The sequence below is a fragment of the Cryobacterium sp. Hz9 genome, assembly GCF_004402825.1.
Lineage (GTDB): Bacteria > Actinomycetota > Actinomycetes > Actinomycetales > Microbacteriaceae > Cryobacterium > Cryobacterium gelidum.
In genome coordinates this window covers 230,687-346,029 of sequence record NZ_SOFC01000023.1, presented here as the reverse complement: position 1 = coordinate 346,029, position 115,343 = coordinate 230,687, and the positions used below count along the sequence as shown (strand labels likewise).

Below are 115,343 nucleotides of genomic sequence, written 5' to 3'. Positions count from 1 at the left end.
GTTGCGCGGCACCAGAAGTACGAGCACGAGCACGGCGCCCACCGTCACGAGCAGCGAGAGCACGAGATTGTTGACGGTCTTGTGCGACCGGTACTTGCGCGAATTCTCGGCGAGCCGGTCGGCGGTCTCCTGCGGAGTCTCCGGCCGGCCCAGTTCAGCGACGACGCGCGGCGGCTTCGGGGCGCGGCTCATCTGCTGGGCGTGCCGTCGGTGTCTGTGTCGCCTGTGGTTGTGTCGGCGGCGGGCGCCGTGGCAGCCAGGCGGGCGGCATCGAGTCGAGCCTTGGCGCCGATCAGCCATTCTTCGCAGCGGCGAGCGAGGGCTTCGCCTCGTTCCCACAGCGCGAGCGACTGCTCCAGGGTGCTCGAACCCTGCTCGAGCTCGTTCACGACGCGAATAAGGTCATCGCGGGCCTGTTCGTAGCTGAGATCACTGATGGCGGGGGCAGGCGAGGTCATGACATCCATTCTAATTATCTCGACACGGTGGCGAGCACGGCGGCGTTCGCGGTGGCGGGTACCGTGCCGCTGGCCAAGGTGAGCAGGAGCTCAGTACCGGCCGGGGAATCTTCGGCGCGGCGCAGCACGCGGCCGTCGGGCAGCTGGGCGATCGCATAACCGCGGTCGAGGGTGCCCTGGGGGGACAGGGCGCGCAGCTGAGAGCGCAACTCCAGCACGGCGGCCTCGGCGCGCTCAAGAATGCGCCCGGTCAGTTCGGCACCGCGCGCAACGTAGCGGGTGAGGTCTTCACTGCGAGAATCGATGATCCAGCACGGGTCGACGAGCACCGGGCGGCTGCGCAACTGCGAGATTCGATCGATTTCCGACGAGAGGATGCCGGTGAGCCGGCTGCTGAGACGCGCCCTGGCCTGCTGCACCCGGTTCAGTTCGTCGCTGACGTCGGGAACGACGCGCTTGGCGGCATCCGTCGGGGTGGACGCGCGCAGGTCGGCCACCTCGTCGAGCAGTGGACGGTCGGCCTCGTGCCCGATCGCGCTGACCAGCGGCGTCACACAGGCTGCTGCCGTGCGCACGAGGCTTTCATCGCTGAAGGTGAGCAGGTTTTGAAAATCGCCGCCGCCGCGGGCGACGATGATCACGTCGACCTCGGGATCAGCGTCGAGACGCGCGATGGCACTGGTGACCTCGCCGACGGCGCGATCACCCTGCACGGCGGCGTAAGCGACCCGAAAGTTGACGGCCGGCCAGCGCAGCTGGGCGTTGCGAATGACGTCTTTCTCGGCGTCGGAATCTTTTCCGGTCACCAGGCCGATGCAGTGCGGCAGAAACGGCAGGCGCTTCTTGCGGGAGGCGTCGAACAGACCCTCGCTCGCGAGTTGCTTGCGCAGCCGTTCGAGCCGTTCCAGCAGGTCGCCGAGCCCGACGTGGCGCATTTCGAAGGCCTGCATGGTGAGCGTGCCGCCCTTGACCCAGAAGTTGGGCTTGACCAGCGCGACGACGCGGTCACCCGCCTTAAAGTCGGCGGTGAGTTTGGCGCGCACCGACGACCAGATCGTGAAACTCACCGTGGCATCTTCGGAGAGGTCCTTGAGCTTGCCGTAGACGTTGCCGCCGCTGGCCCCCCACTGGGTGATCTCACCTTCCACCCAGACCATGCCGAGACGTTCGATATAGCCGCGAATCTTGCCCGAGAGCAGGGCGACCGGCCACGGTGTCTCGACGGTGGCGGGGGTATCCGTCATGCCGTGGACCTTGGTGTTGGGCTGGCTTGGGGCACAGGCTGGTCCTCCCAGAGTTTTTCGGTCGTGCGTGCGTAGACTGAGGCGGTGAAGACCGCGATTGAAACAAGCACAGCGCAAACGAACACAGCGCAAGCCAAGAGCACTCCGCCCGTTATCGGCCTGGGCATGCCGCGCATCCCGAGCGCCCGCAACAGGCTTAAGGATACCCCGGTGGTCGGACACAAGCGGGTGCTGCTCGCTGCGCCTCGCGGTTACTGCGCCGGAGTCGACCGTGCAGTCATCGCGGTCGAGAAGGCGCTCGAACACTACGGCGCCCCGGTGTACGTGCGCAAGCAGATCGTGCACAACATCCATGTGGTCTCCGAGCTCGAGAATTTGGGTGCCATCTTCGTCGACGAGGTCGACGAAGTTCCGCACGGCGCGCACATCGTCTTCAGCGCCCACGGCGTCTCCCCGGCCGTGGTCAATGCCGCCGCCGAGCGCGGCCTGCAAGCCATCGACGCCACCTGCCCGCTCGTCACCAAGGTGCACCGCGAAGCCGTGCGCTTCGCCCGCGACGATTTTCAGATTCTGCTGATCGGCCACGAAGGTCACGAAGAGGTCGAGGGCACCGCCGGTGAGGCCCCCGAGCACACCACCCTCGTCGGCAGCCCCGACGAAGCCGACACGGTCGTCGTGCGCGACCCCGATCGGGTGGTCTGGCTCTCGCAGACCACGCTGAGCGTCGACGAGACCATGGAAACCGTGCGCCGGTTGCGGGCGCGCTTTCCCAACCTGCAGGATCCGCCGAGCGACGACATCTGCTACGCCACCCAGAACCGTCAGGTCGCCATCAAGAAGGTGGCCCGCGACTCCGACCTGGTGATTGTGGTCGGCTCCGCTAACTCGTCCAACTCGGTGCGCCTGGTCGAGGTGGCCCTGGAATACGGCGCCAAGGCCGCGTATCGCGTCGACTTCGCGAGCGAGGTCAAACAGGAGTGGCTGGACAACGCGGCGACCGTCGGGGTGACGAGCGGGGCATCCGTTCCCGAGGAACTCGTCGACGAATTGCTTGAGGCGCTCGCCGACGCCGGATATAGCGACGTGGAACAGGTCAAGACCGCCGAAGAAGACCTCATCTTCTCGCTGCCCAAGGAGCTGCGCAAGGACCTCTCCGGCGAAACGGATGCCCGCGCCTTCGGTGGACGCGTCGCAGCAGCTGAGTAGTCGACCGGGTAACCGAGTCAGCTACTGACGGCTGAGAAACTCGATGAGGGTCGGGTCACTGAGCATCGCGGCGAGGATGAACGCAAACAGTGCCACGATCGACACAGCACCGCCGATAATCGGAATATAGAACGCTCGGCGGCGTCGGAGCAGCAGACGCACCGACACCGCCGAGGCGGCCAGCCAGACGAACACCAGCGCGATAGCTCCGACCGAGGTCAGAGGCCCAAGACCGGCGGCTGGCGTGTAGGTTCCCAGGCCCTGCTGGGTATAGATCAGCTGCATCGCGTCGGGGAGTGCGCCGAGCGAAAACGCGCCATAGAGGGTGCCCAGGAGCCCGAAGGCCAGCAGCCCGATGGTCAGCGGCCGGTCCCAACCGGGCACGATGCGCCGAACCGGCTGGTGAGGCCGTTGCGGTGCCACCGGAGCAATGGACTGTTCTGCGCGCGATGGCGTGCCCGCTCCCGCCCCGACAATGGGGGCGGGAGCGGATTCAACCCGGTCTTCTTCCTGCGGAGGTCGCCACGTCCAGCCCTCGGGGGCAAGTTCGCCGTATTGGGGGCGGGGGCGTGGGTCTGCTGCTGGGGGTGGAACGGAGTCCGGATTCTCTGACATTGCTCTAACTGTTTGAATGCCCGGCGGAGCCGAGCTGGCGGGTGGATTCGACAACGCGCGCGGCCATGGCCGACTCGGCGACCTTGCCCCACGCACGCGGGTCGTAGACCTTCTTATTGCCAACTTCGCTGTCGACCTTGATCACACTGTCATAGTTTTTGAGCATGTAGTCGGCGATCGAGCGGGTGAAGGCATACTGGGTGTCGGTGTCGATGTTCATCTTGACGACGCCGTTGGCGACGGCTTCGGCGATTTCAGCATCGGTCGAGCCGGAGCCGCCGTGAAAGACCAGGTCGAGCGGCAGCGCTTCGAGTCCGAACTTGGCGGAGAGGCCGGTCTGGATCTCCTTGAGCAGTTCCGGGCGCAGCCTGACATTGCCGGGCTTGTAGACGCCGTGCACGTTGCCGAAGGTGAGGGCAGCCATATAGCGGCCCTGCTCACCGAGGCCGAGGGCCTCAACCATTCTGATCGCGTCATCGAGGGTCGTGTACAGGTTCTCGTTCACGTCAGCCTGAACGCCGTCTTCTTCACCACCGACGGCACCGATCTCGACCTCGAGAATGGCGTTGATCGCGCGGGTGCGCTTCAGAATGTCTGTGGCGATCTCAAGGTTCTTGTCGAGCGCAATGGCCGAACCGTCCCACATGTGCGACTGGAAGATGGGGTGGCCGCCGTCGGCCACCGCCGACTCCGAGGCTTCGATGAGCGGAATGACGAAGTCGCCCAGTGCGCCCTCTGGGCAGTGATCGGTGTGCAGCGCGACGGTGATCGGGTAATTGTCGGCGACCGCGTGAGCGAAGCGGGCGAAGGCGAGCGCGCCGGAGGCCCTGTTCTTCACGGTGTGCCCGGCGAAGTAGTCGGCACCGCCGGTGGTGACCTGAATGATGCCATCGGAGCCGGCTTCGGTCAGGCCCTGGAGAACGGCGTTGATACTCTGCGACGACGACACGTTGAAGGCCGGGTAGGCGAACCCGCCTGTCTTCGCTTTGTCGAGCATTGCGGCGTACTGGTCGGGGGTTGCGATGGGCATTGCTTCTCCTCGAAAATGTGCGGGGGTGTGACCCGAGTCTAACCACGCCCGCCTCCGCGTAGTCCGCCGCGATAGGGTGACTTGGGCGGACAATCCGCGCGATCCGCCGCGCATCCGTCGTAATCGAAGTCGAACTTACGTCCGGGAGGACCTTGTGAACAGCACTGAGACCGCCACCCTTTTTCAACACCCCGACCGCAACCTCGCCATGGAGCTCGTGCGAGCCACCGAGGCCGCCGCTATCCGGGCTGTTCCCTTCATCGGCCGCGGCGACAAGAACGCCGCCGACAAGGCCGCCGTCGACGCGATGCGCGTCTTCCTCGGCACCGTCAACTTTGACGGACTCATCGTGATCGGTGAGGGTGAAAAAGATGATGCCCCCATGCTTTTCAACGGCGAGCACGTCGGCAATGGCCGCGGCCCCGCCTGCGACATCGCCGTCGATCCCATCGACGGCACGAGTCTCACGGCCGCCGGCCGTCAGAACGCCATCTCCGTCATCGCTGTCTCGGACCGCGGCACCATGCTCGACGCTTCCTCGATCTTCTACATGGACAAGATAGTCACCGGTGCGGCCGGGCGCGGCGTCGTCAGCCTCGACCAGCCGATTGCCGACAACATCCGTGACCTGGCCCAGGCCATGAAGAAGCCGGTGGGGGAAATCACCATCGCTGTACTCGACCGCCCCCGCCACGCCGGCCTGATCGACGCGATTCGCAGCGCCGGTGCCGGTACCCGTCTGATGCTCGACGGCGACGTTGCCGGCGGCATCAATGCTGCCCGCTACGAGACCCGCATTGACATGTGCGTCGGTGTTGGCGGAAGCCCGGAGGGCATCACCACGGCCTGCGCGCTCAAGGCGCTTGGCGGCTACATGCAGGGACGCCTCGCCCCGAAGGACGACGCAGAACGCGCCAGAGGCGTCGCGGCCGGGCTCGACATCGACAAGCTGCTCGAGATCGACGACATGGTCAGCGGAGACAACACGTTCTTCGTGGCGACGGGTGTGACCGATGGCGGACTCGTCGACGGTGTGCGTCGCAAGGGCCCGATGATTCGCACCGAAAGCATCGTGCTGCGCTCACGTTCGGGCACGTCCCGTCGTGTCATCGCGGAGCACCTCGCCGAGAAGTGGCTGTAAGCGCCCCGATCAAACGCTGGTTCGTCACCGAAACTGCACGCCTCGAGTCTGTTCGTTCAAACCCGAGACGTGCAGTTTTTCGATTCAAACTTCTGCGTCGTGCTTCGAACTACACACGTACGTCGGTGTCGGTGAAGTCGGTCAGGTCCAGTTCGACGGCATCGACTTCATCAACATCAACATCAAGTTCATCGACAGCGAGTTCACTGACAGCGAGTCCATCCGGGTCCGGCTCGGCGGTGTCCAGTTCGGCGGTGTCCAGCTCTGCCGCGTCCACACCGGATGCCGGTGCCTCCAATTCGGGCGCGGTCAGTTTGCGCGGTGAATCGTGAATGATGGCCGGTTCGGTGAGCAGCCCGATCTTGGTCTGGTCAATCCCCGGAAACTGCCGGGCGGTCACGAGCACCCGGGACTCCAGCGAGTTGGCGAACTTGTTGTAGCTGTCCACCGTGCGCTCCAGCGCTTTGCGCAGCGACTCGGCATGGCCCGACAGCGCACCGAGTCGCTGGTACAAGGCGTTGCCGAGGTCGAAGAGTTTCTGCGCCTCATCGGTCACCGCCTGCTGCTGCCAGGTGAAGGCCACCGTCTTGAGTACCGCCCACAGGTTCACCGGCGACGCCAGAGCCACCCGCTTACCGAACGAGTAATCCAGAATCGACGGGTCAGCCTCGAGCGCTGCCGACAGCAGGGATTCGCTCGGAATGAACGCGATCACGAACTCCGGGCTGGCATCGAACCCTTCCCAGTAGGTCTTCTGGGCCAGGGCATCGATGTGAGCGCGCACGGCCTTGACGTGCTTGTCGATCAGTACCTTGCGACGTGCGCCTTCCTCGCCGGTGGCCGTATAGGGAATGGTGCTCGCCTCGATGTAGTGCTCGAGCGGAACCTTGGCGTCGATCGCGATTGACTTGTTGCCGGGCAGGCGCACGACCATGTCCGGGCGGCCGAGCCCGGCATCCGTGCTGATGTTGGTCTGCGTAGTGAAATCCACATACTGGGCGAGGCCGGCGGCTTCGACAACGCGCCGCAGCTGGGTTTCACCCCAGACGCCGCGGGTGCTGTTGGAACGCAGCGCGCTCGCGAGTGATTCGGTTGTCACCCGTAGCTGCTGGTCAGAAATTTGGGCCTGCTTGAGCTGCTCCGAGAGCGAACCGTACTGTGCGCTGCGCTGGGTTTCCAGCTCGGTGACCTTCTCCTGCATGGTGCGCAGGGTCTCACGCACGGGGCTGAGGGCCTCCAGCACGAGGTGTTCGCGCTTCTCCCGCTCGGACTGCAACTGCTGGTCAGAGCGTTGCCGTTCGACGGTCTCGCGCGCCCGCGCACGGTCATGGTCGATCTGCGCGGTGAGACCGTCGACCGTCGCGAGCGCGGCCGATAACTCACTCTGCAGGGCGGCGCGAACGGCTGCCTCGCCGGCCCGGGCCTCGGTGAGGGCCACCTGATGGCGTGCCTCAAGAACGGCGGGGTCGTCCACGACCGGGTCGTCGCCGGCAGCGCCCGAGCGGCGACGTTGCACCAGTACCAGAGTCAGCAGGGCGCCCAGGGCAGCGCCGATGATGAGACCGACAAGCAAATTCAGCAGTGGATCCATGCTTGAAGTCTGCCAGCGCCCACCGACATCGCCGAAATGACACTCGGATCAAGCGAATTGCTGACGCAGCCTGACTAGCTGAGCGCCATCGGACCGTGCGTCTGTGCGTGTTCCCTGGTGGCTACCGGCCCGATGACGCCGACCTTGACCCGGGTCACGTGGGCGAGCTGCTCAAGCGTGTCAACCTCGTGGCGTTTGGCCGCGTGAATGATGATGGCCGCGCACGCCTCGGCGTCGGCGAGAGCGTTGTGGTGCGAAAAGTCCTCAAAACCGGCCGCCATGGCCGCAACCGGCAGCCGATACGACTCCAGATGATAGGTGCGGCGGGCCACCTGCAGGCTGCAGACATAGCGAATGTCGGGCACCGGCTGACCGGTCACGAGCGACGCCGTCTTGATCACGCCGAGGTCGAACCCGGCATTGTGGGCCACAAGGTCGTCGCCGTCGACGAAGGCGACCAGGTGCTCCAGTTGCTCGCTCCAGGTGGCTGCACCCACGACATCCGCCGCCGTAATGCCGTGAATGCGGGTGTTCCACTCGGAGAAAGCGTCGTGGCCGGGCGGCGGCTGAATGAGCCAGTAGGCCGAATCGACGACTATGCCGTCACGCACTTTGACCATCCCGACAGAGCACGCCGAGGCGCTCGAGGAGTTGGCGGTTTCGAAATCGATCGCGGTGAAATTCAGCACCCCCTATGTTCTCACGGGCCACCGACAGAGCCCGCGTCTCGAGCTGCCGGTAGAATGATCTCTCGTGGCTCTTACTATTGCAATCGTCGGACTGCCCAATGTTGGCAAGTCCACCCTCTTCAACGCCCTGACCAAGAACAACGTGCTCGCAGCGAACTACCCGTTCGCGACGATCGAGCCCAACGTTGGAATCGTGAACCTTCCCGACTCGCGCCTGGCCGACCTGGCAACCATTTACGGCAGCAAGGCCCTGCTGCCGGCACCGGTGTCGTTCGTCGACATCGCTGGCATCGTGCGTGGCGCGAGCGAGGGGGAGGGGCTCGGCAACAAGTTCCTCGCCAACATTCGCGAAGCGGATGCCATCGCCCAGGTCATCCGCGGCTTCGACGACCCCGACGTCGTCCACGTCGACGGCAAGGTCAACCCGGCTGGCGACATGGAAACCATCAACACCGAGCTGATTCTCGCCGACCTGCAGACCCTCGAGAAGGCCGTGCTGCGCTTCGAAAAAGAGGTCAAGGGCCGCAAGCTGCCCGCCATCGTGCTGGAGACCGCGCTCAAGGCGCAGGCCATTCTCGACGGCGGCCAGCCGCTGTCCTCGGCCACGCTCGACATCGAGCCGATCCGCGAACTCGGCCTGCTTACCGCCAAGCCCTTCATCTATGTCTTCAACGTCGATGAGGCCGTGTTGCAGGACCAGGCCAGGCTCGACACCCTCGCCGCGCTCGTCGCTCCGGCGAACGCCGTGTTCCTCGACGCGAAGCTTGAGTCCGAGCTGAGCGAACTCAACGCCGAAGACGCCGCCGAGATGCTCGCCTCGACCGGTCAGGCCGAGAGTGGACTCGACCAGCTCGCGCGCATCGGCTTCGACACCCTCGGCCTGCAGACCTATCTCACGGCCGGCCCCAAAGAGTGCCGCGCCTGGACCATTCACAAGGGTTGGACCGCGCCGCAGGCCGCTGGAGTCATCCACACCGACTTCCAGAAGGGTTTCATCAAGGCGGAGATCTTCTCCTTCGAGGACCTCATGGCAGCCGGTTCGATTGCCGAGGCCCGTTCCAAAGGCAAGGCGCGCATCGAGGGCAAGGAATACGTCATGCAAGACGGCGACGTGGTGGAGTTCCGCTTCAACGTGTAGAGGGCATGCCTTTGGCGGCAAGAAAGATACGGTCGGGGTACCGATTCTGATCGGTGGTGCCGCATCACCTCCAAACGACGTGGTCTGTGTCAGAGCGAAGACGGGCCCGCGTGGTCGGGCCGGGATCGAGTCGATTCTCACGCAGAGCGGAGTTCTCGTCGGGGTAGCGGCGTTCATCGGCCGCGGCCGTGGCCGCGCAAAGGTGGCGGACCTGCTCGCGGAAACCCGCGTGGTGACGTTGACCGGTTCGGGTGGTTGCGGAAAGACGCGGCTGGCAATGGTGGTCAGCGGGGATGTAGCGGCACGCTTTACCGACGGGTCCGTTGGGTCGATCTGCAGACGGTGAGCGAACCCGGCCGGGTGGCGCAGGCCGTCGCTGAGGGCGTGGGCGTTCGCTCCGGCTCGCTGGTTGCTTCAGCGGAGGCGGCGCGGCTGTTCGAGGTGCGAGTTAGGCTCGTGGACTCGAAGTTTCGGATCGATGATGGCAATGCTCGTGCCGTGGCCGAGACCTGCCGGCATCTGGATGGGGTCCCGTTGGCTATCGAACTGGCGGCGGCGTGCTCACGCCGAGACAGATCGCAGCGGGGTTGTCTGATCGGTTTGGACTGCTGACCGGAGGGTTGCGAGGAGCCCCGCACCGGGATAGCCAACAGCACCGTGCTGGATCTGGTCACGGGTCTGGTTGAGCAATCACTCTTGCAGGTAGTCGAGCGTCAGGGGAGAGCACGCTATCGGCTGCTGGAGACGATATGCCACATGGTTCTCTGGCGCCACCTCTGGGTTCGTGACCTAAACGCTGGGGATGTGCGTCTGCAGGCGGTGGTCACCGATCGATGCGCACCACCGAGTAGGGAGTGTCGGGCGCCGGGGGAGTGCCGAAGCGCGCATTCGGGAGGTAGAGCCCGTTGCCAAACCTCGCGATCGTCGTGGGCACCTGGAAATCGGGGTCCGTGTACCGGTCGATGAGTTCGCCGCTGGTCCCGGCTGCATTGAGGCGGATCACGGCGACGGTGTTCAACTGATTCTGCACGACGTACAGGGTGCGCCCGGCGACGAGCAGCCCGTCACCGTTGGGAAGCAGGACCCCACCCAGATCAACGACCGCGGCGACGCCGGTCTCGGGGTCGACTCGGAACAGAATGCCCGTGGACGACTGGATGACCAGGAGCGCTTGATGGTTGGGGGTCTCCGCGATGCCGTTCGCGTTGAAGCCCGGCTGTTGCATCCAACTGCCCGACAGGGGGACGACTTCGATCGCATCCGCCCCAGGGAGCGCGCCGCCCGGTCCGAGGGGGAGCTTATAGAGCTGCGCCTGTTGGCTGTCGGTGAACCATGCGGCGTCGCGAGTCACAACGACGTCGTTCACGAACGTTGGCGCATCGGTGAGGGCGTAGCTCTGCAGGAGGTCGCCCGTGGCGGCATCCACGACCCGCGCCTCGCCGGTGGGCCCGCCCGCGATGAAAAGCCGACCGCGGTTGTCGATCTTCAGGCCGATCGACGGAGTGCCCGGGCCCTCGAGGGTCGTGATCTCCTCGCCGGTACGCACGTCGAAGACGTAGACGTCGCCGCCGGCGAGTGAGCCGACGTAGGCAGTGCCGCGCGGGCCGATCGCGATTCCCTCGGGCTGGAATCCGTCGGGAAGCGCGATAACATCCTCGAAATGACCGGACCGTGACTGCGTTGCGGCGTGGACTGCGGGTATCCCTGAAACAAGGAAAAGAGCACCCAATGCGGCGGCGGACAGTGTGCGTGCGACGATGCGACTGATCATGGCGATAACAATAGTCCGGCTCGGGCGCTGCCAATAGGCCTGATCGGCCTCGGGCGAAAATCACCGGGCCGGTCGTTAAATCGTGTGGTCACAGGAGACCGCCGCCGCGCCTGATCGTTCGTTTCGACGAGCGGGAGGAACAATTGCAGCATAGGAAGAGTGGTATATGGATCCGGAACCAGATCGCGTGCCAGAGTGATGTCGCTCATTCTCGTTCCGCCCCCCTTTGGGCCCAAAATCGACGCAATTTCACCGGCCGTGGCTGAAGGCTACCGTGCCGCTGAGGCCATGGCTGTGCCTTGGCAAGCGATTTCTGTCGTCACGTTGCCTGGTGACGCAATCCGGTGGAGTTCCGCTTCTAAAACTAACCTCTGCAGCGCCGCGCGCGTACACGCCGGGCTACTCGCTGCCCTCGGAATTAAACCGGCGATGTGATGGACAAGTGATTTGGCTGGGCACCGATGTCCCGCGCCAGGACTGGGCAAATCGAATTTCGTGAACTACCCGCACTCCTGATGTTCTTGGAACTGGATGAATCTGTTCCAAGAACTCCGCCCAAAAAGAATGGCCTCCGAGATTTTGGAGGCCATTCGTTGTTTTTCGTGCTGTTTTCGATGTGCGGACGGGCGGTTTTCCCTTGGATGTGCTCGGGACTATGGGGTAAGTGGAAATTCGCGACCCTGATCCCATAGTTGACCCATTTCCGGCGAGACGGCTGGTCCGGGCTTGCACTGGTTTGACGGGTGAGACGGAGCCTTGCGGCTAGGTTTGCAAGGGTCTTGAGAGTTCTGCGCCGTCGGGGGAACCGGGGAATCTCTTGAGCGGCCAATTCGCTTTGTAGTTGGAATGGCCTTCGCGGTCCCTGCGGCGCGTTACTGGGCGGTTTCTACCGAATGTCGCCTCGTCGCCGAAGGTCATCGTTCCGAGAGCCTACGTCGAAATGACGGCTCCACTATTTCCAAGAGTGCGATAACGCATGTGGTTTCCTCCTCGCATATTTGGAACACCGTGCGGCCGGAATTTCCAAACTCGGTCTATTCCACAATGCTCTATTCGCCGGTTCTGCGCGACGACATCGTCGAGGGTGGGCCGATGCTGGAACGGCTTTTGCTGAGGCACGCTCGGTCCGATCCCCAACACCACCCACTGCGAAGGTCTTGTCCGACTCCAAGGGTCCGTTGACGGCGGTTTCTTTCACGCGTATCCTAAGCCGCAGAATTCCGAAATGAAAGGGGTCGTCACTATGCCGCAGTTCATGGATGTTCACCACAACATGGCGGGGTTGACCGAGGAAGGTTTGAAGGCGGCGCACGACGCTGACCTGGCGATACAGGGTGATGAGAATGTGATCTTCAAGCAAGCGTGGGCTGACCCGGAAGCTGGAGTTGTCTACTGTTTATCGGAGGCGCCGTCTCAAGAGGCGGTTCAGCGCATTCATGAGCGCGCTGGTCACCCCGCCGATGAGATCCACGCGGTGCCGTTCGCCGTCTAAGCCTCGATCCACCGGTCAGCGTGGCTGAGCCGGGTCACCGGCGTTTGATCTGAGGTTTCTGGTGGTGGGCATGGCGGTGCGGTCGGCCTTGCTGCCGGTGGTGGTCCTAGTCTGGTTGCGCCCTTGGGCTGGGTGGTCGGATGGTGGCCGTTTGTGGCGGGCCGCAGGCCGCCGCGAACAGGGCTGTTCAGCCGGTTTCCCAGGGCCAGCTGGCCGGGAGGTGCAGGACGTGTTTCCGGGCCGAGGTCGACTCCCCAAGGACGGATGACGTACCCCAGCTGTATAGAAAGGTCGCCGACCTTCTCGCATTGAGCGCGGAGTCGGTTCCAGCTTCCGCCCGCGGGAGCGAGGCATCACAGAAGATCTTGCGCACTCTTGTGACTACGGTTGGAACGCTTGCCGAGCTGCGCAATGAGCTCGGCATTGATCACGGCAAGTCTGAGCGGAGCGCTGCCCTGGCTCGCCATGCCAGGTTGGCACTCAATGTCACAGTCACCGTCGCCGAATTCATTCTTGAAACCTGGCAGGATCGACTCGACTCAGGCCAGTTGAATGATCACGCTCGATAGAACTAAGGGCAGGGATCGCCAGAGGCGACATGGAATCAACCGAAGTTGTGCGTCGACTGGACCGCGGAGAAAGACGCTGATGAGCTAGCCAGTTGGCCATCGACGAACACGACACAGCCACGACTTAGGCCCGACTCGCTTGGGAACTGAAACTGGATGGGCTTGGTGTGAGCGGTCAGGCGTTCGAGAACGGGCATGCTCGACTGAAAGTCGATCAGGTCAGTGCAGGTGTGCGCTAGCGAGGCTCGTCACGGTCTGACTTGGGCAGCGATGGCTCTAAGTATCGTTCGCTGGCGTATTGTCGTTTTGGTATTAGTGATCGTTGATGTCGCCGCACTTGACGTTAATCGGCTACGGAACGCGGTGGAGTTCAGGTTCAACGTCTAAGCTCGACCGTTTCGCGTTCGTCATCACAGCAGCATCAATCGAAGGAGACCATCGTGCCTGTCATCGCCATCATCGGAGCCGGACCGGGACTCGGCGCAGCAGTTGCGCGAAGGTTCGGGCGCGAAGGCTTCTCAATTGCCCTGATCGCCAGGAACCAGTCGAAACTGGACGCCATGGCAGCCGAGCTCACCGCTGCCGGCTTCACCGCGGGTGCTTACGCTGCGGATGTCCGCACGCCGGCGTCGCTCGAAGCGGCCCTTGCGAATGCGGCGGCAGAGCTTGGGCCCATCACCGCGCTGCAATATAGCCCGCTCCCGTCGCGCGATTACCTGAAGCCGGTGCTTGAGATGACTCCCGAGCTGGCGTTAGAGGCTCTGCAGTTCTCTGCCCTCGGGCTCATCCACGCGGTGCGTGCAGTGCTCCCGGCGATGCGTCAGGCAGGTAGCGGCAGCATCATCATGATCAACGGTGGAACCTCCGTGAAGGCCCGTGCCGACTTCGCCGGCACATCGGTCGCCTTCCCGGCCGAGAGCGCCTACGGCGAGATGCTCCACGATGCCCTCGCGGGTGAGGGCATCCGTGTCAACCAACTTGTGATTCCCGGCGGCATCCCACAGCTTCAGCTTGCCAACGGCATCGACGGGGTCGCCGATCGCATCTGGGACCTCCACGCCGTTGCCGGTCCGTTCCGCACCATGCTCATCCCGCTTGAGGACGGTCGGGAGTAGGGCAGCAGCAGCTGCCCGACTCTCAATTGGACCGTACGGCGAGAGCAAAGTCACTTCACTGACGTCGATCGGTGACGAAAAGTTCTGGAGTTCCGCTTCAACGTGGAGTCCGTTTTCATATTGGGTACCACGTTGACTGGCGCGGACCAGTGCGGCCAGTACGCCGGTGGCTCTTGACCGCACCTGTTGTCCGTTCGCTGAGCTTGGTGGGCGCGAGTCGCCAGCTGTTCAGCGGTGGCACAATGGGCACATGACGCTGCACCTCACCGGCGATGACGCCGCCGACGCTCTCCTGAGTGAGAACCCGTTCGCGCTCCTCGTGGGTATGCTCCTCGACCAGCAGATCGCGATGGAAACCGCTTTTGCCGGCCCGGCCAAGATTCAAGACCGCATCGGCAGCCTGGATCCCGCCGTGATCGCGTCCTACGACGCCGAGGCATTCGTCGCAGTTTTTCGGCAGTCGCCCGCCGTGCACCGTTTTCCCGGATCGATGGCCAAACGCGTGCAAGACGTCGCCGAAGTCATCGTGCAAAACTGGCACGGCGATACCGCCTCGATCTGGACCGCTGACAACCCCACCGGCCCCGAGACTCTCAGCCGGCTCAAGGCCCTGCCCGGGTTCGGCGAGCAGAAGGCGAAAATCTTTCTCGCGCTCCTCGGCAAACGACTCGGGGTCGACGCGGCCGGCTGGCGCGAGGCATCCGCTCCGTATGGCGAAGAGGGCGCGTTCCGGTCGGTGGCCGATATCGTCGATCCCGAGTCGGTGACCCGAGTGCGTGAGACCAAGCGGGCCGCAAAGGCAGCTGCGAAGAAGGCCTGATGTGCCGAGTGGATGCGAGTCGGCTCAGGACCGCGCTCGGCGGCGCGCGCCGGAATAGTGAACCCCTGCCAACGTTGTAGTCAAGGCGGCACGCATCCGTTTCGTCGGTGTCAGCATTCGTTCGAAGGACTTATCCCATGTCACCCTCCGCTCCTGCCCGTCGCGCTCTCGTTGTCGGCGCAACCGGAATTGCCGGTTCAGCCGTGCGCGATCGGCTGCTCGCCGACGGGTGGCCCGTCTCGACGCTGTCCCGATCGGCGGCTGTGACCGTTCCCGGTACGCGCCAGATTCAGGCCGATCTCCGTTCCGCCACCGATTTGGAGCGCGCCCTGCGGGATGAACACCCCACCCATGTGTTCTTCACGGCGTGGTCCCGCCAAGACAATGAAGCCGACAACATTGCGGTGAACGCGGGAATGCTCCGCGACCTTCTCGCTGCTCTAACGCATACCAAGGTCGAGCACGTTGCACTCCTGACCGGCCTCAAGCATTACCTGGGACCGTTCGAGGCATATGCGGCCGGTGCAATGGCCGACACCCCCTTTCACGAGGAAGAACCGCGGCTGCCCGTCAACAATTTCTATTACGCGCAGGAAGACGAACTCTGGGCGGCCGCAAGGCGCCAGGGATTTGCCTGGTCGGTGCACCGCGCCCACACGGTGATCGGGTACGCCGTCGGAAACGCCATGAACATGGGCCTCACCCTGGCCGTTCAGGCCACCATTTGCCGTGAACTCGACCGCCCGTTTGTTTTCCCCGGTTCAGAAATGCAGTGGAACGGCCTGACCGATATGACGGATGCCGGCCAGCTCGCCGACCACATGGTGTGGGCAAGCACAACGCCCGGCGTCGAAAATGAGGCCTACAACATCGTCAACGGCGACGTGTTTCGGTGGCGGTCCATGTGGCCGCGCATCGCGGCTTACTTTGGTGTGACCCCGGAGGGTTTCAGCGGCGCGCCGCGGCCCCTGGACCTGCAAATGGTGGCCGCTGATGTCGTGTGGCGGTCGATCGCCGATAAATATGACCTTGTTGAGCCCGACAGCGCACGCCTGGCGTCATGGTGGCACACCGACGGTGACCTCGGTCGCAATATCGAAGTCCTGACCGACATGAGTAAGAGCCGGGAAGCCGGTTTTCCTGGCTACCGACGCACGGACCGAGCCTTCACCGACCTGTTTGACCGTCTTCGCCGCGAACACCTTATTCCGGGCGCGACGCAGCAAACCGAACCGGCGAAGCGACAGGCTTAGGCTCGCATGGGGGGTCCCCATTTCGCGATGGGCGACTTCGCCGGCGACCATTATCGCCCGCCGAACAATGCCAGGATGCGCATCTATCGCAACGTTCGGTTTTCGAATTGTTCGGGTGTCAGCCCGGTCAGCGCGCGTGCGTGACGCGCCCCCGACCGACCGACCAGACCACCACGACCGCGACGAGCGCCATGGCAGCGAGGCCGAGCCCGGCGTAGCCGGCCAGAGCCAGAATCGGCCCAGCGAGCGCGCCGCCGAGCGCACCGGCCGCGTTCATGGAGAGGTCAGAGAATCCCTGCAGCGAGGATTGATCTTCTATCTCGACGGCCTCCGAGACGAGCGCTGAACCGGCCACAACGGATGCCGACCAGCCCAGTCCCAGAAAGACCAGGCTCACGGTCATGGTGCCCTGGGATCCGTCGCTGAGCCAGGCCACGGTGAGCGCGACCAGCAGAAGGACCTGACCGCCGAGAATCACCGGCAGGCGACCGAGCCGGTCGGAGAGTGCGCCGAATACGGGGGACAGGGCGTACATGCCAGCCACGTGCAGGCTGATGGTCAGCCCGATGATGGTGAGCGAGGCGCCGTGGTCGCGAAGGTGTACCGGCGCCATCGACATCAGGGCCACCATGGTGGCGTGGCTGAGGGCAATGACCGCCACGGCATACCGGGCCGCCGCATTGCTCCTCAGAATCACCAGGCCGCCGCTGGCTCGGCGGATGCCCGCGCTCGCCGTGCGCGCCGCCAGAGCGGTCAGCAGGGGGTCGGGTCGAAGCCCGAGCGCGTAGACGATCGCGGCGGTGATCGTGGCGGCGAGCGAAAATGCGAAGGCCCCGGTCATCGCCGGCAGTCCGAGGGCGGCGCCGAGCACCTCGCCCGGGCCGAACAGGTTCGGGCCGAGCACAGCGCCGATGGTCGTCGACCAGACGACAATCGACAGGTCGCGGGCGCGAAAGCGTGAGGAGGCGAGGTCGGTGGCCGCGAACCGGGCTTGCAGGTTCGTGGCCGATCCGACACCGAGCAGCATCAGGGCGAGCAGCAGTAGGACGAAATTGTCGGCCGACACCGAAGTGATTGCGAGCACGGCGCCGGTGCCGGCCACGAGCGAACCAGTGGCGAGTGACACGCGGCGCCCGTTCGCCTGTGCCAGACGAGCGAGCGGCACGGCGACGATCGCGGCCCCGAGGGTGCTCATGGTCGCGGCCATGCCCGACCAGGCGCTCGATCCCGACAGCGCTGCGGCAAGCAGCGCGCCCAGCGACAGGGTCGCTCCCATGCCGATCCCGCCGAGGATCTGCCCGGTGATGAGCACGCGCACAACGCGCTTTTGGAGTTCTGTGTGCCGCACCGGCGCCTGCGGCACAGGCATCGGCGCGGAGGTGTCGTCGTTCATGGTCTAGATCCCCTGGTTACGGCCTCGGCAGGCCACTGCTGCACCGCCTGAGGCTCACTCTAGCGAGCAGCAGGCACGGACCCCGTGCAGTCAATGAGACCATGGAGTAATGACCGGAACACTCGTGGCCAGGGGCCTGGCTGGTGGCTACGCGCACCGCACCCTTTTTGAATCGCTCGATCTCACCGTCGCCCCCGGCGACGTTATCGGAGTCGTCGGTGCGAACGGGGCGGGCAAATCCACCCTGCTCAACCTTCTCGCCGGCCTGGGCGTCCCGCAAGCCGGAACCATCACCCGCAGCCCAGCGGATGCCTTCGTCGGCGCTCTCCCGCAGGAGCACGAACGAGTCCCCGGCGAGACCATCGCCGGTTACATTGCCCGGCGCACGGGCTGCGCCGAAGCAACCCGCGAAATGGATACCGCGGCATCCGCTCTCGGAGATGCACTGCCGCACCCAGGGGCACTCGACCCGGCCGAAACCTACTCGACCGCGCTCGAGCGCTGGCTGGCCAGCGGCGCTGCCGACCTCGATGAGCGGCTGCCCGTCGTTCTCGCCGACCTCGGCCTCGCGCTCGGCACCACACTCACCGCCGACAGCCTGATGACGGCGCTCTCCGGAGGCCAGGCCGCGCGCGTCGGGCTCGCTGCCCTGCTGCTCTCCCGCTTCGACATCGTGCTGCTCGACGAGCCCACCAACGACCTCGACCTCGACGGACTCGAACGACTCGAAGCCTTCGTCAGGGGCCTCCGCGGCGGCGTCGTGCTAGTCAGCCACGATCGCGAGTTTCTCGCCCGCTGCGTGACCCGGGTGCTTGAACTCGACCTCGCCCAGGGCTCCAATCGGGTGTTCGGCGGCGGCTACGACTCCTACCTCGAGGAACGCGAAACGGCCAGGCGGCACAATCGGGAGAACTACGACGAGTTCGCCGCCAAGAAGGCCGACCTCGTCGGCCGGGCCAGAACCCAGCGGGAATGGTCGAGTCAGGGCGTGCGCAACGCCATGAAAAAGGCACCAGACAACGACAAGATCCGGCGCAAAGCCTCGGCCGAATCGAGCGAGAAGCAGGCGCAAAAGGTGCGCCAGATGGAAAGCCGCATCGCCCGCCTCGACGAAGTCGACGAGCCCCGCAAGGAGTGGCAGCTCGAATTCACCATCGGGTCAGCCCCACGCTCGAGCGCTGTCGTGGCCACCCTGAGCAACGCCGAGTTTCGGCAGGGCGACTTCGTGCTCGGGCCCGTGTCGCTGCAGGTTAACGGCGGCGAACGCATCGGCATCACCGGTCCCAACGGCGCCGGCAAGTCCACCCTGCTGCGCGCCCTGCTCGGTCGTCAAAAAGCTGATGTCGGCAGCGCGCACCTGGGCGCCAGCGTCTCGATCGGAGAAATCGACCAGGCCCGGGCACTTCTGGCGGGCGGGCTGCCCCTGGCCGCAAGTTTCGAGCTGCTCGTTCCCGAGCTTTCTCCCGCCGAGGTGCGCACGCTCCTGGCCAAGTTCGGGCTCAAAGCCGATCAGGTAAACCGCCCGGTCGACGGGCTGTCGCCGGGGGAGCGCACCCGGGCCGGACTGGCCCTGCTTCAGGCACGCGGAGTCAACCTGCTCGTGCTCGACGAACCCACCAACCACCTCGACCTCGCCGCTATCGAACAGCTCGAACAGGCGCTCGCCTCCTATGAGGGCACGCTGCTACTCGTCACCCACGACCGGCGGATGCTCGACAATGTGCACACCGACCGGCACTGGAACGTCGATGCCGGCCAGGTCACCGAGCTTTAGACGCCTGTTTGCAGACCACTCAGCGCGACTGGCGCTTCTTGCCGAGTTTGGGCTGGCCCTTGACCGCGGGAGCGCGGCCCTTGCCTTTATTAGCCTTGGCCTTGCCGCCGCCCGGCCCGCCGCCGGACTTACCGGCACCGCCGCCGGACTTACCGGCACCGCCGCCGGACTGCGCGCCGCGCCCGGTGGCCTGTGCCAGCTCGAGGCGCGCGTCGGCCAGAAAGGCAACGCCGATCTCGGTGAGCGTCGTGCTCTCGGCGGAACGGTCGAACAGGGCGTAACCGAGTTCGGCCTCGACCTGCTTCACCGATGCGCTGAGAGTGTCCCTGGAGACGCCGAGCGCCAGCGCGGCGCGGGCAAAATCGGAAGCCTCAGCGGCGGCCACGAAGTGCCCAAGCAGGGTGATGTCCACGAACAGCCTCTCGTCGGTTTGCGCGGGTTAACCGCTAGACCTTCTAGGCTACGCGTCGAAAACGCCACCGCCCACCGAAAACAGCCACCGGCAACACGCGGCGGGGGCTTGGCGCGACGCCGCCGACGTGCTTCGCTGGGTGCATGACGACGATGCCGATGTTCCCCCTGGGATCCGTGCTGTTCCCCTATATGCCCCTGCAACTGCGGGTGTTTGAGGAACGGTACCTCGTCATGCTCGCGCGCGTGCTCGATTCGCCGCCGGCCGAGTTCGGTATCGTGCTGATCGAGCGTGGCCAGGAGGTCGGCGGCGGTGAACGTCGGTTCAGTATCGGCACCGTCGCCCGGATCACGCAACTTGAAGCGCCCGAAAGCTACCTGGGCCTGGTCGTTCAGGGCGAGCGCAGAATCGAGGTGACCGAGTGGATGCCGGAAGACCCGCATCCGCTTGCCACCGTGCGCGAGCTGCCCGACCTGGAATGGGACGACTCCCTGCTGCCCCGCCGGGAACAGGCGGAACGACTCGTGCGTCGCACCCTGTCGCTGGCGAGTGAATTCGCCAACCAGGAGTGGTCGCCCGATGTGGCGCTCTCCGACGATCCCACCGCGGCCGCCTGGCAGCTCGCCGCGATCGCCCCGGTCGGGCCTATCGACCAGATCGCGCTCCTGCGCTCCGACTCGATGGCGGCCCTGCTCGACAACATTATCGAGCTGACCGAGGCTGCGGGTGAGTCTTTGGCCTGGTGAGCAGTTGACTGTGCCGCCGAAAATAACCACCCATGCACGGCTCGGCGACGAACGTCTGCGCGGGCCGGTGTCTAATGGTGCGTATGGAACAACTGCCAGCCTCCGGCGCGATCATCGGTGCCGACGGCCTCGCCCGCCCCGCCTGGGCCTCCGTCGACCCGATGTTGCGTGACTACTACGACACGGAGTGGGGCGTGCCCGTGCGCGATGAGCACGGCCTGTTCGAGCGGATCAGCCTCGAGGCATTCCAATCCGGGCTGTCCTGGGCGATCATTTTGCGCAAGCGCCCCGCGTTTCGCGCAGCCTTCGCCGACTTTGACCCCGAGCGGGTCGCCGCCTTCGATGAGGACGATGTTGCCCGGCTGCTGGATGACGAGAAAATCGTACGAAACCGCCTCAAGATTCGTGCCACGATCGCGAACGCGCGCGCCACTGTCGCCCTCCGCAACAGCGGCGGCCTGGTCGGTTTCGTCTGGTCCTTCCAACCAGATGCCACGCTCGCGCCGCTGACGCAGTCCGACGTGCCAACCCGCTCCGCGGCATCCGTCGCACTGTCGAAAGCACTGAAGGAAGCCGGCTTCGTCTTCGTTGGACCGACCACGATGTTCGCCCTCATGGAAGCGATCGGCATCATCGACACCCACCTCGTCGACAGCCATCGGCGTGGATCTTCGGGGGTGTGGAGCCAGGCTCCGCGGCATCTCAGCTGAACACCGGCCCGCGGGTGCCGACGCTGATCCAGATGAGCAGGTTTGTGTCCATGATTCTGCCGCCTCTTTGCAAAGACAGGGACAATCATCAAACTCCTGCTTCACGAAACATTCAACGAACGCCCAGCTGGCCTGGCGGGTGAACGTGCGTGGGGGAAGAAACAGTCCGGGCGGAGCGCTAGGCTGATCGCAGAACGGCGATAACTGAACATCGGGTCATATGGACGATGCGGGAGAGTTCGGCGCGAAGGCGTGCGAACACCGAAGGAGCAATCCTCCCCGACAATCTCTCAGGTACTCGTACCGCATCGAACTGACCACTCTGAAAAGTAGATTGGACACGCTCCGCGTGTTTCACGGTCTCGCCCACGGTGAAAGTCAGTGCGTCCGCGCTGGTGAAGCTCTCAGGCACGAGCGACAGAGGGGGAGTTCCCACGAGGCTCAATCGAGCCTTGCACACAAGCGGCCGCACCTGTTCGGCCCTGTCACCCGGAGAACTCATGACCTCGGCCGATTCCAGCACTCCCGCTAGCACCGAGCGGTTCTCGCCGCTGCACCAGGCGCACGTCGACGCCGGTGCGAGCTTCACCGACTTCGCCGGCTGGCAGATGCCGGTGCGCTACTCGAGCGATCTCGCCGAGCACCACGCCGTGCGCACCGAAGCCGGTCTGTTCGACCTGTCACATATGGCCGAGATTCTGGTCGAGGGTCCGGATGCCGCCGCCTACCTCGACTTCGCGCTGGCGGGCAAGCTCTCGGTCATCGAGCTGTGGCAGGCCAAGTACAGCCTGCTCCTCGTCGAGGACGGCGGCATCATCGACGACCTCGTCGTCTACCGCCTGGGCGATACGAAGTTTCTCGTTGTCGCCAACGCCGGCAATCGGTTCGCTGCCTTCGACGCGCTGCGCGCCCGGGCGGACGGCTTCACCGTCAGCGTCGTCGACCAGAGCGACGATTACGCCCTCATCGCCGTGCAGGGCCCGAACGCCCTCGCCATTCTTGACGCTACCGAGGGCCTGACCGACCTCGGCACCGACCTGCACTTCATGAAGTACTACCGCATCACGGGCGGCTCCTTCCGCGGCCAGCCACTGCTGGTCGCCCGCACCGGGTACACCGGCGAAGACGGGTGCGAGTTGTACCTCGCGGCCGCGCGAGCCCGAGAGCTGTGGGACGCACTCAGGAGCGCCGGCGCGGATAAAGGTCTCGTTCCGGCCGGTCTCGCCAGTCGCGACACCCTCCGGCTCGAAGCCGGTATGCCGCTCTACGGTCACGAGCTCACCCTGAACACCTTCCCGGCGCAGGCGGGCCTCGGCCGGGTGGTCAACCTGGGCAAGGAGAACGACTTCGTCGGCCGCGTCGCGAGCGAGGCGGGGCCGGAGGCGGGGGCATCCGTTTTGGTGGGACTGATTGCCACCGGCAAGCGTGCCGGGCGTGCCGGCTACGAGATCTTCCGCAGCATCGATGCAGAGACCCGGGACGGCGTGATCACGAGCGGCGCCCTATCGCCGACCCTCGGCTACCCGATCGCCATGGCCTACGTCACTCCCGACCTCGCTCGCCTCGGCACCGAGGTTTACGTCGACGTGCGGGGCACCCGCATCCCCGCCACCGTCACCTCGCTGCCGTTCTATAAGCGCGTCAAATAGCTCGGCCCTGTCGAAATAGCCCTGAATCCGTTCACCCTGCGAAAGGCAACACCATGACAGACACATCGAAACTGCACTACACCGCCGAGCATGAGTGGATTCTGGTCGACGGCAGCATCGCGACCGTGGGCATCACCGCCTATGCCGCTGAGAAGCTCGGCGACGTGGTCTTCGTCGAACTGCCCGAGGTGGGCAGCACGGTCGCCGGCGGCACGGTCGTCGGTGAGATCGAGTCGACCAAGTCGGTCGGCGAACTGTTTGCGCCGGTCAACGGCACCGTCACCGCCACCAACGACCAGGTGGTCGAGAACCCGGAGCTCGTCAATAGTGATCCGTTTGGTGAGGGCTGGCTGATCAAGGTTGAATTCGAGACCCTCCCCACGTTGCTCAGCTTTGCCGAGTATTCCGCTTTGATCGGGGAGTGACGCACACAATGACCCAGGCTTTCGCGCAACGTCACATCGGAACGGATGTTGACGCCCAGTCCCACATGCTCGCCACGCTCGGCTACGACTCCGTGGACGACCTTGTCTCCGCCGCCATGCCGGCCTCGATTCACGCTGATCTGTTTCGGCAGGATGGCGACAGCGCCCTCCCGCCCGCCGCGACCGAGAACGAGGCCGTCGCCGAACTGCGCGCCCTGGCCAGCCGCAACACGGTCAAACGCTCCATGATCGGTCTCGGCTACTACGACACGTTCACGCCCGCCGTGATCAAACGCAACGTGTTCGAAAACCCCAGCTGGTACACGGCCTACACGCCCTACCAGCCCGAGATTGCACAGGGCCGGCTCGAAGCCCTCATCAACTTTCAGACCATGATTGCCGACCTCACCGGTCTGACCACGGCTAACGCGTCGATGCTCGACGAGTCGACGGCGGTCGTCGAGGGCATGCTGCTGGCCCTGCGCGCGTCCAAATCCACCTCACGCCGATTCATCGTCGATACGGATGCCTTCCCGCAGACCCACGCGCTGCTCGCCAACCGCGCCGCCGCGCTTGACATCGAAATCGCCCAGGTCGCGCTCAGCGAGCAGACCACGGCCGAAGATCTCGGCGACTATTTCGGCGTCTTCGTGCAGTACCCGTCGGCATCCGGTCGCATCTGGAACCCGCAAGCGGTCATCGATCTTGCGCACGAGCGCAAGGCGCTCGCCGTGGTAGCCGCCGACCTGCTGGCTCTCACCCTGCTCAAGTCGCCCGGCGACCTCGGCGCCGATGTCGCCGTCGGCACGAGCCAACGCTTCGGCGTGCCGATGGGCTTCGGCGGACCACATGCCGGCTACATGGCCGTGCGCAAGGGTCTCGAACGCCAGCTGCCCGGCCGCCTCGTCGGTGTCAGCGTCGATGCCACCGGACATCCGGCCTACCGCCTTGCCCTGCAGGTGCGTGAACAGCACATTCGCCGTGACAAGGCCACCTCGAACATCTGTACCGCCCAGGTGCTGCTCGCCGTCATGGCCGGCATGTATGCCGTCTATCACGGGCCGAACGGCCTGAGAGCGATCGCCGAACAGGTGCACGAACGAGCAGGGGCCCTCGTTGCCGCCCTGCGCGCGATCGACGTCGATGTGATCAACGACACGTTCTTCGACACGATCTCGGCCTCCGTACCGACCAAGGCGGCCGAGATCGTAGCGAAGGCCGCCTTGAGCGGATACAACCTGCGCCAGGTCGACGCGACCACCATCAGCATTTCGGTCGATGAGACCACGACGCTCGCCGACCTGTCGTTCGTCGTCGGTGCGTTCGGCGGCCGGAGCGCGTTCGGGCACGTTGACTTTGACGCCGTGCAGGCCGGACTGCCGACCGACCTCGACCGCGAGAGCACGTTTCTCACCCACCCGGTGTTCAACACGCACCGCTCTGAGACCAGCATGATGCGCTACCTCAAGCGCCTCGCCGACTACGACTATGCGCTTGACCGGGGCATGATCCCGCTCGGCTCCTGCACCATGAAGCTCAACGCGGCGAGCGAAATGGAGGCCGTCAGCTGGCCCGAATTCGCCGGTGTCCACCCCTTTGCCCCCGCGGCGGATGTCGAGGGCTACCTGCATCTCGTGCGTCAGCTCGAAACCTGGCTGAGCGATGTCACCGGCTATGACTCCGTCTCGCTGCAGCCCAACGCCGGCAGCCAGGGGGAACTGGCCGGTCTCCTGGCCATCCGCGGGTATCACCTGTCCAACGGGCAGACCGACCGCACGGTCTGCCTGATCCCGTCGAGCGCGCACGGCACCAACGCGGCATCCGCTGTGCTGGCCGGCATGCGCGTCATCGTCGTGGCCTGCGACGAGCTCGGCAACGTCGACCTGGCGGATCTGCACGCCAAGATCGCCGAGCATGCCGACAACCTCGCCGCGCTTATGATCACCTACCCCTCGACCCACGGGGTCTACGAGCACGAGGTCGCCACCATTTGCGAGGCCGTGCACGCCGCCGGCGGGCAGGTCTACGTCGACGGTGCCAACCTCAATGCGCTGCTCGGGTTCGCCCGCTATGGCGATTTCGGCGGCGATGTCTCGCACCTGAACCTGCACAAGACCTTCTGTATCCCGCACGGCGGCGGTGGGCCCGGTGTCGGCCCGGTCGCAGCCAAGGCACACCTCGCACCGTTCCTGCCCGGGCATCCGCTCGCCCAGAGCGACGAGCACTACCTGCTCGGCAGCGCGGGAGCCACGGCGACCGTCGTGCACGCCGGCGGACCGGTCTCGGCGGCGCCCTATGGTAGCCCGAGCATCCTGCCTATCTCGTGGGCGTACGTGCGCATGATGGGAAACGACGGCCTCAAGCAGGCCACCGGGGCAGCCGTGCTCGCCGCCAACTATGTCGCGAAACGCCTCGAAGACAGCTACCCTCTTCTCTACTCAGGGGAAAACGGCCTCGTCGCGCACGAGTGCATCCTCGACCTGCGCCCGCTCACCGCGGCCACCGGCGTGAGCGTCGACGACGTGGCCAAACGCCTCGTCGACTACGGCTTCCACTCGCCGACGATGAGCTTTCCGGTCGCTGGCACGCTCATGGTGGAACCCACCGAGAGCGAAGATCTCGGCGAGATCGACCGTTTCATCGACGCCATGATCGCGATTAAGGCCGAAGCGGATGCCGTCGCCGCCGGCCGCTGGCCCGCCGATGACAACCCGTTGCACAACGCCCCGCACACCGCGCAGGCGGTGATCGAGGGGGAGTGGGAGCACCCGTACGACCGGGCCACAGCGGTCTATCCTCTCGCGAGCCTGGTGCGGGGCAAGTACTGGCCGCCGGTGCGGCGCATCGACAACGCCTACGGCGACCGTAACCTGGTCTGCGCCTGCCCACCGCCCGAAGCATTCGAGTAGGAGCTCGCCACCGCCACGTTAGCTGGCCGGGGCAAGCAGCCCCGGCCACCAGGCCAGCGCGAGCGGGTAGCCGACAAACGAGAGAATGTCGAGCAGCCAGTGGGTCAGCACGAGCGGCATGGTGCGCCCCCACCGGGTGTAGCACCAACCGAACACAACGCCCATGGCGATGTTACCGAAGAACGGCCCAACGCCCTGGTACAGGTGGTAGCTGCCGCGCAGTGTGGCCGAACTCAGGATGATGATCCAGGGTGACCAGCCAAGCTCACGCAGGCGGGTGAACAGGTAGCCGACCACGATGATTTCCTCGACCAGCGCGGCTTTCAGCGCGGCTAAGACCAGAATCGGTATGGTCCACCAGAACGTGTCGAGCGGCGAGGGCACCACAGCCACGGTGAAACCCAACGCGCGCCCCGCCAGGTACAGTGCAAGGCCCGGAATTCCGATGATCAGCAGCAGTCCGAACCCGCCCAGCACGTCCTTACCCGGTCGGGTCAGGTCGAAGCCGAGCCGGGTGAACGGGTTCTGCCCGGGCCGCCAGAGCAGAAACATCACCAGAGCCACCGCTGCGAGCCCGAACGCAATGCCGAGAAACTGGTAGGTGAAGTCGAGCCACTCGCGCGGCGACTGCGAACCGTTCAGCGTCGCCGACTGGTCGGCGAGCGGCGTCGTATCGGTCAGCCTTGCCACGATCGCCACGATCGAGTACACCGCCGACGCCCCGAGCGACAGGGCGAGAACAATGCCGATCTCCCAATAGTTCCGGGAACGGTCGAGCCGGGAACGAGGCAACAGGGATGCTTGCGGCATGGCTCTATCCTGCCACCCCGTCATCCCCGGGCGCCCGCTTCACGATCACAGAGGGTGCACCACCGGTTCGGGGTCACCCCGCAGCATATGTGCAAAAGCAGGCTCCTTGACGCTCAATAGTTGCCGAATAGATTGCGCGTCGATAACATTCTTCGCCCCATTACCCATTCTGGGCATATAACAAACTAGGGTCGTAGCAACCCCCCCAATCTTGAGTTGGTTCCTTTGCGGCCAAAATTGGGTTGACTCTACTGGCGCGCGACACGATCAAGAGCCGTGTCGGGCCCCCTTTTGTGCATTGGAGCAAAAATTGAAAATCAGGAGAATGGGCATTGTCGCCATCGCTCTCGCGTCTACCGGAGCCCTCGCGCTCTCGGGCTGCGCCGGTGGGAACGCCGGGCCCGCGGTCAGTGACAGCGCCATCATCACGGTGAACGGCAACGAGCCCCAGAATTCGCTGATCCCGACTAACACGACAGAGACCGGTGGCGGCAAGATCGTCACCTCGATCTTCGCCGGACTCGTCTCGTACACGGCAACCGGTGCAATCGAGAACGAGGTCGCAAAGTCGATCGAGTCCGACGACGCCACCACCTGGACGGTCACCCTCGAAGACGGCTGGACCTTTACCAACGATGAGCCCGTCACGGCGTCTTCCTTCGTCGACGCGTGGAACTACGGCGCACTGTACGAAAACGCACAGAGCACGTCGTACTTCTTCGACGACATCGTCGGTTATTCCGACGTGCAGAACACCAAGGATGACCCCACCGGGGCCGTCGATGAGAACGGCGACGTGCTGCAGGTCCCTGACCCACTCACCCCGTCGATGTCCGGCCTGACGGTCGTCGACGACACGACCTTCACGGTCGAGCTCGCTTCAGCGGAAGCAGACTGGCCGTTGCGCCTCGGCTACTCCGGCTTCTCGCCGCTGCCAGCTGCTGCGTTTGAGGACATGACTGCCTTCGGTGAGAACCCGATCGGAAACGGTCCGTACATGCTGGCCGCCGAAGGCGCTTGGGAGCACGACGTTCAGATCGCTTTGGTAACCAACCCCTCCTATGACGGTGTTCGCAAGCCGGTCAACGGCGGCGTGAGCATCGTCTTCTACGGCACTCAGGAGGGTGCGTACGCAGCCGTGCAGGGTGGTGACCTCGATGTGCTTGACCAGGTTCCCGACTCCGCGTTCGAAACGTATGTGTCCGACTTTCCGGACACAAACGTAAACCAGCCGGCCGCGATTTTCCAGGCGTTCAACATGCCGTATTACCTTGAGCACTGGAGTGGTGCAGAGGGCGAGCTTCGCCGCGCAGCGATCTCCATGTCGATCAACCGTCAGGAGATCACTGACGTCATTTTCCAAGGCACTCGTACCCCGGCTACCGACTTCACGTCGCCCGTCATTGACGGTTACTCCGACCAGCTGGCCGGCGCCGAAGTTCTTGAGTTTAATGAAAAAGAGGCCAAGGCCAAGTGGGCAGAAGCCGACGCCATCTCGCCATACACCGGCACGTTCGACCTCGCCTACAACGCCGATGGTGGACACGCGGCTTGGGTTGATGCCGTGGTGAACAGCATCAAGAACACGCTTGAAATCGACGCGGTTGGCAAGCCGTACCCGACCTTCGCTTTGGCGCTGGATGACCGCTCCAATGCAGCGCTGACCGGTGCCACCCGCGCCGGCTGGCAGGCCGACTACCCCTCGCTGTACAACTTCCTCGCGCCGCTGTACCAGACCGGTGCCGGCTCGAACTACGAGTTGTATAGCAGCCCAGAGTTTGATGGTCTCTTGAAGGAGGGTGCAGCAGCCGAAAACGTTGAGGACGCCACTGCCAAGTACCAGGAAGCCCAAGAGGTTCTGCTCAAGGACCTGCCGACTATTCCGCTGTGGTACTCCAACGCCACGGGCGTCTGGTCTGAAAACGTCGACAACGTGGAATTCGGTTGGGACTCCGTCCCGCTCTACCACAACATCACAAAGGGCTAATATTCCCCAGCTCGGTTCAGCACTGCCTGGACTTGATTAGTGCGTGAGGTGCCCGGGGCGGTATAGCCCGGGCACCTCACTGCTTAGATTTATTTAGTGATTGAGATGTTTATGTTCCTCTGTTTCAACGAGGGAACCTGATGCTTTGGTACACCGGCAAGCGTCTGCTCCAGATGATCCCCGTGTTCTTTGGCGCCACGTTCCTGATCTATTTCATGGTGTTCTCCCTTCCTGGTGACCCCATCGCGGCACTATACGGTGACCGGCCCCCTTCCCCTGGTGTCATCGCCCAATTGCGGGCCGAATACAACCTCGACAAGTCCCTAATCGAGCAGTACCTGATCTACATCGGTGGTTTCTTCCAAGGCGACCTCGGCACGACCTTCTCCGGACGCTCGGTGTCCTCTGTCATGGCTTCCGCCTTCCCAATTACGGCACGTCTGGCCATGCTCGCCCTTGCCTTCGAAGCGTTTTTCGGCATTCTGGTGGGCTTGGTGGCCGGTCTGCGCAAGGGAAAGCTGTTTGATGCCAGCGCACTTGTGGTCAGTCTCCTCCTGATTAGCGTGCCCACCTTCGTGATCGGTTTCGTGCTGCAGTTCGTCTTCGGCATCCAACTGGGCTGGGCCCGCACCACGGTCAGCGGCGCGGCACCCCTGGACGAACTGATTCTGCCCGCGCTGGTGCTGGCATCCGTCTCATTCGCCTACATTGTTCGCCTCACCCGGGCAAGCGTGTCGGATAATCTCAATGCCGATTTTGTGCGCACCGCTACGGCGAAAGGCTTGTCCGGCCGTCGTGTGGTGACCGTGCATGTGCTTCGAAATTCCCTCGTGCCCGTCGTGACTTTTCTCGGTGTCGATATCGGCTCTCTCATGGTCGGTGCCATTGTTACCGAGGGCATCTTCAACATCAACGGGGTCGGTGGCACCGTTTATGACGCCATAAAACTGGGCGAGGGACCGACGGTCGTGTCGTTCATCGCCGTTATGGTCGTCATTTTCGTGGTGGCTAACCTGCTCGTCGATCTGCTTTACGCAGCCCTGGACCCGAGGATTCGTTATGCCAAGTAGTACCCCCAACAATCGTCAGGCCCACGTCGTGGCGGCACTGGACGAGACTCCGGTTGCTGCCATCGATCAGGTGAACGAGACGCAGAAGGCCCGCAGTACCTGGACGGACGCGTGGGAATCGATGCGTCGACGTCCCTCGTTTTGGATCTCCTCGTCGCTGATTCTCCTGATCGTTCTGGTGGCCTTGATGCCGACGCTGTTCACACAAGCGCCGCCGAACAGTAATTGTTTGCTGGCCGACAGCAACGGCGGTTCTGAGGCCGGGCATCCACTCGGATTTACCCGGCAGGGCTGCGATACGTACGCCCGCATCATATTTGGCACTCGGGCATCCGTTACGGTTGGCCTGCTGGCCACGTTCTTGGTAACCCTCGTCGGCGTCGTGATCGGTGCGTTGGCCGGATACTACGGCGGCGTACTCGACGCGATCGTGTCGCGAATCGGCGATATTTTCTTTGCCGTCCCGACCGTGCTTGGCGCCATCGTGTTGTTGTCGGTGTTGCCGGAGCGCACTCCGGTCACGATTGCGCTGGTCATGTCGATTTTCGCCTGGCCGCAGATCGCACGAATCATGCGTGGAGCTGTGCTAACGGCTCGAAATTCGGATTACGTGACGGCGTCCATCGCGCTCGGCGTGTCGAAGTTTAAGATTCTGCTTCGACACGTTGTGCCGAACTCGATCGCACCGGTGATCGTGATCGCGACGGTTTCGCTGGGCACGTTCATTGTCGCCGAAGCCACGCTGTCGTTCCTCGGAATCGGCCTCGGCTCGGACATAATGTCCTGGGGTAACGACATTGGCAACGCCCAGACCTCCATCCGTACTGCCCCGCAGGTCCTGCTCTATCCAGCCGCAGCCCTGTCGGTGACCGTGCTGGCCTTCCTCATGCTGGGTGACGTCGTTGGCGACGCGCTCGATCCGAAGGCGAGGGCACGCCGATGACCGAGTTAGTGACCGAAACCGTGGATCAGACCGTGCCGAGTTCAAATGACCCACTACTCGACATTCGCGATCTTGAGGTCGGATTCCAGACGCAGTACGGCGTAGTTCCGGCTGTGCGTGGCGTAAGCCTCACTCTCTATGCCGGCCAAACGCTCGCCATCGTTGGGGAGTCAGGTTCTGGCAAGACCACTACAGCGCAGGCGATCATTAATCTGCTCGCCGGCACGGGCAAGGTCACCGCGGGCGAGATTCTGTTCGAGGGTCGCGATCTGACTAGGCTGTCGGCCAAGGAGATGCAGGGTGTGCGCGGAAGCCTGATCGGTTATGTGCCGCAGGATCCGATGAGCAACCTGAATCCCGTCTGGAACATCGGTTTCCAGGTTGAGGAAGCCATCAAGGCCAACAGCCCCTTGCGCGGAAAAGAAGCGCGTGCGCGCACCATCGAAGTGCTGCAGGAAGCTGGCCTGGCGGATGCCGCCGACCGGCTCAAGCAGTACCCGCACCAGTTCTCCGGCGGTATGCGCCAGCGCGTGCTCATCGGCATCGGGCTGTCCGCCCGGCCGAAGTTGCTCATCGCCGACGAGCCCACCAGCGCGCTCGATGTCACCGTGCAGCGTCAGATTCTCGATCACCTCGCCACCCTCACCCGGGACTACGGCACGAGCGTTCTGTTCATCACCCATGACCTCGGCCTCGCCGCCGAACGGGCCGAACAGCTCGTGGTGATGTACAAGGGCAAGGTCGTAGAGTCCGGGCCGTCGCAGGAAATCCTGGCCAACCCGCAGCACCCATACACGCAGCGCCTCGTGGCGGCCGCTCCGAGCCTTGCGTCGCGGCGCATTCAGGCCAAGAAGAATCAGGATGCCCCGGCGCCCGAAATCTTTTCGGCCGGCGGCACGGACACTGCGCTCATTACGCGGGCCACCGAACGTGAACTAGCGGCGTCGGGCAAAGATCTCATCTCCGTCGAGGGCATCTCCAAGATGTACCGCATTCGTAAATCCGGTCTGAAGTATGACGAACTCCTCGCCGTGAACGATGTGTCGTTCGGCGTGAAGAAGGGTACGACCACGGCGATCGTGGGGGAGTCCGGTTCCGGCAAATCCACCGTGGCCAAGCTCATCCTGCAGTTGGAGAGCCTCACCAGCGGGCGGATTGAATTCGAGGGACGCGATGTTGCTGGTTTGAAGGGGCGTGAGCTGCTAAATTTTCGGCGCCGCGTGCAGCCGGTCTTCCAGGACCCGTATGGTTCGCTCGACCCCCAGTACAACGTGGGCAACACCATCGCGGAACCCCTGCTCGCGCACAACGTGGGGTCGCGAAAGGAACGGCAGAAGCGGGTCTTGGAGTTGCTCGACCAGGTCTCGCTGCCGGCCGCGACGCAGTTTCGCTATCCGAGCGAGCTGTCCGGCGGTCAGCGCCAGCGCATCGCGATTGCGCGCGCCTTGGCGTTGAAACCCGACGTGCTCGTGTTGGATGAGGCCGTGTCTGCCCTGGATGTCCTGGTGCAGGGGCAGATTCTGAACCTGTTGACCGAGTTGCAGACGGAGCTGGGCCTGACCTACCTGTTCATCACCCACGACCTCGCGGTCGTGCGGTTGGTCGCCGACAATGTCTGCGTCATGCAGAGGGGGCGCATCGTGGAGGCGGCGTCGACCGATGAGGTGTTCAACAAACCGCGAGAGCTGTACACACAGGAGCTGCTCGCGGCGATCCCCGGAGCCAACTTCGCGTTCGGGCGGTAGATCAACCTTCTGCGCAGCTCAGGCCCGACCGGGGAATCATTCCTGTCGGGCCTGTGGTTTCCCTCGTGGCACTCACGGGAGCCAGCGACGTCACGCGCTGTACATATGTCGCCGTGGTGGCGGCAACCCAACGGGCCTTCACGTTGCGGGGTTCAGACGCAGCTTTTGTGCACAATGCCAGCCTTTGACGACAAAGAATTGTGCTATTTCATAACAGTTCGGTCATTTGATTGGCAAAGTTCAGGAATCTCTCTAGGGTCAGATCAAACCACGATCGACTCGCGGCCCCTCGCCGTGCACCGACGATCACTTCGCCCAGGAGGAATCTTGTCCATCAGAGGAAAACTGTTCAGGAAGAGCCTCAGTGGGGTCGCCATTGTCGGCGTCGCTGCTCTCGCCCTGACCGCATGCACCACATCCGGCAGTACCGACACCAACACGGATGCCGCGGCCAGCGGCGGCACCGTCACGGTTGCCGTGGTCAACGACTTCACGTCGTTCAATAACCAGACCCCGCAGTCCAACCTCGACACCAACGGCCAGGTCGGTTACCTCATGGGTAACTACGGCTCCGCCTTCTCCTACATCGATAAAGACTTTAAAATCGTGCACGAAAAAAAGTTCGGCACCTTCGAGAAAACCAGCGACGACCCGCAAACCGTCACATACACGCTGAATCCCGAGAACAAGTGGTCTGATGGCGAGCCCATCACAGCCGATGACATGGTGCTGTCATGGGCAACACAGGCGGGGTATTACAACGACTCGACCACCGATGAGGCAACCGGTGAGGTGACAACCGGTACGACCTACTTCGAGATTGCGGCGAGCACTGCCGGTCTCGACACGACAGCCTTCCCCACGGTCAGCGATGACAACATGTCGATGACGCTGGTCTATGACACCCCCTACGTGGACTGGGAACTGGTCAACCCGATCGGCCAGCCCGCCCACATCGTCGCCAAGAAGGCCGGGCTCAGCTCCGCCGCCGACCTGACCGCGCTGCTCAAGGGGCTGCCAAAGGGCGACCCGGCCAACCCAGCTGCACCCGACCCCACGCTCAAAGCTGCTGCGGACTTCGTGAACACCGGTTACGACGTGACCGCCTTCCCGACCGACCCCGACCTGTTGGTTTCCAGCGGCCCGATGGTGCCGACCGGCTGGACCCCCGGCCAGTCGTTCACCATGGAGCGCAACAAGTACTACGTCGGTGGCATGATTCCCAAGATCGACAAGATTGTGCTGCGCGTCATCCCCGACGCGAACGCGCAGGTCACCGCTCTGCAAAACGGTGAAGTGGACATCATCAACCCGCAGGCATCCGCTGACACGCTGACCGCATTGGAGAACACGGGCGCTGACGTGCTCACCGGTGACCAGGTGTCGTACGACCATCTCGACCTCAACTTCGGAGCCCCGGTCTTCGCCGACCTCAGTGTTCGCCAGGCGTTCCTGAAGACGATTCCGCGCCAGCAGATCCTCGACTCCATCGTGACCCCGGTCAACCCGGATGCCAAGGTATTGGACTCGCAGATCTGGGTTCCGGCCAACGAACCGTACGCTGACTCGATTGCGAACAACGGATCCAGCGACTACGCAGAGGTTGACATCGAGGGTGCCAAGACGCTCCTCGCCGGTGCAACACCGACGATCAGTATCCTGTACAACACCAAGAACCCGAACCGCGTCGATGAGTTCCAGGCCATTCAAGAATCGGCTACCAAGGCCGGTTTCAACATCGTCGACAAGGGCTCACCCGACTGGAGCTCCCTCCTGGCCGGTGGCGACTATGACGCCTCCATCTTCGGTTGGATCAGCCCGGGCGTCGGCTCTGCCGGCATTTCGCAGATCTTCTCAACCAACGGCGGCGGAAACTACAGCCGCTACACGGGAACCAACGCTGATGCCATCGCGACCCAGACCACTCTGGATCCCGACAAACTCATCGCGATCGAGAAGCGTATGGACAAGCAGATGTTTGCGGATGCCTACGGGCTGCCCATGTTCCAACTGCCCGGCGTGTTTGGTGTCGCCAAGCGGGTGAGCGGTGTGGAGTACATGGGTAACCAGACCGGTCCGTTCTGGAACTTCTGGGAGTGGTCCGTCAACAAGTAGCACGACCGAGAGATAAAGCTCGATCGCGCAGTTGGGCTCCTGGGCACGCCCGGGAGCCCCACTCGTGAGTCTGACGGCATCCGTTCTTTTGTTCTTTTGCCTAATTCAGAAGTGCGAAACAACCCCTACAGTGAGGTAGCCCAGACATGGTGAGCTTCATCCTGAGACGTGTTCTCGTTTCCGTCCTCATCCTGATCGCTGCATCATTTCTGATGTACGTCATGGTGGGCTACTCGGCCGACCCGCTTCAAGACCTCCGAAGCAGCAATTCGCCCAACAAACAGCAACTGATCAACGCTCGCGTCTCGCTCCTTGACCTGAACGTTCCACCGCCCTTGCGCTGGGTGCTCTGGATCGGAGGTGTGGCGAAATGTGCGATTCCGTTCGCCAATGCTTGCGACCTGGGCTCGACTATCTCGAATGCCCGGGTGGTCGACATCCTGCCCAACGCCCTCGCCGCAACGGTGCAGCTCGTCACCTTCGCGCTCGTGCTGGCCATTCTGCTCGGCGTGACGATCGGCATCATCACCGCCCTCCGCCAGTACAGCGGCCTCGACAACACGGTCACCTTCGTCAGTTTCTTTCTGTACTCGCTGCCCGCCTTCCTTGTCGCCGTGCTGCTCAAAGAATTCGTCGCCATCGGGTTCAACGACTTTCTGCGGGACCCCGTGATCGGTGGCACAGCGTTACTGGTCATCGGCCTTATCGTCGGGGCCATCTGGCAGTCTCTCCTCGGTGGTGACAGGCGGCGCAGACTGGTTGTGTTCCTCGTGTCCGGGCTCGCGACATCGGGTGTTCTGCTGCTGATGAGTGCGACGGGCTGGTTCATGCACCCGGGCCTCGGCGCGGTTCCGATCATTCTGCTGGTCGCTGCGATCGCCCTCGGCGCGGCCACCCTGCTGGCTGGCCTGCGCAACCGTCGGGCACTCGTCACGGCGGGCATCAATGCGGTGATCGCCGTTGTGGCGTACTTCACACTGCAGCCACTGTTCGACGTGTCGAGCGCGGGAACGCTGTTCATTCTCGCCCTCGCCACTATCGCAGTCGGGCTGGTCAGCGGTTTTCTGGCGGGGGGCTACGATCGTGGCCAGAATATGCGGGTCGGTCTCGTCACCGCCCTGCTCTCCGGCGCTGTCGTCCTGCTGGACCGCTTCATGCAGTCCTGGGGCGATCTGCTGTCCGCTACGAACGGACGACCGATAGCGACGGTGGGCTCGCAGACGCCGGGGCTGTCCGGCGATGTGTGGCTTTCGGGCCTCGACGCTTTCGCCCACCTGACCCTGCCGACAATCGCGCTGCTGCTCATCTCCTTCGCCGGGTACACCCGATACTCCCGCGCCGGCATGCTCGAGGTTCTCAGTCTGGACTTCATCAGGACGGCTCGGGCAAAGGGACTGCCCGAACGCACCGTGATCATGCGCCACGCGTTCCGCAACATGCTTATCCCCCTGACAACCCTCGTTGCTTTCGACGTCGGGGCCCTGCTCGGTGGCGCGATCATCACAGAATTTGTCTTCGCCATCCCCGGCATGGGGAGTCTGTTCAATGCAGGCCTGTCGCGCGGCGACGTCAACCCGGTCATGGGGTACTTCCTGATCGTGGCCGCGATGGCCATCACCTTCAACTTTCTGGCCGATATGGCCTATGCCGGGCTCGACCCGAGAGTGAGGATTCGCTAAATGTCCACACCGATTGGTTCGGGGCAGACCCCGCCCACCGAAATTCCGGCCGACGAACTCGCCGGTGCCAGCTCGATCCCCGAGAGCCAGGGTCGTTTGATTTGGCGGCGGTTCATCGGTAATAAGGTCGCTGTTGCTTCGATTATCGTTATTGCGTTCATCATCATTTTTTCCTTCTCCGCCATCGGCGTCGGCGCCATTCCTGGCTGGTGGAAATACGACTTCAAATCGCTCAATCCGCAGGTGAACCAGGGCGACCCGACCCTGTCGCTCCTGCCACAATTCCTCGGTGGCAACGGAATCTCGCTGGGCGAGCATCCGTTCGGCCAGGACCGCATCGGCAAGGACTACTTCGCCATGACCATGCGGGGCATTCAGAACTCCGCGCTCGTGATGGTGGTTCTCGGCCTCATCGCGACCGTTGTCGGCGTGGTGGTCGGGGCGGTTGCCGGGTACTACCGCGGCATGGTCGATGCCGTGTTGATGCGCATCACGGACGTCTTCATCGTGATTCCCGCGCTCGTCATCGGTTCGGTCGTCGGCCACTGGTTCGGCAGCCTCGGCGCCCCGATACTCGCCATCATGCTCGGGTTCTTCTCCTGGATGGGCATCGCTCGCCTGGTGCGTAGCGAGTTCCTGTCGCTGCGCGAACGCGAGTTCGTCGAGGCGGCCCGGGTAGCCGGGGCGTCGGACGCGCGCATCATCTTCAAGCACATCCTGCCCAATGCCATGGGCGTGGTCATCGTGTCGGCGACGCTCATCATGGCCTCGGCCATTCTGCTCGAGACGGCGCTGAGCTTTCTCGGCTACGGCATCCGCTCTCCCGACGTGTCGCTCGGCCTGCTGATCAGCTCCAACCAATCGGCGTTCCAGACTCGGCCGTGGCTGTTCTGGTGGCCCGGTGCGTTCATCGTGTCGCTGGCGCTCCTGGTCAACTTCGTCGGCGACGGTTTGCGCGATGCCTTCGACCCGCGCCACCGCAGGTTCAAGCTCAGCAAGATGCGCGAGACCCGACCTGAACCGGAATTGGACAGCCAGCCATGACGCCGGTCACGTGCCCGCCGGTGCTGTGCTCAGGCCAGAAGAAGAGCCACAAGAGATGCCGCAGCACCGGCCACAAGCACGCCGGCACGACCCCACGCCCACACGACAGACACGGGTGTCTGCGCCGCGAGGCCGCCGTCTACCCGGCCGCTGCGCTGCAGGGCGTCCCAGCGAGAGCGCACCAGTTGCGCCGCCTCACCGGACTCACTATCCGGCAGGTCGCCGGGTCGGGGTTGCCCGGTCAGGTAGGGCACCGGGTCGGTGGTCTTACGACGTCCGGCGCTGGTCAAGCTTCGGCCGGGCGCGGGAGCGCAGTGCACAGCGAACTTACGCCCCGGCGTGTACAGGGTGAGCGCGAACTTGGTGTCGACGTGCACGAGCGCCGCCCACGGCACCACAATGGTGCGCAGGGGATTGCGAATGGTCACGCCGACGTCGTCTACCTGCAGGCTGGGGTGCCAGAGCACCTCCCAGACGAACAGCATCACGAACAGGGCCGGAATGACCAGCCAGCGGTTCGACGCGGTCGGCAGCAGGAACAGGCTCAGCGCACTCAGCGCGGCAATCCCGGCAAATACAGCAGCGATGATGCGGTTGAACCGCGAGTAGAAAAAATTCGGGTCGGCAGCGACGGACATGCAGCCATGCTGCCAGATTTTTGCCGCAACCACCGCGCGAGCAGCAGTACCAACGAAAGCAGGACTTCATGACCGAACAGGTGACGACCACATACTCCGGCCCGGTGCTGCAAGTTACCGACCTCACCGTGCACTTCGGCGTGGACAACGTCTGGGTGCCGGCCGCGCTCAAACTGAACTACTCGATCGAGCGTGGCAAGGTGCTCGCCATCGTCGGCGAGTCCGGCTCGGGCAAGAGTGCCAGCTCCATGGCCGTTCTCGACCTGCTCCCGGAGAACAGCCGCATCTCCGGCAGCGTCAAGCTCAGCGGCCGGGAACTGATGGGGTTGAAGCCCGCGCAGATGCACAAGGTGCGTGGTGGCCAGATCGCCATGATCTTCCAGGAGCCGATGACGGCGCTCAACCCGGTCTATACGATCGGCTTCCAGATCATCGAAACCCTGCGGGCCCACTTCGGTATGTCGCCCTCGCAGGCCAAGACGCGCGCCCTGGAGTTGCTCGACATGGTCGAGTTGCCAGATCCGCTGAAGGCCTTCAACTCCTACCCGCACCAGTTGAGCGGCGGGCAACGCCAGCGTGCCATGATCGCCCAGTCCATCTCCTGCGACCCGCAACTGCTCATCGCCGACGAGCCCACGACTGCACTCGACGTGACCGTGCAGGCCGAGATTCTCGACCTGCTGCGCAGCCTGCGCGATCGCCTCGACAGCGCCATCCTGCTGATCACGCACGACATGGGTGTCGTCGCCGACCTCGCCGATGACATCGCCGTCATGCGACGGGGCGTCATCGTCGAACGCGGCACGGTCGACCAGATCTTCAACGCACCCAGGCACCCGTACACCATCGCCCTGCTCCAGGCCGTTCCGCACCTCGGCCAGCGCGGCGACGAAGCCATCGACATGACGGCGGCGCTCGCCATCGGCACCGACATCGTGGTCGACGCCGTGCTCGCCGCTCGCATCGAGGTCAACGAGCGGCTGGCGAATGAGGCGGCCACGGCAGCCCGGCGCGACAGCCGCGAAGTGGTCGTCAGGTTCGATGATGTCGTCATCGAATATCCCAAACACGGTCGAGTCGCAGCATTCCGTGCCGCCGACAAGGTCAACCTGTTCGTGCGCCAGGGAGAGGTGCTCGGACTCGTGGGGGAGTCGGGCTCCGGTAAAACCACGCTCGGACGTGCCGCCATCGGTCTCTTGCCCATCACCGAAGGCACGCTGCACGTGGCTGGCCAGGACATCTCCAAGGCCGGCCGAGACGAGATTCACCGACTGCATAAGAGTGTCGGAATCGTTTTTCAGGACCCTTCTTCCTCGCTCAACCCACGGATGCCGATCGGCGACAGCATCGGGGAACCGCTCAAGCTCGCCAAGGGTTTGAAGGGCGCGGCCCTGAGCGCCGAGGTGGAGCGGTTGCTCGACAGTGTTGAGCTGCCTCGCTCCTACCGCAGCCGCTTTCCGCACGAACTCTCCGGTGGGCAGAAGCAGCGTGTCGGCATTGCCCGTGCGCTCTCCCTCGAACCGAAAGTGCTCATCGCTGATGAACCGACCAGCGCGCTCGACGTCTCGGTGCAGGCCCGGGTACTGCTGCTGATTCAGTCGCTGCAGCAGCAGATGAATTTCGCCTGCCTGTTCATCACCCACGACCTCGCCGTCATCGACGTGCTCGCCGACCGCATCGCGGTGATGCACCACGGCCGCATCGTGGAAACCGGCACGCGGGATGAGATTCTGCGCTACCCGAAAGACCCGTATACCCAGCGTCTGCTTGCGGCCGTGCCGATCCCCGATCCGACCGAACAGCGCGCCCGCCGCGAGTTGCGGCGCGAGTTGCTGGCCGCCGGAAACGAGGTCTAGCCGGGTTCGCCCCACCAGCCGGAGTCAAATCGTACGGTAGGATTATACCTCGGGTCACATTATGACCCCCGGTATCCATTCTTCGTCGCGCGCGAGACTCTGCGGCACTCATTCTTCGTAAGGATCTATTTTTATGGCGATTGCTACACGCAATAACCTCCGAAATGTTGCAATCGTTGCTCACGTTGACCACGGTAAGACGACGCTGGTTGACGCGATGCTCAAGCAGACCGACTCCTTCGCGGACCACTCCCACGTTGAAGAGCGCGCGATGGACTCGAACGAACTCGAGCGCGAAAAGGGCATCACGATCCTCGCCAAGAACACGGCGGTTTCGTACAAGGGCATCCACGCCACCGACGGTCCCATCACCATCAACGTGATCGACACCCCGGGCCACGCTGACTTCGGTGGCGAGGTTGAACGCGGACTGTCCATGGTCGACGGCGTCGTTCTCCTCGTTGACGCGAGTGAGGGCCCGCTGCCGCAGACCCGTTTCGTGCTCCGCAAGGCGCTCGAGGCCAAGCTGCCCGTCATCCTCCTGGTCAACAAGACCGACCGTCCCGACGCGCGCATCGACGAGGTCGTGGCCGAGAGCCAGGACCTCCTCATCGGCCTCGCGAGCGACATGGCCGACGACTTCCCCGACCTCGACCTCGACGCCGTGCTCGACGTGCCCGTCGTCTACGCCTCCGGGCGTAACGGCGCCGCCAGCTGGAACAAGCCTGAAGACGGCACGCTGCCCGATAACGACGACCTCGAGCCGTTGTTCGACGCGATCCTCAAGCACATCCCGGCACCGACCTACGATGACACGCACCCGCTTCAGGCGCACGTCACCAACCTCGACGCCTCGCCGTTCCTTGGCCGTCTCGCGCTGCTGCGCATCTTCCAGGGCACCATCAAGAAGGGCCAGACCGTGGCCTGGGTGCAGCAGGACGGCACCGTCAGCAACGTGAAGATCACCGAGCTGCTCATCACCAAGGCGCTGGACCGCTACCCGACCGAGAGCGCCGGCCCCGGCGACATCGTGGCCGTAGCCGGTATCGAGAACATCACCATTGGTGAGACCCTCGCCGACCCCGACGACGTGCGCCCCCTGCCGACCATCACGGTTGACGACCCGGCCATCTCGATGACCATCGGCACCAACACCTCGCCGCTCATGGGCAAGGTCAAGGGCCACAAGCTCACCGCCCGCATGGTCAAGGACCGCCTCGACCGCGAGCTCGTCGGTAACGTCTCGCTCAAGGTCGTCGACATCGGACGTCCCGACGCCTGGGAGGTGCAGGGCCGTGGAGAACTGGCCCTCGCCATCCTCGTTGAGCAGATGCGTCGTGAGGGCTTCGAGCTCACCGTCGGCAAGCCGCAGGTCGTTGTGCGTCGCATTGACGGCAAGGTGCACGAGCCCTACGAGCACCTCACCATTGACGCGCCCGAAGAATACCTCGGCGCCATCACGCAGCTGCTCGCCGCCCGCAAGGGTCGCATGGAGAACATGGCCAACCACGGCACCGGCTGGGTTCGCATGGAGTTCATCGTTCCGTCGCGCGGCCTGATCGGCTTTCGCACGCAGTTCCTCACCGACACGCGCGGTACCGGTATCGCCAACGCCATCCTGCACGGCTACGAGCCTTGGGCCGGAACGATCAGCACCCGTACCAACGGTTCGATCGTCGCCGACCGCTCCGGTGCAGTCACCCCGTTCGCGATCATCAACCTGCAGGAACGCATGTCGTTCTTCGTGCAGCCGACCTCCGAGGTCTACGAAGGCATGGTCATCGGCGAGAACTCGCGCGCTGACGACATGGACGTGAACATCACCAAGGAAAAGAAACTGACCAACATGCGTCAGTCCAGCTCCGACACGTTCGAGTCGATGACGCCGCCCAAGCAGCTTTCGCTCGAGCAGTGCCTCGAATTCGCTCGTGAAGACGAGTGCGTCGAGGTCACCCCGGCCGCCGTGCGTATTCGCAAGGTGGAGCTCACGGCAGCCGCTCGCTCACGCCAGGTTTCACGCGTGAAGAAGCAGGACGCCAACTAGTCAGCTTCGCCCGCGAGAGCGTAAAAAGTGCCGCTTCGACCACGTCGAAGCGGCACTTTTTGTGCCTCGCGGTGTACACATTCGCACAACTTGAAAGGCTTCACATGACGACCAGCAGACTGACACGACGAATTGTTCTCGCCCTCGTAGTCGCCGCAGTCGGACTACCCCTCGTGGCGGGCTGCTCCGTGGGCGACACCGTGCGCGATAGCGTGAATGGTGCCGTGAACGGAGCCGTGCAGGACGCGACGGGCGGTGACGTCAGCCTCGGAGGCCAGCTTCCCGCAGACTGGCCGGCCGAAATTCCCGTGCTCGACGGAGAGGTTCTCTTCGCGACCGGTGGTGTCGGGGAGAGTGGGGTCGGTGGCTGGGTAGTGACCGTCAATGCCACGTCAACGACTCCCTTGGACGATGCACGGACTCAGCTGCAGGCGGCCGGCTTCACCGAAGTGGTGGCCGGAGTCGACACGGAGGTGGTCACGATGGCGAACGAGAACTTTGGTGTCGTCGTGGCCGGCAATCCCGACGGCGTGCTCTACACGGTCACCCCGGTGCCCGCGCTCGGTTAAGCGAACAGGGGTGCTCCGACGTAGCTTCCCTCAGGGGTGCCCGCCGGAACCGCGAACAGGGCGCTGCCGACATGGCGAATGTATTCGTTGAGTGCGTCGTGCTTGGCGAGGTTCAGCTGTACAGCAGCGAACTGAGCCGGCGACCGCTGGAAGCTGATAAAAAACAACCCAGCTTCCAGTCGCCCCAGCTCATCGTTGCCGTCGACGAAATTGTAGCCGCGACGCAATAATTTGGTGCCGTTATTCTGAGCTGGATGCGCCAGTCGCACGTGCGCAGCAGCGCCGATGAGTGGCTGGTCTGCCCGGCCGGCCAGCGCGAAGTCGGGCTCACTGAACTCCGTGCCACCCGAAAGCGGTGCGCCAGCGCCCTTGGTGCGTCCGAACACGGCTTCCTGCTCGCTCAGAATGGAGCGGTCCCAGGTCTCGATGGTCATGCGGATGCGCCGCGCCACCAGGTAGGAGCCGCCGGCCAACCAGGCCGGGCCGTCGGCCGCCGACACCCAGACCTGGTCGGTGACGACATCGGGTTCTTCAGCCTTGATGTTGGCGGTGCCGTCCTTGAAGCCGAACAGGTTGCGCGGGGTGGCCTGGCTCGTTGACGTCGACGAGGTGCGTCCGAAACCGAGCTGGGACCAGCGCAGGGCGGCCCGCCCGAACGCGATCCGCGACAGGTTGCGAATCGCGTGCACGGCGACCTGGGGGTCGTTGGAACAGGCTTGGATGCACAGGTCACCGTCGCTGCGGCCGACATCGAGGTCGTCGCCGGGAAAGTGCGGCAACGACGTCAGCTCGGCCGGTCGGCGGCGTGCAAGTCCGAAGCGATCGACGCCATCCGCTGTTTCAAACAAGGTCGGGCCAAAGCCGAACGTAATCGTCAGGCCCGCGGTCGGTAGTCCCTGCGCCTCACCGGTGTCTTCCGGCGGGGCGTCGTACGGGCCGGAGACCGCGCCATACTCGCCGACGTCCCGGCCGGCGCTCATCGAAGCGGCTGCGATGGTCCAGTCCTGCAGTAGCTCGATCAATTCGGCCCGCGTGGTGCCGGCCGAGACGTCAAACGCGGCGAAGTGCAGGCGATCCTGGGCAGGCGTGACGATGCCAGCCTGGTGCCGGCCGTAAAACGGGTACACAACAGAACCGGATGCCATCTCCGGCGTCGCCGACGCGGCCAGCGCCGCCCGGTCCCCGGCCACCCCCAGCCCGATTCCGGCGACGCTTGCCCCGGCGAGGCCGAGCAGCCCGCGCCGAGACAGGCCGCGGGCCGGCACGACCAGATCGGCGGACTCGGCTCGCTTACTACCCGTCACACCGTGCGTCACAGCACGAGCGCGGCGGTGAGTCGATTCAGCGGCTCGCCGAGTGCGTTGACCTGGTCGGCGAGGGCGCGAATCTCGCCCGGATCGAGGTCGGTGTACAGGGTGAACCCGTCGCTGACGCGCTGCGCGTCCAGCAGCGTCTGCAGGGCGGCGAACTCGCCGTCGAGCGACGCGGCCAGGTCGGCATCCGTTTGCAGAAGAATCGGGCGCACGCCGTCGTAAAGCTTCTTGGCACCGTCAACGTTGGCCTGGAAGTCCCAGAGATCGGTGTGTGACCAGATCTCTTCCTCTCCGGTGACCTTGCCCGTCGCGACCTCGTCGAGCAGGCCGATCGCGCCGTTGGTCTGCTGCGACAGGGTGAAGTTCAAACCCTGCACCTTCTCGTGCAGGGTGGCGGTGTCGGCGACGAGCAGCCCGGTGAGGTCCGCGCGCTTCTGTGTGCTGTACGCCTCGAAGCCGGCTTCGGCGTCAGCGGGCCACAAGTCCTTCTCGATCGCGTGCCAGCCGGTCCAGTCCTGGCCCTCTTCGAGATCGGCTTCGCGCAGGTCGAGCTTCGGGTCGAGGTCCCCGAACGATTCGGCGATGGTTTCCACCCGCTCCCAGTGCACCCGGGTGGGGGCATAGAAGCTGCGTGCAGCGCCGAAGTCTCCGGCCAGATAGGCCGCGGCGAACGTGTCGGTGCCGGTGACGAGCTGGTCGATCTGGTCGCTCACGTAGGAAGCGTAGTTGCTGTTGGCGGTGTCGATTTGGGCCGCCAGGTCGACATTGAGGGTGGCCGCGGCATCCGTTTTGGTCGCGGTGAACTCAGCCTTGCCGACGCCGTCCCCGGACATGCCGGGCTTGCAAGCGGTGAAGTAGCTGCCGGCGTCGAGCTGCACGACGAGGTCGCGGCTGAGGCCAGGGCCGATGTTCTCGGCCTCGCCGACGATGCGCTTGCCATCGGCAGCCAGCAGGTAGAACTCCGTGACCTGGTCACCGGAATTGGTGACAGTGAAGCGGATGCTGCCGGCCGGCGCCTCGTTCGCCGATACCGCGCAGGCCGTCTGGCTGCTGTCGACGGTGATCGCCGTGTGCGTGGCAGCCGGGTCGTTGGCGACACATCCTGTGAGCAGACCAACACCGAGCACGCTGGCACTGAGAAGGCTGACACCGAGCAAACTGGTAGAACGAAAAGCACGAGGCATGAAAATCCTTCGACAGTGAAACGAAAAGTTACCGCACCGCGACGGGCGTGGGGGCGGGCGCGAAGGGCGCAGCCGGGGCCGGGGCCGGGCGCGCACTCGTGCGGCCCCGGCGGCTCTTGGTGATGAAGAGAGTCAGGGTGGGCACGGTGTAGGCAAGCCAGGCGAACATCTCGAACCACGTGGTGGCGGGGGAGAAATTCAGAGTGCCCTTGAGCAGGGTGCCATACCAGCTGTCCGGCGGCACGGCGGCACTCACGTTGAAGGCGAGTGCATTCAGGCCGGGCAGGATGCCGGCTTCCTGCAGGTCGTGCACGCCGTAGGAGAGCACGCCGGCGGCGACGACGATGAGGATGGCACCGGTGTAGGTGAAGAACTTCGACAGGTTGATCTTGAGCATGCCCGCGTAAATCAGAGCGCCAAGGCCGATGGCGGTCACGATGCCGAGGAATGCGCCGAGCAGGGGCATGGTAGTGGCACCGGTGGCCTGCACGGCAGCCCAGAGGAACAGGGCAGTCTCAATGCCCTCGCGGCCCACAGCGAGGAACGCGACGAGTACGAGACCGAGGCCGGCGCCCACGAGGTGCTTGTCGATGTTGCCCTGGAGGTGCCCCTTGAGGTCGCGGGCGGTGCGCAACATCCAGAACACCATCCAGGTCACCAGCCCGGTCGCAGCGATTGACAGCACGCCGCCAATGGTCTCGCGCGCGGTGAACGACAGGCCGTAGGTGCCATAGGTGAGCAGGGCGCCGATGCTGAGGGCGAGGAGTACGGCCAGGCCGACACCGAGCCAGATGCGCGGCAGCACGTCTCGCCGGTTGATCTTCACGACGTAGGCGATGAGGATCGTTACGATCAGAGCGGCCTCGAGGCCTTCGCGCAGGCCGATCAGGTAGTTTGCGAGCACAGGGTTCCTTGTAAGTTCGGGCGAAATATTTGGTAAGGCTAACCTTACTCTTGCGACTCTAGCCTGAACGTCGCGGGCGTGTCTAGTTATGATTTGACTCGGGAAGAAATATTGCCCAGCGATAAACAGCCAGCAGGGCAGAACGGTGCGTGAACCCATGGTCATGTCCGGCAGCGGCGAGCGAATCGTGTTCGTGCACGCCCATCCTGGCGATGAGTCCGCTCTGACCGGTGGCACCATTGCCCGGCTCCGCTCCGAGGGGTCGCGGGTTCTCGTGCTGTACGCCGCAGCACTGGCCGAAGCGGATGCCGCGGCCACGTCCGCGGCGCTGGCTGAAGCGGATGCCGCGGCCACGTCCGCGGCGCTGGCTGAACTGGGGGCGCGCAGCTGGCATCGATTGCCGCAGGGTTCCGTTGGCGGGCTAGAACTGGCGCAGGCCCTGCGCAGAGCTATCGACGATCTCGACGCGACAGCCGTGGTCGTCGGCGCTGTCGATGATGCTCTGCGCGAGGTCGCCACGGCCACCGCGCACGACGCCGGCCTGCCCGTCTTCCTTGCCCGCACGGTGCGGCAAGCACCCGGACAGCGTCTCATCGCGATTGACGTGGGCGACCATCTCGACCAGAAGGTGCGGGCGCTCGGGCATTTTCCGGCACGCTGGAGCCTCTCAGGGCACACGCGCACCCTCGCCGGCGGCAGCACCGACACCATCACCGACACCGAAACGTTCCTGCGCGCGGATGCCCCGCGCCCAGCCCCCGCTCCGCCGGCCCCCCAGCCCGCTCGCCTGAACCTCACGAACAGGTCGCTGGCCGGCCTCGTCGGCCTGCTGCTGGGTATCCTCTTCGGTGTGCTGGGAACCATCGCGCATCAGGCGACCCTGACACTGTTCGGCGTGGCGCTTCCGATCGGCCTGACGATCGCCTTCGTCGGGATCGGCGCCCTGCTGCTTGGGCTGCGCCTCGTCGTGGGGGATCGATTCGTGGTCGGCCTGGCCGCGGCAGGGTTGCTCCTGACCATTTTTGTGCTGTCACTGCGCGGTTCCGGAGGGTCGGTTCTCGTGCCGGCTGGCCTGCCAGGAACCCTGTGGACCGTCGTTCCGGCGCTGATCGCGGCTTTTGTGCTGGCCTGGCCGAAACTGCCGCCGCGCCGCCGATAACCGAGCACTTTCTCATACGGAGAGAGGCGTCGACCGAGGGGGCGTAGAATCAAGAGTCCGCTCTCGAAGGGAATCCTCAGCCTGTGACGTATGTGATCGCTCTGCCGTGCGTTGATGTGAAAGATCGTGCCTGCATCGACGAATGCCCGGTGGACTGCATTTATGAGGGCGAACGCTCCCTCTATATCCATCCGGACGAGTGCGTCGACTGCGGAGCCTGCGAACCGGTCTGCCCGGTCGAGGCCATTTACTACGAAGACGACCTGCCCGAACAGTGGGCCGACTATTACAAGGCCAACGTCGAATTCTTCGACGACATCGGCTCCCCGGGCGGAGCCGCCAAAGTCGGCGTGCTCGCCAAGGACCACCCCGTCATCTCCGCGCTGCCGCCGCAGGTTCAGCACTAAGCAATTTTCGTGCTGAAGCCGCTGCCGGATTACCCCTGGGATCAGATGGTCCCTTTTGCCACCCAGGCACGCCAGCACGCCGACGGAATCGTCGATCTGTCGATCGGTTCGCCCGTCGATGCCACGCCCGACGTCGTGCAGCGGGCGCTGCGCTCGGCAACGGATGCCCACGCCTACCCGCAGACCGTCGGTACTCCCGCATTGCAGCGGGCGATCATCGCGTGGTACGCCCGACGCCGCGGTGTCGACGGCCTGCAACCGCAGAACGTGTTGCCCACGATCGGTTCCAAGGAACTCGTCGCGCTCATGCCGTTCATGCTCGGCCTCGGCGAGGGTGACACGATCGTGCATCCGCGGGCCGCCTACCCGACCTACGCGATCGGCGCCGCCATCGCCGGAGCCACGGCCATAGCCTCCGATGATCCGGCCGAGTGGCCCGAATCGACCAAGCTGATCTGGCTCAACAGCCCGGGCAACCCCGACGGTCGGGTACTGCCGGTCGCGGCACTCCGCGCTGCGGTCGCCCGTGCTCGAGAACTCGACGCCGTCATCGTCAGCGACGAATGTTATGCCGAACTCGGCTGGGACGCCCCGTGGAACACAGAGCCGATCCCGAGCATCCTCGATCCTCGGGTGATCGAGGGAGATCGGCGCAACGTAGTCGCGATCTACTCGCTGAGCAAGCAGTCCAACATGGCCGGCTACCGCGCGGCTTTCGCCGCCGGGTGCAGCGGTGTGCTCGAGCGTCTACTGACCGTGCGCAAGCACGCCGGGCTCATGCTGCCGGCACCGCTCCAAGCCGCCATGATCGCCGCTCTCGGAGACGACCAGCACGTCGCCGTGCAGAAGGAGCACTACCGAGCCCGCCGAGAGACCCTGCGGCCGGCTTTGGAACAGGCCGGCTTTCATATAGATCGGAGCGAAGCCGGGCTCTACCTCTGGGCGACGGAGGGGCGACCCGCGTGGGAATCCATCGGGCGGCTGGCGGCCCGAGGTATCCTGGCCGGTCCCGGTCCGTTCTACGGCGATGTCTACCCGGAGCACGTGCGCTTCTCGCTCACCGCCACCGACGAGCGAATCGCCGCCGCCGCCACACGTCTGCATTCCTGACGGCTCCACCCGAGTATGTGCTCGACACTGTGGACTATCACCAACGAACCGCCCGAAGACTTAGCTGATGCAACAGTAGGCGGTCGGGCAGATTAGGCTGTGATCGCGACAGAGTCGGCCACAGCAGTTTCACCACTGGCTAACTCAGTGACGCGTCGCCACATTTCATCCGGCAGCGATACCTGAGGAGGCTCCGTGACCGACGTCGCGCAGCACACAACACCCGGCGAACCGATGAGCGCTGACCCCAACAAGGTCACGCTCACCTTTCCGGGCGGGAGCGCAGAATTTCCGATCCTGACCAGCGTGGACGGCGTGTCGAGCATTGACATCTCCACCCTCACTAAGAAGACCGGCCTCACCACGCTGGACTACGGTTTTGTCAACACAGCGGCGACCCGCTCCGCGATCACCTACATCGACGGCGATGCTGGCATCCTGCGCTACCGCGGATATCCGATCGAACAGATCGCACAGAACTCAAACTTTCTCGAAACCGCCTGGCTGCTGATTTACGGTGAGCTGCCGAGTGCGAGCGAACTCGCCAACTTTGACGATCGCATCCGCCACCACACGCTGTTGCACGAAGACATGCGCCGCTTCTTCGATTCCCTGCCGCACAAGGCGCACCCGATGAGCGTGCTCGCCTCCGGCGTCTCGGCCCTGTCGACGTTCTACCAGGACTCGCTCGACCCGAAAGACCCGGAGCAGGTCGAGATTTCGACCATTCGCCTGTTGGCCAAGCTGCCGGTCATGGCCGCCTACGCGCACAAGAAGAGCATCGGCCAGGCTTTTCTCTACCCCGACAACTCCCTGAGCTTCGTCGACAACTTTCTCAAGCTCAACTTCGGCAACATGGCCGAGCCCTACGAGATCGACCCGGTCGTGAGCAAGGCGCTCGAGCGCCTGCTCATGCTGCACGAGGACCACGAGCAGAACGCCTCCACCTCGACCGTGCGTTTGGTCGGCTCGACCGAGGCCAACCTGTTTGCGTCGGTCTCGTCCGGCATCAACGCCCTGTTCGGGCCGCTGCACGGCGGCGCCAACGAGGCCGTGCTGTCGATGCTCGGTGAGATCCAGGCATCCGGTCAGGGCGTTGAAAAGTACGTCGAACGTGTCAAGAACAAGGAGCAGGGTGTGAAGCTCATGGGCTTCGGCCACCGGGTGTACAAGAATTACGACCCGCGCGCCACGCTGGTCAAGGAAAGCGCCCACGAGGTGCTTGCAGCTCTCGGCGTCAAGGATGACCTGCTCGACATCGCGCAGGAACTCGAGCACATCGCGCTCAACGACGATTACTTCAAGGAACGTCGCCTGTATCCCAACGTCGACTTCTACACCGGCGTCATCTACAAGGCGATGGGCTTTCCAACGCGTATGTTCACCGTGCTCTTCGCGATCGGCCGCTTGCCCGGCTGGGTCGCGCACTGGCGTGAGATGAACGAGGATCCGGCCACCAAGATCGGCCGCCCGCAGCAGCTCTATGTGGGCTCCCCGGCCCGCGACTACCCGCGCCCCTAGAAGAAGTCGGGCGGCGAAAGTCTGCCGCTGCGGATGGCAGGGCAGCGGTCGCTCTGGCCGATGATGGGCCGGGTTGGCGTCTCGCCGCTCGTGCACCTGCGCGATGTCACCTTTAGCCGGATGAACAAGCGCGGCGTTGGAGTGCTGACGACGTCAGCAGCCGGGGCCCCGGGGATTAGCCCGGCAATCTTCGGCGACGAGCACGGTGGATTCCCGCGCTGCGACCACCGTAAACGGTGTCGACGGCACGGTGACGATGCCTTCGACGGGTCGCCAGCCTTGGTCGCCGAAGGTGTAATCGGCTCTGTAATCGACGGTGAGCACGACCGAGAACGTGCCCTTCGCTGTGTAGACGTGGCTGGTGTCGGTCGCTGAGAATTCGGCGAAGCCGAGGTCCTTCCAGCTCGCCCCGCCGTCGGCGGACGCTAAGGTGCTGCCGTCGCCGTAGTTCCAGCGGTAGCCGATCGGTGTGAACATGACTTGGGCCGATTCGCCGAGCAGAAGTCCTTCGCTTATTTGAGCGGATGCCGTGGCCCAGAAGTTCGCGGCCAACCCGACGATCGCCCAGCCGCCAGGCTCCATGCCCGCGGGCGCGGCGTACGCCGGAAAATTCTGCAGGTCGGAGACGCGCACGATCGTGGCGGGGGAGCACCCGGCGCAGGGCGCTGCGGCTACGCCGTTCCGGGCCAGCGGTAGGAATGAGCCGTTGCCGCAGGGGATTGTGGTGACACCAGGTTTCGCCGGGTCGCCGTGCGCGCACTCCTTGGGCGCTGTCGACGTGCCCGACCCGCTGCCGGATCCCCTGCCCCAATCCGCGTAATTTTTATCCCGTCCACTCGAACTCCCGTTGTGGCCTGCCGAGAGGTCGACGCTCGGACCAGTCACAATTGCCTGGGCACGCGGTTCCAGTGGCGGGCAGTCTCCGGATGATTGCCCAAGTTGTGTGCAGCCGGAGGCACTCGAGACGCTAATCGAACAGAGGACAATCGTCATGAGTGTTAACGTTACCCACAGAAATTTCGGCCGGTCCATGTCTCTTCCCTGTCGACTAAAAGTTTCGATGCATCCTTGTCGCTCGAAACAAATCCAACCTGCGTGGGCGTGCGTTCGGAACGGTCTGTTGCCGTGATATCTACCCCTGCCTCGTCAATGATGCGAAGAGTGGACACGTCGGCGCACAAATAGAGACTGACTTCAACATGTCCAGGTGACGGTTCGGAAAAGCTCATGAGGGAAACCGTGTCGAAGGTAATCGCGCCACGTCCGACTTGTTTCGACTCTGCGAAACTGTTGAGTGAGGCCGTTACGTCGGGGAGATAACGTTGACTAACCAGCTCGCTGAACACATTCGACCCGTTCGTAGCCTCGGGCGAGGCCGCGAACTGGTTGGATCCCTCCGTATATGCGGAATATGATGCCTTTGCGGCGGCCAGCGCCTCGTCGTTCGAGGCGAAGACCGGGGGAGCCTCGGTCGGCGCGGCCGTTGCCACCGCGACCGGCTCTGCCGTGTTGCTCGGGGCGGGAGCGGCCACGCATCCACTCAGTGTGCCGACGGCGAAGAACAGCGCTGCAGCAGTGCGCACGACTCCGTGCGCGGGGCGGCGTAGCGGTGGATTTTGCATGCGGTCACCATAGACCGGATTGGTACAACACCGTCGGATCTATCCACAGGCTGGTGTCCGGGCTTGAACCACGCTAGAAGGTCGGCAGGTCTCGATCCACCGCTGTGTTGACGCCCCGGGCTGAGGGCCAAACGCCTCGCGGCCAGCACCGCCCTGAGGGTCGTGGTGGCTGCCGCACTGGCGTCGATGCATGGCAGACATGGACTGGTCGTCCAGGAAAGACGACAAAAACATTTCTTTGGGTATTCTTTCGGCTTATTTGCTCGGTTTAGTGCTTGTAACCGTGATTTTTCCTCGGGAATGTCGGTGGTCGGGTGTTGGGTTGAATCATGAGCAACGTGGCAGTGGAACTTACCCGGGCGGCGACCGCTGTCGCCGCGTTGGGTGGGTCCAGTGCCGAGTTCGCTGGCTTGTCCGATGCGGAGGTGCTTGCGGCGCGTGGTCCGATCGCGGACCTGCTGCGGTTGAGCAGCACGGCGGCGACGTTGCTGGCGGGCACGATCGCAGAGCGGTCTCGGCCGCAGCTGGGCCAGTCGGGGATGGCGGCGCGGCACGGGTTTGGCACCCCCACCCTGATGGTGCAGCACGCTACTGGTCTCAGCCGTATCGAGGCTGGCCGGCTGCTGGCCGTCGGGGTACTGATGCGTGACACCGAAACCGCTGAACGCCAAGCTGCCGAGCCCCGCCCGGCAATGCCAGCGGTCCCGGTAACCAGTTCGGTGCCTGGAATCCCGTTGGCACCGCCGGTGCCACCGCCGCTGGCACCGATGGTGGTGCCGTGGCAGGCGCCAATTGTGCACGCGGTCGCCGCCGGCACCTTCTCGCCCGGCGTCGGAGATGCGCTGCTTCGAGGTTTGGGCACGCTGGATCAGGCGGTGACGGCCGAGAAACTTGCGGCGGCGCTGCGGGTGTTGGTGGTGGAGGCGGCGGGAATGAATACCGAGCAAGCCTTCAAGCGGGCGCGGCGGGTACGTGACGACCTTGATGCGGCAGGCATTTTGACGCGAGAGAAGCAGGCCCGCGACGACACGACCTGGTCGCTGTGGCGGCGTGCCGACGGCATGGTGACCCTGCACGCGCTGCTGCCGCCGGAGCAGGGCGAGACGTGGTTGGCCACGTACGACGCGCTGACCAGCCCGCGGCGCGGCGGCGTGCGGTTCGTCGACCCGGAACGGGCCGTGTGGGCGCAGAGCGTGAAGGACGACCCGCGCACCGTAGATCAGATCGCCGCGGACTCCTTCACTCAGCTGCTCAAGCTCGGCGCCGACGCCGACCCGAACACCCTCTTTGGTGGACGCCGCCCGGTCGTTCGCGTCATCGTCACCGAACGAGACCGCCCTGCCACTGCCCCGGCCACCCTTCCTGCACCCACCGCGTCCTTCGGCTATCTCGAGGGCAATCCGGCGCCGGTGTCGGGGGAGACGATCTCCCGGCACCTGTGTGACACGGGCTACCTCGGAATCCTGTTCGACCAAGCGGGGCAGCCACTCAACGTAGGCCGCGACCAGCGCCTCTTCACCGCCGACCAACGCCAGGGCCTCGCGGTGCGCGACGGCGGATGCCGCTGGCCCGGCTGCGAACAACCCCCGTCGTGGACCGAGGCTCACCACATCGAGAATTGGCAAGCCGATCCGGGACTGTCCAACATCGACCAGGCGATGCTGCTCTGCGCTCCGCACCATTTATTGCTCCATAACCGACACTGGAAGATCCTTCTCAGAGACGGCCTGTATTGGTTACAACCCCCGGTTGAGATCGACCCCGACCAAACATTGATCGCACTCTCCAGCAAGAACCCGCTCATGCACGAGCCGTTCCGGCTTGACGCACCGCCGGGAGCAACGCTCCAACTCGACCTGGCGTCGGTGGACCTGCCCGGGGCTGGCTGGCACCGCCGACAACCGTGAGTCACGCACTGGCGGTCTCGATGGGCTCGACCTGCGATCTGGACACGACCCGAGACCGGGTCACGCGATCGACGACGACCACGCGTAGTACTTGGGGCCGCGCAATGCTCAGTCTCGATTCCTGGCTGCCTACAAGGCCGGTTGGAGGGTCAGGGTGTTGCTCGCGTTGTTGTTGATGGCGGCCGGGGTGAACAGCCACGGGCGGGTCTCGTGATCACGCCAGAGCGGTGCCTGGTCGGTGTAGTTGGTGTGAAAGGCGTGACCGGATGCCCCGGTGAGGTTGATCCAAGTGGAATCGTCGAAGTTTTCAAGGCTGATCACCTGTCGCATCGATGGCACCCAGTCCACCTCGTAGCCCTGGGCGGCATCCCAGCCGACCGCGTTCACGACAGCGGAACCGCCAGCGAGCTCGTACGGCCCACGGTTGAACAGCCACTCCAACGGTGCGATCCCTGATTCGCCGAAACTGGCGTTCTTGAGCTCGAGCGTGTGGATGCTGCCCCACTGCCAGGCGGCCGGGTTCGAGCCCATCAGGTCGGCAGCTTCAGCTGCGGCATCAATCATCACCCGCCGCAGCATGCTCTCCTGGCCGACGGTGCCGTTGGCGCGGTTCGACCACCAGGGGGAGGCTGGTTGATCGAGAAGGCGCGTGACGACGGCGAACGCCCGGTCACCGCCGGTGAGAGCGGCTTCTTCATCGATCTTGCCGGTGAACATGTCTTGCAGCAGCGTACGCCAGATCACGTTGAAGTAGGCGGCCGCCGCACTGTCGGCGTCGACCTGGTAATCCCACCCGTCGAGAAGCTTCTGCGCCTCGGCGGCGTCGCCGGTGAGCCGCACCTGTTGCAGGGCAGGAACGAGAGCTGCGGCCAGGGCACTGTAGTTGTCAGCTTGAATCTCACTCATCAACCGGCCCGTCAGCGGGGTTTTCGCGGCGATGAGTTCTTGCAATCGAGCCGTGATTTGGTTGGCCCGGTAGCCCAGATCCCAATCGGCGGTCAATAAATAGGGGTAGCTCGGGTCGGTGGCGGCGTTATTGGCCGTGACGATGTATCCGCTCGGCGGATTGAACGTGCTCGGCAGGGCGTCGAACGGAATAAATCCGGTCCAGGCGTACTGGCTGGTCCAGCCCGGCACCGGCAGGGTGCCGTTGCCGCTGGCCCGAACGGGAATAAGCCCGGGCGCCTGGTAGCCGATATTGCCGTCGACGTCGGCATAGGTCAGGTTCTGCGCCGGCACCTCGAACAGGGAGGCCGCGGCGCGAAAACTGGTCCAGTCGGTCGCCTGGTTGAGGGCGAAGATGGCGGATGCCGTTCGTCCCGGAGTGAGCGCTGTCCACTGCAGCGACAGCTCATACGTGGTTGTATCTGCTCCGGTCGAATCAGCGCCGGCCGAATCAGCGCCTGCCTCGGCGACCGGCGCGGGAGCTGGCAGCCCAGCGGCTTCGGGAAAGTCACTGGCGATCTTCGGGTACGCGGTGCCCTCGAAGCCGCTCAAGAGCGGACCGTGCTCGGTCGAACGAATCTCAATTTTCACATCGTCGCCGCCGGCGACGGAGATCTTCTCGTCTCGCAGCAGCAACGGTTTCTTCACGCCGTCGAATTCGTAGCTGTCGCCGGAGATCTTCTCGATATACAGGTCGGCGACGTCGGGGCCGAGGTTGGTGAAGCCCCAGGCGATGCGCTCATTGTGTCCGATGATCACACCGGGCATGCCCGAGAAGCTGTACCCGGCCACGTCGAACGGGCAGTCAGCGGTGATCGATTGACAGCGCAGCCCGACCTGGTACCAGACCGAGGGCAGCGCCGGTCCGAGGTGCGGGTCGTTGGCCAACAGGGGCATGCCGGTGTCGGTCAGAGCGCCGGAGACCACCCAGGAATTGGAGCCGATCTCGCCGCCGGCCGGCCCGAGAAGTTCGGGCACCGACCCGAGGTGTGTGCGCAGTTCAGTGAGAGCCTCGGCGTAGGAGTCGACCGAAGCCGGTGCGAGCGCGGCGGGGACATCCGTTGATTCAGCGCTTGGGTCGACCGCTTCCGACGCCCCGGCCGATGGCACCGTGACGGCCTGGCTGCCGGTGATGGTGGGGTGCTGGCCGGCCGGATAATCGGGATGCAGCTCACTCACCTCGGCGGGGGTGAGCGTCGTCGACAGCAGAGCCCGGTCGATCTCGTCGTCGAGGTTGGAACGCAGGTCCCAGGCCATGGCCTTCAACCACGCCACCGAGTCGGCCGGGGTCCATGGTTCGACCTCATATCCGGGGTTCTGCAGGCCCAGAACGGCGTACTCGAGTGACAGGTCGGCGCCCTGATGCGTGTCGAGGTAGGCGTTCACGCCGTCGGCGTAGGACTGGTAATAGCTCAGGGTCACCGGGTCAAGCAGGGCCACTTCCTGCTCGGCGACGGCTCGCCAGCCGAGGGTGCGCACGAACGTGTCGGTGCCGACCTGACTTTCTCCGAACAGTTCCGACAGACGTCCGCTCGTGACGTGCCGGCGAAAGTCCATCTCCCAGAAGCGGTCCTGCGCATGCACGTAGCCCTCGGCGAGAAACAGGTCGGCCGCGGTCTGTGCCGTGATCTGGGGAATTCCGGCGTCGTCGCGCGTCACGGTCACCGCGCTCGACAATCCCGTGATGTCGACGCTGCCCGCCAGGGTCGGAAATGACCTGGTCACCGTCCACACGCCGAACCCTGCAGTGACCAAGACCAGGGTGGCTACGACCCCGAGCGCTACCACCAATCGCCGAACACGGCGGTGCCCCTTGCTGCGCGGTGCGTCGGTGCCCACAGCACTCCCTCGTGTGTTGGGTGAATCGCGCGGCTACAGGCTGCCGCTATCCGGATGCTAGCGGAACCCACCGGCATCCGCTCAGCCGGCAGGCCTCAGGCGTGCAGCGCGGCGTTCAGGGTGATGCCGCTGCCGGTGCGGGCGAGCACCTCGACGGCACCGGAGAGGGAGTTGCGGCGAAACAGCAGGTTGGGCACGCCGGAGAGCTCGACCGCTTTCACCGTCGGGCGGGTGCCATCCGTGCGCACCGGTTCGCCGACCAGAACAACCTTGGTGCCAGCCGTGACGTAGAGCCCGGCCTCGACAACACTGTCGGCACCGATCGCGATGCCGACACCGGAATTGGCGCCGAGCAGGGCACGGGCACCGATCGAGATGCGCTGGGTACCACCACCAGACAGGGTGCCCATAATGGATGCGCCGCCACCGATATCAGCGCCGTCACCGACCACGACACCCTGTGAGATACGGCCCTCGACCATGGAGGAGCCGAGGGTTCCGGCGTTGAAGTTGACGAAGCCCTCGTGCATGACGGTGGTACCGGGGGCGAGGTGGGCGCCGAGCCGCACACGGGAGGCATCCGCTATTCTCACGCCGGCCGGCACGACGTAGTTCAGCAGCGGCGGGAATTTGTCGACGCCGCTCGCCTGAATACCGGCGCGCTGCAGGCTCGGGCGCAGCCGGTCGAAATCGTCTGGCAGCATCGGGCCGGCATTGGTCCAGACCACGGTGGGCAGGTGCGCGAAGATGCCGTCGAGATTGATGCTGTTGGGCCGAACGAGCAGGTGGGAGAGCAGGTGCAGCCGCAGGTAGGCATCCGAGGTGCTCGCCGGTGCCGTGTCGAGCGTGATTTCGACCGTGACGGCTTCGAGGCGAACCGCGCGGCGGGCATCGTCGCCGGCGGCTTCACTGAGCGCGGCCGGAACAATCCAGCGATCGCGGCCGGTCGGCAGGGAGCCGAGTGCCGGGGAGGGAAACCAGGTGTCGAGCACGGTGCCGTCGGCGGCGACGGTCGCGAGACCATACCCCCAGGCCTGGGTCGACGAGCTGGGCAGGGCGTTTTCGGAAACAACGGAGGGCATACCTCTAGATTAGTAGAGTGACTTCTACGACTTCGGCTCCGTCCACCCCAGCGAAACTCACCGTGCTGGACCTCAGGGCTACGTCGATCGAACTGACCAGGCAAATCTGCGATATCGAGTCGGTCTCGGGCCAGGAGACCGCCCTCGCCGACGCGATCGTCGCCGCCCTCGACGGTTTCGACCACCTCGAGATCATTCGCGACGGCGACACGGTCGTGGCCCGCACCAACCTGGGCCGCTCGCAGCGCGTGGTCATCGCGGGCCACATCGACACCGTGCCGCTCAACAACAACCTGCCCACCCGGTTCGAGACCATCGACGGCACCGAGTACCTCTGGGGCCGCGGCACGGTCGATATGAAGGCCGGCGTGGCCGTGCAGCTGAAGCTAGCCGCCGAACTGTGCAATCCCGGAGTCGACGTGACCTGGATGTGGTACGACCACGAAGAGGTCTCCGATGAGCTCAACGGCCTCGGCCGGCTGGCCCGCAACCGGCCCGACCTGTTCGTGGGCGACTTTGCGATTCTGGGGGAGCCGACCAAGAGCCAGGTCGAGGGCGGCTGCAATGGCAACCTGCGCGTCGAGATTCGTACCTTCGGCCTGCGCTCACACTCGGCGCGCAGTTGGGTCGGCGAGAACGCCGTTCATAAGGCCGCGCCCATTCTGAACATTCTGGCCCAGTATCAGGCCCGCGAGGTCGAGGTCGAAGGCCTCGTCTATCGTGAAGGCCTCAACGCGGTCGGCATCACCGGTGGAGTCGCCGGCAACATCATCCCCGACGAGTGCATGGTGCACGTCAACTACCGATTCGCCCCGAGCCGCAGCGGCGACGAAGCCGTCGCCCACCTGAGCGAGGTGTTCGCCGGCTACGACCTGACCGTCGTGGACCGCGCCGAAGGCGCCCGGCCTGGCCTCGACGCCCCGCTCGCCCGTGATTTCTTGAACGCCGTCGGCGGCGTTGCTACGCCCAAATACGGCTGGACCGACGTCGCCCGCTTCTCGGCCCTCGGCGTTCCGGCCGTCAACTATGGTCCAGGCGATCCGCTCAAGGCGCACGCTGACGACGAACGCGTAGCCGTGGCCGAGATCACGGCCTGCGAAAACGGTCTGCGCGCGTGGCTGAGCGCATCCGTTCGATAACCCCGCACAGAATGACCGAGCGGATGCTGCGCCCTCGACGGTCGCCCGCCCGCCGGCTGCCGGCCGTCTGGCACGCCCGCTACCGGCTGACCCCGTGGTGGGGCAAGGTCGTCGTGGTGTGGGCCCTGTCGCGCCTGATCACGACGAGCCTCGTACTCGTGTTGGCGAGCGTGCAAGGGCCGAACGCCTGGACCGGTGCGAACCCGAAATACACCGATTTCGCGACCATGTGGGACGGTCGCTGGTACAACATCGTCGCGGCGGTCGGGTATCCGAGCGTGCTGCCGATCACCGAAACCGGGCAAATCGGTGAGAATGCCTGGGCTTTCATGCCCGGTTACCCGGTGCTTGCCAGGCTGCTGATGGAAGTGACGAACTTTCCGTGGGCGCCGGTGGCCGTGTTCGTATCGGTTGCTTTCAGCCTCGGCACCGCGCTGTTGTTCTACCGCCTGATGGCGCGGGTGCAGCCGTCGAACACGGCCCTGTTCGCGGTCGTGTTGTTCTGCGTCGCCCCGCTGTCGCCGATTCTGCAGTTCGCCTACGCGGAATCGATGTACCTGTTCTTTCTGACCCTCGCCCTTTACCTGCTGCTCGAACGCCGTTACCGGATGCTCTACCCTGTCATCGCGGTGATGGCCCTGACCCGGCCGAGCGGGCTCGCATTCGCCTTGGCCCTCGGCCTGCACGTGATCTACCGTTTCGTCACGCGATCCCGCGACCCGTTTCCTGTGCGAGAGCGGATGCTGGCGGCATCCGTCGCCGTGTTCAGCGCGCTGATGGGGCTGGCCTGGCCCGTCGCCGCCTGGGCGGCCACTGGCGATGTGATGGCGTACACCGATACTGAGCTGGCCTGGCGCGCACCGTATATCGGGTACCAGGAGCTCGTGCCGTTCACCGCCTGGTTTCAAAGCGGGGTGTGGTGGCTCGGCAGCCCGTGGGGCATCGTCGTGGTCACCGCCCTCATTCTGGCCTTCGCCCTGCTCCTGTTCACGCCGGCCGTACGCCGGCTCGGCATAGATCTGCGGTTGTGGCTGGCCAGCTACGGTCTGTACCTGCTCGCGGTGTTCTTTCCGCAATCCAGTACGTTTCGGCTTCTCATGCCGATTTTTCCGCTGCTCGGCGCGGCCGCGCTGCCACGCAGCCGGGTCTACCGGGTGGCGATCGTTCTGCTTTTCGTGGCCGGCCAATGGGGCTGGCTGCTGATCTGCTGGGGCGTGGACGGGTATGACTGGACCCCGCCCTAACCTCAGCCGGAACGCCCCGATCTGACACTCAGTCCGACCCGAATTTACGTCTCGGGCCGAGATGGTCGATAATGGGGGTACAAAGACGAATGGAAGGGGAGTTCATGGCGGCCATGAAGCCACGGACCGGAGACGGTCCAATGGAGGCGGTAAAAGAGGGGCGCTTGATCATCGTGCGTGTACCGCTCGAAGGTGGGGGTCGGCTCGTTGTCTCAGTCAACGACGCCGAGGCCAAGGAACTTCACGACGCACTCGCCGGAGTTGTCGCCGTGGCAAAGTAGCCTCGGGTTCCGATGAATGAAACAAGAACGGCCGCGCGGGTGACTGCGCGGCCGTTCGGTCGTTCCGGCCGGATTAGGCGCGCAGTTTAGTGATCTGCAGCAGCCCGTCGCCAACGGGGGAGAGGGCGCTGATCACGGCGCTCGATGCGGCAATCTCGGTCAGCAGGGTACGAAACCCGGTTGCGACATCGTCGCGCTGGGCCGGATCGGCGACTCGGCCACGCCACAGGGCATGTGCGACGAGCACGGTCCCGCCCGGACGAGCCAGGCGCAGGCCGTGTTCAACGTATTCGATGACCGACTGCGGGTCGGCGTCAATGAACACAATGTCGTAGGAATTCTCATTCATGCGCGGCAGAACCTCACCAGCCTTGCCGGTGATCAGACGCACCCGGTTGGCTGGAATCTTGGCCTCGGTGAAGTTTGCCTTCGCATGCTGCAGATGGTCGACCTCGGTATCGATCGACGTCAGGGTAGCCCCCGGGGCCCCGGTCAGCAACCAGATCCCCGAGACTCCGGCCCCCGTGCCGACCTCGAGGATGCTGCGCGCCCCCGTTGCGGCGGCCACAACGGCCGATTGCGCCCCGACGGAGGGCGCGATCGGGTCGATCCCGAGTTCGAGGGATTGCTGGCGCGCTCGGGCGATGGCTTCGGACTCCACGACACAGTCGTCGGAGAATTTCCAGTTCAGTTCAATGTCAGACACAGATAACTCCAGTAGATGATTAGGTCAAGACTAGGGCCGCGGCGCGTGTGGTCTGTGGATGCCTCGCCGTACGGCTACTCTAAGGACATGTTTGGGCTGACGTTCGAGAAGATTCTTCTGATCGGGATCATCGCTGTCTTCCTGCTAGGGCCGGACAAATTGCCGCACTATGCGGCACAGCTGGGTCGCCTGGTGCGCCAGCTGCGCGATATGGCCAACGGGGCCAAGGATCGCATGCGCGACGAAATGGGCCCGGAATTCGACGATCTGGACTGGAAAAAACTGGACCCGCGCCAGTATGACCCGCGCCGCATCATTCGCGAAGCCCTCGCCGACGAGGACCCGCTCAAAGAGCAGTCTGCAACAATTTCTCGCGCCGAGCCCAACCCCGAGGGCGCCTACCTGAAACGCAAGCGTGCCCGGGATGCGGCCCTGACCGCACTCGAGCCGGCTCCATTCGATTCTGAGGCCACGTAGCCGGTCCAGCAGCGCCGAGGAGAAAGAGACGTCGATGTCTCCGTTGAAGAAACCCAAACGCGTCAAGAAGAATGTCTACGAGGCCGAACTCGCCCGACTGCAGGCCGAACTGGTCACGATGCAACAGTGGGTGAAGGCCTCCGGTGCCCGGGTCGTGGTGATTTTCGAGGGCCGCGATGCCGCAGGCAAGGGCTCGGCGATCAAACGCATTACCGAATATCTCAACCCGCGTGTCGCTCGCATCGTGGCCCTGCCGATGCCCACCGACCGTCAGCGCGGCCAGTGGTACTTTCAGCGCTACATCGAGCACCTGCCGTCGACCGGTGAAATCGTGCTGATGGACCGCTCCTGGTACAACCGCGCCGGCGTGGAACGGGTCATGGGCTACTGCACTTCCGATGAATACCGCCGGTTTCTGCACCAGGCACCGTTGTTCGAGCGGATGCTGGTGGAAGACGGAATTCTGGTGGTCAAATACTGGTTTTCGGTTTCTGACCTGGAGCAGGAACGGCGGTTTCGCTCGCGCCTGAACGACCCGATGCGGCGCTGGAAGCTCTCCGAAACGGACGTGCTCTCGATCACCAAATGGAGTGATTACTCCAAGGCCAAAGATGAGATGTTCGTGCACACCGACATCGCCGAGGCACCCTGGTGGGTGATCGAGAGTGAGGACAAAAGAGCGTCACGGCTGAACGTGATCAGCCATCTGCTCTCGCTCATTCCCTACGAGAAGACCGACCCACCCAGGGTGCACATTCCGCCGCGCCCGCCGGACTCTGACTATGAGCGGCCGCCGCGCGAGGAGAACCACCAGGTTCCCGACCATGCAGCGACGCTGAGCAAGCCGAAGGACTAAGCGCTAGCGGGGCCTGAGACCCAGGCTGAGGCCGGCCAAGCCCCTGGCGCGCGTCTTCATGCTGCGGGCCAACCCCAGAATGGCACGGGCGGCGGGATCGTCGGGAGCGCCGAGCACAACCGGCAGGCCGACGTCCCCGCCGGTACGCAACGGCAGGCTGAGCGGAACCTGCGCGAGCACCGGCACCGGGGCGGGCTGCCCGATGGACAGTCGCCTGGCGACCTCGGCGCCGCCGCCCGAGCCGAACAGCTCGAGCAGGCTTCCGTCGGGCTGCACCATCGCCGCCATATTTTCGATCACGCCGTAGACGCTCTGGCCGGTCTGCCTGGCCACGATACCGCTGCGTTCGGCCACATCGGCCGCGGCAGCCTGCGGGGTGGTGACAACGATGACCTCGGCGTGGGGCAACAGCTGGCCGACCGTGATGGCGACGTCGCCGGTACCCGGCGGCAGGTCGAGCAGCAGCACGTCCAGATCACCGAAGTAGACGTCGGTGAGAAACTGCTTGATGGTGCGGTGCAACATCGGGCCGCGCCAGGCGACCGCGGACGACGCGTCGTCGATGAACATGCCGATCGAGATGACCTTCACATTGTGCGCGATCGGCGGCAAGATCATGTCACCGACCTGGGTCGGCTTCACCGCGAGCCCGTCGTGCACCAGGCCGAGCAGGCCGGGAATGCTGAAGCCGTGTACGTCGGCGTCGACGATGCCCACGCGCAGGCCCTCGCCGGCTAGCGCCACGGCCAAATTGGCGGTGACGGTGGACTTGCCGACGCCACCCTTACCACTCGTGATCGCGTACACCCGGGTGAGCGACTCCGGGCCGAACTGCACGCTGCGTTCCAGCTGGCCGCCGCGCAGCTTCTCGGTGAGCGCGGTGCGTTGCTCGCGCGTCATGATCGCCACCTCGACGCTCGCCCGGCCGGCCCCGGACACCGACTCGGCCGCGGCCAGAACATCGCTCTCGATGCGCTGCGCGGCCGGACAGCCGGCAATGGTCAAGCGGATGCCAACGGTCACCTGTCCCGTCTCGCTCACCGTCACGTCCGACACCATGTCGAGATCGGTGATGGGCTTGCGAATCTCCGGGTCGGTCACCCCGGCCAACGCCGTGAAGACCCGCGAGCGGATGCTGTCGCTCAGTGGAGCAGGAATCATGCGCGTGGGCGGCTTTCCATGGTGCTGCTGTCAGGGACGTCGTCAGATTGACTGCGCTCGTCACTGCGCTCGTCCAAATGCTCGAGCAACGCTCGCAATTCTCCGCGAATGAAGTCCTTCGAGGCCATGTCCTTGATGGCAATGCGCAGCGCCACGACCTCACGGGCGAGGTACTCGGTGTCGGCGAGGGTGCGTTCGGCCCGCTGCCGGTCCTGCTCGAACTGCACCCGGTCGCGGTCGTCCTGCCGGTTCTGCGCGAGCAGAATCATCGGCGCGGCGTAGGAAGCCTGCATCGAGAGCACAAGGGTCAGCGCGATGAAGCCGAGCGCAACCGAGTCGAACCGCCACGCCTCCGGGGCGAGGGTGTTCCAGGAGATCCAGGCGACGGCGAACAGGGTGAGCCCGAGCAAAAACCAGGGGGTCCCCATGCCGCGGGCGATGGCCTCGGTGAAGCGGCCGAAGCTGTCCCGGCTGTGGCCATTGCGGCCAAGACCCACGAGGTTGCCGGTGCGCAGGCCCTTGGGCGCATCCAGGCGCAGGTCGGCGCGGTTATTGCGGGCCACGAGTCGTCCTTTGCGCTCCGGGCAGCGGAATGCTGCCGGTTCTCAATTCGCTGCGAGCGGTGGCGCGGCGGCGCACATCATCATTGCCGTCGTGGCTGCGCCAGTCGTCGGGCAGCAGGTAGTCGAGCACGTCATCAATCGTCACCACCCCGACCAGTCGGTAATTCTCATCGACCACCGGCACCGAGACCAGGTCATAGCTCGCGAGGATCCGGCTGACTTCAGCGGCCGAGGTGTCCGCGGTTACCGGGTCCAGGCCGGCGTCGAGCAGCGTGCCGAGGCGTTCGTGGGGCGGGTAGCGCAGCATCCGCTGAAAATGCACCATGCCCAGAAAACGACCGGTGGGTGCTTCGTAAGGGGGCAGGGTGACGCAGATCGCCGCGCCAAGGGCCGGTGCCAGGTCGTGACGACGGATACGCGCGAGCCCTTCAGCGACGGTGGCGTCGGCCGAGACGATGATCGGCTCGGTCGTCATGAGCCCACCGGCGGTGTCGGGGGCGTAGGAGAGCAGAAAACGTACGTCTTCGGCCTCTTCGGGCTCCATCAGGTCGAGCAGTTGCTCGCCGCGTTCTTCGGGCAGCTGGGCGATGAGGTCGGCCGCGTCGTCCGGCTGCATCTGGTCGAGCACGTCGGCGGCGCGGGCGTCGCCGAGGCTGGTGAGAATGCCGACCTGATCGGATTCAGGCATCTCCTCGAGCACGTCGGCGAGGCGATCGTCGGGCAGCTCACCGGCCACCTCGAACATGCGCTCGCGCGGCAGGTCGAGCAAGGTATTGGCCAGGTCGGCCGGCTTGAGATCAGAATAGGTCGCAATGAGGTGCTCGGCGGATTGCGCCTGCCCCTCGGTTTTTTTCTCGCGAACCTCGGCCCAGGTGGCGAAATTCGTGACGCCCTTGACGAAGGGCGAGGCGCTGGTCTTGGGCCGGCGTACAAACAGCTGGCTGATGGCCCAGTCGGCCTCTGTGCCTTCCTTGATCGCGACGTCTTCGATGGTCGCCTCGCCGGAGCCGTCGGTGAAGAGCACTTTGCGGCCGAGCAATTCGGCGATGACGCGCACTTCACCGCCGCGCTGTTCATAGCGGCGCACGTTGATCAGGCCGGTCGTGATGATCTGGCCGCTGCCGATGCTGGTGACCCGGTTGATCGACACGAACACGCGTCTCTTGCCGGGGATCTCCACGATCAGACCGACGACGCTGGGCGGGTCGTTTTTTCGGTACACCACGAGAACATCGCGCACCTTGCCCACGCGGTCGCCCGCGGGGTCGAAAACGATGCACCCGGCCAGTCGGGCAACAAAAACTCTGGTGGCACTCACACTATAAATGTAGGCCACTGGCCCGACAATGGTGGCCCGGCGCGAACGGTTCGTCATTCAGACACACAGTCAGGCCGACGTGGAAGAATGTGCCTATGAGCAACCAGAGTCTTTTTTCCCGCCGGCGCCCGGTGCTGCCTCCCGTGCTGCCGCGCGGTGAAGTGCTCGGCAGCTACAGCACGTACGCTGACGCGCAGGGCGCCGTCGACGCGCTCGCTAAAGCCGACTTTCCCGTGAAAGAGCTCTCGATCGTGGGCAACGACCTCAAGAGTGTTGAGCGGGTGACCGGCAAACTCACCTACGGCCGAGTGGCTCTTGCGGGCGCGGCGTCCGGTGCCTGGCTGGGAATATTTTTCGGAATTCTGTTTTTTTTGTTCTCGCCGACCGGGTCGAGCCTGCCGTTTGTGTTTGCCGCCCTCATCATGGGCGCCGGGTTCGGCATGCTGCTGGGCATCGCAAGCTACGCCATCAACCGGCGGCGGCGTGACTTCACGTCGACCATGCAGGTCATCGCGACCAACTATCAGGTCATCGTCGATGCCGAGCTGGTAAACCGGGCCCGCAATCTGCTCTCCGGCTCTCCCGCCGCACCTGAAGTCCCGGAAGCCACTACGCCCCCCGTGTAGTCACGCGCGAGCAGGTTTAGCGGTGGGCGGCCGCTATCCAGGCCTCGACCTCGCTGGCGGTGCGGGGGATGGCTGCGGAGAGGTTCTCGGCCCCCGTCTCTGTCACCAGGATGTCGTCTTCGATGCGCACGCCGATACCGCGAAACTCGGCGGGAACGGTGAGGTCGTCTGGCTGAAAGTACAGTCCAGGTTCGATGGTGAAGACCATGCCCGGTTCGAGCACTCCGTCCATGTACATGTCGCGGCGTGCCTGCGCGCAATCGTGCACGTCGATGCCGAGGTGGTGGCTGGTGCCGTGCACCATGTATCGGCGGTGCTGGCCGTTCTCCGGCTGCAGGGCCTCTTCGGCGGTGACCGGAAGCATGCCCCACTCGGCGGTGCGCCGAGCGATGACGTTCATCGCGGCGGCGTGCACATCACGAAAGACAGCGCCGGGGCGAGCGACGGAAAAGGCGGCATCCGCTGCCTCACGCACGGTTTCGTAGACCAGCCGCTGTACTTCGCTGTAGACGCCGTTGACCGGCAGGGTGCGGGTGATGTCGGCGGTGTAGTAGCTGTCGAGTTCCACGCCGGCGTCGATGAGGATGAGGTCGCCGGGGGCGACGACGCCGTCGTTGCGGGTCCAGTGCAGAATGCAGGCGTGCGGGCCGGAGGCAGCGATGGTGTCGTAGCCGACCGTGTTTCCGTCGCTGCGGGCCCGGGTGTTGAACACGCCCTCGACCAGGCGTTCCCCGCGGGCGTGCACGCTCGATCGCGGCAGGTCGGCGATGACATCGTCGAATCCGCGGGCGGTGGCCGCGACGGCGAGGCGCATCTGTGCGATCTCCCAGGCGTCCTTCACGAGGCGCAGCTCGGAGAGATCGCGGGCCAGGGCCCCGTCGGGCTCATGCTCGGCGTTGATCTCGATGCTGAACGCGGAATCGGAGGCGTTGCTGCCGAGCACACGTTCCGCGGCGAAGCGCAGGCGGGCCTCGTCAACTCGTTCGGTGAAGGTCGGGTCAGCCTCGCGCAGCACGAGGGTTGCACTGTCGGCACAGCGCAGCACGTCGGCGAGGTCGGCGATGCCGCGCACACCGAGTGCGAGGTCGCTGGCAACCTGCGCGATCGAGGGGCGTGGGCCGATCCAGAATTCGCCGATGTCGGGGTTGGCGTAGAACTCGTCGGAGTCGCGGCCGGCCCGTTCCCGAAAGTACAGGGTCGCGTCGTGGCCGCCGGCGGCGGTTGGTTCGAGCACGAGCACGGCACCGGGTTCGCTGTCGCTGCCCCATCCGGTGAGGTGGGCGAAGGCGGAGTGGGCGCGGAAGGCGTAGTCGGTGTCGTTGGAGCGTTGCTTCAACCGGCCCGCTGGAATGATCAGGCGCTGTCCGGGATACTGTGCGGAGAGGCGCGCGCGGCGCGCGGCAGCGAAGGGCGCCTGCTCGCGGGCCGGGGGCAGAACGTCGGTGCGTTCGGCCCATCCGCTGCCGATGAACGATTTGAAGCCGGATGAGCCCGGTGTCGTTGAGCGGTTCTCGTTCGAGCGCGCGGCGGGGATGAATGCGGAAGCAGTGGTATCAGCCATTCCTCCATTCTGGCACCGCACTCTGAACGGATGTTGATCCGGCGCCTGCCGATCCTGCGCCGGACCGGCTCTACGGAGCCGGTGTGAGTGTGGTCACGATCGGCCGGTGGTCGCTGCCGGCGTCATCGAGCGTCTCGATCACCCGCAGCGTGGCCACCTGCCAGTTCGGGGTGACCATGACGTGGTCGATGGGGCTGCCGAGCAGGGCGGGAATGCTGGTGGGCCAGGTGCCGACGGATGCCGCACCGGCCGACAGCGCGGCATCCACGCAGTTGCCGAGCACAGCGCCGGTGCCTCCGCCTGCCCGGCCGGCCATGTGGTCGAGCGTGGCATTAAAGTCGCCCGCCATGATCACGCTGTCGCCCTGACACTGGGTGGCGAGCCAGTCGAGATCGCTGCGCCAGTTCGACATCTCGTATTGAATGGGGGAGACGGCGTGCACCGCGACGATGGTCGGGCCGCTGCCATCGGTCGGTTCGGCCACGACGGTCGGCAGCACGTTGGTGTTGCCGGGTGGGCCGGACCCCGCTGCATTGCTCACGACATAGTCACCGAGGTCGGGGCTGATCAGCACGGTTGTAGAACGAGCCTTGGAGACCCGATCGAAAGCGAGCGTGTGTACCCACATCGGCCGTCCAGCCTCGCGCATCCCCTCGGCAATCAGGATGCCGGTTTCTTCCGTGGTTTCGGGCAGAGTGACGACGTCGGCGTTCTGCGCAACGGCGAGGTCGGCGATGACCGCGGCGCCGGGGACATCACCGAGCGTGTTCCAGCTCAATACGGTGACGGAGCTGACACCCGCTTCGGTGCTGACCTGAGCGGTGCTGGCAGTGAATCCACGGGAGGCCAGGATGCCGACATTGGCCACCCCGAAGAGAGCGAGCAACACCACGGCCATGCCCAGGGTTGGGCGTAACGGGCGAATGAACCGAAGCAGCCCGAGCAGAACGAGGCCGACAACCGCGCCGATCACGGCGATGGCACGAAAAGACACAAGGTGGGCCACGACCCAGCTGTTGTGCAGGCCGAACGCCTGCGGCCAGGTGCAGACCAGCAGGAAAGCGGCCGCGCCGACCAGAAGAAGCGCCCGAAGGAGTCGAGGGAACATTGGATTGAACCCTAGATCAGAATTCTGGGGAATCCCCCGTCGGCCCGGGCCCGACGCCGCGGCCATGGGCCGGAGGGCGGCCAACTAGCATGGGGGCATGGCAGTCGCGCGGCAATTCCATGGTCCGATCGACCTGCACGCACATTCGAGCGTGTCGGACGGCACCGAGACCCCCGCCGAACTCGTGCGGGCCGCTGCCGCTGCCGGCCTCGGCACCATCGCGCTGACCGACCACGACTCGACGGCCGGTTGGCCCGAAGCATCCGCTGCAGCGGAAGTTGAACACATGACACTTATTCCCGGAATGGAATTCAGCACCCGGGTGCAGTACGCCAGTGTGCATCTTTTGGCATATCTCTTCGACCCGGCCGATTCGGCCCTGCTCGCCGAATTGACCCGCGTGCGTGCCGCACGTTTCACCCGGGCCGAACAGATGGTCGCCCGCATCGGCGCGGACTACGACCTGAGCTGGGACGACGTGCTCGCGCAGACCACTCCGGAGGCGACCGTTGGCCGGCCGCACATCGCCGACGCCCTCGTCGCCCGCGGTCACGCCCTCAATCGCAGCGCCGCCTTCGCGGGCATCCTCCACTGGAAGGCCGGCTACTACCAGCCGCACTATGCCCCCGATCCGTTGCGGGCGATCCAACTCGTGCGAGCCGCCGGGGGAGTGCCGGTCATCGCCCACCCTGCCACCCGCGGGATCGGCGATATTGTGGCGGAATCTCGGTTGAAGACCCTGGTCGAAGCCGGACTGTTCGGCCTCGAATTGGGGCACCGCGAGAACAAGCCCGAACCCACGGCCCGGCTGTGTGAGCTGGCTGCCAAGTTCGGGCTGGTCGTCACTGGCTCGAGTGATTACCACGGCACCGGCAAACCCAACCGGCTCGGCGAGAACACGACCGCCCCCGAGGTGCTCGAGCGCATCATCGCCGAGGGCCGCGGTTCGGCTCCCATCTACGGCTGATCTTTCGGCAGCGAATGCCGCGGCGTCGCCAGTTTCAGCGCGCGGTGAAACGGCGGCGCGTGAAACCAACGCATACGAAACAACGGCGCCGCGAACGAGTGTGGCGGGAAACAGGAACGCCCGGCCCCGGGGCTGCCACGGCCGAAACGGCGACAGCCCGAGAGCCGGGCGCGGATGGTTCTGTTTCGTTGTTAGATGGTGCTGCCGGACTGCGGAGAGCGACGACGCGTGCGGCTGCGACGCAGCGGCGCGCTGTTGCCGTCGTGGTGCTCGGCTCCGCCGCCATCGTGGGTGCCGGCAGCGGAGGTCGCGGCCGGGGCGTCCGGGTTGGTGCTGGAGCCAACGCGGGTGCGCGACCGAGTGGGCCGACTCGCCTCGTCGGCACCGGAGGCTACCGGGCTTGTCGCCGGGCGGTCTGAGCTGCGCGCGGAATCGCCACGGCCGGAACCGCGACCTCCCTCAGAACGACCAGAGCGTGCAGCGCCGGAACGACCCGAGTCGGAACGACTGCCGGCGCCGGAGCGTGCCCCGCCGGAACGACCGGCGCCGCCGGTGCGCGCATCACCAGCGGCGACATCCTTCACCGGGGTTGCCCGCAGGCGGCCCTTGGAGCCGGCTGGGATGTTCAGATCGGTGTAGAGGTGCGGCGATGACGAGTAGGTTTCCATCGGTTCCGGCTGGCCGAAGTCGAGGGCTTTGTTGATCAGCGACCACTTGTGCAGGTCATCCCAGTCGACGAAGGTCACGGCGATGCCGTTCTTGCCGGCGCGACCGGTGCGGCCGACGCGGTGCAGGTATGCCTTCTCGTCTTCGGGAATGGTGTGGTTGATCACGTGGGTGACGTCTTCAACGTCGATGCCGCGAGCTGCGACATCCGTTGCGATCAGAATTTCCTTCTTACCGCTCTTGAAACTCGCCATGGCACGTTCGCGCTGCTCCTGATTCAGGTCGCCGTGCACGGCCGTGGCGTTGAAGCCACGATCGCCCAGTTCCTCGACGAGCTTCGCGGCGGCGCGCTTGGTACGGGTGAAGATGATGGTCTTGCCGCGGCCCTCCGCCATGAGGATGCGGCCGATGACTTCGTCCTTGTCCATGTTATGGGCGCGGTAGACGAGGTGCTCGATGTTGGCCTGCATCAGGCCTTCATCGGGGTCGGTCGCGCGAATGTGAATCGGGCGGTTCATGAAGCGTCGGGCCAGGGCCACGATCGGTCCGGGCATCGTCGCCGAGAACAGCATGGTGTGGCGGGTCGACGGGGTCTGCGCGAAAAGCTTCTCGATGTCGGAGAGAAAACCGAGGTCGAGCATCTTGTCTGCTTCGTCGAGTACCATTTCGCGCACGTTGGCGAGAGTGAGCAGGCGCTGGCTGGCGAGGTCGAGCAGGCGGCCGGGAGTTCCGACGACAATCTGCGCGCCGGCCTTGAGCTGTTCGATCTGGCCCTCATAGGCCTTGCCACCGTAAATGGAAACGATCTTGGTGTTGCGGCCCGTCGCGGCGAGCTCGAGGTCCTCCGAGACCTGCACGCACAGTTCTCGGGTTGGAACGACGATGAGCGCCTGCACGCCGGGCTCGGGGTCGAGGCCGAGGCGCTGGATGACCGGAAGGCCGAAACCAAAGGTCTTGCCGGTGCCGGTCTTAGCCTGACCGATGATGTCCTGGCCGGCCAGGGCGAGGGGGATGGTCTGGGTCTGGATGGGGAACGGTTCAAGGATGCCCTTGGCAGCAAGGGAGTCGACCATGTCCTGGTCAATATTAAGTTCGGAGAAAGTCACGAATGTATGCCTGTCATTAACTGGAAGCGAAGTGCGCCCGTTTTTGCGTCTCGGGCAGCGGCCACCGATCCTTGCCGGCGACGTAATTCCACCTTACTGCCCCGTCTGTACCGCGGCCACAGGCGCGCTGTCCTAAGCTAAGCCCGTGGTCACGTGGTCCGGTCGGCGCCCGCAGCGCACTGAAGCTCCGCGGCTTTCCGCCCGCGGGGTGCTCCAGCCAACAGAAAAAATGGACATCAGTTCGCTCGCTCCCGGAGTGCGGCATTTTCTCGGCCAGGCCGCGTACCGCGAGCTCGGCGAGTTTGAAAGTCTGGCACGGGCCGTAGCCACGGCGCCGAACCTCGCCGTGAAGGAGGGACTCAGCACGGCCGCCGGTCGAGCACTGAGCAAGCATCACGGTCTGATTACCGAGATTCGACGCCGCGGGCACGAGCCGGCCACCGAGATGGCCCCGTTCGTCGTGGCCCTCGATGGGTTTCGCCGCGAAACCAGCGGCGCCGAGTGGCACGAGCTGCTCCTGAGCTGCTACCTCTGCGGTGGTTTGCTCGATGATTTCTTTATTCGCCTGTCGGATGGCCTGCCGCGCGACATCGGGCCCCGAGTGGCGCAGCTGCTCGGTGAAGATTCCGGCACCGGTGTGCTGATACAGGAATTACAAACCGCCATCGAGAACGACGTGGCGCTTGGCTCACGGCTGGCCATGTGGGGCCGCCGACTCGTCGGTGACACCCTGCTCGTGGCCCGGTCGGCCATGCCGGCCGCCGACCCTGCCGAGGGTGCCGAGGCGCGCATCGAACCGGTCTTCACCGAGCTCATCGCAGCGCACACCCGCCGCATGGACGGCCTCGGCCTCACCGCCTAGCCGTTCACCCAGCGAACCGGCCGAAGTCCTAGGCGGCGGACGCTGCGTTGGCGAGCCGTTGCAGCATCCGCCGGTCGCCGTGAATGCGTCGTCTGCTGATCACAAGATTGAGCACGACGGATACGACGACGGTGCCCACGAGGGACATCCACCAGATCCACCCAGTGGCCCAATCCAAGCCGAGCCAGGTCAGCGCTACCCAGAGAGCGGATGCCGCAACGGTTCCGATCGCCGGAACCAGCACCGAACCCTGGGTCGACCGACCGGGGAGAAAATACCGCGCGGCGAGGCCGATGACCGCGCCGAGCAGCGCGACGAACAGAAGCTCCATGGCTGGTTAGGCGACGAAACCGACGCGGCGCGATTCTTCGCTGCCGAGTTCGACGTAGGCAAGGCCCACCGTGGGAACGATGTACACCCGCCCCTTGCTGTCACTGAGCTTCAGATAGCCGGTCTGACCGGAGAGGGCCGCCGCAACGGTCTCCTCAATCTCGGTCGCTGGCTGCGAAGTCTCAAAACCGATCTCCCGCGGAGAGTTGAAAATACCAATGCGAATATCCACCGAACTGCCTTTCGTAGCCTTGCGCCCAGAGTACGACAGAACGCAGCGCCGCCCTGACCGAGTTCACTGTCGGCGCAACCCGTTACCGTTGAATTGTGACCACTCCGCGCATCAACCACCGGCTCGACACCGCCCAGCAGGCCGTTCTCGACCTTCCAGACGGGGTGAGTGCCGCGGTGATCGGCGCTCCCGGCTCCGGCAAGACCTGGGCCCTCGTTGAACTCGTCGCCGACCGGGTCTTGAACCGGGGGTATTCGCCGAGTGAGGTACTCGTGCTCGTACCCACCCGCACCGGTGCGACCGCCCTGCGCGACCGAATCGCGCTGCGCCTCGCCGTGCCCACGAACGGGCCGCTGGCCCGCAGCACCAACTCGGTGGCCTTTCAGATTGTGCGTTCCGCGGTCGCCCAGGCTGGCGGGCCGACACCAACGCTGCTCACCGGCGGTGAACAAGACCAGATCATCGCCGAGCTGCTGCAGGGTCACCTCGACGATGAGGTCGGGTCGATGTCAGCCGGTCCAACCCCGGCCTGGCCGGCCACGCTCGGCCCCGACGTGCGTGGCCTGCGCGGTTTCCGCACCGAACTGCGTGACCTCATGATGCGCGCCGTCGAGTACGGTGTGACCCCGGGCCAACTGGAGCGCTTCGGACTGGGCCGACCGGAGTGGGTTGCAGCAGCTGAGTTCATTCGCGGCTATGAAGAGGCCAAAGACCAGGCTCGCCCCGGTCAGTACGACTCCACCGAGCTGGCTCGCTATGCCGCGGCCATCGTGGCCGGAGCGGAGGCCGGACCGGCCGGAGCGGCAACGCTTGGGTCCCTGGCCGACGTGCGCCTGATCGTGCTCGATGACGCTCAGGAGGTCACGCAGGCCACGCTCACCCTGCTCGCCCAGTTTCAGGCGCGCGGCGTGGCGATCATCGCACTGGGCGACCCCGACATCACGACCGGCTCGTTCCACGGTGCGCATCCGGATGCCCTCGGCCGTCTTGGCGCGTATCTGGCCGCCGACCGCGGCCGGGTGGCTGCCCCGATCGTGCTGCAGACCGTATATCGACACGGGGCGGGTATCCGGAACGTTGTCCAACAGATCACCAGCAGGATCGGTGCGGCCGCGGCGGGTACTCAGCGCGCGGCGGCCAGCGCACCGGTCACCGTGCCGCTCACTGTGCCGCTCACCGTGCCGGGCGGCGGCCTGGCGCACGTCGAGCCGGCCGCTGCGGATGGCGCCGCGGCCAATTGCACCGCGGCCAATTCCACCGGTGCCAATTCCGCCGCAACTGATTCCACCGGTGCGGATTCCGCTGGTGCCGGCGCTGACGTTGCCGGTGAGCTGCCCAACGAGTCCGTGCACACCGTCATCGCGAGCAGCCCGGCCGATCAGCTCGCGGTGATCGCCCGGCTGCTGCGTGAACGCCACGTGATCAACGACACACCGTGGTCGCGCATGGCCGTGATCGTGCGCACCGGATCGCTCGTGCCGTCGATTTCCAAGGGGCTCGCCGCACTCGAGGTGCCGACCCAGGTCTCGACCGCGAGCACGGCACTGCGCGACGAATACGCGGTGAAGGCATTTATTCTGGCCCTCGAAGTGACCCTCGGGCGCGAACCGCTCGACCCCGAGGCGGCAATCGCGCTGTTGCGCGGCCCGCTCGGCGGGCTCGATCCGATCACCCTGCGCCGGCTGCGCGCCGCACTGCGTCAACACGAGCTGGGCCATCAGGAGCTGGGCGACGCAACCCCCACCCCGCGCAGCGCCGACGAACTGCTCGTCGCCGCCCTGCAGGACCCCGAATTGCTCGCCACCATCGACAATCGCACGGCTCGCCGCGCGGCCGGCTGCGGAGCGAGCCTGCGCCAGGCACGAATTGAATACAAGGCCGGCGCGACCATCGAAGAACTGCTCTGGGGCCTGTGGCAGCGCAGCGGTCTCGACCGGGAGTGGAAGGAGCAATCCACCGGCACCGGCATTGTCGCCGACGAAGCCAACCACAACCTCGACGCCGTCGTCGCTTTGTTCTCGGCCGCGCAACGCTTTGTTGAACGCACCCCGTCGGCTCCGCCGGTGTTGTTCCTCGAGCACCTCGTCGATACCGATGTGCCCGAGGACACCCTCGCGCCGCGCGCCCTCGGCGCGGCCGTGACCGTGTCCACTCCGAGCGGCACCATCGGGCGGGACTTCGACATCGTCGTTCTCGCCGGTGTGCAGGCCAACGTCTGGCCCGACCTGCGCATTCGCGGATCGCTGCTTGGCGCCGGCGACCTCGCCCTGGTCGCCTCCGGGCAACACGCTCCTGGCACCGATGCACGCACCGCGGTGCTCCACGACGAACTGCGCATGTTCGCTCAGGCCGCCAGCCGCGCCACGACCGAGCTGCTCATCACCGCCGTCAACAATGAAGAAAACGAACCGTCGGCGTTCCTGCGCCTGCTGCCACAGCCGGGCCCCGAGCATGACATCGACGACCTCGCCCGCTACCCGTTGTCGCTGCGCGGCCTGGCCGGGCGGCTGCGCCGCGACCTGACCCGCGCCATCCGCTCGCCGGCCCGCACCGATTTCGACACTGTCTCCCGAGCAGCGGATGCCGCGGCCACGCTGGCCCGTCTTGCCCGCGAAAGCGTGCCAGGCGCCGCGCCCGACGACTGGTACGGGCTGACCGACCCAAGCACCGTGCGCCCGCTCAACGACCCGGACTCCGACGATCAGCCGGTGCGCGTCTCGCCATCGCGCATGGCCGCATTCGAAACCTGCCCGCTGCACTGGCTGATCGGTCAGGTCGGCGGCGGCAACTCGAACACGGCCGCGAACCTCGGCACGATCATTCACAAGGTGATGGAGGACGCCACCGACCGCCGGCCCGAAGCCCTCTGGCAGGGGGTGGAGGCCCGCTGGAACGAACTCGACTTCGACGCCGACTGGCAGTCGCGCGTGCAGAAGGTCGCCGCACGGGCGCTCACCGACAGGCTCGCTTCCTACCTGCTGGATTTTGAGCACGGCGGCGGTGAGCTATTGAGCGCCGAGGGCACCTTCCAACTGGAGGTCAGTGGCGCCGTGCTGTCGGGTACCATCGACCGGGTGGAACGCCAATTCGATGGACGGGCCGTCATCGTCGACCTGAAGACCGGCAAGGGTGACTCGACCAGCGATACCGGCGTCGCCGAGCATCCCCAACTCGGCGCCTACCAGCTGGCATTCCAGGACGGCGCTATCGACGGCGTGCCCGCTGACATGACCCTGGCCGGTGCGCGCCTCGTCATCGTCTCCTCCGGCACGGTCAAACAGAACTACCGCAATCCCACCCAGCCCGCCTTCAGCTCGGAGCAGCTCGACGCTTTCCGCACCCGGGTCGGCGACGACGCGGCCGGCATGGGCGGCGCCACTTTCATCGCCGAGATCACCTCGCACTGCCTCGACCCGCGCAGCCACGGGTCCTGCCGCATCCACGTCATCAAGCAGGTCAGCTCATGAGTCCCACAACGACAGTCACCACGGTTTCGGCACTCGACATTGCCGCCCAGCTCGAGCTGCCTCCGCCCACGAGTGAGCAGCAGGCCGTGATCGAGGCGCCGCTCACGCCCACCCTGGTGGTCGCCGGTGCCGGCAGCGGCAAGACCGAGACCATGGCCAACCGGGTGCTGTGGCTGCTCGCCAACGGCCACGCCCGCCCCGACCAGATTCTCGGACTCACCTTTACCCGTAAGGCCGCCGGCGAATTGGGCGAACGCATCAACAAACGCATCACCGACCTCGATGCGGCCGGCCTCATGCCGGTCATGGCCGGTCCCGATGACGAGATGTCCGCCGAGTCCTCGGACCTGTTCAACACCCCGAGCGTCTCCACCTACAACTCTTTCGCCAGCCGGCTGTTCACCGACAACGCCCTGCTGCTCGGCCGTGAACCGGAGTCGGTGCTGCTGAGCGAAACCAGCGCCTGGCTGCTCGCCCGGCGGGTCGTCGTCGAGCACGGCGACGGGCGGCTCGTGCCATTCGGCAAGAGCATCGACCAGGTCACCGACGCCGTGCTGCAGCTTAGTCGTGCCCTCGCCGAGAACCCGCCGGCCCGGCGCGACGGCGCTCCGGGTGCCCCGCACGACCTCACCGCCCTGGCCGAGAGTTTCGTCTACCTGCCTGATCTGCCTTACGGCAATCCGCGTAAGAAAACCCCGTACGGCTCGGTCGTCGATTCCGTGGCAGCGGTCGCACCGCTGCCGGTGCTTGCCGAACTCGCCGCCCGCTACAGCAGCGAGAAACGCCGACTGGGACTGATCGAATTCTCCGACCAGGTGGCGCTGGCGCTGCAGGTGTGCCAGAAAGTGGCTGCGGTCACAGACCGCTACCGCGACCAGTACCGGATCGTGCTCCTCGACGAATACCAGGACACCTCGGTGTTGCAGACCGAACTGCTGCACACCCTGTTCCGTGACCACCCGGTGATGGCGGTCGGCGATCCACACCAGTCCATTTACGGATGGCGCGGCGCCAGCTCCGCGAACCTGCTCGGCTTTGCCCGCGACTTCAGCTCTACAGCCACGGCTCCGACCATGTCGCTGTCCTTCACCTGGCGCAACCCCGCGCTCGTGCTCGACACCGCTAACGCCCTGGTGGCCCCGTTGAGCGACGCCCTGCGCGCCAAAGCGGGGGGAATCCAGGTCGAAACGCTTAAAGTTCCGGCCGGAACCCGACCCGGCGGCGTCGACGCGCTCATGGCGCAAACCATCGCCGAGGAGGCCGGCGTGGTCGCTGACTGGTTTGCCGCTCGTGTGGTCGGCGACCACACCGGCGCGATGCTGTTTCGTGCGCGTCGTGAAATGGATTACTTCGCCGAGGTGCTGAGGGCGCACGGCGTGCGCGCCCACGTGCTCGGCCTCGGCGGGCTGCTGTCGACACCGGAGGTGGCCGACGTGGTGAGTGTGCTGCGCGTGGTGCACGACCCCGCTGCCGGCAGCGAGCTGGTGCGCCTGCTCAGCGGCGCCCGCTATCGCGTCGGAGCACGCGATCTGCAGGCGCTCGCCGACGTGGCCCGCTGGCTGGCCGCGCACGACTGGGCGCAGAAGGCTATCTCGGCTGACCTGCGGGGCAAGCTGCGGGCATCGGTCGCCGGCGATGAGGGCAGCTCCCTCGTCGACGCGATCGACTTTCTCGGCACGGCCCCCGACTCCCACGGCCAATTCGCCGGATTCAGCGAGCTCGGGCGCGCCCGTGTGCAGTCGGCCGGCCGGCAACTGGCCTGGCTGCGATCCCGTGCCGGCCTGCCGCTGCTCGACTTCGTACGCCTGATCGAGCAGGAATTTCGGCTCGACATCGAACTGACCGCGAACGAGGCCAACGATCTCGGCCTCGCCAACCTGTATTCCTTCCACGACACGGTGACCGCGTTTCTCGACAGCGACGAGCAGGGCACCTTGGCCAGCTTTCTGCGCTGGCTGAAGCGGGCGGAGATGCAAGACGACCTCGGCCCGCGTGCCGAGCTGTCGGAACAGGGCACCGTGCAATTGCTCACCATTCACGGCGCCAAGGGCCTCGAATGGGACTTCGTCGCCATTCCCAACCTCGAAGAAAAGAGCCTGCCAGCGGCCTCCCGCAACACCAGCGGCTGGCTACGCTTCGGCGAACTGCCCTATGATTTTCGCGGCGACCGGTCGGAGCTGCCCGTGCTCGAGCTAGCCGGGCACGACACCCAATTCGACTATGATCTGGCCTTCCAGGCCTACAAAGAAGTGTTGGCGTCGCGGCATGACGACGAAGAGCGTCGGCTCATTTACGTGGCCACCACCCGCGCCAAGCGTGAATTGCTTTTGACCGGCTCGTTCTGGGGACCTGGACTGACCGTGCGGAAGCCCAGCCGCTATCTCACGGAACTTGTCGAAGCCGGGCTCATTGCCGCCATCCCCGACGCGAGCGACGAGGCCGACAAACCCGACTCCGCCGATGACGGCACCGAGCTGTGGCCATTCGACCCCCTCGGCACCCGCCGGGCACTGGTTGAAGCCGCCGCAACGCGGGTGCGGAACAGTGAAGCGGATGCCCCCACCCGCTGGTCCGCCGCGGTCACTTTGCTGCTTGCGGAACGGGCTCTGCGGCTGGCTGGCGGCGGGGTGGCGCCCGTCCCGGCGCGCATCCCGGCTTCCCGGTTCAAGGACTACGTCGACGACCCGGCCGGTGTCGCCGCGGAACTGCGCCGCCCCATGCCCCAACGCCCCTATCGAGCCACCCGGCTCGGCACGCTGTTCCACTCCTGGGTCGAGCGGCGCGCCGGCGGTGCCACCGGCACCGACCGCATCGATGCCAGCCTGAATGAACTGGACTTCGGCGATGACGACGAGGGTACCGATACCCTGAGTGACCTCGCGGTGCCCGAGCAGGAGCAGTTCGCGGTGCTCCAGGCCACCTTCGAACGTTCTGAATGGGCCGAACGGATGCCCGTCGACGTCGAGATCGAAATTCACCACGTACTCGGAGGCCAGGTCTTCGTCTGCAAGCTCGACGCCGTCTACAAAACCGCGACCGGGTACCAGGTCGTCGACTGGAAAACCGGGCGGGCACCCAAGAACGCCGCCGACCTGGAACTCAAGCAAACCCAGCTCGCGCTCTACCGGCTCGCCTACGCCCGCTGGAAGGGTATCGATCCGGGCATCGTCGACGCCGTGTTCTACTTCGTCGCCGACGATACCGTCATCGCGCCCGATCGCCTCTACTCAGAGGAAGACCTGCTCGCCGCCTGGTCCGGAGCGATGGCCCCGGTGCGCGAGTCGTTGGACTCCCCAGAGTCAGAGCCAGAGTCAGAGTCAGAGTCAGAGTCAGAGTCAGAATCGGAGTCAGAATCAGCGGTGAGCCCGGAGAAGTTGTAGCTGTCGGTGTGCATCGCTGCGTGTTGGTCGTAATCCCGGGCGGCGCGCGGCATATGGTCGAGCATGTTCTCCACGTCGCCGACGGTCATGATCGGGCCGGTTACGGGGGAGAGCGGCTGCTGGGTGTGGCTGTGCACCGTGTCGACGAGGCCGTCGAGCATCGCGACGGCGTCATCGACGATGGACTGATCGTGGCTGCTGACGCCGTGCAGCAACCAGCGGGCCAGTTCCAGCTCGGCGTAGAGCATGGCGCGCTGGGTGATGTGACTGTCGCTGCCCTGACGTGCGGTCGAATACGCCGTGATGGCCAGTTCGGCTGCGTCGCCGCGCGCAGCGAGTAACCAGTGCAAGTCCCGCGCCGGATCGCCGACGGCCAGGCCAGACCAGCCGAGAATTCCCGATACGGCATCGTCAGTGATCAGAATGGAATCGGCCGACATCGACCCGTGCACCACTGCCGGCGCGAACTGCCAGAGGGCGTCGTCGTCGGTGGCCTGTTCCCAGCGGCGCAGCAGCGCGGCGGGCAGATAACCGGTGTTGGCGGCCCGGTCGATCAGGTCGATCGCATCCGTGCGGCACTGTTGGGCGCTCTGCTGCGGCAGCCCGGCGGTGCCGATGAAGGCGCTCGGCAGCGCGTGGATCGCGGCGATGGCCCGGCCGATCGACCCCGAGACGCCCTCGTGTCCGGTGAGGGCATCCGCCTCGAAGCTGTCGCCGGCCAGAAGCTCATAGACGACGGCGCGGGTGCCCTGAATCGGCGTCTGGCCGACGTATTCCGGCACATCGAACGGTAGCCGGCTTCGATTGCCGGTGGTGAGCGCGCGCAGCGCCACGAGGTCGGCGGACTGCTCGGTTTCGGCCGACTGGCTGGTGGGAACGCGAATGATCAGCGCCCGCCCGTCTTTGTCGATAACGAGCGCCGAGTCGAACAGTCCGTGCGCGCCGGCACTGTGCTTTCGGGCGTAGGCCACGTCGAGCCCCGTAACTGCGGAGGTGGCTAACGCGGCTAGAGTGAGTTGAGTTCTGGCCATGCCTACTAGGTTAGATCGACTTCCGGTCGCGTGGCTGTTCGCCACGCCTCCACACACACGTTCTCGCAGAGCTCGGAGATAAACCATGTCGTTCACTTTCACGACGCGGTTGCCGCTGTCTCGTCACGCGGTCGACCGTGACCACCTGAGCCGCGCAATTCCCGGTCTGTTCGACGAGCTCTGCGCTGATGCCGCCACCCGCTTTCTGCCCGTCTGGCACGGCAAAATGCTGCTCGCGCCGCACAGCCCCACCGCCGCCGCCAGCGCCAGCGCTACCGCCGTGCACCTGGCCCTGCTGCCGTCGAGCAGCGTGCCGGCGAGCCGACGAAACGCCAGCCTCCGCGTCTACCTCGGCCGGTCGCTACCGACCGACCTGCCCGAACCGGCCGGCACCCGCATCGTGGCGGTTCAGCTCGATGATGACGACGCCGCTCTTCTTGAACCCGACGAGGGCCGCTGGGTGGGCCTGCGCACGGTCGCGACCGCGCTCGGCGACCGTGACGCCGGCCTGTTCACCGAGGCCCTCGGCGTGCTCAACTGGCACGCCTCGCACGGGCACTGCCCGCGCTGCGGCGCCGCCACCGTGGTCGAGGAGGCCGGTTGGGTGCGCCGCTGCCCCGTCGACAACAGCCAGGTGTTCCCACGTACCGACCCGGCCGTGATCGTGCTCATCACCGACGCCGACGACCGCATCCTGCTCGGCTCCAATGCTATGTGGGAAAACAATCGCTACTCCTTGCTTGCCGGATTCGTCGAACCCGGCGAGGCCCTGGAATCGGCCGTGATCCGCGAAATGTTTGAAGAATCCGGATTGCGGGTCACCGACCCGGCCTATGTCGGCTCCCAGCCGTGGCCCTTCCCGGCCTCGGTCATGTGCGGGTTCACCGCTCGACTCGCCGACGACCAGCAGGCCGGTGATCTGCTGCCCGACGGCGCCGAGATTCTGGCGCTGCGCTGGTTCAGCCGGCAGGAACTGCACGAGGCCGCCGAGTGGATGCTGCTACCCGGCCCGTCGTCAATCGCGCACGCCATGATCGAACGCTGGTTTGGTGCACCCTTGCGCGCCTCACCCGAATTGATCCGCCCGTGACGGTGACCGCCGACTCGCTGCTGCAGGGCCTCGACGAGCAACAGCGCATTGCCGCCGAAGCGCTGATCGGCCCCGTCTGCATGCTCGCCGGTGCCGGAACCGGCAAGACCCGCGCCATCACGCACCGCATCGCGCTCGGCGTGCTCACCGGCGCCTACGCCCCCAACCGGGTCATGGCGCTCACCTTCACGAGCCGCTCAGCCGCCGAACTACGCGGTCGCCTGCGCCAGCTCGGCGCCGGCGGGGTGGCCGCCCGTACCTTCCACGCCGCCGCACTATCTCAGCTGAACTACTTCTGGCCGCACGTCGTCGGAGGGCAGGCACCGCGCATCCTCGACGGCAAGGGCCGAATTCTCGGGCACGCCGCCGAGGCCCTGCACCTCAAAATCGATACGGCCACCCTGCGTGACCTCGCGGCCGAGGTGGAGTGGCGCAAGACCAGCGGCCTGAGCATCGAGCAGTATGCGGCCGGCATCGCCCGCCGCAGCCTGCCCGGCCGGCTCGACGTCGGCCAGGTCGTCGACCTGCAACAGACCTACGAGAAGCTCAAGGACGATCGCAAGCAGATCGACTTCGAAGACGTGCTGCTGGCCATGGCCGGCATGATCGAGGCCGAACCGTCGGTGGCACTGCAGGTTCGGGAGCAGTACCGGTTCTTCGTCGTCGATGAATATCAGGACGTCTCCCCGCTGCAGCACGACCTCCTCGCGCTGTGGCTCGGCGACCGTCGCGACCTCTGCGTCGTCGGCGACGCCAGCCAGACCATCTACTCCTTCGCCGGTGCCCGCAGCGACTACCTGCTCGACTTTCCCAAACACTACGAAGATGCCACGGTGGTGCGTCTCGAGCAGAACTACCGGTCGACGGCGCCGATCGTCTCGGCCGCCAACCAGCTCATGCGCGGCCGCTCCGGCGCCCTCACCCTGCACGCCGCGCAATCCGACACCGGCCCGGACCCGAGCGTGCGCGGCTACGCCTCGGATATGGCCGAGGCTCGCGGCGTCGCCGAGCAGATTCTGCAGCTCATCGACACCGGCACCAAACCCGAGGACATCGCCGTCTTGTTTCGGGTCAACGTGCAGGCGGCGCTGCTCGAAACGGCGCTGACCGAGGTGGGAGTGAGCTACCAGATTCGCGGCGCCAAACGGTTCTTCGACCTGCCGGAGGTGAAGCAGGCGGTGATGAGCCTGCGCGCGGCATCCGTTTCCATCATCGGGGAACCGCTGTTCAAATCGGTCAGCGACGTGTTGCGCTCCCTCGGCTGGAGCCAGACCGCCCCGGAGACGCGCGGTGCAGTGCAGTCCAGGTGGGAATCGCTCAACGCCCTGATGGGCCTGGTCGACCAGGCCGCCGCCGGCACAACCTTTCGCCAGTTCACCGATGAGCTGATGGAACGCCAGGCCGGCCAGCACGAACCGACGGTGTCGGCGGTGACGCTGGCCACCATGCACTCGGCGAAGGGCCTCGAGTGGGACGCCGTGTTCGTGGTCGGCCTCAGCGAGGGCCTCGTACCGATCAGCTACGCGAGCACTTTTGAGCAAATCGACGAGGAACGCCGGCTGCTCTACGTCGGCATCACCCGGGCCCGGCGCCGACTGGCGCTCAGCTGGTCATCTTCAGGTGTGCAGGCTCGGGCAGCTCGGGAACGATCCCGGTTTCTGCAAGAGCTTGGCAGCCGCACCGCTCGTGGAGCCGGTGCGCGGACCGCGTAATCGTCCCCGTGACGGCGTCAATGCGCAGCGATCGGGCGAACACCGTGGACCGTCCCGAATCCAATCGATCCTGCACGAGGCCGGCTACCCGGGCGGCGACCTCGAAGCTCAGCCTGGGCGTCTCGCTCGGGGCCTGCCGCGGGGCCAACTGACAGGCCATGGCCGGCCAGGCGGGATCCTCATCGACGTGCGCGAGTTCGAGACAGGTCAGGCAGGGCCCGAGGCCCGGTTCGACCAACGGCCCCACCCGCGCGGCGCTGTCACTGAAGACCACCGGCAGGTGAGGAATATCGCGGCGCAGCCAGTACCCATGACCCTCAGGGTAGAAGACGTAGTGCCCGACCAGCACCGCCAGCTCGGGGTCGGCGCCGCGGGCCGCCTCTTGGATTCCGAGGGTGGCCAGCAGGGCACGCACGCGAGACGCCGTTGGTCCGACGCCGTCGACGTGCACGGTGCGGGGCACCGGGGTGACCGGAGCGTGCGCGTCGTCGGGCACGTACAGCAGCGCCGGCTCGAGCAAATCGAGCAGGTGCGTCACCTCGGCAGCGGATGCCCCGGCGAGCGTTCCCAGCAGCATCGCACCCGATCGGTGCACCCCCACGACCAGGGCTGACAGCACGGCCTCGTGAGCGAGAGTCAGCCCGCTGATCGTGACGATGGCCTGGTCGACGCCGAGTTGCACGCACTCCGGGGTGCGCCACACCAGCGGGTATCGAGGATTCAGTCGAAGGGCCATGCCGACATGATGACGCACCTGACCCGAGCAGGAAAAAGTTTTCCACAGGCACGGTGTCGACGGGATGAAGATGCGGGCGCGCGCACGCCGACTAGTGGGTTCGCATCTGAGCGCGCCCGCACCCGGTCCATTTCAAAGCGGCGCGAACTAGTAGCGGATGACCACGCGACCGTCGATCTTGCCGTGCTTCATCTCGTCGAGTATCTCGTTCACCTCGTCGATGCGGCGTTCGGAGACCGTAGGGTGAATCTGGCCGCGAGCGTAGAACTGCAGAGCTTCTTCCATGTCCTGACGGGTGCCCACGATGGAGCCGCGAATGGTGAGGCCCTTGAGCACGATATCGAAGATCGGCGCGGGAAAGTCTCCCGGCGGCAGACCGTTGAAGACGATGGTCCCGCCACGACGGGTCATGCCGATGGCCTGGCCGAAAGCGGCCGGGTGTACCGCAGTCACGAGCACGCCGTGCACACCGCCGGTGGCTTTCTGTATGGCGGCGACCGGGTCGCCGTCGAGGGCATTGATCACGAGCTCAGCACCGTGCTTGCGCGCGAGGTCAAGCTTGTCGTCGGCGATGTCGACGGCCGCAACGCGCAGTCCCATCGCCTTGGCATATTGCACGGCGATGTGGCCGAGGCCGCCGATGCCGGAGATGACAACCCACTGGCCCGGACGCGCCTCGGTCATCTTGAGGCCCTTGTAGACGGTGACGCCGGCACAGAGCACCGGCGCGATCTCGATCGGGTCGGCGCCATGGGGAATGCGCACGGCGAAGCGGGAGTCGACGAGCATGTACTGCCCGAACGAACCGTCAACGCTGTAGCCGCCGTTCTGCTGCGCCTCGCACAGGGTTTCCCAGCCGGTACGGCAGTACTGGCAGCTGCCGCAGGCGCTCCAGAGCCAGGCGCTACCAACGAGATCGCCGATGGCGAGGTCGTCGACGCCGGCACCCAGGGCGACGACCTCGCCCACACCCTCGTGCCCGGGGATGAACGGCGGGCTAGGCTTCACCGGCCAGTCGCCCTCCATGGCGTGCAGGTCTGTGTGACAGACACCGCTGCTGATCACTTTGACCAGGGCCTGACCCGGACCAGGCGACGGCACGGCAACTTCGTCGATTAAAAGGTTCTTGCCGAACTCATGCACGACGGCCGCGCGCATGGTCGGTGGCACTTCAGCGGATGTTCTCGTTTCGGTCTCGATGATTGTCATTGCCAAACTCCTTCGTTTGGGACATTTTGTCCGTGACACGACGGTAGATCAGCACAGGTTGCGGCAACGTTGCGGCCGCACCGAGGGGTAGGAAAAGTATCTACTCCTCGTGCGGGCGCTCGGCGCCGTCATCGCGCAACAGGTCTTCGAGCGCCTGGTCGACGTCGTCGAGTGCTTCAGGTTCCCCGCGGGCCGCGCTGGTGAGGCGGGCGATGAGCTGCTGGGGATCGTCGATGTCCTTCTCCTGCGGCAGCAGGTCGGGGTGCGACCAGAGCGCATCGCGCGCTTCGTTGCCCACGGCATCCGTCACGGCCTGCCACATCGCGGCGGCCTCTCGCAGCCGGCGCGGGCGCAGTTCGAGACCGACGAGCGTGGCAAACGCGGACTCGGCCGGGCCGCCGGAGGCCCGGCGACGTTTGACCGTCTCGGCGATGGCATCTGCTTTGGGCAGTCGGACCGTGGCGTGAGCGGTGACGACGTCGACCCAGCCTTCGACCAGGGCGAGCATCGTCTCGAGGCGGGACAGGGCAGCGATCTGCGACTCAGACTTCTGCTGGATGAGTGAACCGTCGACCATGGCCTGGCGCAGGTCTTCGGGGTTGGAGGGATCGAAGCTTCCGGCCAGGTCTTCGAGTCGGCTGGAGTCGATGCTGATTCCGCGGGCATAGGCGGTGACCGCGCTGGTCAGGTGCAGACGCAGCCAGCGGGCGTGCCGAAACAGTCGAGCGTGGGCGATCTCGCGCACGGCCAGGTAGATCTGCACCTGATCGGGCGCAACGTCGAGGCCGGCACCGAAGTCGTCAACGTTCTGGGGGAGTAGGGCGGCCTGCTGCTCGCCAAGCAGCGGAATGCCCACGTCGCCGCCGCTGACGACCTCGCTGGCCAGCTGGCCGACAACCTGGCCGAGCTGCATGGCAAACAGGGTGCCGCCGATGCTGCGCACGAGCTGGCTCGCATTGGCGACCATGCCCTGCATCTCTTCGGGCACCTGTTCGGCAAACACCCGAGTGAGGGAGTCGGAAATGCTCGTGGCGACCGGTTCGGCCAGCTGAGTCCAGAGCGGCATGGTCGCGGTGACCCACTCTCGACGGGTCATCAGACGCGGTTCAACGGTGAGTTCGGCTACCGTGATGACATCATCGAGCCAGAGGGCCGCGATGTGAAAGGCCTGGCGCAACTGGGTCTGCTGCTCATCGGTTGCCGTGAGCTGGCCGTTGGCCGCCCGCTGCTGACCCTGAGTGAGCGCAATCTGCCAATCCACACCGGTGCCCTGGGTGTTCAGGGCGCCCTGCAGCTGTTGCATGAGCGCGGCTACACTCGCCGGGTCATTGGGCAGACCGGCCGCACCGGCAAGCTGACTCGGGTCGATGCCGCTCTTGCCGCTCAGAATGTCACGCAGCATGTCGCGGAACTCGTCACTGGGGTTGTTATCGCCGGGCTCGCCCGGGTTCTGTTCGTTCGGGGGTAAGGAGTCGTCGGCCACTTCAGGCCCCTCTCAGTTGCATACTTCTACGCTAGTGCGAGTAGCCCGCTCGGGGCTGGGAAACATCCTAGGCTGAAGGGCTTTCTGTGCGCCCGTCGCGAACACAGCCCGCAACCTGGCACAAACGAACACGGAAGGAGCACGGTGGCTCTCTTCACCGATGACCCACCCGCACCGCGACGTGCACGGCGCTCTGGCCCGTCCGTCGGCTGGACGGCGCTGTTGATCGCCCTGGTCGCCGGGGTGATCCTCGGCACCATGCCTGCCCCCTACGTTATCGAGAAGCCCGGCCCGGTCTACAACACCCTCGGTTCCGCCACCCACGACAATGTCGAAACCGCTCTGATTACCATCCCCGACGAAACGGTCTACCCCACCGCGGGCACGCTCGACCTGCTCACCGTTTCGCTGCTCGGCAACCGGGAGAATCGCCCGAGCTGGCTCACCGTGGCCGGAGCCTGGCTCGACCCGAGCGAGGCCGTGCTGCCCATCGATCAGGTTTTTCCCGCGAATGTCAGCACAGAACAGCGTGATGCGCGCAGCAGCGCCGACATGATTAATTCCCAACAGGATGCCATCGCGGCGGCACTCACGCATCTCGGCTACGACTACCCCACGACCGTCTCGGTGGCCAGCCTGCCTGACGGTTCCCCGGCCCAGGGAGTCATCGAGCCCAACGATCAAATCTCCGCGGTGAACGGCACGCAGGTGTCCAGCGTCAAGGAACTGCGGGTCGCCCTGCAGACCAACGGGGCGGACACTGCGGCGAGCCTGGACATTGTGCGGGGCGGCGTCGCCCAAACCGTGTCGGTCACGCCGATCGACAACGACGGCACGATCGTGGCCGGGGTCAACGTCTCGGTCGCCTACGATTTCCCGTTCCAGGTGCAGATTCAGCTCGACAAGGTCGGCGGCCCAAGTGCCGGCTTGATGTTCGCCCTCGGCATCATCGACAAGCTCACGCCCGGCAAACTGCAGGGCGGCGAAAACGTGGCCGGCACCGGAACGATCGACCAGTCCGGTTCGGTCGGCCCGATCGGCGGCATCCGGCAGAAGCTGCACGGCGCGGTCGAAAACGGCGCCAACTGGTTTCTCGCCCCCGCCGACAACTGCAACGAGGTGACCGGCAATATTCCCGACGGTCTGACCGTATTGTCGGTGGCCACCCTCGACGAAGCACTCACGGCGCTCGACGCGATCAAGACCGGTGCCGACACGAGCAAACTCCCGAGCTGTCCGGCCGAGTAGGGCCGCGAACCACTCGCAGTGGTGACTCTTTCAGGGGCGCGTAAGTAAGATGGAGGCTGACCCTGATCACTTAGAGCAAGAGGCCAATTCGTGAGTTCATCAGCAGCCGACAACGCCCCACGGCGCAGCCGAGCCCCGCTAGCAATCACCGCAGCGATTATCGCGGGGTTGGTGATCCTGTTCTTCATCTTTGCGGGCCTGTATACCGATGTGCTGTGGTTCGACCAACTCGGGTATCTCAATGTACTCACCACGCAGTGGGTCGCCGGCACGGTGCTGTTCCTGATCGGATTCGTCGCCATGGCCGTACCGGTCTGGGTGAGCATTCAGCTGGCTTACCGCCTGCGCCCGGTTTATGCGAAGCTCAATTCGCAGCTCGATCGTTACCAGCAGGTCATCGAGCCGTTGCGCCGCCTCGCGATGTTCGGTATCCCCGCCCTTCTGGGCATGTTCGCTGGTGTGGCCGCCGCCACCCGCTGGCAGACCGTGCTCATGTGGCTCAACCGCACCGAGACTGGGCGCGTTGACCCGCAGTTCAACTTCGACATTTCCTTCTACCTGATGGATCTGCCGTTCTACCAGGCCGTACTTGCCTTCGCCTCCGCCGTCGTGCTCATCTCGGCCTTGGTCGTGGTCGCTACCAGCTACCTGTACGGGTCCATCCGGGTGTCCGGCCGTGAGGTGCTCATCTCCAAGGCCGCCCGCGTACAGATCGCCATCACGGCGGCCCTGTATCTGCTGCTCCAGGCCGTGAGTATCTGGTTCGACCAGTACTCCACCCTGACCAACCAAGGCACGCTCATCACCGGCGCCGGCTACACCGACGTCAACGCCACCATCCCCGGCCGCGCCATCCTCGCCGGCATCGCCGCAGTGGTCGCCCTACTCTTCATTCTCACGGCCATCATCGGCCGCTGGCGTCTACCGGTCATCGGTACCGCGCTGCTGATCGTGTCGAGCCTGCTGATCGGCTCGCTCTACCCCTGGGTCGTCGAGCGTTTCCAGGTGGAGCCGAGTGCGAAATCGCTTGAGGAACCGTATATCGCGCGCAATATCGACCTCACCCGCGATGCCTATGACGTCGCCAACATCGAGGAGATTCCGTACAACGCGAAAACCACCGCCGAACCCGGCGCCCTGCGCGCCGACGCCGCGACGACGGCGAATATTCGTATTCTCGACCCGGCCCTAGTCAGCGACTCGTTCCGCCAGCTCGAGCAGTTCCGTCAGTACTACCAGTTCCCCGACAACCTGAACGTCGATCGATACATGATCGACGGAGTGTCGCAAGATACCGTCGTTGCCGTGCGAGACCTCAACATCGACGGTTTGAACACCGGTAACACCTGGGTCAACTCGAAGACGGTCTACACCCACGGCTATGGTGTCGTGGCCGCCTACGGCAACCAGCGCTCGGTCGACGGCCAGCCGGTCTTCCTCGAATCCGGCATTCCTACCAGCGGAGCCCTCGGCGACTTCGAACCGCGCATCTACTTCGGCGAAACCTCCCCCGAGTACTCCATCGTCGGAGCCGAAAAGGGCGCGAACCCGATCGAACTCGACTATCCGTCGGGCGCAGAGGGCGCTGGCCAGACCTACACGACGTTTTCCGGAGACGGCGGACCGAAACTCGACAACGCGTTCAAGAAGCTCATCTACGCGCTTAAGTTCCAGTCTGAACAAATCTTCCTGGCCGCATCGGTCAACGACAAGTCGGAGATTCTCTACGATCGTGACCCGGTCACTCGCGTGCAGAAGGTTGCACCGTACCTGACGCTCGATTCCGACGCCTACCCCTCGGTCGTTGATGGTCGGGTCAAGTGGATCATCGACGGCTATACGACCTCGGCGAACTACCCCTACTCGACGCCCGTGAGCCTGAGTGATGCTATCGCCGACACGCAGACACCACCGCAGCCGTACGCCCTCGACAGCATCAATTACATGCGCAACTCGGTCAAAGCCACCGTCGACGCCTACAGCGGCGAGGTCACCCTTTACGCCTGGGACGACAAGGAGCCGCTGCTGCAGACCTGGCAGAAGATCTTTCCCTCGACGCTCAAACCCATGAGCGAGATGAGCGGCGACCTGATGAGCCACGTGCGTTACCCGGCCGACCTGTTCAAGGTTCAGCGGGCTATCCTCGGCCAGTACCACGTCACCGACCCCGGCTCGTTCTACTCCAAGGACGACGCTTGGATCTCACCGAACGACCCGGACTCTCCTCCGAGCAACCCCACCCTGCAGCCGCCCTACTACCTCACCATGCAGGTACCAGGGGCGGACAAGCCGTCATTCTCGTTGTACTCGACCTTCCAGCCGGAAGCGACCGGTGCATCCAGTCGTAACGTGCTCTATGGCTACCTAGCTGTAGATGCCGATGCCGGTTCCGCCGACGGCGTGCGCGCCGACGGATACGGCCAGCTGAGGCTGCTCAACCTGCCCAAGGACGGCACTGTGCCCGGCCCCGGCCAGGTGCAAAACGTCTTCAACGCCGACCCGACGGTCTCGACCGAGCTCAACCTGCTGCGGCAGGGATCCTCAACCGTGCTGAACGGAAACCTGCTGACCCTCCCGGTCGGTGGCGGTCTGCTCTACGTGCAGCCGGTTTATGTGAAGTCAACCGGTGAGACCAGTTACCCGCTGCTACAGAAGGTGCTCGTGGCCTTCGGCGATCAGATCGCGTTCGAAGACACCCTCAACGGCGCCCTCGATGTGCTGTTTGGTGGCGATTCGGGTGCGACAGCCGGTGACACGGCCGTGCCGGACCCGGCTGCTACGGGCGGAACAACGGGCGGCACGACTGGTGGTGCTGCCGGTGGCGCGGACGTGCCGACCGGGTCGACGGGTGACGCGGCAACGAATGCCCAACTGAAGTCGCTTCTCGCCGTCGCCAAGACGGCGGTGGCCGACAAGGCGACCGCACTCGCCGCCGGCAACTTCGCCGCCTACGGAACCGCAGACGCCAAGCTCTCCGAGACGATCGCGAGCATGCTCACCCTGCTCGGCGAATAGCCCACCGCACGACCTGCCGCAAGCCCTCACCGTCTCGGGTGGGGGCTTGCGCTCGTTCGGGCGATGGTGTTCGATGCTGAATAGGACGCGATTTCTGTTCTTGTTTTGCAATAGCGACCCGAAGTGGTCGACCGGGCTTTCAGGGTGTGCTAAATTTGATCTTGTAGCGCGGGGTGGAGCAGTTCGGTAGCTCGCTGGGCTCATAACCCAGAGGTCGTAGGTTCAAATCCTGCCCCCGCAACAATAAGTCGAGATCAGATAGAGTTTTCGGTCCCCGAATAGGGAGTGGAATATGACTGACTCGGCGCAAATCCGACGTAGCCCATGGCTGCGTCGGATTTTTTTTGTCTCTACAGGAGGTGCGCCTCGAACCTCCTCGTCAACGCTCGGGATGCTTCGTGCACCTGTGGTGTATGACCGAGACATCACACGCAATTCCGGGCCTCGAGGCGGTCCTGACGACTAGCGAACTCGCCGCTCACCTCGGCGTCCCGGTCCAGACCATCCACGATCTACGCCACGCCCGTCGCGGCCCGCGCAGCTTCCGAGTGGGGCGCCAGATGCGCCACCGAGTCTCCGAGGTACAGCACTGGGTCGAAGCCATGGAGTCCCAAGACCAGGCCGCAGGCCTCACCACAGAGCCGCGACGATGAGCGGTCGCGACCTGCTCGCGATCGGCACCTACGGACACATCAACACCAGGCGCACGACCAGCGGAACGGTCAGAGCCGAGGCCAGATATCGGGATGGCCACGGGACTGTGCGGAAGGTAACAGCGACGGCCGCGACCGTCCGGGAGGCGAAGCAGAGCCCGCGGATCAGATGCATCGCCGATGCTGGGCTCTCTGACTTGAAAGTCACGCCGCATACGTTCAGGCGAACCGCCGGCACGACCATCGCCCGCGCCACTGACGCCGAGACAGCCGCAGAAGTTCTAGGCAACAGCCCCAAGATCGCTAAAAAGGATTGACAGTCTGCAAGCGCCGCCCGTACCTGCACGTCCAGATGTCGGATCTGCGACAGTCAGCGCGAGCCTAGAGCCCAGCCTCGGCTTCGCGCCGTTGGGCGATGCCGTCGATGACGAACTGCACAAAGTCCTCGTCGCGATCGCCGATGACCACGTCTTGGACGGCATCGGTGGCCGGTTCGCCTGGCCACGCAGTCTGGCGCGTCGGTCGGTGTCTTTCCGGCTCGCTGGGGCCGGCGCGTAGACGTCTGCTTCGGACAGGGCGGCCGGGTTGAGCCCGGTGAGGTCGATGATGTCCACGATGGGAACTTGATAGGTGCGGTACGGTCCAAGCGGCGGGGGATTGCTGTCCATGAGGGAGCGCGGACCGTGTCGAGGTCGATGTCTTCTAACTGTGGGCTTTGGTCCAGGACGAACCCGGCAGCGCGCCCAACCCGACTACGCCCTTCTTGCAAAGAGTCATCTGCATGACTCTTAGGCTTCGCTCCAAGTTGCGTTTTAGCGGTCGGCGATGGTGGTCTGCGCGGCGGCGTTGGCTTTTCGCATAGGGGCTGTCATATCGGTGTAGAAATTGTCCTGGGGGTCCTTGACTCCCCAGCCGCGACCCAGGTTTTCGATGTAGCCACACCAGTGCCAGCCGATGATCCAGGGCTCCTGCATGATCGTTGCCAGACCGTTCGCATAGTCCTGTCCGCGCTCCTCGTGCGTTTCCATGTCGCTTGTGCGGTGTGGATTCATCGCGGTGGGCACCCAGTTGCCGATATCGGCGATTAGTACGGGCTTGCCGGTGAGCTGCTGCCAGTTGCGGAGATCGCCGATCATCGTCGCGTATTCCTCCGAGGATTTGCCGGTGAAGTACTGCACGGAAAGAACGTCAACGTAGTCGGTCATCGCGCGGAGCACCACTTCGGGGATGCCCTTGTTGCCGTTGTAGCGGTCGCCCAAAATCAGGTGGTTGGGGTCGTAGCGACGAATGGCCTCGGTGATTGTCTTGTAGTACTGCTGTGCCACGTCTTCGATTTCCTGCATCCGGAGCTGCACGACATAGGGCATACCCGCCTCCAGCAGGTCGCGGTCGGGCCACGGATGCGAGTGGCCAACATCGACGGGGTCACCGAACCAATCGAGCGCCTCGCCCCACCCCCCGCTGATGTACTGGCTTGTCCAACCGATGGTGTTGAAGTTCAGCGACTGCAAGTCGGTGACAACGCCCTGTTCCCATTTCTGCCGAGATCCATATCTTTCATTCCACACGTCGACATTGTGGGGGTATCGCAAATCCGAGTCGTCGATGTGGTTCACGCCGAGGGACACGAACGGCTTTCCCTCGGGATCGATGAAGCTCCATGATCCGGTTGCGCTCTGCGCAACGGTGAAGAAACGAGTTCCTGGGTTTTCTGGAGTGGCCATAATCTGATCTGTCCTTTCCGACATGATTATCGTTTTTTGCTCAGCGACACGGCGGCAGTGATGATGATCTCCCGAAAAAGTCCAGGTACGCAGCTGCCAGTGACTCTGGATCCTCTTCTGCGAGGTGGTGGCCCGATGGCAGGATGACGGCCCGTACGTCCTCTGCCACCTGACGCATCTGGCGATCGTTGTGCTCACCGATGAAGTATTCAATCCCGACAGCGAGGACAGGCAGCTTCAGTTTGGTTTTCGCGGATTCGTGGTTCTGATCCGCGTCGTCTAGTGTCGCGCGGTAAATCTCTAACATACTGCGGAGCCCACCGGGCGGGGAGTAGCACCGTGCATATTCGTCGAGCGCATCGGGCGTGATCGCCTGGGGTTGTGTGCCTCGTGCTTGATAAAGTAATCGAAGTATTCCCTCTCTTTGCCGGTGAGGAGGAGCTCAGGGAAGTCCGGCACGCTATAGAAATTGACGTGCCACAGCCAGACTTAGCTGCTGACATTCTCGCGGGTCAAGAATGAGTGGTCTTCGAGGCCGAACCCGGGCAGGATCATCTCCTGGTAGACGAGCTACTTGACTCGGTCGGGATACTGAGCGGCAACTTGGTAGGCAGTTGATGCCCCTCAGCTCTCGCCGACCAGGTTGAACGTGTCGTATCCAAGGTGGGGAGCCAACTGCGCGATGTCCTCAGCCATGTTCTTCATGTCGAAACCGTCCTTGGGATGTTCCGAGTCACCGAGACCGCGCAGGTCTGGCGCGATGACGATGTAGTAGGGCGTCAGAAAGGGAATTACGCGACGCCAGTGGTATGACGTCTCTGGTATGCCGTGCAGCAGGAACAGCGGCTCGCCTGCCCGGCGACGACGTAGTGCAGCCGGACGCCATTGACGAGGGCTCTTCCGTGGGTTGCTGGGACATCGTGGTGGTCTTGAATGATATCCATGCTCAAGGCTCCTTCTTCTCGCATTTTTTCAGTTCGAGTCGAATCACAAATTTCGTCGAAACCCGCACGTGTGACAGGCTGCCGACGGATTAACCGCTGCAACCGGGTGCCGTGCTTGGCGAACATCGACGGTGAACGTGCGCCTTCGCAGTTGACCTGATATAAAAAATACGGATGTCAGTCAAGTGGGTGACTCGGCCGAGTTCGCTCAGCAGGCGACTGAGGCACCCGCCGACCGGTTTGGACATCGAGGCCGTTTTCCTCTATGACGACCTCTGCCACGACCTTCCACGCATGGAAGTGAAGTGAGGCCTGGTGTGAGTCGTAAGCCGCGGCGTCACGGTAAACTTCGTAGACACCGAACAGCTGGGTCCCGCGATCAAGTTCGATCACGTCGTACTGTAAACAGCCTGTCTCATCGGCGAGGGATCGCTCGGCAAGCTTCAGGATATGCGTGAGAAACCTTTCGCGCTTCGCTTCACACACCCGAATTTGGGCAATGACAACGAACGCCGACTCCAGCGGCGTCGTCATTGGTTTGTGAACGCCGCGTCGAATGAGTCGGTCGGCCGTGTCCACAGCTTAGAACGAACGAACTCGATTGCCTCAGCCGCACCGTGCAGCCGGTCCATTCCGGCATCCTCCCACTCGATCGAGATGGGTCCGCCGTAGCCGATCGACTCCAGGGCGCGAAATGCGTCTTCCCACGGCACATCGCCGTGTCCGGTCGATACGAAATCCCAGCCGCGTCGGGGGTCGCCCCAGGCTAGGTGGGAACCCAGAACGCCGGCCCGGCCGTTGGCTGGGCGCAGGCGGGTGTCCTTGCAGTCCACATGGTAAATGCGGTCTTGGAAGTCCCAGATGAATCCGACAGGATCGATATTTTGCCACATCATGTGGCTCGGATCCCAGTTGAAGCCGAACGCGGGACGATGGCCGATCGCCTCAAGGGTGCGCACGCTTGTCCAATAGTCGTATGCGATCTCGCCGGGATGCACCTCGTGCGCGAATCGAACGCCCTCATCGTCGAAGATATCGAGGATGGGATTCCAACGCGCGGCGAAGTCGTCGTAGCCGGCTTCAATGATCGACGCTGGCACCGGCGGAAACATTGCGACGTACGGCCAGACCGACGAACCGGTGAATCCCACAACGGTGTCGACGCCGAGCTTTCGGGCAACGCGCGCAGCACGTTTCATATCGTCGGCCGCCCGTTGCCGCACGCCCTCAGCCTCACCGTCTCCCCAGACGTAGGGGCGCAGGATCGCCTGATGCCTAAAGTCGATGGGTGCGTCGCAGACCGCCTGCCCGGCGAGATGGTTTGAGATGGCAAAGACCTTCAAGCCGTACCGGTCTAAAATTTCAAGGCGGGACGCGAGGTACGCGGCATCCTCATCGGCACGCTTTAGGTCTAGGTGGTCGCCCGACGCGGCGATCTCGAGACCGTCATAGCCCCACGAAGCCGCAAGCCGCGCCACCTCCTCGAAGGGGAGGTCTGCCCATTGGCCCGTGAATAATGTGACGGGGTGCGTCAGCTGGCTCATGCGGCCCTCGAAGTCGGCTGACGAGTTGGTACTACCTCGACCCAGTGACCCGATTTCGAAGACTCGATCACCGCGTCCGTCAGCTGGGCCGCGCGCACACCATCGGCAAAGGTGGGAAGGCCATTGACGACCTTGCCCTTGATTACAGAATGCACATCCCGCATGAATAGTCCGAAGCAATCTTGGTAGCCCTGCGGATGTCCGGACGGTACGGTGACGTAGGGCGCGGCGGCAGCGTGGTTCACCGTCTCGAGCCCCTTCGGAATGATAGAGATTCCTGCGGTCGACCCGATCCACAGACCGTTTGGATTTTCCTGGTCGAAGGCATACGATCGGTGTTCACCATCGAGCGACATCCACAGCTGGTTCTTGCGCCCGGGGCTGGCTTGGGAGATTACGACAGAGCCTGTGGCACCGCGATCCGTATGGAATATCATGGTCACACCGTCTTCTGTGGAGACAGGGACCTCGCCCGCGTCCGAGAGACGAGTGTCATGTAGCCGGGAGCTCTGCGCGAGCAATCTTTCTATGCGATGACCGGTAGTGAATTCGAAGAGGTCGCACCAGTGCACACCAATGTCGGCGAAGGCACGGGATCCCGCGTCCGTCACCCGCCAGTTGTAGCTCGACTGCTCCGAGAGCCAGTCCTGCAGGTAGTGGCCGTGCGCGAGCCAGATGCGTTCGCCCGAATCGGCGATTCGGGCCTTTGCTTCGCGAACCGTCGGATAGAAGCGATAGACGAAGGGCACGGCGTTTACGACTCCGGCATCATCGGCGGCGCGCTGGAGCAGTAACGCATCGTCGGCGGTGAGGGCTAGTGGTTTCTCGCATACAACGTGCTTGCCCGCGGCAATTGCGGCCAGGGCTAGTGGAACGTGCTGCGCGTTGGGAGTGCAAATGTGCACCAGATCGACATCCGGATGGGCTATCAACTCTTCTGGCGTGAGAGCCAACGGTACGTTCTCTTCGTCAGCGGCTAGTCGTGTTCGGTCGGCATCGCGGCCGGCGTAGGCGACAACGACGCCGCCTACGGAACGCACAGCGCGCGTGTGCACCCGTCCCATAAAGCCGGTTCCGATTATGCCGCTCCGGAGCGGTCGGGTCGTCACTTCTTCCTCGACAGAGCGACCGCTGCGATGATGATCGCGCCACGCACGACCGACTGCTGGGCGACGTCGAGCCCGGCGAGAATGAGACCGTTGTTGATCAGGCCCATGAAGAGCGAGCCGACGAGCGTACCGATGATCGCCCCCCGGCCTCCGAAGAGACTTGTACCGCCGAGGATTACCGCGGCGATGACTGTGAGCTCGTCACCTTGGCCCCATTGGAACCGGCCTGATTCGAGCCGGCCCGCGTAAAGCATCCCGGCGATAGCGGCGGCGATACCGGAAAGAAGCAGTACGGTGAATTTAATCCGTGCCGTGCGGATGCCGGTGTATGCGGCTGCGGTGGGATTACCCCCGGTAGCCAACACGCGGCGTCCGAAACTCGTCCGGTTCATCGCGATCCATCCGACCGCGACGGCCACGACCGTCCAGACGAGGAGCCCGGGTATAGGGCCGAAATCGCCACCGCCGAAGATCTGCACATACAGGGTGTTGCCGATGGGCTGGGGTGCCGAGGAGGTGATCCACTGCGCTAGCCCCGCTGCGAGGCCGAGCATGCCAAGCGTAACCAAGAAGGACGGGACCTTCAGCAGGGCAACGAGTCCGCCGTTGATCGCACCGATAACGGCCCCGGAGAGTAATCCGGCGACTATGCCGGGAAGGAGCCCCCATTGGGTCGTCGCCATGGCGGTGACGACGGAGGCGAGACCGGCGATCGAGCCGACGCTGAGGTCGATTTCGGCTGTGGCGATCACGAAGGTCATCGCCACAGCCATTATCGAAATTGTTGCCGTCTGCCGCACGATGTTCAGCATGTTGTTGGGGGAGAGGAATCCGTCGCTGCTGAGGAAGATGGCGAACAGGATGAACACGACCACGAAGGCGATGTAGATGACGTTGCTACGCCAGTCAAATCGAGTTACAGCTTGGGAGATGAGGGATGGCCTGGTGGCCGTTGTGGGGCTGCTCATGCTGCCTCTCCTTGGATTATGAGTTGAAGCTGTTCCTCGCTCGCGATGTCGTCGCGGTCGAGTTCGCGGTCGGAGCGTCCTTCGCGGAACACGACGATGCGGTCGGCGACCGCGAGGAGTTCTGGTAATTCGGATGAAATGAACAGCACCGCATTGCCCTCCGAGGCGAATTCACGCACGATGTCGAGGATCTCTGTCTTCGTGCCAATGTCGACACCGGAGGTGGGCTCGTCCATCACCAAGATGCGGGGGCGTGTGTTGATCCACTTCGCCACAACGACCTTCTGCTGGTTGCCGCCCGAAAGCCGGCTGACCGGCGCATAGGGGTCGGCGACTTTGACGCCGAAGCGGGTGACGAGCTGATTGGTCAGCTCGCGCAACTTGGTCATGGAGAGGAAGGCGCCTGACTTCACGCGGTCAAGCACGGGAAGGGCGAGATTCTCCGAGACGGAGTGCTCAAGCACCAGCCCCTGATCGCGACGGTCCTCGGGAATGAGCGCGATACCCGCCTGCTGAGCCGCGATCGGGGTACTAAAGCGAACGACTTTGCCATCGATACTCAGCGTTCCCCGGGTGGGACGGTCCATGCCAGCGACCACGCGAGCGAACTCGGTGCGCCCGCTGCCCATCAGCCCGGCGAGACCGACGATCTCTCCGGCCCGGATCGTGAGGCTGACTGATTTGAGTACGCGACCGCTCCCAATGTCGGTGGCTTCGAGCACGATCGGAGCATCGGTCGGCAGTTGCCGGTCGCGATACACCAGGTCAGAGGCGAGCCTCCGGCCGATGATCGCTTCGATGATCTCAGCCGCGGTCAGTTGCGCAACCCCGGCGGCGAGCACGACGCGGCCGTCCCTCAGCACCGTGATGCGGTCGGCGACCCTGCGGATCTCGTCCATCCGATGAGAGATATAGACGATGGCGATGCCGCGGCTCTTGAGCTTGTCAATCAGTTCGAAGAGGTTCTCGACCTCGTGTTTGGCAAGGCTGGCCGTGGGTTCGTCCATCACCAGCACGCTGGCGTTCTTGGCCAGAGCTTTAGCGATCTCCACCAGCTGCCAGTATGCGGTGCCGAGCGTCTCCACCCGCGCCTTGGGATCGATCGTGACACCCAGGCCGTCAAAGATCTCGCGCGCCGCCATCTCCGCAGCGCGGTCGTCAACCAGTCCCGATTTACCGCGAACCTCCCGATTGAGAAAGATGTTCTGCGCCACCGTCATCGAGGGGATGAGGCTGAATTCCTGAAAGACCATGCCGATGCCGGCCCGTTCGGCGTCGGCGGTGGTTCGAATTGCGACCGGCTGGCCCGCGACCTCGATGGTGCCAGAGGTAATCGGATGAACGCCTTGCAGGACCTTCATCAGGGTGGACTTGCCCGCGCCGTTCTCTCCGGCGAGGGCGTGCACCTCACCGGCGACGATGTCCATGTCGACGGATTTCAGGACCTCGACCGGGCCGAAGCTCTTGACGATGCCCCGCATTCTTACCGCTGGAGGGGCGCCAGCAGTCTCAGTCATCGGTGGCGTTCGGGTCGGTCACATCCGGAACCCGCACCCATTCACCGGTTCGGCCGGATTCAAGTATGGCGTCGTCGACGAGCGCGGCTTGGTAGCCGTCGGCGAAGTTGGGTTCGACAGTTCCGCCCTCAGCGACTGCCTTGAGGAAGTCGTGGGCTTCGATGATCTTTGTTTCGCTGTAGCCGATACCCAGCGCTGGGATAGGCCAGAGCGACTCACCATACGGTGTGTTCGGGCCGGTATATACCGTGCGAAAGCCTCGACGATCGGCGCGGTCATTCTTGAACGCTACCTGGAGTTCGTCACGGTTCTCGTAATTGAAGAAAATAGAGCCTTCCGTGCCATGGATTTCGAAGGTGATGTAGTTGTTGCGGCCCCAGGCGTTGCGCGTTGCCTCAAGGGAGCCGACCGCGCCATTCCGGAACTTGATCAACGACATCGCCTCGTCGTCGACGTCGACCGCGCCACGCGGGCCGTCAGACGTGGAGGAACCGCCGAGTGCGTCAAAACCACCGGACTGCAGCGGACGGTCGGGGATAAAGTTCGAGACCAGCGAGGTAACTTCGGAAATTTCGCCGACCAGATAGCGGGCCAGGTCGACCACGTGCGAGCCGATGTCGCCCACGGCACCCGAACCGGCGATGTCTTTCTGGAAACGCCAGCTGAGCGGCGAGTTCGGATCGGCGCTCCAATCCTGCAAATAGGTCCCGCGAAAGTTCAGAATGCTGCCAATAGCGCCCTCGTCGATGTACTTCTTAGCGAGCGCTACAGCCGGGGTGCGGCGGTAGTTGAAGGCAACTGCTGTAACAACGCCGGCCTTCTGGGCCGCCTCGTACATGCGGCGGGCTTCGCTGGCCGTCGGGGCAAGAGGCTTTTCACAAATGATGTGTTTGCCGGCCTCGGCCGCGGCGATCGCGATCTCGGCGTGCAAGTTATTCGGGGTGGCGATATCGATGACATCGATCCCGGGATCGTTGACGACGTCGCGCCACGATGACGAATAACCGTCCCACGAGTATCGCTCGGCGGCAGTGCGCGCCAGATCGTCGGTCACATCGACGATGATCTTCTTGATTGGTCGCGCCGGAGACGGCCAGAAGAACATGGGCATCGCCGCATAGGCCAGGGAATGGGCTTTACCCATGAATCCGCCACCAATCATGGCGATATTAATCTCTTGCATGACTACCTTTCGTGAGCCACCGGGGCTCGACAGTTCTGTGGATCATCGATTTTCAATAGTCCTCGTGGGGCGACCGTTTCCGGCCGCCCCACGAGTCGCTCATCGGTTATTAGTCGACGTAAGCATCCTTGATGGCAGCGGGTGGAGCCGAGTGGTATACGGTCTCCCAAGCCTCAAGCACGTTCTTGTGGTCGACGGGCAGCGAGCTTAGAGCGACGTATGCCGGAACCTCCAGACCGAGCATGCTGAGCGCGGCCAGGTCGGCTTCGGCGGTTCCCTGGTCATAGGGAAGCTGGGCTCCGAGGCCAACGATCATCTGATTCTTGGCCAGCGCGATGGCGACGTTCGTGCCGAGGTCTTCGGTGGCGATCTTGATATCGGTGCGCCCGGTCTCTCGGGCAGCGGCCATAACGCCCTCCGCGGGTACGTCCCAAACAGCCCAGATACCGTCGAGGTCGGGGTTTTTGGTGAGCATGGCGTTGGCCACGCCTTGGGCATCGCCGGCGAAGTCAGGCCCGGCGATTCCCTGCTCCTGAACGATTTCGATGTCGGGGAACTCGTCGGCGATCGTTTTCGTGAAGCCCGCGTATCGCTGCTGTGTGACGAAGAAGTCGGCTTCGTGGTTTATCACACCGATCGTTCCTTTGCCACCGATTGAGCGGGCGAGGAGATATGCCGAGGTGACCCCGTTACCGTAGTTGTCGGCCGACACCATCGAGACGTAATCCTGACCGGCAACGAAGCCCTGGGGCACATTGTCCATAAAGACGAGTTTGACGCCCTGTTCACTGGCCTTGCGGTAGGCGCTAGCCGTTGCCACAGGATCGGTGGGAATTGAAACGATGATGTCGGGGTTCTGAGCTAGAACCGTCTCGATGTTGGCGACTTGTGTGGCGGGGTTGAAGTTAGCATCCGTGGTTGCGATGACTTCGATGCCGAGGCGGTCGAACTCAGCGTTCAGGCCGGCAATTTGGGCGTTCGCCCAGTCGTTTCCGCCGTAGTGCATCACTATCGCGGCAGTGAGACCCATGCTCGCGATCTCGGTCGCCTGTTTGTCGGTCACTGTCGTGGTGTCGACGGCGGCGGGCTGTTCGCCGTTCGGACCGGTGCTAAAAACTTTGCCGGTGATGTTCGCGAGGGCCGCATCTATCTGAGCGGTGACCTCGGGTGCAACCTCGGATGCGGTGGATTGCGCGGACGGGGTACACCCCGTCAGTGCAAATAGACCGGCGGCTGCCACTACAGCGACAAGCGTTGACGTAACTTTCATTCTCCATGCTCCTTTGCTCGGAAATATCGTGATTGTGTTCAGGGTCGTGCTGGGTCGGTAAACGTTACATTTTGCAGAAATGTGAGACTTCTTCTGGCGGCTTCATCTTCGTCACCCTCGTATCCGTCGAGTTCGACGGTGATCCAGTCGCGATAGCCCGCGTCGACGAGCTCAGCGATGATGGCATTCAGGTCCAGGTCGCCAGCACCGAGAGGAAGGAAAGCGTTGGTCTGGTGATTGAGGTCTTTCAGGTGTACGTATGCCAGACGGTCGGCGTATTTTCGGATGACCGCTACGGGATCGCCACCGCCGGCTGCGATGTGTGCGACGTCGGCACAGAGACCGATCGAGGTGGCGGCGAAGAGGGCGTCAATGTGATCCGGCGCTTGGGCAATGCTCCCAAGGTGCGGGTGGTAACTGGGAATGAGGCCAGCTGCCTGTGCTCGTTCGGCGACGGTGTCGAGGAAGGCGCCGGCCGTCTCGTAGTCCTGTGCTCGACGGCCGGTGGAACGCACTGCGCCGCCGCCGATCACGTAGTGGCGCGCACCCGCCGACGCGGCTAACCGAATGGACCGATCGAAGCGAGCGAGTTCGTCCTCCTGGGCGTCGGAATAGATGAAGTGTCCGCCGGTGTAGACGCCAGCGACCTCAAGGCCGTTGGCCTGCACGGCAGATACGAAGCTGCCGATCGATTCTTCGAAGGGGAGGAGGTTGCCGTCGAACAACTCGATTCCGGTGTAGCCGGCGGCAGCGATCGCCTCGATGGTCTGATGCACGTCTCTGGGTGTTACATAGAAACCCGATCCGAGGTCAGTCACTGCACCGGGCGTACCCACTACACCGCCCCATGCGTTGGCCTCGTAGGCAAACTTCATCACTTCTACCTCCTTGTATTTTGTCTTTGCTGGGTTGAAAGTAGCACTTATGACATTACAGTGTCAATAGAAAGATCTTTTAGGCCGGGGTTCGGTCCGGTAATGTTCTTTCTACTCATTGGCCTTTCATGATTTGGGATACGAGAGATGTTTTCATCCGGTGCCGGCGATCTCTTTCAGCTGCTCCGTGACGGACGGCCGCGCACGCGATCCGAGCTTGTCGACGAGACAGGTTTAGCGAGAACCAGCGTGGTGAACAGACTGGCGGCGCTCACAGCGATCGGCTTGGTGACCCCGACTGGCACTGCGGCGGCGTCCGGCGGCCGCCCCGCCGCGCGCTTGATGTTTGATCAAGCCTCGAGGGTCTGTATCGGAATCGACCTTGGCGCCACCCACGGCACCGTGGGCGTTCTCGACCTTTCCGGTGAAGTGCTCCGTCAGGAAAGCCGGGTAATTGATATCGCCAAGGGCCCGACTGAAATCCTCACATGGGCCGTCGACACGGCAGAGCGCCTACTCGCCGCCAGCGGTCGTCAGCAGCGAGATCTGTTGGGGATTGGTGTGGGAGTGCCCGGTCCCGTAGAGCATTCGACCGGCCGCCCCATCCGTCCCCCGATTATGCCGGGCTGGGACGGCTTCGACATTCCCGCCTTTGTGCGTCGGCGTCTGATGGCCACGGTTCTGGTCGACAACGATGTAAACCTGCTCGCCCTCGGCGAGCGAGCTACCCAGTGGCCCGCAGTCGATGACTTGCTCTTTATTAAGGTGTCCACGGGAATCGGCGCGGGAATCATCTTGGGCGGAGTGCTGCAGCGCGGTTCCCGGGGTTCCGCAGGCGACATCGGACATGTGCAGGTGCCCGGTACCGCTAACGAGCGTGACCTCGAGGCGACGGCCAGCGCCCCGGCGATAGCGGCGTATCTAAGTCGGGATGGCGCCGTGGACATTGAGCCCGGTGACGTCACCAATCGCATCAGAATGGGCGACCTTACAGCGATTGCCGCCGCGCGCGAGGCAGGGCGAGCCATCGGCGAGGTCACGGCTATGTGCGTGAGCGTCCTAAACCCATCTGTCGTCGTCATTGGTGGACGGTTGGGTGTCAACGTGCAGGAGATCATCGCGGGTATACGCGAAGTGGTGTACCGGCGATCGATTCCCCTAGCGAATCAGCACCTCAACATTGTGCCAGCCCGGGGCGGTCCCGATGCGGGAATCCGGGGAGCCGGGCTCATGGTGCTCGATGAACGCCTGTGCGCGGCCGCCGTGGATGAGCTGATCGAGCAGCTCGACTGAATGCAGTCGAATACATAGGCCAGGCGGGTTCGCTGGCAACGCCTGCCTTCAAAGTCTCAACCAACTGAGACAGCTGTCGACTTCGAAGGTTGCGGTTTGTGCCACACCATCCGAGGTGCGGAAACGAATGCACTCATCCGTCAGCAAGTGCACACAGGGTCGTTCGGTTCGCGCGACTCGGCAACCGTGGCTGCGCAGGAGCCGCGCGATCGAAACTAGATGTCAAACTTGCGACCGACTAAAACCTGTACTTCCGGGGCTCGCCTACGCCCCACTTAGTCGGGAGCGAGAATAGCGCGATCTGAGATCATGATGGGCGCTTTCTCCGAGCGCTGGCGCGCACGGGCGCCGCCTCTTGCGACATCGCATTCTGCGCGGCCGGGCTGTCGTGCTCGGCACCGACAGCTGAGTGGAGTCCCAAACGAGGTCGAGCTGGCTCGAGCGGTCACGAAGAGTGAGGTAAACTAAAGTCATCAACGCAAATAGCTGGATCGAGAAACCGCGATCTGATTAGGCTTTTTTCGAAGGATGACCGCCACAAAGGGGTCGGCGTCGCGGGGTGGAGCAGTTCGGTAGCTCGCTGGGCTCATAACCCAGAGGTCGTAGGTTCAAATCCTGCCCCCGCAACAGTTGCCCCCGGAACCCTTGGTTCCGGGGGTTTTTTTCTGCCTAAATCCAGTCGGACAACGTCGAGCCGATGAGGCATTCGCCTCGCTTGTCTCGTCCACGCTTTAGGGGATGACCGGTGCCACGAACTCGAAGGTTCGTCCGAGCAGCCAGACCAGAAGCAATACCACCGGCAGGTGGAAGATGAACTGCAGGAACGTGAATCCCACGAGATCTCGTGCTTTGAGGCCAAGGACGGCGAGCAGGGGCAGCATGAAGAACGGGTTGATGAGATTGGGCAATGCCTCGGCCACGTTGTAGACCTGCACCGTCCAGCCCAGGTTCATCTGAACGTCGGTGGCCGATTGCATGACATACGGTGCCTCCACCAACCATTTGCCACCGCCCGAAGGCACGAAGATTCCCAGAATGACCGTGTACAGCGCGACGATCACTGTGAAGCCGCCACCGCTGCCCACGCTGGTGAAGAATTCGGCCAGGTGCTCCGAGACGGTCATGCCCCCATTTCCGACTGCCCGGGTCAGGATCGCAGCCATGGCCGCGTAAAGCGGAAACTGAACCAGGATTCCGGCAGTGGCAGGAACGGCCTTGGACACAGCTTGCAGAAACTTGCGCGGTGTTCCGTGGAGTACGAGCCCGAGCATCAGGAAAACCAGAAGGTACCCGTTCAGGCTGCTGACCACCGACAAGACGGGATTCGTTAGGAACTGCGAGACCAGCCAGCCCAACGTCAAGAGCGCGATCAGGACGGGGAGGATGCGGCTGTATTCGAGCCATTCGCCGGGTCGTGAGCGTGGCGCGGCCGGCTCCGGCTGGTCATTGAGGTCCACGCCAAGATCCTGGGCTGTTCGAATGGCTTCGCCGCGCGGAGCGGAGAAATGCGCGATCAGTACTGTCAGGGCAATGATGATCGCGCACATGGTGAGTGACTGCCAGGTGAAAATCGTCGTGCCGAAGTCGAGCACGCCGGTGACCTGCAAAAGCGCAGGCGGCAGGGACGTTGCCGTGGCCTGAAGTTGCGCGGCGGATGATGACATGCCCAGCGCCCACACTGCTCCCAAGCCCATGAACGCGGCGGCACCGAGCGCTCGGTAGTCCACACGGAGATCGGTGCGGCGGGCAATGGCTCGCGCCAACAGGCCGCCGAAGACCAGGCTCAGGCCCCAATTGACAAAAGAGACGGACATGGACAGGAACGCCACAAAGCTCACCGCCGTTGCGGCTGACTGGGGCACAGCCGCAAGCGTATCGATCAGCCGAGCCACCGGTCGGGACGTCGCCACGACGTACCCGGTCAAGACGACCATAGCCATTTGCAGGGTGAACGCCGTCAGGTCCCAAAAGCCGTTGCCGAATGAATCGACAATGGTCTGCGGGCTCGAGCCATTGGCCAGGGCGGCGAGGGCCACGAGGAGTACACCGACCAGGGCGAAGATATACGCATCCGGAAACCACTTCTGCGTCCAGTTGGCGAGAGACTGGGCAACACGCGCCAGGCCCTTCTCTGTGCGAGTTTGTAGGTTGGTAGCCGTCACGGTGGATCTCTCTTCTTTGAGCCAGGTGTGTACGCGCGTTGGCGCAATTGAGTGATGGCCGGCCCCAATGGGGGTGAACAGCCATTTGCAGGCTAGGCGCGGCGCGATGGGCATGTCAACGTGGTCAGATTCCCAGGCGTACCGTGTGGCCGGAAGGAATCATGCACTGCTCAACGCGGCTCGGGAAAACTACTTGTGAATATGTCATGACATTAAGCGCAGAGGGCGCTACTGTGGAGGGACGGCGTCAAGCCGACCACTCCTAGTACAGAAAGTTGTACATCGACGTATGACGACTTCACCGCGAACCCCCCACGATGTGCTGACCATAGGCCGCGTCGGCGTTGATATTTATCCGTTGCAGGATGGTGTCGGCCTCGAAGACGTGTCAACGTTCGGCAAATATCTCGGTGGCAGCGCGACCAACGTTGCCGTCGCCGCTGCACGCCACGGATTGAACTCGGCGGTCATCACCCGCACCGGTAACGACCCCTTCGGCAACTACGTGCACAAGGAGCTCGTGCGCCTGGGCGTCAGCGACGAATTCGTCTCGGGGGTCGCCAACCTCAACACCCCCGTCGTGTTCTGCGAGATCTTTCCGCCCGACGACTTTCCCCTGTATTTCTATCGAGCGCCCCAAGCGCCCGACCTGGTCGTCCATGCCGACGAGCTCGACCTGGCCGCCATCGCGAACGCCCGCATCTACTGGTCGACGGTGACCGGCCTCAGCGAAGAGCCCAGCCGATCCGCTCATTTCGCAGCCTGGGAAGCCCGGGGCCGAAGCTCGCTGACCATTCTCGACCTCGACTACCGGCCTATGTTCTGGGGCTCGCCCGAGGAGGCGAATGCCCAGGTAGCACTCGCCCTCGGCCAGGTCACGGTTGCTGTCGGCAACAGAGAAGAGTGTGAGGTCGCCGTCGGCGAGACTGAACCGTTACGCGCCGCTGATGCCCTCCTGGAACGCGGCATCGAACTAGCCATTGTCAAGCAGGGCCCGAAGGGCGTGCTGGCTAAGACACGCACCGAAACCGTTGAGGTTCCGCCGTACCTCGTCGACGTCGTCAACGGCCTCGGCGCCGGTGACAGTTTCGGCGGGGCGCTCTGCTACGGACTGCTGCGGGACTGGCCGCTGCGCCGTATCCTGCAATTCGCCAATGTGGCCGGCGCCATCGTCGCCAGCCGCCGGGAATGTTCAACCGCCATGCCCACGACCACTGAGGTTGAAGAAATCTTGAAGGGACTGCCAGCATGACCAGGCTTGACTTCGACGCGCTGCGGCATACTCGCGCGGCGCACCCCGAGCGCATCGGCGAGATTCTAGCCAGCCGCACCCGGCGCGACCTGATTCAGGGCGATGGTCGACTGTTCATCGTGGCCGCCGATCATCGTGCCCGCGGCGCCCTCGGCGTCCGTAAAGATGCCACAGCCATGGCCAACCGCTATGCGCTGCTCGAAAGCCTCGCGACCGCGCTCTCCCGCCCGGGCGTTGACGGCGTGCTGGGTACCCCCGACATCATCGACGACCTGGCCCTGCTTGGTCGGCTCGACGACAAGATCGTGGTCGCGTCGATGAACCGCGGTGGGTTGTGGGGTTCGTCGTTCGAGATGGATGACCGCTACACCGCCTACGACATCGACAAAATCAAGCGCGACCGCCTCGACTTCGCCAAGAATCTCGTGCGCATCAACCTCGAAGATGCCGGCTCGCTCGCCACCCTCGAGGCCACAGCTCTCGCCGTGAGCGAAGCGGCTGCTGCCGGCATCCCGATCATGCTGGAGCCGTTCATGAGCTCCTGGGTCGACGGTCGCGTCAAGAACGACCTCACGGCGGATGCCGTCATCCTTTCGATCGCCATCGCCGAGGGCCTCGGCAACTCCAGCGCCTACTCGTGGCTAAAGCTGCCGGTCGTTGCCGACATGGCTCGCGTAATGGCGGCAACCACCCTACCGACCCTGCTCCTTGGCGGTGACCCGGTGGGCGACCAGACCGAAACCTTCGAATCCTGGCGCAACGCCCTCGAGCTTCCCGGCGTGCGCGGCCTCGTCGTGGGCCGCAGCCTGCTTTACCCGCGCGACGGCCACGTCGAAGCAGCCATCGATACCGCCGCCGAACTCGTGCACGGCGCCTAATAATTCTCATCCACTCTCGTACAGAAGGAAGCAACCATGCCCACAACAGTCACGGATTTAGCCCTCGTCGCGCACTGGATCGACGGAAGGGAACAGCCGGGAACCTCCGGCCGCATCGCGCCGGTCTTTGACCCAGCGCTGGGAACGGTGAGCAAGAATGTGTCGCTCGCCGACCAGGCCGAAATCGCGACCGCCATCGCCAGCGCCAAGGCCGCCTTCCCAGCCTGGCGCGACCTGTCCATAGCCAAGCGCCAGCAGGTCCTGTTCAGCTTTCGCGAGCTGCTGAACGCCCGCAAGGGCGAGCTGGCCGAGATCATCACGAGCGAGCACGGCAAGGTACTCTCCGACGCGCTCGGTGAGATCTCCCGAGGCCAGGAGGTCGTGGAATTCGCTTGCGGCATCCCGCACCTGCTCAAGGGCGACTACTCCGAAAACGTCTCGACTGGCGTCGACGTGTATTCCACCCGCCAGGCGCTCGGCGTCGTCGCTGTGATCAGCCCGTTCAACTTTCCGGCCATGGTACCCATGTGGTTCTTTCCGCTCGCTCTCGCGGCCGGAAACTCGGTGATCCTCAAGCCGAGCGAGAAAGACCCGAGCGCGGCCATCTGGATGGCTCAGCTGCTCCAGGAAGCCGGCCTCCCCGACGGCGTATTCACCGTGCTGCAGGGTGACAAGGAATCCGTCGACGGCCTGCTCGAGCACCCCGACGTGAAGGCCATCTCCTTCGTGGGCTCGACCCCGATCGCCCAGTACGTCTACGAAACCGGCACCCGTCACGGCAAGCGTATCCAGGCCCTCGGCGGCGCCAAGAACCACATGCTGGTGCTGCCCGACGCCGACCTCGACCTCGTGGCCGACTCCGCTATCAACGCCGGCTTCGGCAGCGCGGGGGAGCGTTGCATGGCCATCAGCGTGATCGTCGCGGTCGAGCCCGTCGCCGACGTGCTGATCGAGAAGATCGTCACCCGCATGAATACCCTCACCGTGGGCGACGGCCGTCGTTCCTGCGACATGGGTCCACTCGTTACCGAGGTGCACCGCGACAAGGTCGCGAGCTACATCGAGATCGCGAAGGAAGACGGCGCCAACATCGTCGTCGACGGCCGCGGCATCGAGGTCGACGGCGACCCGAATGGGTTCTGGCTCGGCCCGACCCTGATCGATGCCCTGCCGGTGACGTCGAAAGCGTACACCGAAGAGATCTTCGGGCCGGTACTGTCGGTGGTACGCGTGTCGAGCTACGAGGAAGGTGTTGACCTGATCAACTCCGGTGCTTTCGGCAACGGAACAGCCATCTTCACCAACGACGGCGGTGCGGCTCGCCGTTTTCAGAACGAGATCGAGGTGGGCATGATCGGCATCAACGTACCGATCCCGGTTCCCGTGTCGTACTTCTCCTTCGGCGGCTGGAAGAACTCTCTGTTCGGCGACACCAAGGCGCACGGCGTCGAGGGTGTGCACTTCTTCACGCGCGGCAAGGCCATTACCAGTCGCTGGCTCGACCCCAGCCACGGCGGCATCAACCTCGGCTTCCCGCAGAACGGTTAGAGCAGACTATGACAACACCATCCGCTGACTGGTTCTACGCCCGGGGCTCCCTCGAACGCGACGGCTGGGAAACCGTCGTCGACAGGGCCATCAGCGGATGGCGCTACACCGGCATTCGCGTGGCAGCGCTCACCGAGGGTGATTCCCCGGTGCTGCCCGCGGAGGCCGTTGAGCGCGTCGTGGTCCCCCTCGCCGGGTCGTTCACCGTGCGCTACACAGTCGCGGGCGAGACCGAGGAACGCTCCCAGGTGCTCGCGGGGCGGGCATCCGCTTTTCACGGCCCCACCGACACGCTCTACCTGCCCACCGGCACCGCGCTCTCGATCGAAGGTGCTGGCCGGGTGGCGGTGGCCGAGGCGCCGACCGACCAGGCGCTTCCGGTGGCCTACCTTCCGGTAGCGGATGTCCCGATCGAGCTGCGCGGGGCTGGTCGCTCGAGCCGTCAGGTGCACAACTTCGGCACCCCGGCCAGTCTCGCGGCCGACCGGTTGATCGTGTGTGAGGTGATCACCCCGGCCGAGAACTGGTCGAGCTACCCGCCGCACAAGCACGACGAATACGCGCCCGGCGTGGAGTCGAGCCTTGAGGAGATCTACTACTTCGAGACCGCAGTCACCCGTGGCCAGGTCGCGCCGGAGACGGCGAGCCCGTTCGGCCTCATGCGCACGTATTCCTCCGAGGCCGGAGACATCGACATCACGGCGGAGGTGCACACCGGCGACGTCGCCCTCGTGCCATTCGGCTGGCACGGCCCGTGCGTCGCAGCCCCCGGCTACGACCTCTACTACCTCAACGTGATGGCCGGGCCGGATCCCGACCGCTCGTGGCGCATCAGCGATGATCCGGCGCACGGCTGGATTCGAGATACCTGGGTTGGCCAGGAATTCGATTCCAGGCTTCCGTACACGTCATAATCCGATTTTTTCCGGCAGCGACCGGCAGCACCCGAAAGGACACAACGCAGTGACTACTCGTCGTATGACAGTCAGCCAGGCGCTCATTGAGTTTCTAGCCCACCAGTACACGGTCGACGGCGATGTGCGCGAGCGCACCATCGTGGGAACCTTCGGCATCTTCGGTCATGGAAACGTCGCCGGCATCGGTCAGGCCCTCAAGCAGCTCTCCGTCGAGGACCCCACGCTGATGCCGTACCACCAGGCCCGCAACGAACAGGGGATGGTGCACGAATCCGTGGCTTTTTCGCGGATGCGGCGACGTCGGTCGACTTTCGCCTGCACCGCCTCGGTCGGGCCGGGTGCCACGAATATGCTGACCGGCGCCGCCCTCGCGACCATCAACCGGCTGCCTGTTCTACTCCTGCCCTCCGACACGTTCGCCACGCGGGTGGCCGACCCTGTGCTGCAGCAGCTGGAACTGCCGAACGACGCGAGCATCAGCGTGAACGATGCCTTCAAGCCGTTGTCGCGGTTCTTCGACCGCGTGCAGCGCCCCGAGCAACTGTTTTCGGCGGCCATCGGCGCCCTGCGGGTGCTCACCGACCCGGTTGAAACCGGCGCGGTCACGCTCTGCCTCCCCGAAGACGTGCAGGCGCAGGCGCTGGACGTGCCGATGGAGTTTCTCGCCGACCGCGAGTGGCAGATCCGTCGCCCCCGGCCGGATCGCGGTGTCATTGACCAGGTCGTGCGCGCCGTTCGTGAAGCCAAACGCCCGCTGATCGTGGCCGGAGGTGGTGTCATCTACTCGGACGCAGCCGCAGCGCTCGCCGCTTTTGTAGAACAGACCGGCATCCCGGTGGGTACCTCACAGGCCGGCGTCGGCTCCCTGCTCTGGGACCACCCGCAGAGCCTTGGCGCGGTTGGAGCCACCGGAACGACCGCTGCCAACCGCATCGCCCGAGATGCCGACCTGATCATCGGGATCGGCACGCGATACAGCGACTTCACGACCGGCAGCCGCACCGCCTTCCAACACACGGGCGTGCGCTTCATCAACATCAACGTGGCATCCTTCGACGCGATCAAGCATGGTGCCGCCATCTCGGTGGTCGCGGACGCCCGGGAAGCCCTGCTCGAACTCAACGCGAGCATCGGTCGGTATCGCATCGACGCCGAATTTGCCGATCGCATACGCTTGGAGAAGGCGGAGTGGAATGCGGTCGTCGACGCGGCCATCGCTCCGAGCGGCCGGCCATTGCCGTCCCAGTCCGAGATCATCGGTGCCGTGCAGCACGCCTCAGACCCTCGCGACGTGGTCGTCTGCGCGGCTGGGTCACTGCCCGGCGACCTGCACAAGCTCTGGCGGGTGCGCGATGAGCTCGGCTATCACGTGGAATACGGTTTCTCCTGCATGGGCTACGAGATCGCCGGAGGCATCGGCGTGCGCCGGGCTGCCCCCGACCGCGACTCGATCGTCATGGTCGGTGATGGGTCGTACCTGATGATGCACACCGAGATCGTGTCGGCCGTGGCCGAAGGCCTCAAATTCATCATCGTGCTCGTGCAGAACCACGGGTACGCGTCCATCGGGCATCTGAGCGACACCGTGGGCTCACAGCGGTATGGCACGCAATACCGTTTTCAAGACAAAGACCGCAACAGTTTTGAAACAAATGCGACGCTGCCGATTGATCTGGCGGCTAACGCCCAGAGTCTTGGGATTTCGGTGATCAGGGTCGAGCCCGGCGCCAACGTCATCGCCGACCTGGCGGCAGCCGTGGCAACGGCGAAGGCGTCCGCAACGGCCACCCTGATTCATATCAACAGCGATCCCTTGCTGTTCTCACCCGATACGGAGGGCTGGTGGGACGTGCCGGTGGCCGAAGTCTCGGCCCTCGACAGCACGACGAAAGCGCGCGCGGACTACGTCGCACGACAGCAGAATCAGCGCTCCTACCTGGGCGACTAGGCCATGTGCAAAAGATTTGTCCGTATGTTAAGACATAATCTTGACGACGGTTTGACAACCGTATACCGTGGTCAAAAGCGAGAACATCAGGACAATAAAACAAACTCAATGTGGAGGAAATAAAGTGCGATTCGTAGTCTTGGGTGCCGGCAGGATCGGGCTCTCTCACGTAGGCACGTTGAAGACACAGGCCGGTGTCACCGACCTCCTGATCGCCGATCTCGATCCGGCACGTGCCGCGGCTGCTGCCGCTTCGGTCGGCTCGGAATCCGCCACAATCGACGAAGCGTTCGGCTCGAAGCCGGACGGCATCGTGATTGCCGCCCCGACCTCGGCCCACGCCGAGCTCATGGTTCGGGCCGTGCGCGCGGGCATCCCGACCTTCTGCGAGAAGCCATTGGCCGAGAACCTCGCGTCGAGCATTCTGCTCGTCCACGAGGTAGAGCGTCACGACGTTCCGGTGCAGATCGGGTTCCAGCGCCGGTTCGACGCCGGCTACACCGAGGCCAAACATGCGCTGCAGAACGGTGACATCGGCGAACTGCGCCGCATGCACGTTCTGACCTGCGACCCGACTCCGCCTCCGGCGGAGTACATTCCCAACAGTGGTGGAATCTACCGCGACTGCCACATTCACGACTTCGACATTCTGCGCTGGGTCACCGGCCGTGAGGTTGCGACGGTCTTCGCGACCGGCGCCAACCGCGGGGCCTCCTTCTTCGCAGATGCGGGCGACGTCGACGAGTCCGCCGCCCTCCTCACGCTCGATGACGGCACCCTCGTCACCGTGCAGGGCTCGCGTTACAACGGCGCTGGCTACGACGTGCGCATGGAACTGGCCGGAAGCCTGGGAAACCGTTCGGTCGGTCTCGACCAGCGCGTGCCGCTGACCAGTGCCGAGCCGGGAGTCAGCTTTCCCAGCGATTCGGCCTGGCCCAACTTTCAGGAACGATTCGCTCCCGCCTACGCGGCAGAGCTGGCACGATTTGTCACCGTGGCCGCCGGCGAAACCGCAAGCCCATGCACTCCTCGGGATGCCCTCGAAGCACTCTATATCGCCGAGGCAGCCGAACTTTCCCGCGCCGAGGGGCGCCCGGTACGTCTCGACGAAGTCAAGCGTTGACCATGGCCGGGGCATCCGCACGTCTCCTGAGCCGCATCGCCGCCGCACCGATTTCCTGGGGCGTGTGCGAGGTTCCCGGGTGGGGCTTTCAACTCACCTCTGAGCGTGTTCTCGGCGAGATGAGCGAATTGGGCGTCGTGGCCACCGAGTTTGGACCCGAAGGGTTTCTTCCGGCGAGCCCCGGCAACAAGGCTGCCACACTCGCCGATGCCGGCTTGAAGGCCGTCGGTGGATTCGTGCCAATCCTGCTGCACGACGCGGGCAGCGATCCGGTCCCGGCAATTCAAGCCGAACTCGACTCATTCGTCGCGGCCGGGGCAACCCGACTTGTTCTCTCGGCCGACACCCGCCAGGTCGGCTACGATTCGAGGCCGGCGCTGAGTGAGCAGGAGTGGAAGACCCTTCTGACTAACCTCGATCGATTGGTGCAGGCGGCCGCCACACGGGGTGTGGTGGCATCCATCCATCCCCATTTCGGAACGATGATTCAATCGAACGACGATGTCGAACGGGTGCTGAACGGCTCCCGGATCGGGCTCTGCCTCGACACCGGACACTTATTGATCGGCGGTACCGACCCGGTCGAACTGGCCAGCAAGCACGCCTCTCGGATCAGCCATGTGCACCTGAAGGACGTGCGGCTAGACCTGGCAGCGCGGGTGCAGCGAAAGGAGCTGAGCTATACCGACGCGGTGCGTCTGGGCATGTACACCCCACTAGGATCCGGCGAGATCGATATAGCGACGATTGTCAACGCGCTCGAGGAGGCCGGATATGCGGGCTACTACGTTCTCGAGCAGGACACCATCCTGACCGAAAACCCACCCGTCGGCCAGGGGCCACTCGCCGATGTGCGTACCAGCATCGACTTCATTGCCGCTTTGGTGACTCCCTAAGATTTTTCACGTCCGACAGCACTATTCGCAGCACACACGGCACCGCACCATTAACGTATCCAATGGAGGATTCACTCATGAAGTTCAAATCTCGCTGGATGGTGGGGCTCGTCGTCCTGCCGCTCGCCCTCACCGGTTGTACGGCCACCAGCAACACGGCAGCAACCACCGACGCCGCGGCATCCGGCGAAAAGGTCACGATCGCCGTCGTCACCCACGGCTCCCCGGGAGATACCTTCTGGGATGTCGTCAAGAGCGGCGCCGAGCAGGCCGGCACCGATCTGGGGGCAACCGTCACCTATCAGGGTGATGGAGACCCGGT

General features: G+C 64.5%; 96 protein-coding genes, 2 tRNA genes, 1 pseudogene and 2 riboswitches (2 of these 101 running past the window's edge). Of the genes and pseudogenes, 56 read left to right on the top strand and 43 right to left on the bottom strand.

Going from position 1 to position 115,343, the window contains the following annotated elements; all coding sequences use genetic code 11:
- The 3 genes in view from E3N85_RS14045 to xseA are tightly spaced (at most 5 nt apart) and all read right to left on the bottom strand, a layout consistent with a single transcriptional unit that may run on beyond the window.
- Nucleotides 1-192 carry the beginning of a DUF4245 domain-containing protein gene (locus E3N85_RS14045; protein WP_166783965.1) on the bottom strand. It extends 462 nt beyond the left edge of the window, so the window shows 192 of its 654 coding nt (coding positions 1-192); its start codon is at nt 190-192; its stop codon lies beyond the left edge, outside the window.
- Nucleotides 189-467, bottom strand: coding sequence for an exodeoxyribonuclease VII small subunit (locus E3N85_RS14040; protein WP_134464172.1), 279 nt, complete (start codon nt 465-467; stop codon nt 189-191). The genes E3N85_RS14045 and E3N85_RS14040 overlap by 4 nt, the downstream gene beginning before the upstream one ends.
- 5 nt (nt 468-472) lie before the next feature.
- A complete protein-coding gene (gene xseA, locus E3N85_RS14035; protein WP_134464170.1) occupies nt 473-1,702 on the bottom strand; it encodes an exodeoxyribonuclease VII large subunit in 1,230 nt (409 codons plus the stop codon).
- Nucleotides 1,703-1,867: 165 nt separating this feature from the next.
- On the opposite strand from xseA, the gene E3N85_RS14030 reads away from it, so the two are divergent.
- Nucleotides 1,868-2,908, top strand: coding sequence for a 4-hydroxy-3-methylbut-2-enyl diphosphate reductase (locus E3N85_RS14030; protein ID WP_134464560.1), 1,041 nt, complete (start codon nt 1,868-1,870; stop codon nt 2,906-2,908).
- 21 nt (nt 2,909-2,929) lie between these two features.
- Here the strand turns inward: E3N85_RS14030 and E3N85_RS14025 are convergent, their stop codons facing one another.
- Nucleotides 2,930-3,523, bottom strand: a complete 594-nt coding sequence (locus E3N85_RS14025) for a DUF6264 family protein (RefSeq protein ID WP_134464168.1) — start codon at nt 3,521-3,523, stop codon at nt 2,930-2,932.
- Between the two features lie 4 nt (nt 3,524-3,527).
- Nucleotides 3,528-4,553: a class II fructose-bisphosphate aldolase gene (gene fbaA, locus E3N85_RS14020; RefSeq protein WP_134464166.1), complete on the bottom strand. Its 1,026-nt coding sequence runs from the start codon at nt 4,551-4,553 to the stop codon at nt 3,528-3,530.
- A 208-nt stretch (nt 4,554-4,761) separates the two neighbouring features.
- Here fbaA and glpX point away from each other — a divergent pair, with 208 nt between their 5' ends.
- Nucleotides 4,762-5,694, top strand: a complete 933-nt coding sequence (glpX, locus tag E3N85_RS14015; RefSeq protein ID WP_134464558.1) for a class II fructose-bisphosphatase — start codon at nt 4,762-4,764, stop codon at nt 5,692-5,694.
- A gap of 109 nt (nt 5,695-5,803) precedes the next feature.
- On the opposite strand, the gene rmuC is transcribed toward glpX, so the two are convergent.
- Together rmuC and E3N85_RS14005 are read right to left on the bottom strand one after the other, a co-directional pair.
- Nucleotides 5,804-7,285 carry a DNA recombination protein RmuC gene (gene rmuC, locus E3N85_RS14010; RefSeq protein WP_134464164.1) on the bottom strand — a complete coding sequence of 494 codons (1,482 nt, stop codon included), beginning with the start codon at nt 7,283-7,285 and terminating at the stop codon, nt 5,804-5,806.
- 74 nt (nt 7,286-7,359) lie between these two features.
- Nucleotides 7,360-7,974, bottom strand: a complete 615-nt coding sequence (locus E3N85_RS14005; protein ID WP_134464162.1) for an exonuclease domain-containing protein — start codon at nt 7,972-7,974, stop codon at nt 7,360-7,362.
- A gap of 64 nt (nt 7,975-8,038) precedes the next feature.
- Here E3N85_RS14005 and ychF point away from each other — a divergent pair, with 64 nt between their 5' ends.
- Nucleotides 8,039-9,112 (top strand): redox-regulated ATPase YchF, encoded by a 1,074-nt coding sequence (gene ychF / locus E3N85_RS14000; protein WP_134464160.1) that lies wholly within the window; start codon nt 8,039-8,041, stop codon nt 9,110-9,112.
- 823 nt (nt 9,113-9,935) lie between these two features.
- On the opposite strand, the gene E3N85_RS13995 is transcribed toward ychF, so the two are convergent.
- A complete protein-coding gene (locus E3N85_RS13995) occupies nt 9,936-10,883 on the bottom strand; it encodes a superoxide dismutase (protein WP_134464158.1) in 948 nt (315 codons plus the stop codon).
- Nucleotides 10,884-12,108: 1,225 nt separating this feature from the next.
- Between E3N85_RS13995 and E3N85_RS13990 the strand changes: the two genes are divergently transcribed.
- The 5 genes from E3N85_RS13990 to E3N85_RS13970 all read left to right on the top strand — a co-directional run bounded on the left by E3N85_RS13990 (nt 12,109) and on the right by E3N85_RS13970 (nt 16,132).
- Nucleotides 12,109-12,375, top strand: a complete 267-nt coding sequence (locus tag E3N85_RS13990; protein ID WP_198412118.1) for an SCO4226 family nickel-binding protein — start codon at nt 12,109-12,111, stop codon at nt 12,373-12,375.
- A gap of 140 nt (nt 12,376-12,515) precedes the next feature.
- A complete protein-coding gene (locus E3N85_RS16880) occupies nt 12,516-12,944 on the top strand; it encodes an abortive infection family protein (RefSeq protein ID WP_134464156.1) in 429 nt (142 codons plus the stop codon).
- A 440-nt stretch (nt 12,945-13,384) separates the two neighbouring features.
- Nucleotides 13,385-14,059 (top strand): SDR family oxidoreductase, encoded by a 675-nt coding sequence (locus E3N85_RS13980; RefSeq protein ID WP_134464154.1) that lies wholly within the window; start codon nt 13,385-13,387, stop codon nt 14,057-14,059.
- A 250-nt stretch (nt 14,060-14,309) separates the two neighbouring features.
- A complete protein-coding gene (locus tag E3N85_RS13975; RefSeq protein WP_134464152.1) occupies nt 14,310-14,879 on the top strand; it encodes an HhH-GPD-type base excision DNA repair protein in 570 nt (189 codons plus the stop codon).
- A 137-nt stretch (nt 14,880-15,016) separates the two neighbouring features.
- Complete coding sequence (locus E3N85_RS13970) at nt 15,017-16,132, top strand: SDR family oxidoreductase (RefSeq protein WP_134464150.1); 1,116 nt, start codon at nt 15,017-15,019, stop codon at nt 16,130-16,132.
- A gap of 127 nt (nt 16,133-16,259) precedes the next feature.
- On the opposite strand, the gene E3N85_RS13965 is transcribed toward E3N85_RS13970, so the two are convergent.
- Nucleotides 16,260-17,525: an MFS transporter gene (locus E3N85_RS13965; protein ID WP_241978514.1), complete on the bottom strand. Its 1,266-nt coding sequence runs from the start codon at nt 17,523-17,525 to the stop codon at nt 16,260-16,262.
- 109 nt (nt 17,526-17,634) lie between these two features.
- Here E3N85_RS13965 and E3N85_RS13960 point away from each other — a divergent pair, with 109 nt between their 5' ends.
- On the top strand, nt 17,635-19,299 hold the full coding sequence (locus E3N85_RS13960) for an ABC-F family ATP-binding cassette domain-containing protein (RefSeq protein ID WP_134464148.1): 1,665 nt from the start codon (nt 17,635-17,637) through the stop codon (nt 19,297-19,299).
- Between the two features lie 19 nt (nt 19,300-19,318).
- Here the strand turns inward: E3N85_RS13960 and E3N85_RS13955 are convergent, their stop codons facing one another.
- A complete protein-coding gene (locus E3N85_RS13955; RefSeq protein ID WP_134464146.1) occupies nt 19,319-19,711 on the bottom strand; it encodes a LysR family transcriptional regulator in 393 nt (130 codons plus the stop codon).
- Between the two features lie 143 nt (nt 19,712-19,854).
- On the opposite strand from E3N85_RS13955, the gene E3N85_RS13950 reads away from it, so the two are divergent.
- From E3N85_RS13950 to gcvP, 5 genes are all read left to right on the top strand, one after another.
- Nucleotides 19,855-20,457, top strand: coding sequence for an LON peptidase substrate-binding domain-containing protein (locus E3N85_RS13950; protein WP_134464144.1), 603 nt, complete (start codon nt 19,855-19,857; stop codon nt 20,455-20,457).
- Nucleotides 20,458-20,540: 83 nt separating this feature from the next.
- On the top strand, nt 20,541-21,167 hold the full coding sequence (locus E3N85_RS13945) for a DNA-3-methyladenine glycosylase I (protein ID WP_174722492.1): 627 nt from the start codon (nt 20,541-20,543) through the stop codon (nt 21,165-21,167).
- A gap of 220 nt (nt 21,168-21,387) precedes the next feature.
- A riboswitch (glycine riboswitch) is annotated at nt 21,388-21,483 on the top strand.
- A riboswitch (glycine riboswitch) is annotated at nt 21,484-21,598 on the top strand.
- 69 nt (nt 21,599-21,667) lie between these two features.
- Entirely contained in the window at nt 21,668-22,816 is a 1,149-nt protein-coding gene (gene gcvT / locus E3N85_RS13940; RefSeq protein ID WP_134464140.1) for a glycine cleavage system aminomethyltransferase GcvT, read from the top strand.
- 53 nt (nt 22,817-22,869) lie between these two features.
- Complete coding sequence (gcvH, locus tag E3N85_RS13935; protein ID WP_134464138.1) at nt 22,870-23,241, top strand: glycine cleavage system protein GcvH; 372 nt, start codon at nt 22,870-22,872, stop codon at nt 23,239-23,241.
- 8 nt (nt 23,242-23,249) lie between these two features.
- The gene (gene gcvP / locus E3N85_RS13930; protein WP_134464552.1) at nt 23,250-26,150 is read left to right on the top strand and encodes an aminomethyl-transferring glycine dehydrogenase; all 2,901 of its coding nucleotides are present in this window, start codon (nt 23,250-23,252) and stop codon (nt 26,148-26,150) included.
- Between the two features lie 18 nt (nt 26,151-26,168).
- Here gcvP and E3N85_RS13925 read toward each other — a convergent pair whose 3' ends face one another.
- Entirely contained in the window at nt 26,169-26,960 is a 792-nt protein-coding gene (locus tag E3N85_RS13925; protein WP_134464136.1) for a CPBP family intramembrane glutamic endopeptidase, read from the bottom strand.
- A gap of 325 nt (nt 26,961-27,285) precedes the next feature.
- Here E3N85_RS13925 and E3N85_RS13920 point away from each other — a divergent pair, with 325 nt between their 5' ends.
- The 7 genes from E3N85_RS13920 to E3N85_RS13890 all read left to right on the top strand — a co-directional run bounded on the left by E3N85_RS13920 (nt 27,286) and on the right by E3N85_RS13890 (nt 37,543).
- Nucleotides 27,286-28,947, top strand: a complete 1,662-nt coding sequence (locus E3N85_RS13920; RefSeq protein ID WP_134464134.1) for an ABC transporter substrate-binding protein — start codon at nt 27,286-27,288, stop codon at nt 28,945-28,947.
- A 140-nt stretch (nt 28,948-29,087) separates the two neighbouring features.
- Complete coding sequence (locus tag E3N85_RS13915; RefSeq protein WP_134464132.1) at nt 29,088-30,017, top strand: ABC transporter permease; 930 nt, start codon at nt 29,088-29,090, stop codon at nt 30,015-30,017.
- Nucleotides 30,007-30,960 carry an ABC transporter permease gene (locus E3N85_RS13910; RefSeq protein ID WP_134464130.1) on the top strand — a complete coding sequence of 318 codons (954 nt, stop codon included), beginning with the start codon at nt 30,007-30,009 and terminating at the stop codon, nt 30,958-30,960. The genes E3N85_RS13915 and E3N85_RS13910 overlap by 11 nt, the downstream gene beginning before the upstream one ends.
- Nucleotides 30,957-32,705 carry an ABC transporter ATP-binding protein gene (locus E3N85_RS13905; protein ID WP_134464128.1) on the top strand — a complete coding sequence of 583 codons (1,749 nt, stop codon included), beginning with the start codon at nt 30,957-30,959 and terminating at the stop codon, nt 32,703-32,705. Before E3N85_RS13910 ends, E3N85_RS13905 begins: the two co-directional genes overlap by 4 nt.
- A gap of 327 nt (nt 32,706-33,032) precedes the next feature.
- On the top strand, nt 33,033-34,820 hold the full coding sequence (locus E3N85_RS13900; protein WP_134464126.1) for an ABC transporter family substrate-binding protein: 1,788 nt from the start codon (nt 33,033-33,035) through the stop codon (nt 34,818-34,820).
- A 146-nt stretch (nt 34,821-34,966) separates the two neighbouring features.
- Entirely contained in the window at nt 34,967-36,499 is a 1,533-nt protein-coding gene (locus E3N85_RS13895; protein ID WP_134464124.1) for an ABC transporter permease, read from the top strand.
- On the top strand, nt 36,500-37,543 hold the full coding sequence (locus E3N85_RS13890; protein ID WP_134464122.1) for an ABC transporter permease: 1,044 nt from the start codon (nt 36,500-36,502) through the stop codon (nt 37,541-37,543).
- 29 nt (nt 37,544-37,572) lie between these two features.
- On the opposite strand, the gene E3N85_RS13885 is transcribed toward E3N85_RS13890, so the two are convergent.
- The gene (locus E3N85_RS13885; protein ID WP_134464120.1) at nt 37,573-38,181 is read right to left on the bottom strand and encodes a PH domain-containing protein; all 609 of its coding nucleotides are present in this window, start codon (nt 38,179-38,181) and stop codon (nt 37,573-37,575) included.
- A 68-nt stretch (nt 38,182-38,249) separates the two neighbouring features.
- Between E3N85_RS13885 and E3N85_RS13880 the strand changes: the two genes are divergently transcribed.
- The 3 genes from E3N85_RS13880 (at nt 38,250) to E3N85_RS13870 (ending at nt 42,650) form a co-directional block, all read left to right on the top strand.
- Nucleotides 38,250-40,037 carry an ABC transporter ATP-binding protein gene (locus E3N85_RS13880; protein WP_134464118.1) on the top strand — a complete coding sequence of 596 codons (1,788 nt, stop codon included), beginning with the start codon at nt 38,250-38,252 and terminating at the stop codon, nt 40,035-40,037.
- Between the two features lie 133 nt (nt 40,038-40,170).
- Complete coding sequence (typA, locus tag E3N85_RS13875) at nt 40,171-42,081, top strand: translational GTPase TypA (RefSeq protein ID WP_134464116.1); 1,911 nt, start codon at nt 40,171-40,173, stop codon at nt 42,079-42,081.
- 104 nt (nt 42,082-42,185) lie between these two features.
- The gene (locus E3N85_RS13870) at nt 42,186-42,650 is read left to right on the top strand and encodes a hypothetical protein (RefSeq protein ID WP_134464114.1); all 465 of its coding nucleotides are present in this window, start codon (nt 42,186-42,188) and stop codon (nt 42,648-42,650) included.
- On the opposite strand, the gene efeB is transcribed toward E3N85_RS13870, so the two are convergent.
- From efeB to efeU, 3 genes are read right to left on the bottom strand one after another with little or no spacing between them, the layout of a single operon-like run.
- Nucleotides 42,647-43,966, bottom strand: a complete 1,320-nt coding sequence (gene efeB, locus E3N85_RS13865; RefSeq protein WP_134464112.1) for an iron uptake transporter deferrochelatase/peroxidase subunit — start codon at nt 43,964-43,966, stop codon at nt 42,647-42,649. The two genes, E3N85_RS13870 and efeB, sit on opposite strands and share 4 nt — an antisense overlap.
- The gene (gene efeO, locus E3N85_RS13860; protein ID WP_134464110.1) at nt 43,963-45,147 is read right to left on the bottom strand and encodes an iron uptake system protein EfeO; all 1,185 of its coding nucleotides are present in this window, start codon (nt 45,145-45,147) and stop codon (nt 43,963-43,965) included. The genes efeB and efeO overlap by 4 nt, the downstream gene beginning before the upstream one ends.
- Before the next feature lie 28 nt (nt 45,148-45,175).
- Entirely contained in the window at nt 45,176-46,051 is an 876-nt protein-coding gene (efeU, locus tag E3N85_RS13855) for an iron uptake transporter permease EfeU (RefSeq protein ID WP_134464108.1), read from the bottom strand.
- 145 nt (nt 46,052-46,196) lie between these two features.
- Here efeU and E3N85_RS17045 point away from each other — a divergent pair, with 145 nt between their 5' ends.
- From E3N85_RS17045 to E3N85_RS13835, 4 genes are all read left to right on the top strand, one after another.
- Nucleotides 46,197-47,210, top strand: coding sequence for a PIG-L deacetylase family protein (locus E3N85_RS17045; RefSeq protein ID WP_134464106.1), 1,014 nt, complete (start codon nt 46,197-46,199; stop codon nt 47,208-47,210).
- A gap of 83 nt (nt 47,211-47,293) precedes the next feature.
- Nucleotides 47,294-47,617, top strand: coding sequence for a ferredoxin (gene fdxA / locus E3N85_RS13845; RefSeq protein ID WP_134464104.1), 324 nt, complete (start codon nt 47,294-47,296; stop codon nt 47,615-47,617).
- Nucleotides 47,618-47,626: 9 nt separating this feature from the next.
- Entirely contained in the window at nt 47,627-48,727 is a 1,101-nt protein-coding gene (gene dapC, locus E3N85_RS13840; RefSeq protein WP_304991235.1) for a succinyldiaminopimelate transaminase, read from the top strand.
- A gap of 234 nt (nt 48,728-48,961) precedes the next feature.
- Nucleotides 48,962-50,248 carry a citrate synthase gene (locus tag E3N85_RS13835; RefSeq protein ID WP_134464548.1) on the top strand — a complete coding sequence of 429 codons (1,287 nt, stop codon included), beginning with the start codon at nt 48,962-48,964 and terminating at the stop codon, nt 50,246-50,248.
- A 153-nt stretch (nt 50,249-50,401) separates the two neighbouring features.
- Here the strand turns inward: E3N85_RS13835 and E3N85_RS13830 are convergent, their stop codons facing one another.
- The gene (locus E3N85_RS13830; RefSeq protein WP_134464102.1) at nt 50,402-50,881 is read right to left on the bottom strand and encodes a hypothetical protein; all 480 of its coding nucleotides are present in this window, start codon (nt 50,879-50,881) and stop codon (nt 50,402-50,404) included.
- 371 nt (nt 50,882-51,252) lie between these two features.
- On the bottom strand, nt 51,253-51,870 hold the full coding sequence (locus E3N85_RS13825) for a hypothetical protein (RefSeq protein ID WP_134464100.1): 618 nt from the start codon (nt 51,868-51,870) through the stop codon (nt 51,253-51,255).
- 329 nt (nt 51,871-52,199) lie between these two features.
- Between E3N85_RS13825 and E3N85_RS13820 the strand changes: the two genes are divergently transcribed.
- Nucleotides 52,200-53,777 carry an HNH endonuclease signature motif containing protein gene (locus tag E3N85_RS13820; protein ID WP_134464098.1) on the top strand — a complete coding sequence of 526 codons (1,578 nt, stop codon included), beginning with the start codon at nt 52,200-52,202 and terminating at the stop codon, nt 53,775-53,777.
- 129 nt (nt 53,778-53,906) lie between these two features.
- Here E3N85_RS13820 and E3N85_RS13815 read toward each other — a convergent pair whose 3' ends face one another.
- Nucleotides 53,907-56,561 carry a penicillin acylase family protein gene (locus E3N85_RS13815; RefSeq protein WP_134464096.1) on the bottom strand — a complete coding sequence of 885 codons (2,655 nt, stop codon included), beginning with the start codon at nt 56,559-56,561 and terminating at the stop codon, nt 53,907-53,909.
- Between the two features lie 95 nt (nt 56,562-56,656).
- A complete protein-coding gene (dapD, locus tag E3N85_RS13810; RefSeq protein ID WP_134464094.1) occupies nt 56,657-57,643 on the bottom strand; it encodes a 2,3,4,5-tetrahydropyridine-2,6-dicarboxylate N-succinyltransferase in 987 nt (328 codons plus the stop codon).
- A gap of 17 nt (nt 57,644-57,660) precedes the next feature.
- On the opposite strand from dapD, the gene dapE reads away from it, so the two are divergent.
- The 3 genes from dapE (at nt 57,661) to E3N85_RS13795 (ending at nt 60,307) form a co-directional block, all read left to right on the top strand.
- Nucleotides 57,661-58,782, top strand: a complete 1,122-nt coding sequence (dapE, locus tag E3N85_RS13805) for a succinyl-diaminopimelate desuccinylase (protein WP_241978511.1) — start codon at nt 57,661-57,663, stop codon at nt 58,780-58,782.
- The gene (locus E3N85_RS13800; RefSeq protein ID WP_241978510.1) at nt 58,758-60,026 is read left to right on the top strand and encodes a hypothetical protein; all 1,269 of its coding nucleotides are present in this window, start codon (nt 58,758-58,760) and stop codon (nt 60,024-60,026) included. The genes dapE and E3N85_RS13800 overlap by 25 nt, the downstream gene beginning before the upstream one ends.
- Nucleotides 60,027-60,130: 104 nt before the next feature.
- Nucleotides 60,131-60,307 (top strand): DUF3117 domain-containing protein, encoded by a 177-nt coding sequence (locus E3N85_RS13795; protein ID WP_134464092.1) that lies wholly within the window; start codon nt 60,131-60,133, stop codon nt 60,305-60,307.
- 73 nt (nt 60,308-60,380) lie between these two features.
- Here the strand turns inward: E3N85_RS13795 and E3N85_RS13790 are convergent, their stop codons facing one another.
- The gene (locus tag E3N85_RS13790) at nt 60,381-61,013 is read right to left on the bottom strand and encodes an O-methyltransferase (protein WP_134464090.1); all 633 of its coding nucleotides are present in this window, start codon (nt 61,011-61,013) and stop codon (nt 60,381-60,383) included.
- Between the two features lie 87 nt (nt 61,014-61,100).
- Between E3N85_RS13790 and E3N85_RS13785 the strand changes: the two genes are divergently transcribed.
- On the top strand, nt 61,101-61,490 hold the full coding sequence (locus E3N85_RS13785; RefSeq protein WP_134464088.1) for a sec-independent translocase: 390 nt from the start codon (nt 61,101-61,103) through the stop codon (nt 61,488-61,490).
- Between the two features lie 34 nt (nt 61,491-61,524).
- Complete coding sequence (gene ppk2, locus E3N85_RS13780) at nt 61,525-62,346, top strand: polyphosphate kinase 2 (RefSeq protein ID WP_134464086.1); 822 nt, start codon at nt 61,525-61,527, stop codon at nt 62,344-62,346.
- A 3-nt stretch (nt 62,347-62,349) separates the two neighbouring features.
- Here the strand turns inward: ppk2 and E3N85_RS13775 are convergent, their stop codons facing one another.
- The 3 genes from E3N85_RS13775 to E3N85_RS13765 are packed head-to-tail and all read right to left on the bottom strand — an operon-like array spanning nt 62,350 to nt 65,388.
- Nucleotides 62,350-63,507 (bottom strand): Mrp/NBP35 family ATP-binding protein, encoded by a 1,158-nt coding sequence (locus tag E3N85_RS13775; protein WP_134464084.1) that lies wholly within the window; start codon nt 63,505-63,507, stop codon nt 62,350-62,352.
- Nucleotides 63,504-64,070, bottom strand: coding sequence for a DUF1003 domain-containing protein (locus E3N85_RS13770; RefSeq protein ID WP_134464082.1), 567 nt, complete (start codon nt 64,068-64,070; stop codon nt 63,504-63,506). The genes E3N85_RS13775 and E3N85_RS13770 overlap by 4 nt, the downstream gene beginning before the upstream one ends.
- On the bottom strand, nt 64,057-65,388 hold the full coding sequence (locus E3N85_RS13765; RefSeq protein WP_134464080.1) for a magnesium transporter MgtE N-terminal domain-containing protein: 1,332 nt from the start codon (nt 65,386-65,388) through the stop codon (nt 64,057-64,059). Before E3N85_RS13765 ends, E3N85_RS13770 begins: the two co-directional genes overlap by 14 nt.
- A gap of 95 nt (nt 65,389-65,483) precedes the next feature.
- Here E3N85_RS13765 and E3N85_RS13760 point away from each other — a divergent pair, with 95 nt between their 5' ends.
- The gene (locus E3N85_RS13760) at nt 65,484-66,014 is read left to right on the top strand and encodes a general stress protein (RefSeq protein ID WP_134464078.1); all 531 of its coding nucleotides are present in this window, start codon (nt 65,484-65,486) and stop codon (nt 66,012-66,014) included.
- Between the two features lie 16 nt (nt 66,015-66,030).
- Here E3N85_RS13760 and E3N85_RS13755 read toward each other — a convergent pair whose 3' ends face one another.
- Nucleotides 66,031-67,575, bottom strand: coding sequence for an aminopeptidase P family protein (locus tag E3N85_RS13755; protein ID WP_134464076.1), 1,545 nt, complete (start codon nt 67,573-67,575; stop codon nt 66,031-66,033).
- 70 nt (nt 67,576-67,645) lie between these two features.
- Entirely contained in the window at nt 67,646-68,683 is a 1,038-nt protein-coding gene (locus E3N85_RS13750; protein WP_134464074.1) for an endonuclease/exonuclease/phosphatase family protein, read from the bottom strand.
- A 97-nt stretch (nt 68,684-68,780) separates the two neighbouring features.
- Here E3N85_RS13750 and E3N85_RS13745 point away from each other — a divergent pair, with 97 nt between their 5' ends.
- Complete coding sequence (locus tag E3N85_RS13745) at nt 68,781-69,650, top strand: PHP domain-containing protein (protein ID WP_134464072.1); 870 nt, start codon at nt 68,781-68,783, stop codon at nt 69,648-69,650.
- A 191-nt stretch (nt 69,651-69,841) separates the two neighbouring features.
- Here E3N85_RS13745 and E3N85_RS13740 read toward each other — a convergent pair whose 3' ends face one another.
- Nucleotides 69,842-71,422, bottom strand: a complete 1,581-nt coding sequence (locus E3N85_RS13740) for a DEAD/DEAH box helicase (RefSeq protein ID WP_134464070.1) — start codon at nt 71,420-71,422, stop codon at nt 69,842-69,844.
- A gap of 229 nt (nt 71,423-71,651) precedes the next feature.
- Here E3N85_RS13740 and E3N85_RS13735 point away from each other — a divergent pair, with 229 nt between their 5' ends.
- A complete protein-coding gene (locus E3N85_RS13735; RefSeq protein WP_134464068.1) occupies nt 71,652-72,284 on the top strand; it encodes a ferritin-like fold-containing protein in 633 nt (210 codons plus the stop codon).
- Nucleotides 72,285-72,312: 28 nt separating this feature from the next.
- Here the strand turns inward: E3N85_RS13735 and E3N85_RS13730 are convergent, their stop codons facing one another.
- Both E3N85_RS13730 and E3N85_RS13725 read right to left on the bottom strand, forming a co-directional pair.
- Nucleotides 72,313-72,615, bottom strand: a complete 303-nt coding sequence (locus tag E3N85_RS13730; RefSeq protein WP_134464066.1) for a hypothetical protein — start codon at nt 72,613-72,615, stop codon at nt 72,313-72,315.
- A 6-nt stretch (nt 72,616-72,621) separates the two neighbouring features.
- Nucleotides 72,622-72,846, bottom strand: coding sequence for a DUF3107 domain-containing protein (locus tag E3N85_RS13725; RefSeq protein ID WP_092108379.1), 225 nt, complete (start codon nt 72,844-72,846; stop codon nt 72,622-72,624).
- Between the two features lie 95 nt (nt 72,847-72,941).
- Between E3N85_RS13725 and E3N85_RS13720 the strand changes: the two genes are divergently transcribed.
- Both E3N85_RS13720 and E3N85_RS13715 read left to right on the top strand, forming a co-directional pair.
- The gene (locus E3N85_RS13720) at nt 72,942-76,313 is read left to right on the top strand and encodes an ATP-dependent DNA helicase (protein ID WP_134464064.1); all 3,372 of its coding nucleotides are present in this window, start codon (nt 72,942-72,944) and stop codon (nt 76,311-76,313) included.
- Nucleotides 76,310-79,564: pseudogene (locus E3N85_RS13715) on the top strand (UvrD-helicase domain-containing protein); the annotation flags it as partial. The gene E3N85_RS13720 and the pseudogene E3N85_RS13715, both read left to right, overlap by 4 nt.
- Here the strand turns inward: E3N85_RS13715 and E3N85_RS17040 are convergent.
- On the bottom strand, nt 79,537-80,724 hold the full coding sequence (locus E3N85_RS17040; RefSeq protein WP_304991229.1) for a phosphotransferase: 1,188 nt from the start codon (nt 80,722-80,724) through the stop codon (nt 79,537-79,539). The pseudogene E3N85_RS13715 and the gene E3N85_RS17040 sit on opposite strands and share 28 nt — an antisense overlap.
- Nucleotides 80,725-80,809: 85 nt before the next feature.
- Here E3N85_RS17040 and nudC point away from each other — a divergent pair, with 85 nt between their 5' ends.
- The gene (nudC, locus tag E3N85_RS13705; RefSeq protein ID WP_134464060.1) at nt 80,810-81,814 is read left to right on the top strand and encodes an NAD(+) diphosphatase; all 1,005 of its coding nucleotides are present in this window, start codon (nt 80,810-80,812) and stop codon (nt 81,812-81,814) included.
- 2 nt (nt 81,815-81,816) lie between these two features.
- On the top strand, nt 81,817-83,526 hold the full coding sequence (locus E3N85_RS13700; protein ID WP_134464542.1) for an ATP-dependent helicase: 1,710 nt from the start codon (nt 81,817-81,819) through the stop codon (nt 83,524-83,526).
- On the opposite strand, the gene E3N85_RS13695 is transcribed toward E3N85_RS13700, so the two are convergent.
- From E3N85_RS13695 to E3N85_RS13685, 3 genes are all read right to left on the bottom strand, one after another.
- Nucleotides 83,417-84,262 (bottom strand): hypothetical protein, encoded by an 846-nt coding sequence (locus E3N85_RS13695; RefSeq protein WP_134464058.1) that lies wholly within the window; start codon nt 84,260-84,262, stop codon nt 83,417-83,419. The genes E3N85_RS13700 and E3N85_RS13695 overlap by 110 nt on opposite strands.
- Nucleotides 84,263-84,409: 147 nt before the next feature.
- Entirely contained in the window at nt 84,410-85,420 is a 1,011-nt protein-coding gene (adhP, locus tag E3N85_RS13690; RefSeq protein ID WP_134464540.1) for an alcohol dehydrogenase AdhP, read from the bottom strand.
- Nucleotides 85,421-85,571: 151 nt separating this feature from the next.
- Nucleotides 85,572-86,873, bottom strand: a complete 1,302-nt coding sequence (locus tag E3N85_RS13685; protein ID WP_134464538.1) for a zinc-dependent metalloprotease — start codon at nt 86,871-86,873, stop codon at nt 85,572-85,574.
- 225 nt (nt 86,874-87,098) lie between these two features.
- Between E3N85_RS13685 and E3N85_RS13680 the strand changes: the two genes are divergently transcribed.
- From E3N85_RS13680 to E3N85_RS13660, 5 genes are all read left to right on the top strand, one after another.
- Entirely contained in the window at nt 87,099-88,202 is a 1,104-nt protein-coding gene (locus tag E3N85_RS13680) for a PDZ domain-containing protein (protein ID WP_134464056.1), read from the top strand.
- A gap of 90 nt (nt 88,203-88,292) precedes the next feature.
- The gene (locus tag E3N85_RS13675; RefSeq protein ID WP_241978509.1) at nt 88,293-91,217 is read left to right on the top strand and encodes a UPF0182 family protein; all 2,925 of its coding nucleotides are present in this window, start codon (nt 88,293-88,295) and stop codon (nt 91,215-91,217) included.
- Nucleotides 91,218-91,384: 167 nt separating this feature from the next.
- Nucleotides 91,385-91,458 (top strand) — tRNA-Met (locus E3N85_RS13670).
- 172 nt (nt 91,459-91,630) lie between these two features.
- Nucleotides 91,631-91,870, top strand: a complete 240-nt coding sequence (locus E3N85_RS13665) for an AlpA family transcriptional regulator (RefSeq protein WP_134464054.1) — start codon at nt 91,631-91,633, stop codon at nt 91,868-91,870.
- Nucleotides 91,867-92,187: a hypothetical protein gene (locus E3N85_RS13660; RefSeq protein WP_134464052.1), complete on the top strand. Its 321-nt coding sequence runs from the start codon at nt 91,867-91,869 to the stop codon at nt 92,185-92,187. Before E3N85_RS13665 ends, E3N85_RS13660 begins: the two co-directional genes overlap by 4 nt.
- A gap of 495 nt (nt 92,188-92,682) precedes the next feature.
- Here E3N85_RS13660 and E3N85_RS13655 read toward each other — a convergent pair whose 3' ends face one another.
- From E3N85_RS13655 to E3N85_RS13610, 10 genes are all read right to left on the bottom strand, one after another.
- Nucleotides 92,683-93,792 (bottom strand): hypothetical protein, encoded by a 1,110-nt coding sequence (locus E3N85_RS13655; protein ID WP_241978508.1) that lies wholly within the window; start codon nt 93,790-93,792, stop codon nt 92,683-92,685.
- Between the two features lie 426 nt (nt 93,793-94,218).
- Entirely contained in the window at nt 94,219-94,386 is a 168-nt protein-coding gene (locus tag E3N85_RS17035) for an alpha/beta fold hydrolase (protein WP_304991320.1), read from the bottom strand.
- Between the two features lie 329 nt (nt 94,387-94,715).
- The gene (locus tag E3N85_RS13645) at nt 94,716-95,072 is read right to left on the bottom strand and encodes a putative quinol monooxygenase (RefSeq protein WP_134464048.1); all 357 of its coding nucleotides are present in this window, start codon (nt 95,070-95,072) and stop codon (nt 94,716-94,718) included.
- A complete protein-coding gene (locus tag E3N85_RS13640; RefSeq protein WP_134464046.1) occupies nt 95,069-96,082 on the bottom strand; it encodes a sugar phosphate isomerase/epimerase in 1,014 nt (337 codons plus the stop codon). Before E3N85_RS13640 ends, E3N85_RS13645 begins: the two co-directional genes overlap by 4 nt.
- Nucleotides 96,079-97,191 carry a Gfo/Idh/MocA family protein gene (locus tag E3N85_RS13635; RefSeq protein WP_134464044.1) on the bottom strand — a complete coding sequence of 371 codons (1,113 nt, stop codon included), beginning with the start codon at nt 97,189-97,191 and terminating at the stop codon, nt 96,079-96,081. The genes E3N85_RS13640 and E3N85_RS13635 overlap by 4 nt, the downstream gene beginning before the upstream one ends.
- A complete protein-coding gene (locus tag E3N85_RS13630; RefSeq protein ID WP_134464042.1) occupies nt 97,188-98,159 on the bottom strand; it encodes an ABC transporter permease in 972 nt (323 codons plus the stop codon). Before E3N85_RS13630 ends, E3N85_RS13635 begins: the two co-directional genes overlap by 4 nt.
- On the bottom strand, nt 98,156-99,640 hold the full coding sequence (locus E3N85_RS13625; protein WP_134464040.1) for a sugar ABC transporter ATP-binding protein: 1,485 nt from the start codon (nt 99,638-99,640) through the stop codon (nt 98,156-98,158). Before E3N85_RS13625 ends, E3N85_RS13630 begins: the two co-directional genes overlap by 4 nt.
- A gap of 28 nt (nt 99,641-99,668) precedes the next feature.
- Entirely contained in the window at nt 99,669-100,859 is a 1,191-nt protein-coding gene (locus tag E3N85_RS13620; protein WP_134464038.1) for a Gfo/Idh/MocA family protein, read from the bottom strand.
- Nucleotides 100,860-100,968: 109 nt separating this feature from the next.
- The gene (locus tag E3N85_RS13615) at nt 100,969-102,129 is read right to left on the bottom strand and encodes a substrate-binding domain-containing protein (protein WP_134464036.1); all 1,161 of its coding nucleotides are present in this window, start codon (nt 102,127-102,129) and stop codon (nt 100,969-100,971) included.
- Between the two features lie 38 nt (nt 102,130-102,167).
- Nucleotides 102,168-103,004, bottom strand: coding sequence for a sugar phosphate isomerase/epimerase (locus E3N85_RS13610; RefSeq protein WP_241978541.1), 837 nt, complete (start codon nt 103,002-103,004; stop codon nt 102,168-102,170).
- 249 nt (nt 103,005-103,253) lie between these two features.
- Between E3N85_RS13610 and E3N85_RS13605 the strand changes: the two genes are divergently transcribed.
- Together E3N85_RS13605 and E3N85_RS13600 are read left to right on the top strand one after the other, a co-directional pair.
- Complete coding sequence (locus tag E3N85_RS13605; protein ID WP_370289312.1) at nt 103,254-104,297, top strand: ROK family protein; 1,044 nt, start codon at nt 103,254-103,256, stop codon at nt 104,295-104,297.
- Nucleotides 104,298-104,850: 553 nt separating this feature from the next.
- Nucleotides 104,851-104,924: transfer RNA gene (locus E3N85_RS13600), tRNA-Met, on the top strand.
- A 104-nt stretch (nt 104,925-105,028) separates the two neighbouring features.
- Here E3N85_RS13600 and E3N85_RS13595 read toward each other — a convergent pair.
- A complete protein-coding gene (locus E3N85_RS13595) occupies nt 105,029-106,459 on the bottom strand; it encodes a short-chain fatty acid transporter (RefSeq protein WP_134464030.1) in 1,431 nt (476 codons plus the stop codon).
- Between the two features lie 289 nt (nt 106,460-106,748).
- Between E3N85_RS13595 and iolC the strand changes: the two genes are divergently transcribed.
- The 8 genes from iolC to E3N85_RS13555 all read left to right on the top strand — a co-directional run.
- A complete protein-coding gene (gene iolC / locus E3N85_RS13590) occupies nt 106,749-107,711 on the top strand; it encodes a 5-dehydro-2-deoxygluconokinase (protein ID WP_134464028.1) in 963 nt (320 codons plus the stop codon).
- Nucleotides 107,708-108,589: a class I fructose-bisphosphate aldolase gene (locus tag E3N85_RS13585; RefSeq protein ID WP_134464026.1), complete on the top strand. Its 882-nt coding sequence runs from the start codon at nt 107,708-107,710 to the stop codon at nt 108,587-108,589. Before iolC ends, E3N85_RS13585 begins: the two co-directional genes overlap by 4 nt.
- A gap of 36 nt (nt 108,590-108,625) precedes the next feature.
- On the top strand, nt 108,626-110,137 hold the full coding sequence (locus tag E3N85_RS13580) for a CoA-acylating methylmalonate-semialdehyde dehydrogenase (RefSeq protein ID WP_134464024.1): 1,512 nt from the start codon (nt 108,626-108,628) through the stop codon (nt 110,135-110,137).
- A gap of 8 nt (nt 110,138-110,145) precedes the next feature.
- Complete coding sequence (gene iolB, locus E3N85_RS13575; RefSeq protein ID WP_134464022.1) at nt 110,146-111,051, top strand: 5-deoxy-glucuronate isomerase; 906 nt, start codon at nt 110,146-110,148, stop codon at nt 111,049-111,051.
- Nucleotides 111,052-111,115: 64 nt separating this feature from the next.
- Nucleotides 111,116-113,002, top strand: a complete 1,887-nt coding sequence (gene iolD / locus E3N85_RS13570; RefSeq protein WP_134464534.1) for a 3D-(3,5/4)-trihydroxycyclohexane-1,2-dione acylhydrolase (decyclizing) — start codon at nt 111,116-111,118, stop codon at nt 113,000-113,002.
- 67 nt (nt 113,003-113,069) lie between these two features.
- Nucleotides 113,070-114,125 carry a Gfo/Idh/MocA family oxidoreductase gene (locus E3N85_RS13565; RefSeq protein ID WP_370289310.1) on the top strand — a complete coding sequence of 352 codons (1,056 nt, stop codon included), beginning with the start codon at nt 113,070-113,072 and terminating at the stop codon, nt 114,123-114,125.
- 2 nt (nt 114,126-114,127) lie between these two features.
- Nucleotides 114,128-115,021 (top strand): TIM barrel protein, encoded by an 894-nt coding sequence (locus tag E3N85_RS13560; RefSeq protein ID WP_134464018.1) that lies wholly within the window; start codon nt 114,128-114,130, stop codon nt 115,019-115,021.
- 77 nt (nt 115,022-115,098) lie between these two features.
- Nucleotides 115,099-115,343: the beginning of a sugar ABC transporter substrate-binding protein gene (locus E3N85_RS13555; RefSeq protein WP_134464016.1), read on the top strand. The gene runs 727 nt beyond the window's last position; only the first 245 of its 972 coding nucleotides appear in the window; it begins with the start codon at nt 115,099-115,101; its stop codon lies beyond the right edge, outside the window.

Bases quoted from the DNA above. Each gene is read 5' to 3' on its own strand.
- E3N85_RS14040 (WP_134464172.1), bottom strand. From the start codon at position 467: ATGGATGTCATGACCTCGCCTGCCCCCGCCATCAGTGATCTCAGCTAC.
- xseA (WP_134464170.1), bottom strand. From the start codon at position 1,702: ATGACGGATACCCCCGCCACCGTCGAGACACCGTGGCCGGTCGCCCTG.
- E3N85_RS14030 (WP_134464560.1), top strand. From the start codon at position 1,868: ATGCCGCGCATCCCGAGCGCCCGCAACAGGCTTAAGGATACCCCGGTG.
- E3N85_RS14025 (WP_134464168.1), bottom strand. From the start codon at position 3,523: ATGTCAGAGAATCCGGACTCCGTTCCACCCCCAGCAGCAGACCCACGC.
- fbaA (WP_134464166.1), bottom strand. From the start codon at position 4,553: ATGCCCATCGCAACCCCCGACCAGTACGCCGCAATGCTCGACAAAGCG.
- glpX (WP_134464558.1), top strand. From the start codon at position 4,762: ATGGAGCTCGTGCGAGCCACCGAGGCCGCCGCTATCCGGGCTGTTCCC.
- rmuC (WP_134464164.1), bottom strand. From the start codon at position 7,285: ATGGATCCACTGCTGAATTTGCTTGTCGGTCTCATCATCGGCGCTGCC.
- E3N85_RS13995 (WP_134464158.1), bottom strand. From the start codon at position 10,883: ATGATCAGTCGCATCGTCGCACGCACACTGTCCGCCGCCGCATTGGGT.
- E3N85_RS13990 (WP_198412118.1), top strand. From the start codon at position 12,109: ATGAAAGGGGTCGTCACTATGCCGCAGTTCATGGATGTTCACCACAAC.
- E3N85_RS16880 (WP_134464156.1), top strand. From the start codon at position 12,516: ATGGTGGCCGTTTGTGGCGGGCCGCAGGCCGCCGCGAACAGGGCTGTT.
- E3N85_RS13975 (WP_134464152.1), top strand. From the start codon at position 14,310: ATGACGCTGCACCTCACCGGCGATGACGCCGCCGACGCTCTCCTGAGT.
- E3N85_RS13970 (WP_134464150.1), top strand. From the start codon at position 15,017: ATGTCACCCTCCGCTCCTGCCCGTCGCGCTCTCGTTGTCGGCGCAACC.
- E3N85_RS13965 (WP_241978514.1), bottom strand. From the start codon at position 17,525: ATGAACGACGACACCTCCGCGCCGATGCCTGTGCCGCAGGCGCCGGTG.
- E3N85_RS13960 (WP_134464148.1), top strand. From the start codon at position 17,635: ATGACCGGAACACTCGTGGCCAGGGGCCTGGCTGGTGGCTACGCGCAC.
- E3N85_RS13950 (WP_134464144.1), top strand. From the start codon at position 19,855: ATGACGACGATGCCGATGTTCCCCCTGGGATCCGTGCTGTTCCCCTAT.
- E3N85_RS13945 (WP_174722492.1), top strand. From the start codon at position 20,541: ATGGAACAACTGCCAGCCTCCGGCGCGATCATCGGTGCCGACGGCCTC.
- gcvT (WP_134464140.1), top strand. From the start codon at position 21,668: ATGACCTCGGCCGATTCCAGCACTCCCGCTAGCACCGAGCGGTTCTCG.
- gcvH (WP_134464138.1), top strand. From the start codon at position 22,870: ATGACAGACACATCGAAACTGCACTACACCGCCGAGCATGAGTGGATT.
- gcvP (WP_134464552.1), top strand. From the start codon at position 23,250: ATGACCCAGGCTTTCGCGCAACGTCACATCGGAACGGATGTTGACGCC.
- E3N85_RS13925 (WP_134464136.1), bottom strand. From the start codon at position 26,960: ATGCCGCAAGCATCCCTGTTGCCTCGTTCCCGGCTCGACCGTTCCCGG.
- E3N85_RS13920 (WP_134464134.1), top strand. From the start codon at position 27,286: ATGGGCATTGTCGCCATCGCTCTCGCGTCTACCGGAGCCCTCGCGCTC.
- E3N85_RS13915 (WP_134464132.1), top strand. From the start codon at position 29,088: ATGCTTTGGTACACCGGCAAGCGTCTGCTCCAGATGATCCCCGTGTTC.
- E3N85_RS13910 (WP_134464130.1), top strand. From the start codon at position 30,007: ATGCCAAGTAGTACCCCCAACAATCGTCAGGCCCACGTCGTGGCGGCA.
- E3N85_RS13905 (WP_134464128.1), top strand. From the start codon at position 30,957: ATGACCGAGTTAGTGACCGAAACCGTGGATCAGACCGTGCCGAGTTCA.
- E3N85_RS13895 (WP_134464124.1), top strand. From the start codon at position 34,967: ATGGTGAGCTTCATCCTGAGACGTGTTCTCGTTTCCGTCCTCATCCTG.
- E3N85_RS13890 (WP_134464122.1), top strand. From the start codon at position 36,500: ATGTCCACACCGATTGGTTCGGGGCAGACCCCGCCCACCGAAATTCCG.
- E3N85_RS13885 (WP_134464120.1), bottom strand. From the start codon at position 38,181: ATGTCCGTCGCTGCCGACCCGAATTTTTTCTACTCGCGGTTCAACCGC.
- E3N85_RS13880 (WP_134464118.1), top strand. From the start codon at position 38,250: ATGACCGAACAGGTGACGACCACATACTCCGGCCCGGTGCTGCAAGTT.
- typA (WP_134464116.1), top strand. From the start codon at position 40,171: ATGGCGATTGCTACACGCAATAACCTCCGAAATGTTGCAATCGTTGCT.
- E3N85_RS13870 (WP_134464114.1), top strand. From the start codon at position 42,186: ATGACGACCAGCAGACTGACACGACGAATTGTTCTCGCCCTCGTAGTC.
- efeO (WP_134464110.1), bottom strand. From the start codon at position 45,147: ATGCCTCGTGCTTTTCGTTCTACCAGTTTGCTCGGTGTCAGCCTTCTC.
- E3N85_RS13835 (WP_134464548.1), top strand. From the start codon at position 48,962: ATGAGCGCTGACCCCAACAAGGTCACGCTCACCTTTCCGGGCGGGAGC.
- E3N85_RS13825 (WP_134464100.1), bottom strand. From the start codon at position 51,870: ATGCAAAATCCACCGCTACGCCGCCCCGCGCACGGAGTCGTGCGCACT.
- E3N85_RS13820 (WP_134464098.1), top strand. From the start codon at position 52,200: ATGAGCAACGTGGCAGTGGAACTTACCCGGGCGGCGACCGCTGTCGCC.
- dapD (WP_134464094.1), bottom strand. From the start codon at position 57,643: ATGCCCTCCGTTGTTTCCGAAAACGCCCTGCCCAGCTCGTCGACCCAG.
- E3N85_RS13795 (WP_134464092.1), top strand. From the start codon at position 60,131: ATGGCGGCCATGAAGCCACGGACCGGAGACGGTCCAATGGAGGCGGTA.
- E3N85_RS13785 (WP_134464088.1), top strand. From the start codon at position 61,101: ATGTTTGGGCTGACGTTCGAGAAGATTCTTCTGATCGGGATCATCGCT.
- ppk2 (WP_134464086.1), top strand. From the start codon at position 61,525: ATGTCTCCGTTGAAGAAACCCAAACGCGTCAAGAAGAATGTCTACGAG.
- E3N85_RS13775 (WP_134464084.1), bottom strand. From the start codon at position 63,507: ATGATTCCTGCTCCACTGAGCGACAGCATCCGCTCGCGGGTCTTCACG.
- E3N85_RS13760 (WP_134464078.1), top strand. From the start codon at position 65,484: ATGAGCAACCAGAGTCTTTTTTCCCGCCGGCGCCCGGTGCTGCCTCCC.
- E3N85_RS13755 (WP_134464076.1), bottom strand. From the start codon at position 67,575: ATGGCTGATACCACTGCTTCCGCATTCATCCCCGCCGCGCGCTCGAAC.
- E3N85_RS13750 (WP_134464074.1), bottom strand. From the start codon at position 68,683: ATGTTCCCTCGACTCCTTCGGGCGCTTCTTCTGGTCGGCGCGGCCGCT.
- E3N85_RS13745 (WP_134464072.1), top strand. From the start codon at position 68,781: ATGGCAGTCGCGCGGCAATTCCATGGTCCGATCGACCTGCACGCACAT.
- E3N85_RS13735 (WP_134464068.1), top strand. From the start codon at position 71,652: ATGGACATCAGTTCGCTCGCTCCCGGAGTGCGGCATTTTCTCGGCCAG.
- E3N85_RS13730 (WP_134464066.1), bottom strand. From the start codon at position 72,615: ATGGAGCTTCTGTTCGTCGCGCTGCTCGGCGCGGTCATCGGCCTCGCC.
- E3N85_RS17040 (WP_304991229.1), bottom strand. From the start codon at position 80,724: ATGGCCAGAACTCAACTCACTCTAGCCGCGTTAGCCACCTCCGCAGTT.
- nudC (WP_134464060.1), top strand. From the start codon at position 80,810: ATGTCGTTCACTTTCACGACGCGGTTGCCGCTGTCTCGTCACGCGGTC.
- E3N85_RS13695 (WP_134464058.1), bottom strand. From the start codon at position 84,262: ATGGCCCTTCGACTGAATCCTCGATACCCGCTGGTGTGGCGCACCCCG.
- adhP (WP_134464540.1), bottom strand. From the start codon at position 85,420: ATGCGCGCGGCCGTCGTGCATGAGTTCGGCAAGAACCTTTTAATCGAC.
- E3N85_RS13685 (WP_134464538.1), bottom strand. From the start codon at position 86,873: ATGCTGCGTGACATTCTGAGCGGCAAGAGCGGCATCGACCCGAGTCAG.
- E3N85_RS13665 (WP_134464054.1), top strand. From the start codon at position 91,631: ATGACCGAGACATCACACGCAATTCCGGGCCTCGAGGCGGTCCTGACG.
- E3N85_RS13660 (WP_134464052.1), top strand. From the start codon at position 91,867: ATGAGCGGTCGCGACCTGCTCGCGATCGGCACCTACGGACACATCAAC.
- E3N85_RS13645 (WP_134464048.1), bottom strand. From the start codon at position 95,072: ATGACGACGCCGCTGGAGTCGGCGTTCGTTGTCATTGCCCAAATTCGG.
- E3N85_RS13640 (WP_134464046.1), bottom strand. From the start codon at position 96,082: ATGAGCCAGCTGACGCACCCCGTCACATTATTCACGGGCCAATGGGCA.
- E3N85_RS13630 (WP_134464042.1), bottom strand. From the start codon at position 98,159: ATGAGCAGCCCCACAACGGCCACCAGGCCATCCCTCATCTCCCAAGCT.
- E3N85_RS13625 (WP_134464040.1), bottom strand. From the start codon at position 99,640: ATGCGGGGCATCGTCAAGAGCTTCGGCCCGGTCGAGGTCCTGAAATCC.
- E3N85_RS13620 (WP_134464038.1), bottom strand. From the start codon at position 100,859: ATGCAAGAGATTAATATCGCCATGATTGGTGGCGGATTCATGGGTAAA.
- E3N85_RS13615 (WP_134464036.1), bottom strand. From the start codon at position 102,129: ATGAAAGTTACGTCAACGCTTGTCGCTGTAGTGGCAGCCGCCGGTCTA.
- E3N85_RS13610 (WP_241978541.1), bottom strand. From the start codon at position 103,004: ATGAAGTTTGCCTACGAGGCCAACGCATGGGGCGGTGTAGTGGGTACG.
- iolC (WP_134464028.1), top strand. From the start codon at position 106,749: ATGACGACTTCACCGCGAACCCCCCACGATGTGCTGACCATAGGCCGC.
- E3N85_RS13585 (WP_134464026.1), top strand. From the start codon at position 107,708: ATGACCAGGCTTGACTTCGACGCGCTGCGGCATACTCGCGCGGCGCAC.
- E3N85_RS13580 (WP_134464024.1), top strand. From the start codon at position 108,626: ATGCCCACAACAGTCACGGATTTAGCCCTCGTCGCGCACTGGATCGAC.
- iolB (WP_134464022.1), top strand. From the start codon at position 110,146: ATGACAACACCATCCGCTGACTGGTTCTACGCCCGGGGCTCCCTCGAA.
- iolD (WP_134464534.1), top strand. From the start codon at position 111,116: ATGACAGTCAGCCAGGCGCTCATTGAGTTTCTAGCCCACCAGTACACG.
- E3N85_RS13560 (WP_134464018.1), top strand. From the start codon at position 114,128: ATGGCCGGGGCATCCGCACGTCTCCTGAGCCGCATCGCCGCCGCACCG.